The organism is Synechococcus sp. RS9907 (genome assembly GCF_014279615.1).
Classification (GTDB): Bacteria; Cyanobacteriota; Cyanobacteriia; order PCC-6307; family Cyanobiaceae; genus Parasynechococcus.
The window spans coordinates 168396-277783 of record NZ_CP047944.1 but is presented as its reverse complement, the minus strand read 5'-3'; the positions used below and the strand labels follow the sequence as shown (position 1 = coordinate 277783).

Here is a 109388-nt window from a genome sequence, read left to right as displayed (position 1 = left end):
GCATCCAGGGAGGAATCAGCAATGGTGAGCCGATTGTGATCCGAGTGGCCTTCAAGCCAACGGCCACGATCCGCAAAGAGCAGCAGACCATCGATTCCGATGGCAAGGCCACCACACTCGCTGGGAAAGGACGGCACGACCCCTGCGTTTTGCCGCGGGCCGTACCGATGGTGGAAGCGATGGTGGCACTCGTTCTGGCTGATCACCTGCTGAGGCAGCAGGGGCAATGCAGCCTTTGGTGAGCACCACCCTTCAATCAGTTCAGACGGAACTCACCGCTGAGCTGGAGCTCACCGCCGCTGCGGCCGTTTTCGTCTTTGCCGCGCTGCGGGTCCGGGTGCGGCGGGCGGGCTTTTTGCTGGCCTGAGCCTTGGCTGAGGCTGGTTTCTTGGCAGCCAACGTTTTCTTCACCGTCCGGCGTGCACGACCGGTGGTCCCACGGCTGCGATGACTCAACACCAGGGCCCACTCCTCATCACTGAGGGTGGATGGCTTGCTGCCATGGGCGTAGGAGAGCTTGGCCGCCTTTTCAATGTCCTTGATCAGGTTCGTCCAGGACGTGGCAAAACGCTTGTCAGACTGCGATTTTGCTCCGCTCTCCACCAGGGTCTCCACGACTCCAGCAGCCGACACCTTCTTGCGCCGACGATTGAAGATCTCCTTCTGAAGCTGAGCGATCAGGGCATCGGCCTTGTCGCTGAGCTTTATCGTGAGCTGCGACATGACGCAGTTGGATAGCTATCTCATCTGTAGCATTTTGGACGCATGTCGACCAGCCGTTGGCGTCAACGCTGGCTTGTCGATTGACGCAACCAGTCGAGAAGTGCCTGGAAGGCAGGCGGCGATCCCACCACCCTGCGGCCCAGAGCCACGGCACCATGACCAGCCTCCAGCCATACGGGGAGGTCGCTCACCTCTAGACCACCAGCGGCAATTACGAAGGGCAGGGAGCCAAGGGGCGCCTGCAAGCGGCTCCAGTAACCAGGCCCCAGATTGGCAGCGGGAAACAGCTTGACGACACGACAACCGAACCGCATGGCCTGCTGAACCTCCGTGGGGCTGAAGACCCCAGGCACCAGCAAGACACCAAGCTCTCTGGCCTGCTCCACGAGCTCAGGGCACCAGCACGGTGCCATGGCGTAGCTGAGATCAAGCCGCAATAGATCGTTGAGCGCCTTGGAGACCGTCACCGAAGCAGCCCCCAGATTCAGACCAGGGCAATGATCTTGCACCCGTTGCATGAACCCCATCCAGCCTGGCTGGTCAACCCAGGCCACTTCGAGATGTCGAAGTCCTGCGGCGTGAAGCTGCTTCACCTGGTCCAACAAACCAGAGTCTGAAGCCGCGAGGTCGTCGGGCTCTGGCCGAATCACCAACAAAAGAGGCTGATGCTGCAGGGATGCCACCAAGAGCTCCTGCCGCACCAGCCAAGGGTTGGAAAACGAATCGAAATCAGACGTATTCGGCGACCCGGACGTCACGTTTAATCAGCAGCTCCTGAAGCTCTTCGGCATCAACAGTCTCCTGCTCAACGAGCATCTCAGCCAATTCATCAAGAACGGCTCGGTTGTCCACCAGAACCTTGGTGGCGCGCTTGTAGGCCACATCGACCAGCTCAGAGACCTCTTTATCGATCATGGCGGCGGTTTCCTCAGAGAAATCACGCTCCGCAGCGATGTCGCGGCCAAGGAACATGCCACCTTGCGCGCGCCCCAAGGCAACGGGACCCAGCTCATCGCTCATGCCGAAGCGGGTGATCATCTGACGCGCGGTGGACGCAACCTGCTGGAGGTCGTTGGATGCACCTGTGGTGACCTCATCTTCGCCGTAGACAATCTCTTCTGCCACCCGACCGCCAAGGGCAACAGCCATCTGGTTCTGGAGGTAGGCCCGGGAGTAGAGACCTGATTCCATCCGCTCTTCACTGGGGGTGAAGAAGGTCAGACCGCCGGCATTACCGCGGGGAATGATCGAGATCTTCTGAACCGGGTCATAGTCCGGCATCAGAGCGCCCACAAGTGCATGACCAGCCTCGTGATAGGCCACCAGGCGAGCGCGGCGCTCGCTCATCACACGGTCCTTCTTCTCCGGGCCCGCCATCACCCGTTCAATGGCATCGCTTATCTCGTCGTTGCTCACTTCGGTGAGCTCGCGACGGGCCGCAAGGATGGCGGCTTCGTTGAGAAGGTTGGCGAGATCGGCACCGGTGTAACCAGGTGTCCGGCGTGCAACCTTATCGAGATCGACGTCCTTGGCGAGGGTCTTGCCGCGGGCGTGAACGCCAAGAATTTGTAGACGTCCGGAATAGTCAGGCCGATCAACGGTGACCTGACGATCGAAACGTCCGGGGCGCATCAGAGCGGCATCGAGCACGTCCGGGCGGTTGGTGGCCGCCACGATGATGATCCCGGTGTTGCCCTCGAAACCATCCATCTCCGTCAGGAGCTGGTTCAGCGTTTGCTCACGCTCGTCGTTACCACCGCCGAGGCCTGCGCCGCGCTGACGGCCAACGGCATCGATCTCGTCAATGAAGACGATGCAGGGGGCGTTTTTCTTGGCTTGCTCGAAGAGGTCGCGAACGCGGCTGGCACCAACGCCAACAAACATCTCAACGAACTCAGAACCAGAGATCGAGAAGAAGGGAACACCTGCTTCACCAGCCACAGCCTTGGCGAGCAGGGTCTTACCGGTACCAGGAGGCCCCACAAGCAGAACACCCTTGGGGATCTTGGCGCCGACGGCCGTGAAGCGATCGGGATTCTTGAGGAAGTCGACCACCTCAGTCAGCTCAAGCTTCGCCCCTTCAATGCCGGCCACATCGGTGAAGGTCACCTGGGTGGAGGGCTCCATCTGAACCCGCGCTTTGCTCTTGCCGAACTGCATGGCTGGGTTGCCGCCACCACCACCCTGAGCGCGCCGGAAGAGGAAGAACAGACCACCAAGCAGCAGCAGAGGGAAGATCAGACTTCCAGCAGCCTGCTGCCAGCCAGGGGTCTGACGGGAGGGCTGCACGGCGATATCAACGCTGTGTTCGGCCAGCAAACCGAGCAGCTCACGATCGGGGGCCAGGTTGACCTGGGCACGACGGCCGTCGTTTTCAACCACCTGGGCGGTGCCTTGATCAGGAGAAATCAGCACACGGCTGATTTGGTCATCCTTCACCGCCTCAACGAACTCGCTGTAGCGGATGGTGTTCACCTGGGGCTGGCTGCCACCGCCGCCACCAAAGAACGCTGGTGCAATCACAACGATCGCCAGAACCAAGAGGGCCCCGAGACCGATATTTCGCCAACGCTTGTTCACAGGTCGCCTCGTAGATGAAGGAATGTTAAACGGGTTCTCAGTCTTCAGGCGGCGCGGAGCACCTCAACCACACTCTTGAAGGCGAACCACTCGGGAATCTCCTCACCACCGCGCAGCATCTTGCGGAACTGGGTGCCGCTCAGCTTCTTCACGTGCAGGCCACGCGCTTCAGCATGCTCGGCCGTCACATAGCCCTCTTCCTGGGTGTAAACGAGGTTCAGGGAGGGAACGGTTTCCATCGTGAGCTCGGGGGCACACTCCTTCGCGAAGTTCTGAGCGTCGTAAGGGCCATAGAAATCGTCACCGGTGAGAGACGATTTGCAGCCGGCCATATCCCGGCCAATGATGAAGTGGGTGCATCCGTAGTTGCGGCGGATGATCATGTGCTGCAGCGCTTCACGCGGACCGGCCATGTGCATGGCGTAGGGCAGATAGGCCCAGCGAATGCTGTCGTTGTTCACTTCGGCCGCCAGACGCTCATAGGTCTGGAAACGAACGGCACCAGGGATGTCGTCCTGCTGGGTGGGGCCACAGGTGGGATGAACGAGCACCACAGCGTTGTCACTCACGTTCTGTGCATGCAGAGCACGGGTGAACAGTTCGTAGTGCGCGCGGTGAATGGGGTTACGGCACTGGAACGCCACCACGTCTTCGCCCTCGGGCAGGCCTGCACGCACCTCAGCCGGGGTCTTGCAAGGGAAGACCCGCTCGGGCAGAGCGAGGCCCTGGAGGCTTCCACCCAGATAGAAGCGCTTGCGCTCCATCGTGATCATCCGAACCGCAGGGTGCTCGATGGAGGTGGTGCCATAGCAGCCCTTGGCTTCAGCCACTTTGTTGGGTTCCCACTTGTCCTCCACCTCGAGGACGGCCAGCTCCTGGCCTTTGTAGGTGAGCAGCAGCTTGTCGCCCACCACCACGTCATCGCGGTCGGTGTCCATCACGATCGGCAGACCGAACAGCTGGCCCGCAGCCAGACGATGCCCACTGACCACAGCGTCGTAGTCCTCCTGGTGCATGAACCCAAGCAGAGGAGAGAAGCCACCCACACACAGCAGCTCCACATCACAGGCATTGCGATCGGAGCACTCGATCGTTTTGGTCGCCGTGGCTTTCACAGCGGCACGATCCGCCTCGGCCACCATCAGATCAACCAGCGTTCCGCCGTAGGGAGCAATCACACCGGTTCGCTGGGCAGGAGCTGAAGCACTGGTGGTCATGGCGGCATAGAAAGATCGGGCGATTCTCCCAGATCGCCGGAAGAATGCAATGGGCCACAAAAAAGGGGGCCTGAGCCCCCTTGCAACCTGCTGTGATGACCTCGATCAGGCCTCTTCAAGACGGCCGTAGAGATCACCAGTGATCTTGATGTCAACCACTTCTCGACCACCCATATCGGAGTCAGAGGGCTGGATGGCGCTGAACACACCGGCAAATTCTCCGGTTTCAGGATCAACCTTGGTGATGGAGAGGCTCATGGTTCCCACACCATCGATGTAGCGCTTGTTGTTGTCCTTCTCGAGCTGCTCGTCATCACCACCAAGTGCCACAAGACCCTGGGCGTACTGAACACCGGTGGTCAGAGCCCGACCCTTGGGATCGATGAAGTTGCTGGTGCGGTAGCTGGGGGTGCGATAGGTGCCCTCAAAGTCGGTGCTGGTGGTCAGAGCCGAGCCATCAGCAGTGGCATTGAGGGACTTGCTGGAGAACGTGAAGGGGAACTCTTCGCCACCGGGCACCAAAACGGTGATCGGCTGGAAGTCGATGCCACCTTTCTCCTGGAATTGCAGGCCAGATTCCGTCACCTTCAGATCGCCAAAAACTGAATCGAGGCTGGAGGTGTAACGGGTGAGGATCTTGCCCTCAACAAACTCGGCTTGCTGACGAATGTTCTTGGGCTCCTCCTTGGCATAGACCTGCACGGGGTGCATGCAGATCTCACGCAGCTCGTAGCTGCCACCGGCCGTCAGAGGAATCGAGCCCCGGGCTGAATCCCCGATCGTGGGGCAATCGTTGGCTTTGCCGGTGTTGTGGATGTCGTCGTAGGTGACGTTGGATCCACCACGCTGGATTGCATCACTGTCGCCACTGCAGGCCGTAGTGAAAAACGCGAGGCAGAGCGCCAGCACGACGGCCAGCAGAGGACGAATGCGCATGGAAGGAGCCGATCGGCTGAACGCTAATGGGGACGGAATACCGTCAGATCTGGATCTTACAGGGCGAAAAATGACGTCAGGGCTAGCCTTTTGCAGCTCTCAACAACTTGTCGAAAGCGCGTGACATCCAACGATCCCGATTCAACCCAGGCACGGATGGCTCCGGCACTGGCCGCCCTGGGCGAGCTGGCAGAGGAGTTGAGGGGAAATCCCGAAGCATTGCTCACCCTGCTGCGTGAGCTTGAGGCCCTGCATCGCGACGTTCAGGACGGTCCGTTTCGTCAGAGCCTTCCAGAAAACCGCCAGAAATTGTTCACACTTCTGCAGGGAATGGAGAAAAACGGAGGCTGGCCCTACATCCCTCGTCTTCAGCTGCGCACCTTCATCGACCTGCTCGGTCAGGACTCCATCGACGCCGCGGCCTGATCCCGAGCCTCAACCAGAGCATCTAGCAAATGATGGGCCAGAGAGAGCTTTGCCGTCACAGGCAGCTCTCGTCTCCAGCCATCTCCAAGCAACCAGCCTCCATTGGGTTGGTCCCCGAAACCCTGACCATCGCGGTCCACGGGATTCACCATCATCAGATCGCAGCCCTTCGCCAGCCGCTTGCTTTCAGCCCGCTCCAGCAAATGGGCATCGCTGCCTGTGAGCGCTGAGAAACCGAGAACCAACTGTCCGGGACGGCGTTGGCAGGTCAGATTCGACAGCAAATCAGGCACTTCGGCCCAACCGGAAACAAGTGCCTGCTGAAGATCCTGCTTGGCCAGTTTGCTTGAGGGAGTGGCATCGCGCCGCAGGTCAGCGACGGCAGCAGCCATGACGAGCACATCGGATCCGGGCTGAGCCAACTGCAGAGCTGAACCGAGTTCGGCGGCACTCTCCACCGCAGTGCACTCCAGGCCTTCAAGCCAGGCGTCGGGGAGATCCAATGGACCATGCACCAGATGAACGGTGGCACCCCGGAAGCGTGCCGCCTGCGCCAGCAACACACCCATGCGGCCGCTGCTGCGGTTGCTCAGGAAACGGGCCGGATCAATCGACTCTTGCGTCGGTCCAGCCGAAACAAGAACAGTCATCCCCGAGCAATCAAGGGTCACGTCAGGAATTCCCGAACCGCGGCTGAACACAGACGCAGCCGCCAACTCAATCAACAGCGGATCGGCCATGCGCCCATCGCCGACGCGATCACAGGCCAAGAGACCGGACGCCGGCACGAGGGGGATCACCCCAGGGAAGGATTGAACCTGCTGCCAGTTGCGTTGCACCGCAGGGTGACGCCACATGGCCGTGTTCATCGCCGGAGCCGCGATGACAGGAGCTTCCATGGCCAGCAGAACACTGGCGAGCAGACCGTCGGCTGAACCCTGGCTCCAGCGGGACAGGCTGCTGGCACTCAGGGGCGCAACGATGGCCAACTCCGCCCACTCCGCCAACTCGATGTGCAACGGCCTGGATGAGGCGGAGTCCCACTGATCGGCCTCGAGATAGCAGCGATGGCGACTGAGGCTGGCGAGTGCCACGGGACTCACCAAGGCAGCACCACTGGTGGTCACAAGACAGCGCACCTCAGCGCCGGCCTTAATCAGCGCGCTGACAAGCAAGGGCGTCTTAACAGCAGCAATGCTGCCGCTGACGGCCACCAGCACACGCCGCCCGCACAGTGGCGACGACAGTCGCGACGCCTGCTCAGTCTTCATCAAAAGGCTCTTGGTCCACCAAATGGTGGTACGGAAGGATCAGTTCGGGCCGGTGAATGGCCAGCGCCCGAAGCAGGTGCCAATCCGAAAGGCTGTCGAAAGGAGAGGGATAATCGTCCTCTTCAAGCCGGCGGGCGAGTTCGGCCGTCGAGGCCTCGTCAAAAGCTTCAAGCCGTTCCTGCGTAAGCATCGAGCCGTCCTCAGCCCCCATTCATGGCAGTTTGACGCAGGCCGTGCCGGCTAGCGTTGGCTGACCGGGGAATTAGCTCAGTTGGTAGAGCGCTGCGATCGCACCGCAGAGGTCAGGGGTTCGAATCCCCTATTCTCCACTGCGCTTTTGCAGCGTCGACTGCCTCTTATTGGCCTGTTTGTCCTGGTGGTGTTCAGCACCGTGGCACGACCTTCAGCCCTGCTCACCTTCACACTCCTGGCTGCAGCCGGTGCGATAAGTCGCGCCCCATCGCGCCGCACCTGACCCCCCATGAGGTAAAAGGGGTGTTGAACTCCCCCGTAGCCGATGTCGCAATCGAAGCGCGAGCAGGTCGTGAGCCACCTGCGCTACATCCGCCAAGAGCTGCGCGAGATGCACCAAGGAGTCATGGAAGACGGCCTTCTTCCCGAAGCGGGCGAAGTTCGGGGTGTGATGGCACAAATGGAAGCTCTGCTGGAGCTTCTCGAAGGCAAAGCGTCCAGAAAAGCGAAGGCTGAGTCCAAATAACTTTCAGCGCAAGCCGTTGTCAAAGCCCTCAGCTCTGGCTTTGCTGCGCCAATCCCCATCACCTGGCCCGGACTTGCCCCGGGTTTTTTATTGAAATCTCCTATCCGTAGTGTCTGATGCCTGCAGGTTGCCTACGGGTGGTGTAAACAGGGGCTGGCAGGGGTATGGCCGGGTGATGGGGATCACTGGTTTCGACCCTGCCTCTTCCCCTGAAACCAGTGCCGTGCAACGGCTTCAATCCACCCGGCTGCAAACCAACGTTGGAGCAGCATTTCAAAGGCTGGATCAATGGGCGCGCAATCCTTGGCGGCGGTTTTCCTTGCTGGCCCTTGCCGGACTCATTGGCTTTTTGATCGGTAGCGCCATCACATCAGTGGCAGGCGTTCTCGGGCAGATGGACCCCGTGGCTGCGCTTGTGGTGGTTCTTGGCACTGAACTCACGATACGGCGCCGACGCAGCTCCGAACCGTCACTGAAGCTGCCCCAACAGCTCCTGGACCTTGGTCGTATTGGCTTTCTCTACGGCCTCTTTCTCGAAGGGTTCAAGCTGATCTGAAGCAGAACCGTTCAAAACAGCCAACCAAGATTGCGATTCATACCCTTCGGAAAGAATCCGATGGGATGCAAATGGCGAGCAACCATTACTTCCTGGAGCTTGAACCGCCAGCGGAGCGGTTACGTCATGCACCGCATGTGGTCATCGTCGGCGGTGGATTTGCAGGGGTGCATGCCTGCAAGGCCCTGGCCAAGGCCAATGTGCGCATCACCCTGATTGACAAGCGCAACTTCAATCTTTTCCAGCCCCTGCTTTATCAGGTGGCCACAGGTTTGGTCTCAAGAAGTGATGTGGCCACACCTCTGCGCGAATTGGTGGGCAAGCAAGACAACGTGCAGGTGCTGCTGGGGGAGGTCACCACCGTGAACCCCGAAGGCAAACAGATCGTTTTCAACGGCAAGGCCTACAGCTATGACCATCTGATCCTGGCCACAGGATCAGGCACCACTTATTTCGGCCACGAAGACTGGCGTACCTTTGCGCCCCCGATGAAAATCCTCGAGCACGCCGAGGAAATACGCCGCCGTCTGCTGATGGCGATGGAGCAGGCGGAGCAGACACCGAACCCCGAAGCACGCCAGTTTCTGCAGACGGTGGTGATCGTTGGTGCCGGCCCCAGCGGCTGCGAGATGGCTGGTGCCGTTTCAGAGCTGATGCGTTGGGCCCTGAACAATGCCTTCAAACAGCTGGATCCCCAGAAAACACGGATCGTGTTGGTCGACCCCGGCGACAGAGTGCTGAGAGCGATGCCAGAGGAGCTCTCCGAAGCGGCCCTTGCGGCTCTAAAACGCGACGGGATCGAGTTTTTGCCCCAGGGCCGCGTCCAAACCATGCGACCCGGAGAGGTGATGATCAGCAGCCCCGATGGTGATGTCCGGGTCCAGGCGGCAACGGTGATCTGGACCGCTGGTGTGAAGCCATCCCATCTGGGACAGAAACTCATGGAAGCCACCGGTTGCGACGTCGATCGCGGTGGAAGGGTCATCGTCAACCCCGATTTCTCGATTCCCAGCCATCCCGAGATCCGCATCGCTGGTGATCTCTGCAGCTACAGCCACACCGTGAATGGCAGGCCGCTGCCGGGCATGGCGGCTCCCGCCAAACAGGCCGGCACATTCATCGGAAAAGACATCGCTGCAATCGTCTCCGGAGGTTCCCGCCCCACCTTCCGCTACGTCGATTTCGGCAGCATGGCTGTGGTGCACGCCAGTGCAGTGGCCGACCTGCATGGCTTCAAATTTTCCGGACGCCTGGGCCTGCTGCTGTGGGCCATCGTTCACCTGGCCTTGATCCCCAACCGAGAGAACCGGATCACCTTGAGCATCAAATGGCTGTACGCCCTGGCGACCCGGCAACGGGCCTCGATTCTGCTAACCGGAATGCCCAGCCAGCATCTGGCGCTTGATGCTGAGGATGCCCACTTCCCGATGGCCAGCGGAAAAGGTCCCTCCATCGCAGAACCCGATGCTGCCCTCAAGGCAGCGATGGATTACTACGCCCATCAGCTCAGTGGCCTCCCCCAAACTCAGGAGCTGCTCGACACCAAGGAGGCCTCAGTTGCGGATTCGGAAGCTGCCATCAAATAGAGCAAGGCCATCCGGGTGGGCACACCATTCCTGACCTGCTCTTCCACAAGGCTGACGCGCGGGTCATCCAGAAGCGACCCACTCAATTCGACGCCGCGATTGACCGGGCCGGGGTGCAGTACGGGAACGTTCTCTCCGCAGAGCTGCATGCGCTCATGGCTCAGCCCGAAGTCCCGGTGATAGCGCTCCAAGCTGGTGAGCAACTGCTGGCCCATCCGTTCCTTCTGAAGCCGCAGGGTCATCACGGCATCGGCGCCCGGCAGCGCATGCTCCAGGCGCCGCACCACGCTGACCTTGCCCCGTTGCGGCACCGGATCCTTCAGCAGACCCGGGGGCGGAGCATCCACGAAGGCCGAAAAATCCTCGGGGACAAGGCTGGGAGGACCGCACAACACCACATCCGCGCCACAGGCCGTCAAAGCCCAGAGATTGGATCGGGCCACCCGCGAGTGAAGGATGTCTCCGACAATCACAATCCGGCGACCTTGCAGCGCTTCCGGCATGGGGTACTGGGGCGAGAAATGCCGGGCAAGAGTGAGCAGATCCAGCAGTCCCTGACTGGGATGACTGTGAAGTCCATCGCCCCCATTGAGCACCACGGTGCGCTCACCCATCTGGTGCAGATCCAGCGCCAGTTGCTGCGGCACACCGGTGGAACGGTGGCGCACCACCAGAACGTCCGCACCCATGGCCACGTAGGTGCGCGCTGTGTCGAGAACGCTTTCCCCTTTGCTGAGTGAGCTGCTGGAGGGTGAAAAGCTCATCACATCTGCCGACAGACGCTTGGCCGCCAACTCAAAACTGCTGCGAGTTCGGGTGCTGGGCTCGAAGAACAGCGTTGCCACCAGACGGCCCTGCAAGGCGGGCAGTTTGCGGGCACCAGTGACGGGCAGCGAACGAAACCGCTGGGCCAGCTCAAGCACCGCAGCAAAGTCTTCCCGCGAAAACGAGGCGAGATCCAGCACGTGTCGATGCGGCCAGCCACTCATGACGACGACTCCAGCGATGGCGCCCAGCACTGGGCCTTGGCTGGCATGCGATCACCCCGAGCTCGTCTACTGACACTGCGACTGCTCCGCAGATACCAGCGCCATGGGGTTGCAGCGCCCTGGGAAATGCCGATCCGGGTGGTTGTCACAAGATCCTGGCTGGCAAATGTGTCTGACCTTGGGGCCATCCACACGTCATGTTCGCCCGTCACCGGACGGCTGTCATCACAGCGATCAAGCCCGAAACGTCGTGCCAACAGGCCGGGCCCTGCAGCAATCCGCTCCGGTTCATCGGGAAGTGCCACGGCACGCAGCAACACGCCATTGGCCCAATCGGCCCGATCGGTGACCACGTTCACGCAGTGGTGGATGCCATAGCTGACATACACATAGAACCGCCCTGGCTCGCCGAACAGGGTTTCGTTTTGCGGTGAACGGCGGCGGTAGCCATGACAAGCGGGATCGTCCTGGGAATAGGCCTCCGTTTCCACAATCACGCCCCAGAGCAGGCTTCCATCAGCCTGGCGTTTCACAAGCCGGCAGCCCACCAAATCGGGGCCCACGATCTGAGCCGGACGGGCAAAAAAATTGAGCGGAAGCGAAACGAAATCGATGACAGGCTGCCGGCTGGCGGCCACGCTTGTTTCAGCTTGAACGTTGCAGGCTGTGGACAGCAACCTCCAGGCACGGCGTGATGGGGTGTTTCTGGTGCTGGCGGGTTTGTTCCTCGGGACCCTCGGCATGCTCAACATCCTGGGCCTGACGCGCTTCCTGCAACTGGGCAGCATCGGCGGCTGGCCGATCGTGGTGGCCGTTGGAGCACTGCCTTACCCGATCACGTTCCTCTGCACTGATCTGATCAGCGAACTCTGGGGAGAACAGAAAGCCAATCAAGTGGTGTGGGTCGGGCTGCTGCTCAACGGCTGGGTGCTGCTGATCCTCTGGCTGGGGGGCGTTCTGCCGGGCATGAGCGGCAGCGATGACACCACCTTTCGCACCATTCAGCAGCTCAGTTTCGGTTCGGTTGGCGCCTCGATGGTGGCTTACCTCACGGCGCAGTTCGTGGACGTGCGGCTGTTCCATTTCTGGAAACAGCTCACCAAAGGCAAGGCGCTCTGGCTGCGCAACAACGGCTCCACCCTGGTGAGCCAGTTGGTGGACACCAGTGCAGTGGTGCTGATCAGCCATTACGGCGCCCATGTGCTGCCTGTGCAGCCGGAACGGTCCGTGCTGCCCCAGCTGATCAGCTTCATTGGCAGCGGGTACCTGTTCAAAGTGCTGGCGGCGTTGACCGACACGCTTCCCTTCATCTGGCTCACGGGATGGCTGAGGGAGTGGCTGGACATGCCTGAGGAAGGAGGCGAAGTCACAACAGAAGCCCCGTCATCGATGCATTAGCGGCGCATCCACACCAAACTGAGGCCAGTTCAAGCCCGGTGATGGACGCAGCCACCTCCAGCTTCAACCTCGGAACTGTGCTTCTCGCCAGCATCGTGCTGTTTCCCTTGGCCTGCCTGTTCTTCGGAACCCGCGGCGGCTACTACAACACCGATCAGTACGACGGCAACGGCACCGCCCACTGATCGACTGGAGTTGAGCGATCATCAGGGCATTGGTTCTGCCTGAATGACCGCTGCAACTCCCGGTCCTGTCGACAGCACAGACGACATTCGCCTCGCCCTGCACAGTTGGCCTGAGGTGGAGAGCTACCTCCAGGGCTGCAAGGGGGTGATCATTCCCCTGGGATCCACCGAGCAGCACGGTCCCACGGGCGCCATCGGCACCGACGCCCTCACAGCAGAGGCTGTTGCCCTGGAGGTGGGGCGTCGCACCGGCGTCTTGGTCACCCCAGCCCAGGCCTTCGGCATGGCGGAACACCACCTTGGTTTCGCGGGAACGATGAGCCTGCAGCCGGCAACGCTTCTGGCCGTACTGCACGACCTGGTGTTGTCCCTGGGCCGCCATGGCTTCGAACGGGTGTTCGTGATCAATGGCCACGGCGGCAACATTGCAACGGCCAAAGCCGCCTTTGCCCAGGCCCACGGCACCGCCGCCACCCGCAATCTCCCCGTTGCCCCTCAGCTGCGTTGTCGGCTGGCCAACTGGTTCATGGCCGGCCCCGTGATGCGCCAGGCGCGCGATCTGTATGGCGACAAGGAGGGCCATCACGCCACGCCCAGCGAAATCGCTGTCACCCTTGCTGTAGAGCCCAGCCTGCAGAGCAAGCAGCGACCGCTGCCCGACCCCGCGCCAGCAGGCCCCATCCATGGGCCGGACGACTTCCGGCGCCGTCACCCCGATGGACGCATGGGGTCCCATCCCTCCTTGGCCACCGCCCAGCACGGTGAGGCCTTGCTCGAGACAGCCGCCACCGCGTTGAGCGAGGATCTGTGCACGTTCCTCGGCGAGTCATGAGCCAGATTTCCAGCGACGACGTCCGCAAGGTGGCCCAGCTCGCCCGCCTTGATCTGCCCGAGGACAAGATTGCGACCTACACCGGTCAGCTCGAGTCGATCCTCGAATACGTGGGGCAGCTCCAGCAGGTGGACACTGAAGGCGTTCCGGAAACCACTCGGGCCGTGGAGGTGACCAACGTCACCCGGGCCGATGGCGTGCAGCCGACCCCTGTTCGGGAGGACATTCTCAACCAGGCACCCCAGAGAGAGGGTGACTTCTTCCGGGTTCCGAAAATCCTGGCCGACTGAACCCGAATCAGCGGGACACCCAACGCTTGGGCTCGGTTTTGATCGCGATGCGATCAACAAAACCGAGCCAGTGGCGACGCAGCCCCCGACCGGGCATGAAACGGGCTGCGCGCCTCATCTTTCCGCTGCGGCGCTTGTGGCTGCGCACGCCCACAAGGATGTCGTAGAGGAAGTTGTAACCATCCCGGCGGGTCTCAAAAATGCCCAACCGTTGGGGAGATCCCTTGGCGTCGAGCAGAGGCTTGGTGGCCTCATAGGCCGGTTTGTATTCAAACCAGGGAATGGATGGCCAGAGGTGATGAACCAGGTGATAGTTCTGCCCCATGATCAGCCAGTTCATCAGCCTGCCTGGGTAGATCCGGGCGTTCGTCCAGCGGTTGCGGGAGGTGAACGGCCGATGCGGGAGGTAGTCGAAGAACAAACCCAGCGTCACGCCCACCATCAGGGCAGGGGCAAACCAGCAGTTGAAGATGAACGGCAGGAAGTCAAAGCGTGCCGCCGCCAGCACAATCACCACAAAAATGCTGCGCTCCAGCCCCCACTGCATCAACTCCCAGCGGCGCCAGAGGCGACGCTGAAAGAAAAACCACTCGTGATAGAAAAATCTCGGGGCGATCAGCCAGAGCGGCCCGAACGTGCTGACGATGTGGTCCGGGTCGTTCTTCGGGTCATTCACATGGGCGTGATGCTCAAGATGCACCCGCGTGAACACGGGAAAGCTGAACCCGAGCAACAGCGCCGAGCCATGGCCCATGGCCTGGTTAATCCATCGATTGGGATGGGCTGCGTTGTGGCAGGCGTCATGGATCACCGTCCCTTCCAGATGCAGCGCAAGAAAGCCCGTGCAAAGCAGCACCGGCAGGGGCAAGGCCGCCACAAACCAGCCCCAGATGGTCAGAGCCGCCAGGGCATAACCGCCTAGGAAGAGCCCCACGGTGGGGTTCCAGAAGGCCGGCGGGTCAACGAATTCGCGTGGAACCGAGCGGTAGCCCACTCCGACCGGACGAGGCTGCTGTTGTTGAGCAGTGCTCTGGTGCATCCGGAGGTCAGGCAACAAGTCTGTAACGATCCCGAACCACGGTAGGGAAAGGAATGCCCACCGGGGGACTTGAACCCCCACGACCAAAGCCACTGGTACCTAAAACCAGCGCGTCTACCAATTCCGCCAGGTGGGCAACGCCCCGACTTTAGAGATCGCACCAGAATGGGAGCAGACCGCCACACCTCGGATGCTTGCGACCCTCAGCGGCGATCTCTGCCTCCTGCTCGGCCTGGCACTCCTGTTGCTTCCCCTTCTGGCCGTTGAACTCAGTCGTCCCCGCGATGGTGTTTGGGGCGCGGTGGTCTTGCTGCTGGGTCTCGTTCTGGTCACCAGCACGGACCGTCTGCGGGGAGCGCCGATGCTGGCGGTTCTCTGCGCCGGCCTGTTGATCGCACGCTTGGGATCCGAGGTCGGACAGGCCCGCTGGAACAGCCTCAGCGAAACCGAGCAGCAGCGGTTCACCTCGCTCGATCATTGGCGCACCAGCCTTCAACAACTGTTGATCACCACGGGCCGAGTGGGCGAAGGCATCAGCGGCATCGCCAAACAACTCAAACCGGCCGGCAAATCAGGTGTTATGGGCAAAAAATGGGTGCGTCCCGAGTCCCCCGAAACCACTGACGCAAGCGACACCGAATCAGCCGAAGCCGCCAAGGTCACATCTCCAGAGGGCGAAGACTGATAATCCCGAGGCCAGAGCAGGGACCCCGTGAGCAAGGAGACGCGCGACGCCGCCGCTGAGGAACGCCCCTCCTACAAACACACCCTCAATCTGCTGCAGACGGGATTCGGCATGCGCGCCAATGCCGTCCAACGCGAACCTGAACTGCAGGGCTTCTGGAAAGACCACGGCATCGACGGCGAGCTGGGCCTGAACAACAGCGGCCCAACTTTCACCCTCCATGACGGCCCGCCCTACGCCAACGGTGCTCTGCACATGGGGCATGCCCTCAACAAGGTGTTGAAGGACGTCATCAACAAATATCAGGTGTTGAACGGGCGGCGAGTGCGCTACGTACCGGGCTGGGACTGCCACGGTCTGCCGATCGAGCTCAAGGTGCTGCAGTCGATGGATCAGGAGCAGCGCAAGGCGCTGACACCGATCAAGCTGCGCAAAAAGGCTGCCGCCTACGCCCGCAAACAGGTGGATGGCCAGATGAAGGGCTTCCAGCGCTGGGGCATCTGGGCGGACTGGGAGCAGCCGTACCTGACATTGCAAAAGGAGTACGAATCGGCTCAGATTCGGGTGTTTGGCGAGATGGTGCTCAAGGGGCACATCTACCGGGGTCTGAAACCGGTGCACTGGAGCCCGAGTTCACGCACCGCTTTGGCCGAAGCGGAACTGGAGTACCCCGACGGCCACACCAGTCCCAGCGTCTACGCCGCCTTCCCAGCCGTGGAGCTTCCAGCGGCGCTGCGGGATGCACTCAAAGCCGAGGGCCTTGACCTGCCCACGGAGACGGACGCCCTTGGGAAGGCCCTGCAGGTGGCGATCTGGACCACCACCCCCTGGACGCTGCCGGCCAATCTGGCGGTGTCGGTGAATGAAAGACTCGATTACGCCCTGGCCGACGACGGCGAAGGCCGACTGCTGCTGGTGGCTGCCGATCTGATCGAGACGCTGAGCGGCACGCTTGCGCGCCCACTGAACCGGCGCGCCACCGTCAAAGGCGCTCTGCTCGCTGGGCTGACCTACCGCCACCCGCTGCTGGATCGCACCAGTCCGGTGGTGATCGGGGGCGATTACATCAACACCGAATCAGGCACAGGCCTCGTGCACACCGCACCTGGTCACGGCGTCGACGACTTCCACACCGGCCAGAAGAACGGCCTGCCGGTGCTCTGCCCTGTGGACGAAGCCGGCAACCTCACCGACGAGGCCGGGCCGTTCGCGGGCCTGAATGTGCTCAAGGATGCCAACCCCAAGATCATTGAGGCGCTGGAGTCCGCCGGGGCCCTGCTCAAGCAGGAGGCCTATGGCCACCGCTACCCCTACGACTGGCGCACCAAGAAACCCACCATCTTCCGGGCCACGGAACAGTGGTTTGCCTCCGTGGAAGGGTTCCGTCAACAGGCCCTGGATGCGATCGCCGCCGTGGAGTGGACCCCTGCTTCCGGTCGCAACCGGATCGAATCGATGGTCAAGGAGCGGGGCGACTGGTGCATCTCCCGTCAGCGCACCTGGGGGGTGCCAATCCCCGTCTTTTATCACCGCAGCAACGGCGAGGTGCTGCTGAACGCCGACACCCTGGAGCACATCCAGGCGTTGATCGCCGAGCACGGTGCCGACGTCTGGTGGGAGAAAGACGAAGCGGATCTGCTGCCGCCCGCCTACGCCGACCAGGCCGATCAGTGGCGCAAGGGCACCGACACCATGGACGTGTGGTTCGACTCCGGCTCAAGCTGGGCTGCCGTCGCCAGCCAGCGGGACTACCTGAGCTATCCCGCCGACCTGTACCTGGAAGGGTCCGACCAGCACCGCGGCTGGTTCCAGAGTTCACTGCTCACCTCGGTCGCTGTGAATGGCCACGCTCCCTACAAGCGGGTGCTCACCCATGGCTTCGCCTTGGATGAGAAGGGCCGCAAGATGAGCAAATCCCTCGGCAATGTGGTCGACCCGATGGTGATCATCGAGGGGGGCAAGAACCAGAAACAGGAACCGCCCTACGGCGCCGATGTGCTGCGGCTCTGGGTGAGCTCGGTGGATTACTCCGCCGATGTGCCGATCGGAGCCGGGATTCTGCGCCAGCTGGCCGATGTGTATCGCAAGGTGCGCAACACCAGCCGCTATCTGCTGGGCAACCTGCACGACTTCAATCCGGCAACCGACGCGATCCCGATTGCGGAACTGCCGTTGCTGGACCGCTGGATGCTGCAACGCACGGCCGAGGTGATGGACGACATCACAGAAGCCTTCGAAAGCTTCGAGTTCTTCCGCTTCTTCCAGCTGCTGCAGAACTTCTGCGTCACCGATCTGTCGAACTTCTACCTCGACATCGCCAAGGACAGGCTCTACGTGAGTGCCCCCGCCGACCAGCGCCGGCGCAGCTGCCAGACCGTGATGGCCCTGATCATCGAACGCCTGGCCGGACTGATCGCTCCTGTCTTGTGCCACATGGCCGAAGACATCTGGCAGAACCTGCCTTACCCCGTGGAGGAGACATCGGTCTTCCACCGCGGCTGGCCGACGGTTCCAGTCGAGTGGCGTGATGCTGCTCTCAGCGCTCCGGTTCAAGAGCTGCGGGAGCTCCGCGCCGCTGTCAACAAAGTGCTTGAAGATTGCCGCGGCCGTCAGGAACTTGGCGCATCGCTTGAGGCAGCCGTGCGGATTGACGCCCGCCGTCCGGAACTTCGGGCCGCTCTCTCCTGGCTGAGTGAGACGGGGGATCCCGAGGTGGACGGTCTGCGGGACTGGCTGCTGGTCTCACAACTGCAGATTGGCGGCGAGCCCTGGGCCGAAGTTCTGGCCAGCCAGGACGACGAGCTCGCATCGATCGAGGTGAGCCAAGCGCGGGGAACCAAATGCGAGCGCTGCTGGCACTACGAGGGGGATGTGGGTCAGCACCCGGAACATCCCCACATCTGTGGGCGCTGTGTTGGGGTTCTGGAACGCCGGACTCACCAGTTGGCCTGAGCCAGGAGATCGTTCGGCGGCATCGGTCCAGCCAGGACAACCTCTTGACCTGGCGACAAGGGCCCCTGCAGCAGCTCAGCCTGATCGAAGCTGGTTCCCTCAGGGATAACGGAGGCGTCGGGGTCAAAGGCGGTTGGATGGGTGGTGCTGCTGCTGAACCCACGGAAGATCAGCAACTCAAACGGCTCATCCACGACCTGACCCCGTAGGCGGACAACCCGCTGGGGCTGAACACGCGTTCGCTCTTCCAGGGCCTGAACCAGCGCCTGGTCAGTCATCAGAAATCCCCCGCCACGCGGCCGTAACGGGGCAAACGCACCAACAGCCACTGCAGCAAACCAGCCAGATAAGCCACCAGGGCGACGTACCCCACAAAGGCAGCAACGGCCTCGGTCCACAAACCACCGAACAGAAAATTGAACACCGTGGCCGCAAGACCATGGATGCCCTGAGGAGCTTCCAGCCAGGTGAGGCATGCCGAGGACTCCAGCTGTTGCATGCAGCCCAAACCCGTCACGCTCATGCCCAGGCTGATTAGAGCAAACCCACTGAATGCCCAACGCCACACCTTCACGGCAAGGGGCAGCGGACGCCAGGACGGCTGGTCGGCCAGCTCCTCATTGATGTCGACCCAGAACCACAGGCTGATCACCATCAACACCGGGGCGACAACCGCCATGGCGTAGCCCAAGGGGCGCTGATCCGTCAGCAGCAACAGGCTGATCGCCATCAGGCTGGCCACTTTCCAATAGATCCCGAGCAGTCGCAGCACCAACTGCTCGCGACGCCAGGCCGACCAGATCAACAGGACCAGAGGCACACCAACGGCGAAGGTGGCGGCCAGGCGATAGGTCAGCCACACCAGAGCGCGGTACGTGAGCTCGTTCACTGGGGACTGTCACAGTGCCGCCATTATCAACGTCCCGAGCTGTGCTCCAGGGTTGATAGGGTCCGCTTCATGGCACCGTTCGCACCGTTCAGCTGGTTTCGCTCCGGGGGCGCTGAAGCCAGTTGCCGGACAGGATTGTCTCGCAAAGCGTCCCTGGATGAAGCCGTAAGGGATGTGGTCGAGCAACTGGGCCGATCCAAGGGCGAAGCCGATCTCGCCCTCGTCTTCACCTCCACGGGTTACGCCACCGACCTGCCGCGGCTGATGCCGATGCTGCGCGCCCAGATCAGCGCGAAGCATTGGATCGGATGCACCGGTGGCGGCGTGGTGGGCACCCGCGGCGACGGCAGCGCCGCGGAACTGGAGCAGACACCTGCTTTGAGCGTGACGCTGCTCTCCCTGCCGGGGGCATCGATCGCCACTCAACACCTGAGCACCGAGGAGCTGCCTGATCTGGATGGAGCCGCCCAGCAATGGCAAGACTGGGTTGGCATCACCCCCGAGGCTGCCCGCAGCCAGATCCTGCTGATCGACCCCACCAGCAGTGGAATCAATGACCTGATCAGCGGGCTGGACTACGCGTATCCGAGTGCCGAAAAGATTGGCGGCATCGCCGCACCCCACAACAGCCCGCACGGATCGTTGCTGCTGGATGACCAGGTCGTCACCGGCGCAGTGGTTTGTTCCATCGGGGGAAGCTGGCGGCTCGAAACCGTTGTGGCTCAGGGATGCCGCCCCATCGGCCCGGTCTTCTCAATCGAGCAGGTGCAGCGCAACGTGTTGCTGGAACTGAGTGATGGCAGCACCAAGGCCAGCCCCATCAATTGCCTGCAACGGGTTCTGGCCGACCTCAGCGAACGGGAGCGCGAACTGGTGCGTCACTCGTTGTTCCTCGGTGTGGAACGCAGCAGCCTGCGGCTGAACGCCAACGGAGGAGCCTCGGAAGCGAGTGCCTTCCTGATCCGCAACCTGATCGGAGTCGATCCCAACAATGGCGCCGTGGCCGTTGCAGAGCGGGTGCGCGCCGGCCAAAACGTGCAATTTCACCTGCGCGAAGCCACGGCCTCCCAGGACGAAGCCGTTGCCCTGCTCAAGGCAGCGACAGCTGATTCAAGCGACACGGTCCATTTCGGACTGCTCATGGCCTGCCTGGGACGGGGCCAGGGGCTATTCGGTCGTGCTGATGGCGATATCAGCTTGGCGCGTCAACTGATGCCAGACCTGCCTGTGGCGGGAGCGTTCTGCAACGGTGAGATCGGACCCGTCGGCGGGACAACACATCTGCATGGCTACACCGCCTGTTGGGGCTTGCTGCGCCAGGACCCCGACAGCTCCTCCGGCAGTGGCTCTGACAATCTCGATTGAACCGAATCGCATCGCTTCAGAACCTTGCGTCAGCACGTCAATCCCCTCAGCAGCTTCTTCCAGTTGCCGCTGGAATTACCACCACCCGAGCAGCTGTTTCGCGTTCCTGATCAGCCGATCCACCTTGATATCGGCTGCGCCCGTGGACGGTGCCTGCTGGGCTTGGCCGAGCGTGATCCCCACTGGAACCATCTCGGCGTTGAAATCCGCCGACCGCTGGTGACGTCTGCCGATCAAGACGCGCTCGCTTCGGAGCACGGCAATGTTCGGATCCTGTTCTGCAACGCCAACATCAGCCTGGAAGGCTGGATGAAGGCCCTGAAGCAGGACCGACTGCAACGGGTCTCGATCCAATTCCCCGATCCCTGGTTCAAACGCAGGCACCACAAGCGCCGTGTCCTGCAGCCCGCGCTTCTGCTCGCCATCGCAACAGCCCTGCAGCCCGGCCGTGAGCTGTTTCTGCAGAGCGATGTTCTGGACGTGATTGAGCCGATGGTGGCTCTCACCGAACTCAGCGACTGTTTCGACCGCCCCGCCGAGGACCAACGTCCCTGGCGCGCCAGCAACCCGCTTTCGGTTCCCACGGAACGGGAGCGCTACGTGCTTGAGCAAAACCTCCCCGTCTACCGGGTGCTCTATCGCCGGAACCAGAATCAACTTCCTTCCGTGTCAGATCTGGAACAGCGCTGGCAGGAGATCGATAATCCGGCGGAAGCACTCACCACCTGAAGCCCCACGATGGCCTCTGCGGATGCAACCCAGACGGCAAGCGGTGGGGCCCTGTTGGTGCGCTGGCAGGGGGTGATCACTCCGGATCAGGCGGTGCTGAAACGCCTTGAAGGACTGGCGGGACTCCTGCTGCTGGCCTTGTTCACGGGTCTTCCTTTCGTCACACGCACAGGCCTGGCCCTGGTGATTGCAGCCTGCGGCGTTCTTTGGCTGCTCTGGTGCCTCTGCAGTCCGCCACCTCAGCGCATCGGAACCATCTCACGCTGGCTGATGCTTTTTCTGGCCATCGCGATTGTGGCCACCGGATGTTCTCCAGTTCCAATCGCCGCCAGCAAAGGCCTGATCAAACTGCTCAGCTACCTGGGCGTTTATGCCTTGCTCTGCAAGCTGCTGCTGAGCAACAGCCGATGGTGGAACCGGCTGATCGCCGGACTGCTGAGTGGCGGCCTCTTCAGCAGTGTTCTGGCTTTGCGACAGCTGTATGCCTCCAGCGAGGCACTGGCGGGCTGGGCCGATCCGAATTCCATTAGTGCCGGCACCATTCGGATCTATGGCCCCCTGGGAAACCCCAACCTCCTGGCGGGTTACCTGCTGCCGCTGATTCCCTTCGCAGCGATCGCACTGGTGCGCTGGCGTGGTGTGGGATCCCAGCTGTTTGCCGGGACCACATTGGTGTTGGCAGCAACAGGAACGCTGTTCACCTACAGCCGCGGCGGCTGGCTGGGGATGGTTGCTGCCGGTGCCGTGCTGCTGTTGTTGCTGCTGCTGCGCTGGACACGCCACTGGCCCCTGCTCTGGAGACGTCTGGTGCCTCTGGCCGTGCTGCTGGTTGGAGCCGCTTGCCTTGTGGTGGCGGCCACCCAGATCGATCCGATCCGCACGCGCATCACCAGCCTGCTGGCGGGACGGGGGGATAGTTCCAACAACTTCCGCATCAACGTCTGGATGGCGGCCATCCAGATGGTGCAAGACCGTCCCTGGTTGGGCATCGGCCCTGGCAATACGGCGTTCAACAGCATCTATCCCCTGTATCAGCAACCGAAGTTCAACGCCCTCAGTGCCTACTCCGTTCCCTTGGAAATCCTGGTGGAAACCGGCATTCCCGGGCTGCTGGCCTGCCTTGGATTGCTGGCCAGCAGCCTGAGGCAGGGCCTCAAGCAGCTCAATGCCGATGCTCCAAGCGCCTTGGCATCCATCGCCAGCCTCGCTGCCATCGCTGGCCTGCTGATGCAGGGCAGCACCGACACAATCTTCTTCCGCCCCGAAGTGCAGCTGATCGGCTGGTTTGCTCTGGCCAGCCTGGTGAGTCGAACCAGGGAATCATGAGACTGCTCGCTGGATTCGATGCCGGACAGACGCACACCCGCTGCCGCCTCAGCGTGGTTCAAAACGGCGTGCACCAGCCTGTTGGAGAAGGCGAGGGCCCCGGAGTCAGCCACCTTGATGCCCCCCAGGGTGAACGTCGTTTCCTCGAGGCGATCAGCACCAGTGCGCAGCAGGCCCTGAAACATCACCCCGATGGCGTGATCCAGGCGGCCGTTGTGGGAGCCAGCGGTATCGAACACGGAACAGCGTTGCAACAGCGTGCTGAACGTTTGGTGGGGCAAGCCCTGGCCATCGGTGATGACACAGGCTTGACCAAGGTGCTGGTCACTGGAGACGAACGCACCGCCTTGCGAGGTGCGATCCCTGAAGGCGCAGGAATCCTGGCGATCAGCGGCACCGGAATGATCGTGCTGGGCCGAGACGAGAACGGCCATGAACACCGCTGTGGCGGCTGGGGATGGCTGCTCGATGGAGCCGGCTCGGCCTTTGATCTGGGCCACCAGGGATTGCAGCTGACCCTGCGTATGGCCGATGGACGCCTGCCCGACCATCCGCTGCGCCTGCAGATCTGGAATCAGATGGGCTGCGACAGCCACGCCGCAGTGAAAGCCCGGGTGGTGCAGCAGGACTTCGGCACGGCTGATTTTGCAGCCTTGGCTCCACTGGTGGTGGAAGCCGCAGCCAAGGACTGCCCTGGCGCGGAGGAGATCGTTCAGGGATCGGCAGCAGCCCTCTCCCGCTGCATCAGAACCGTGGCCCAGCAGCTTTCCCTGCGCTCCCCCCTGGTGGTCTGCCATGGAGGAGCCGTCACCCATCTCCAGGGGTTCCGCACAGCCGTGCAACAGGCCATCCATCAGTCGATTCCCGAAGCCCGATGGGGCAAGGCCAAGGGCGATGCCTGTGATGGCGCCCTCCTGATGGCCGAGGCCTTAAGCCTCAGGCCGCGTTGAGATGATCCTCGGCAATGGCGGCCAGATGCCCCGTCCAATGCTCCACAGCGTCCGACTGCTCGGCTTCCACCATCACCCGCAAGACGGGCTCCGTACCACTGGCCCGCACCAAAATGCGACCGGTCTCGCCCATCGACTGCTCCGCTGAAGCAATGGCGTCGGTGAGAGCAGTACACGCGCTCCAGTTCTTACGGCGCAAACGGTCGATCACCCGCACATTGACCAATTTCTGCGGGTAGGCCTGGAAACTGCGGTCCAACCAATCGCTGAGGCTGATGCCCTGGGCATGGCACAAGGTGGCCAACTGAACGGCGGTCAGAACACCATCGCCACACAGCCCATGGGAGGCGGAAAGGATGTGGCCGGATTGTTCTCCACCGAGGCCCGCGCCACTGGCCACCATCGCGGCATGGACGTGCTGATCTCCCACCGGCGTGCGATCAAGGGTGCCGCCCCGCTGCTGCCAGGCACGCTCGAAGCCAAGGTTCGACATCACAGTGGCCACCAACCGCTGATCGGGGAGCGCCTGCTGCTCCTGCAGCACGGATCCCCAGAGAAACAGCACGTGGTCGCCGTCGATGATGCGGCCGCGGCCGTCCACCGCCAGCATCCGATCGGCATCACCGTCAAAGGCAAAACCCATCGCCGCGCCGCGCTCGATCACAGCCCGTTGCAGCGGTTCCAGATGGGTTGACCCGCAAGCCACGTTGATGCGGGAGCCATCGGGTTCCCCATGGAGCACGGTGAGATCAGCCCCCAGGGCACGGAAGGCATCGGCACCGCACGCCGTCGCGGATCCCCAGCAGAGGTCCAAAACGATGGGAACGCCATCCAGTCGCCGTTCAGCCACCGATTGCTGCAACACCTCTGTGTAGCCATCCAGGAGATCGGCGCTGGATCGCGCCACACCGCAGCGGAATGTTGCTTGCTCAGCCATGGGCGTCTGCCCCTGCAGACCGGCCTCCACCTGGGCTTGACGGGAGGCGCTGAGTTTGGCGCCATCGGCCCCGAACACTTTGATGCCGTTGTCTGCAGGGGGGTTATGGCTGGCGGAGACCATCAGTCCGCCGGCGGCCCCCAGCTGGCGGATCAACAACGGAACCGCCGGCGTCGGACAGAGGCCAAGGGTCCACACATCGCGACCAGCGGCCGTCAAGCCAGCCGTCAGGGCAGCAACCACCATGCTGCCGCTGGTCCGGGAGTCCATCCCGATCAGAACAGGACCTTCCGCCTGCAGAACCCGACCGACCCAATAGCCCACCTGAAGACATAGAGCGGGGGTGAGAACCGTGCCGGCGAGCCCACGGATTCCATCGGTTCCAAACCCTGGCGCAGCGTCACCGAGAGCGGGGCCGATCGGGGAGCACGCCTCTTGAACCATGGGTCTCAATCGTGGACAGCACCATAGGAAGCACCTCTGAGGCTGATTCCCAGGGACGTGACAGGTGCAGCTCTGCCCTCCACGGCCCACAGGCGATCAAAGGCTCGCCAACTCTGTTTGAAGCATCAGAATGAAACAAGTTCAAGGTTGGGTGTGCAGGCAGGGCCGCGAATCGGAACGCTGCTGCTGCTTTCGGTTGCTGGTTTCAGTGGATTGGCTTCATGGGGTGGGCAGCTGCTTCTGAACAAGCAGCATCAGCGCCTCACGCCTGAGGTCTCGCAGGCAAGGCTCTGGCAGCACTACCGCTGGGCCATCGATCCGCAGACCCGTCGAGAGGCCGCCCTATTGATGGTGGCGAGGGATGGGTCACCGCAACTGCTCCATGGCCAAGGCTGGGGGCGCGATCCGATGGCGGCCGTGGTGCTCGAACGGGCAGCCCTCACCGCTGCCGCCCAGGGCAAGCCATCGGACGCTGCTGAGACCTGGCAGCGCCTGTTGGATCGCTTTCCCGAAGCACCCGGCTCCGCTTGGGCTCGATTGGCGCTTGGCAACAACAATCCCGTTCTTCATCAGCAGCTGCTCCAACAGCAACCCGCACACCCCGCAGCACTGACACTGGCGGCTCGGGATGGCTCCGAAGCGCTAGCAAGCCATCAAGGCGCCTTGCACCTGGCCCGTTGGAATGCGCGCCGAGCCGGCGCCCTTGGGCTGATGCGTGACGCCTGCGAGGCCACGGGGGCGCAGGCACCTCAACCCGACCAACGCCAAACCTTGGCGCAAGCACTGGCAAAACAAGGCCATGCCGACACCGCAGTGACCTGTCTTCAGGAGCTTGAGGCCTCCCCTGAGACCCAGCTGGCCATCGGTCGTTCCCTGCTGCTGCATGGCGACCCTGATGCAGGTACAACCCGGCTGCTGACCCTGGCGCAGAACCACCCAAACCACCCCGCCAGCCTTGAAGCAGCACGGATCTTGAGTGAACCGCTCGATGCCCAGCCTGGGGTTCTGGATGCGCTGCCGGCTGCCCTTGAGGAGCGCTCAGCCGCTGTTGCAGCAGCTCGCGTGCGACTCGCCGGCGGCGATGGGGCGGATGCCGCCCTGAGCCGCTGGCCCAACGACCCCGACATCTGGCAACTGCAATGGGACCTCGCCCGCGAGGCATTTCTGGCTGGAGATTGGGATCGTGCCCGTGCCCTGCTGGAACGCCCCGATGAGGATGGTCCCCTGCCTCCACCGTTGGAGACGCGGCGGCTGTTCTGGTTGGGGCTGAGCCACAAGCAACTCGGCGAAACGACAAAGGCAGAACGCAGCTGGCGCCGCCTGATCGGGGCCTTCCCGGGGGGCTACTACCGCTGGCGCGCCATGGAGCACCTGGGTGTGGCCGAACCCCTTGCGTTGCGATCCCCAGACCCGCAGCAGGAGCCGCCAGCCTGGCAACCGCTCAACAGCCATCACCGCCTGGTGAACGAGCTTTGGCGCCTGGGCCAGGTGCACGCCGCCTGGGAGGCCTGGCAGGCCCAGGCAGACCCTGCAGTCCCGCCGCCACCTGAAGAACGTCTCGCCGAAGGCAGGCTGCGCCTCGCCATCGGGGACACCTGGATGGGACTGGATCAGCTCTGGTGGCTCAGCCTCCGCTGGCGTAATCCGAGCTGCCATCAACGGACTCTCCTGCATCGCAGCCAATTCCCTCGCCTCTTCGAAGCTGAGATCCAGACAGCGGCAGAGCAAGCAGGCGTTCAGGCCAATCTGCTGCGAGCGATCGCCAAACAGGAATCACGCTTTGCTCCTGGTGTCGTCTCCCCTGCTGGGGCTGTAGGCGTGATGCAATTGATGCCCTCCACAGCCACAGAGATGGCTGACGCACCAACCAGCACGCTGATGCTGAAGGATCCCGCCGACAACTTCGAACTGGGCGCGCGCTACCTCAACCACTTGCTGGAGCAATGGGAAAGCGACCCCTTTCGCAGCATTGCCAGCTACAACGCCGGGCCTGGTGCTGTGGCCTCTTGGGTGCAACCCACGGATCAAGACGACGATGCACTCTGGGTGGAACGCATTCCCTACCCGGAAACACGCTTCTACACCAAGAAAGTGCTGGACAATCTGCTCGGCTACCTAGGCGGCAATCAACCCTTCTGCAACGAGACTGGCGCTGGGGTCGGGCAGAAGCGTGCCGGCGACGATGCCAGCGATCACGACCAAACTCATCAGAAGCAGGCAGATCCCGGCGGCGGGCAGAACACCGATGCGGATGAGATCGAGCCTGGCCAAGAGCACGGCTGAGGCCAGGATCAACACGTCGGTGAGCACATTGAGCTTCAGCAGATAGATGCCACCGGTGATCACCACCAGCAGCGTGACCACCAACGTCATCACCCGGCTCGACGCCATCAGCAACGACACCTGGCGCAACAGCAGATCGGGCATGGTGCAGAAGATGACAACCACCTGGGTCTGCAGCAGCACGAGACACCAGAACCAGGCCGCACTCACGCCATAGAGAGACGTGAAGGAGGGCTGAACAATCTGCCAATGGTTGCCGAGCACAACCGCAACGAGAAACAGCACCGTCAGCAACGGCGCCCGAACCGGAAGGCTCAGCAGTCGCAGAATTGGCATGGCGTCAAGGTAGCGGCGGCCTTTCGAAAGAGCTGCCAGAGTGATCGCTGCGGTTGACGTGCGATGACAGGCACCCCGGAGTCTTCGCCCCTGGGCACAGCGCAGCGATGGGTGCTGGTGCTAATTGCGGTGGCTCTGGCCATTGGCCTGGTTGTCCTACGCGGTGGCATTCAGAGCGAAAGCCCGATGGAGCAGCTGGCGAGACGATCCCTCGACCCACAAACAGCCTTAACCAACGGACGCCCGACGCTGATCGAGTTCTACGCCGATTGGTGCCAGGTCTGCAGAGAGATGGCCCCTTCGATGCTTGCTTTGGAGAAGCAAGCGCGAGATCGACTCGATGTTGTTCTGGTCAACGTCGACAACCCCCGTTGGCAAGATCTGGTTGATCGCTACGACGTCAACGGCATTCCCCAGTTGAACCTCTTCAACGCTGAGGGGGAAGCCAAGGGGCGATCCCTCGGCTTGCGCAGCGCTGAGGAACTCCAGCTGCTCACCACAGCACTGCTTGAAAATCAGCCGTTGCCGGCCTTGCCTGGCGTCGGCAACATCAGCCAGCTGCCGACGCCCCCCTCTGCGAACAACGCGATGGCAGGGGCCTCGAGCCCAGCCAACGCGGGGCCCCGCAGCCATGGTTGACACGCCTCGCCATGATCACCACAACTCGTCACTCTGACGCTCCCATGGACCGCTTTCGGGTCGATCTGATCGCAGCTACGCCGAACCCGCAGCAATGCGTGTACGCCGCCATGCATCAGGACTACAGCGAAGGATTCGTGGCCGGAGATCGTGCCAACTGGCCCGATGAGCAGCGGGCTGGAGAGATCTGTGTGAAACGCCTGCTGTCTGGAGAGCGCGGCCACTACGGTCCGATGGAGCATGCGCAGATCGTGCTGAATGTGGGCTGGTTCCCGCACTCGGTGATGCAGCAGGCCCGCACCCACCGGGTTGGGGTGAGCTTCGATGTGCAGTCGATGCGTTACACCGGTGAACGCATCTGCCGTGCAGCGGATGGAGCCCTGGACCTGGAAGAGGTGTTTTATCTGCGGCCCATCGGCGAGTACAGCGATCGGCAGGGCAAGAAATACGCCTACACCGAAGCACTACGCCAACAGGATCTTGATCTCTGCCGGAGCGCCGCCGAGCGCTACAGGGATCTGCTCAGGGCCGGCTTCGCCGAGGAGCACGCCCGCGGCATCCTCCCCTTCGACTACCGCCAGCATTTTGTGGTGAGCTTCAGCCTGCGGGCGTTCCTGCACTTCATGGATCTGCGGGCCAAACTCGATGCCCAGCTGGAGATCCGCCAGCTCTGTGATCTGATGTGGCCCCACATGTTGGAGTGGGCCCCTGAATTTGCAGCCTGGTACGAAAAAACCAGGCTGCACCGGGCGCGTTTGGCCCCCTAATCAGAGAGAACTACACCTTGGCCAGCGTCACCCGTTCCGGTTGGTGCTGGTATTTGCCTTGTCGATCGCTGTAGGTGGTCGAGCAGGGATCACCCTCAAAAAACAGCAGCTGACAGATGCCCTCATCGGCATAGATGCGGCAGTCAGCACCGGAACTGTTGCTGAATTCAAGGGTGAGGTGACCCTCCCAGCTCGCTTCTGCCGGGGTGGTATTCACGATGATTCCAAGGCGGGCATAGGTGCTCTTGCCCAAGCAGATCACGGTGATGTTGGGGGGAACCCGCAACTTCTCCAGGGCCACACCGAGGCCATAGGAATGGGCCGGGAGAATGAAATATCGCCCGTCTTCATCCTCATGCAGGGGAGTGGGTTCGAGGTTGGCCGGGTTGAACCGCTTGGGGTTCATCACCGTGCCTGGAACATGCCGGAAGATCAGAAATTCCTGGGGAGAAAGGCGTAGGTCGTAGCCGTAGGAGGAGCAACCAAAACTCAGCACCGGCCGCAGCTTCTGCTCCGGCTCCAGGTGACGGACCAAACCGCTCTGGAATGGCTCGATCATTCCCTGCCCGGCCTGTTCAGTGATCCAGCGATCGCATTTGAGCATCAGAAACCTCGCCGCAACTCCGTGACTTGATCTGCCATCTCCACCACACCGGCGGGGATTGCAGGTCCAGTGATGATCACATCCATCGAAGCGGGCCGCTGCTCAAGGGCTGCAATCACGTCCGCTTCATCCAGGTATCCGAAGGCCACGGCAAGGCCGAGTTCATCCAACACCAGCTGGTCGAGATCTCCCTGGATCAGATGCTGACGGCAGATGGACCAAACCTCAGCCACCGCCTCCGCACCACCGGGATGCCCCGGCGAAGAGAGGCAGAGGGGCACTTCCGGCCGCAGCCAGACGAGGCCTCCGCAGAGCTGCACCCGGCCGGCCGGTCCCTGCTGCACGCCCCCTTTGAGGAACTGACTGATCAGAACACGACTGCCCAAGCCGGCAGCTCGCATGGCCTGGCTGAGAACACTGGCGAAACTGCCTCGATAAGGCGCCGTATGCACTTGCAGCTGCCCTTCGGGAGCCACCAGATGTAGGGGTGGCGGATCAGAGACGGCAGGCAAGGGCCTCAGGCCCGCCCGTTGCAAGGCCTGCTGATCCCGATCCAGGGAATTTTGGAAGGAATGGGGGTCGGCGAGGCTTGTGGTCATCACGGAAGCATCTGTCCGGGAGACTCCGGCAAGACCTTGAATGTAGCGGCGAGATCACATTCCACAAGGGGATTGACACCACCCATGGTGTTTGGACAGGGCGAGAACCAACCGCCTGCGAGGCTTGACGAACTGCACACCACCGATGAGCCAATCCCCTGAACAACGCACTGATGGCCGTCGCCCGCAGCAGTTGCGACCGTTCTCGGTGACCTGGAATCCCATGGGCTTTGCCTTGAGCTCCCTTGTGGTTCATAACGGCCGAACCGCTGTTCTCTGTAGCGTTTGCTTGGAGGACAAGGTTCCCCGCTGGCGCAAGGGAGAAGGGTTGGGATGGCTCAGCGCCGAATACCGGTTGCTGCCCGGATCCACCCCACAGCGGCAATCACGGGAGCTGATGAAACTCTCGGGTCGCACCCAGGAAATTCAGCGACTGATCGGCCGAAGCCTGCGCGCCGTGATTGACATGGAGCGCCTAGGGGAGCGCACCTTGCTGATCGACTGCGACGTGATCCAAGCGGACGCTGGCACCCGGACGGCCTCAATCACCGGGGCTTGGCTCGCCCTGGACCAAGCCTGCCGATCACTGGTGGACCAGGGAGTGCTGGAGCAATCGCCCCTGATCGATCAGGTGGCGGCTGTATCCGTGGGCTTGGTGGATGGCCAGGCCTTGCTGGATCTGGACTACAGCGAAGACAGCCGAGCCGAGGTGGACCTAAACGTTGTGCAGTCCGGCGATGGCCGTCTGCTGGAAATCCAGGGAACTGCGGAGGGTGCGCCCTTCAGTCGCAGCCAACTCAATGAGCTGCTGGACTTAGCAGAGCCGGGATTGACATCCCTGATGCAGGCGCAACGCCAGGCCTTCAACGAGCACAGCAGCGTTACGTAATAACCGCTACATGGCAGCCACCGCCGGCTCCGTAGCTTCGCCACACCAGGGGGTTGTCATGACCAGTAGCCGAGGTTTCAGCCGATATGCCCCGCAGATGGTGGCTCCAGCTCCCAGCGCAGAGCCCGCCAACCGTTCTCTGCTTGAGATCATCCGAGATCTCGATGGCGCCAGCAGTGAACTGGTGGACCGCAACAAGACCATCTTTTTCCCCGGAGATCCCGCCGAACGGGTGTACCTGATCCGCCGGGGGGCCGTTCGTCTGTCACGCGTCTACGAATCGGGAGAAGAAATCACCGTGGCCCTGCTCCGCGAGAACAGCCTCTTCGGGGTGCTGTCGCTGCTGACAGGTCAACGGTCCGACCGCTTCTATCACGCTGTGGCCTTCACCCGGGTCGAAATGGTGACGGCACCAGCGACCTCCGTGAAGGCCGCCATCGAAGCCGACACCAGCGTTGGCCTGCGCTTGCTTCAGGGTCTCTCCAGCCGGATTCTGCAAACCGAGACGATGATTGAAACCCTCACCCATCGGGACATGTCATCCCGGCTGGTGAGCTTCCTGCTGGTGCTTTGCAGGGACTTCGGCGTGGCCGATGAGCTGGGCATCACCATCGACCTGCGCCTGTCCCATCAGGCCATCGCTGAAGCAATTGGCTCAACACGCGTCACAATCACGCGACTGCTGGGAGACTTGCGTCAATCCGGTCTGGTTCAGATTGACCGCAAGAAAATCACGGTTCTGGATCCGATCGCGCTGGCCAAACGCTTCAGCTAGGCCTGCCTTCGCCCGACTTGTGCAGCGATGAGCGGCTGGGCACTGATCCTGGTTCTGTTGGTGCTCGGGGGCGTGCTGTCGACCCTGGGCGACCGCTTGGGCAGCCGCGTCGGCAAAGCACGACTGAGTTTGTTCAGCATGCGCCCACGGCGCACCGCCGTTTTGATCACGGTGTTGACCGGCAGCCTGATCAGCGCACTCTCACTTGGCCTGATGCTTCTGGTGAGCCGGCAGTTGCGGGTGGGTTTGTTTGAACTGGATGCCCTGCAGCAGAAACTCCAGGACAGCCGTCAGCAGCTGAAGGCAGCCGAGCGGGAACGGGACAAGACCCGAACGGAAACCAAACGGATCGCCATTGAGCTCGAGCAATCACAGCAACGGGCCAACACCCTGCGCCTCGAACTGGCTCCTCTTCAGAAGGAGCTGGCCCAACTCGAAGCAGAACGTGAACGCCTCAGCCAGGACATCGCCTCCCGCGATGCGGACATCCAGCGCACGGAAGCCGAACTCAACAGCGTTCGCAGCCGCATCCGTGCCGGTGAGCAGGAACTCAAAGAACTCGAACGCAATCTGGTCGCCTTGCGGCGTGGATCGGTGGTGATCAGCAGCGGACAGACCTTGGCAAGAGCAACGGTTCGACTCGATGAGCCGGACCAGGCCAAACAGGCTGTCGACAGGCTGTTGCAGGAGGCCAATCTCAACGCCTACGGGAAAGTGCGACCTGGCGAAGCACCCGAACGCCAGTTGATCCGCGTTCCGCGCAGCGATGTGGAACGCCTGCAAAGCATCATCCGCAAACCGGAGACCTGGGTGATCTCGCTGCGCTCAGCCACCAATGTGCTGCGAGGCGAAACAGCGGTGTATGCCTTCCCCGAGGTGCGTCCGAACCGGCCGGTGACCCAACGCGGAGACGTGCTGGCCACCACCACACTGCAACCGGATGAACGCACACCAGAGGGCATTCGCACACGGTTGAACCTTCTCCTGGCCTCGGCCTATGCCGAGGTGCAGCGGCGAGGATCCCTGACCGAAGGCCTTCAGTTCGATGGATCAGCCCTCTCCCAACTGGCCCAGACCCTGATGGAAGGACCCAGCCAAAGCGTGGTCTTGAACGTGATTTCCGCACGGGTCAGCGACAGTGCCGACCCTGTCGTCGTCATCATTCAGGCCTCCCCATGAAACGGGTGGCCGTCCTCGATCCAGGCCGCTGCAAATGTGGTCTTGTGCTTGCCGATCTTCAGCTCGGCCTCGTGCAAGAAGGGCATGTGCTGGCCCCGGAGGCCGTTGAACCCTGGCTGGAGCAGTGGAATCAAGACCAAGCTCTCGATCGCATCCTGATCGGGGATGGCACGGGAAGCCGAGCCTGGATCCAGCGACTGGAGCGGCTGGGCCAGCTCACCGTGGTTCCGGAGCAGGGAACAACCCTGCGGGCGAGACAGCGTTACTGGGCGCTGTGGCCGGCTCGAGGTTGGCGACGGATGCTGCCGGCAGGACTGCGCATTCCACCGGTGGATCTGGATGCTGTTGCAGCTTTGGTGATGCTTGAGGAGCACCTGCAATACCGCCTGAAATGGCCTGAGCCTGCTCCCACGTTCTCGCTCAGAACCTGGCCCGGACCATGAAGGTGTAATCACCCCCCGGCTCCAGCCTGTAATCAGAACGCACCAGAAACCGCCGCAGGGCATCCTCGATCAGGGCACGTCCCAGGGATGGCTCCACCACCAGTTCACCGCGATCAAAGGCCCAGGAGAACTGCCACTCAAACCCTCCAGCAGAAACTTCACCCTCCACGCACTTGGCTTGAAAACACTGGCGGAGCACCCGCAAATGGGCCGTTGTCGCCGGAAGTGCCGGCATCAGTCGACCGACTCCAGGTCATAGCGGAACCCGTTGATCCAGGTTCCAGCGCGCTCAAAGCTCTGGCGCTGAAGACGTTGAATCCCATCCAGAACAGCATCGAGCACAGCGCCGACACAGGGTTGCTCCGCCTTGCTGAACGGACCAAGAACATGGGACACCGTTCGGGCGCGGCGTTCGGCAGGGTTCTCAGCCGGCGCACCAATGCCGATCCGCAGCCTGGGGAACGCCTGGGTCCCGAGATGCTGAATGGTGCTGCGCAAACCGTTGTGCCCGCCGGCACTGCCCTGGGCCCGCAACCGCAAACGACCCAGCGGAAGATCCATGTCGTCCACCAGCACCAGCAATTGGTGAGGCTCCAGGCCGAACCAATCGAGAGCCGCACGAATGGCACGACCGCTGTCATTCATGTAGGTCTGAGGCATCAGCAAGCGCAGCCGCTGCTCACCAACCCCTGTATCGGCTGCAAGACCGTGCAACTTGGCCTGCTGACGAAAACTGAACCCAGAGCGCTCACCCAAAAGCTCTAGGGCCATGAAGCCGATGTTGTGACGGGTGCCGGCGTATTTCGCACCCGGATTTCCCAGACCCACCACCAGCTTGAGATCAGTGGTCATACCGCTGGAACGACTCAGTCGCTGGGGGGAAGTTCTTCAACAGGCTTCGCAGCCTCACCGGAAACTTCCGGTTCAGCCATGGCTTTGTTGATCTCGCGTTCGAATTCCTTGGAGGCAGATTGGAAGCCCTTCAGGGTTTTACCAAGAGTCCGACCAAGCTCGGGCAGGCGTTTCGGCCCGAAAACCAACAAGGCAACGGCGCCGATAACCGCCATTTCGGGGAGACCGACGCCGAAGATGTTCATGGGTGCAGATCAGCCGAGGCCGTTCCAGTTCACGTTGATGCCCTCCAGGATGAGGGACTTGTTGTACAGCTGAAGAATCACCAGCAGAAATACCAGGAACAGCACCATGAAGATGCCCATCACGGGAGTGGTGCCCCATCCGGGAACCACTTTGCCGTACTCGGAGTTCAGTGGACGGAGAAGGTCTCCCAGACGGGTGCGTTGTGCCATGGCGACGCCGGGTCTCGGGTGGTTTGAAGTCTCGATACTGTAGGGGCCGACTCCGGTTCGGGGTTGATCCTGTCGAGAGATGTGATGGAAACGTCGTCCCCAGCCCTGTCCGTCGCCATTGGCGTGCTCGCCGTTTTGTTCGGACTCACCGGATTTGGCGTGTATCAGGCCTTTGGCCCTCCATCAAAAGCACTCGACGACCCGTTCGACGATCACGAGGACTGATCCACCACCAGGGAGACGAGTTCTCCTGGGGTGATCACCACGGCAGAAGCGGCCATTGAGTCGGCTTCCCTGCGGACCCTCCACCCCGCTCCAGGGGTCCAGCGGCAACGCGTTGATCCTGAATTGAGCAGCTTCAGCACGCAACCATCGGCATGGCGCTCCAACCCCACCGGCGTGAGTGGAAGCGGCAGCGATGGAAACCATTGACGCTGCTCTGCAGGCAAGTCCGCACACCACCCGGGCTCACGAAAGGCAATGGCCGCCTGCGACACACCGGCATCGCTCCATGAGCCGGCGAACGGCATTAGGGCCAAGCGCTGGCGATGCCACCCCTGATCGGCGCTGGGATCTGGCCAGGTCGGGCCCCGCAGCAGCGAAATGCCAAGTCGGCCTGAAGACCAATCCACACCCTGGGGGCCGTCCAGCAACACAGCCATCCCGCCTCCGGGAGCCGCCGACTGCGAGGCGAACCAGGAGATCACAGGCACTTCCCAACGGGCTTGTTCCCGAGCCGTCATCGGTGCAGCGGGGCGTTCGATCACCCCTCCACTGGTGTCGGCAGCGATGCGGACGGCGGGGGTCGCCAGCGGCAGCTCAAGACGCAGCAACTCATGGGTCTGGCGCCAGTCGATACCGCAAATCAGCTCCAGCCAGGGCGTGTCGGCCTTCAGCCGCAGGTCCAGACGCATGCAACTGGCACCGAGCTGGCGGCGCAGCACCAGATGTGCAACTAGGGGGCCCTTGTCGAGCCACTCCAGGCAATCCGCACATAGAACACCCAGGGGCTGAGATCGGTAGTCCGTCGCAAGATCCCAGGCATCCCAGAATTCGCCCCGGTCCCGATAGCGCTCCAACTGCAGGGAAGACGACAACTGATCCCGTCCATCGCCATCCCGCAAAGCCAGCAGTCCGGCCGAGGAGACATCGAGCTCGATCAGACCATTGCCCACCCGCCAAGCTCCCGCCTCCAACGGCGTGATGACCACAGCCTGACGGGGCTCAGCCGCACAGGGCGTCAAGCCTGGCTCACGCCGGAGCGGCACCGAACAAATCCCGTGCTGAGGCGGTAGCTGCACCCAGGTACCACCAGCAGCGGCGTTTTGCTGCGGCAGTGAAACGGCGTCGGCCGACCACGATCCCGCCGGGAGGCGAACCAAAGGCGACCAGGACGCCAAGGGCTGCAGCCCCCACCAACTCCACACCGCTGCTGTGTCCTCCGGGCGCGGCAGCCTTGCCAGCCGCCGATCGCGTTCCTGGCGGGCCTGGCGCCGGGCCGAGCGCCAGACCGGTTCCGCCTGGTCAAACACCTCCGGGATCGAGGTTCCCGGAAGGATGTCGTGAAACTGCTGGAACAACAGCGGGCGCCAATCGCTGCTGCCGCTGTCGCGACCTGCAATCGCCAACAGGGCTGAGACTGCATCAGCCTCCCGCAAGAGTCGTTCAAGCGTTCGGTTGTGGCGCTTCTGATCAGGACGGCTGGTGGCGCAACCGCGGTGCAACTCCAGGAAAAGCTCATCTCGCCACACAGGCCAGGCCTGATCACCCTGCTCCAGCTCGGCCAAGAACTCCCGCACCGTGCCGGCTCGGGTGGGCAAGGCGGCCGCTTGCCCTTCCCAGAGCTCGATCTGCTCCAGCAACTCCTCGGTGGGACCACCACCGTGATCACCAACGCCTGGAATCCAGAGCGCCGCCTCCAGCCCCGTGGTCTGATGCCAGGCCCGCTGCTCGTCCAGCAGCTCCAAGGGATCGGCGCGGCGCCCGATCGGCGGCAGCATCAGGCTGTGCAGTTCCGAACGTCCCCGTGCGCGCCAGCGGAACAAACGGTGGGGGAAAGGGTTGTCAGCATTCCAGGCCAGCTTGTGGGTGCAGAACCAGCGAACACCGGTGGCTGACGCCATGGCAGGCAGGCCAGCAGCGAAGCCAAAGCTGTCCGGCAACCAGGCCAGTTCATGGGTCCATTCCGGGAAGCGGCGGCGGCTGTCGTCCTGACCGAGCGCGAACTGATTCCACAACGACGCCGTGCTGACCAGCACACAGTCGGTCTCCACCCAGGGGCCATTGATCGGTTCCCAGCGGCCGGCTCGGCTGGCCGCCTGGATCTCAGCAAATAGAGCAGGTCGATGTTGCTCCATCCAGGCATAAAGCGCCGGCGTGGAATGGGCAAAGCGCAGCTCGGGCCAGCGACGCATCAACGCCAACGTTGATCGGAAGGTGCGTTCAGCGGCCTGCCAGGTGTCAGCGACCGGCCAAAGCCAAGCCAGATCGAGATGGGCATGACCCAGCCAATGCAACAACCCCCGTGGCGGCTCTGCCTGGTGCAGGTGAGCTGCAACAGCAGCCTGCGCCTCTGTACCGCTGGGATCCAGCTCCGCCCAATGCGGCGGCAGGTCTCCGTCCGCCGCCAGATGCAGCTCCAGGGCCGCAGGCAACAGCGTGCCCTCGGGATCGGAGCCTGCGGTCTGCGGCTCCAGGTCGAGATGGCTGCTGATCAGAGCTCCATCGTCATGCAGGGGGCTGCAGAGCTCCAGCACAAGATCCAGTTCAGCCCCCTGACGACAACTCCCAGGCAGCGGCCAGCGACAGGCGGTATCGAACAGATCCCCCTCATGGACCAGCACGCCATCCACCCAGAGACGCATCTGCTCGGCCCACCAGCTCAGCACCAGCCGGGCACGGCAGGAATCACTGTCATTCCAGCCATCAGGCCAGCTCAACCGCTGCTCAAGACGCAACCATTGGCGTCCCCTGGGCCAGATCAGCAGGCCGCGCTTGGCCCAGTCCGGCCGGTGCGTTGCTCCCCAGCTTTCGTCGAGAAAAAACCCTGCCTGGGCGGCGCCTGAGCGGCGCCAACCGGCACGCAGATCACGCCGCGAGCGACTGCGAAACGTTTCAATCCACTCCGATCGACCGACTTGATCAGGGTTCATTCCCCTGCTGACGCTGTCATGCCCCATAGGATGATGCCCTTGTCACAGACGCCGGTCGGTCTCCATGCTCGCCCTCAAGATCTCCGTTTACTCGGTCGTCTTCTTCTTCCTCGGCATCTTTGTGTTCGGGTTCCTTGCGAGCGATCCAAGCCGCACCCCTAGCCGCAAAGACCTGGAAGATTGATTCAACGCTCCGTTCAGACCGCGCCACACACTGGTCTGAACGGAGCGTTATTTCTGAATTGAGCTGCCAAGCTCATGGGCCGCAGCAGCATTGCCTTGGCGGCGCACCGCCTTCTCTTTATATTGGCCGGAACCCTGATCACAGGGTCGATGTCCGTGTTGCCAGCAGTGGCAGGTTCGGATGAATCAAGGCCAGAGAAAGTTGCTTCAGCACCAGCGAGCCTGAACGTTCGAGCTGACCGCCAATACACCGATACAAAGTCGAAGGCCACGATTGCCGAAGGCAACGTTTCTGTTTGGCTCGGGAACGCCGAACTGCACGCCGATCGGATCGAATTTGATGCGGCCTACCGCACGCTCTACGCCCGAGGCGCCGTTCGTTTCAGGCGCGGCAATCAGTTTTTTCAAGCGTCGAGCTTTCGCTACAACCTCGTCCAAAACGAAGGGCAGCTCAACGATGTCTATGGGGTCATCGACCTTGAAGAGCCCCTCACCAATCCGTTAACGAGCTCTCGAGCAACATCAGCCCCACCGGAGTCAGCCACGCCAGCCAGCCGTGACGACATGCCGACCGTGGCCTGTCCGCCACTGCTTCCTCCGGTTCCCGACTGGCATCCACAACCTTGGGCAGTAACGGCCTGGGGCGGGCAGATGATTGATGCCAACTTCGGTGACACCTTCCTGCTCAACGGTCGAATGAGACCTGAAGCGGTGCTGGGCGTCGGCGTGCAGAAACGGATTATGCGCGCTGGTCCATTGGCCATTGAAGTTGAGGCTGACCTGTTCAGCCACATCGCTCAACGACAATCAGGGGGAAAATTCAACCAAGACAAGCCATATGCCGATCTCGCCAAACAGAGCTTTGGGGAAGGGATCGTTGGGATTGGGGCGCGCATTTGGCTACAACCCTGGCTGAGCTTTAGCGTCTTGGAAGGCATCAGCTACAACACCAATCTCAGCCTTTACGAGAAAACATTTCGTAAAAATTACACCCAACTGCTTAATTATCTCGGTGTAGAGCTTGAAGCGGCAATCTCCTCCGACTTATCAGTCGTTGGACGGATTCACCATCGCTCCGGTGCATTCGGCACCTACAGCGGCGTCTCTGAGGGCAGCAATGCCTACCTGCTTGGCGTGCGCTACCGCTGGGGACGGGAAACACCCAAGCCGGAGAGCGCCATGATGCCGCCCCTGCCGGAGTGTGATGACCCGGATAGCGGTCAACGCGTCAAGTCCTCCTCCCTCTCCGAGCGTCTTGACTCGGTTGCCCTCGGCGATGGAGGACGCCCCCAACGCCATGTCAGCAGCGGAGGCACAACAGAGCAACCCACGATTCCGCCAGCCCAGCAACAGGCCATGCGGACCGAAGCGATCGCCAGGATCGACCAACGCATCTCAGACGTCGACCTCAAGGGCAGCTTCAGCATCGAGCGGCGCAGCGGCATCCCCGTTCAACGCCTGAATTCCTCGGTCAGGGATGAAAACCGCTTTGGCGTGGTCAAAGTTCCCCAACTGAAGAGCCTTGGAAGCACGAATTTCCTCAACGGCACGATCAGCCGCTGGAGGGTGCAAGCCTCGAAGATCCTGATCACGGCGGATGGCTGGGAAGCTGACCGCATGGGCTTCAGCAACGATCCCTTCACGCCGGCACAAACCAGAATCGATGCAGAGGATGTGATCGCCCGCGAGCAAGCCAATGGCGATGTGCTGATCTCGGCACGGCGCAACCGGCTGATCGTTGAAGAGCGGCTGCCCATCCCGGTCACCCGTCGACAGCTCATCCAGGAGGAAGAGGAAGTGGAGAACCGCTTCGTTGTTGGCATCGACAACCGGGACCGTGATGGCCTTTTTGTGGGACGCAACCTCAAGCCACTCACCATCGGTACGAGTACGGAACTGTCCGTTCAACCCCAGTTCATGGTGCAGCGCGCCATTGACGGCGACTTCAACAGCGCCGCTGATTTGTTTGGCTTGGACGCCAAACTGCGCGGCCGCTACGGGAACTACAAACTGAATGTCGATGCCGACATCAGCAGCTTCGACCCCGCGGACATCCTCAGCAGCAACCGCTATTGGGGAAGCTTCGGGCGCGATATCGACTTGGGCAGCTTGGGCGTGCTGAGCACCAATCTGTTCGGGGCCTACCGCTACCGCACCTGGAATGGCTCCCTCGGTGAAACCGATATCAATGCGGCCTACGGCGTCTATGCCCAGACCAAGGGCAGATGGTCGACAGGCGAAGTGGATCACGGCTACCTCATTCGCGGTGCCGTCGGGGACTACGACGCCGACCGCTTCAACAGCAACCGCCGTTTGCGCAGTGGGCGAGGCAGCTTGTTCGCCTCCCTTACCAGCAAGATTCCTTTGCTCAAGGGGAAGACAGCGGAGCTCATCCCAACCGCGGCTTACCGCTATTCCCCCGTTCCCATCGTTCCGGGGCTGAGCCTGAACACCAACGTCAACACCTCGATTGCTGTGTACGGCGATGGCCGTCACCAGGAGACCCTGAGTCTCAGCGGAGGCCCCACCATCACCCTGGGCACCTTCAGCAAGCCCTTCCTCGATTTCACGCAGATCTCCATCGTCGGCAGCGGCTCCCTGAAAAACGGCGACAGCCCTTTCACCTTCGATCGCAACGTCGATCTCGCCACCCTTGGGGTTGGCCTCACCCAACAGATTGTTGGGCCGGTCGTGCTGAGCACCGGCGTCAGCTACAACGTCGATCCCGGTTCGAAGTTCTACGGCAGCACCGTCAACTCCAACATCGAATTGCGCTGGCAACGGCGCAGCTACGACGTGGGGGTCTACTTCAATCCTTACAAGGGCATTGGTGGCATTCGCTTCCGGCTCAACGACTTTGACTTCAAGGGCACAGGTGTGCCGTTTGTGCCCTACACCCCAACGAACTGGATGGAAACGACCAACGCGGATCGACCCTTCTGATCAATCACCACCCCCAATGATCAGATCGCTGCCGAACAGTGAAGCTCCGGCATAACGCATGCCGGAGGTCCGCACGTTCGGTGCATAGGCATTGATCACCTGAGCCTCCCGCAGATCGGCATTGCGCAAGTCCACTCCGGACAGCTCAGCATTGGTGAGGTTGGCTCCCCGCAGGTCAGCACCTTCCAGCAACGCTCCCGTCAGGTCAGCACCTTCCAGATTCGCCTCCCGCAGATCGGCGCCGCGCAGATCACTGCCTCGGAAATCTGCGCCGATCAGATGGGCCTGACGGAAATCCGCCTCGCGGAGGTCACAGCCTGGACAGCTGCGGTCCAACGGATCATGGGGCTCAATCTGAAGCGGAACGGCACCAACGGGAGCCACTCCGGCAACAACCAACAGGGGCGCCAACGGCAACAACAACCGCGAAAGCAAATGGGCCATTGAGATCCAACCTCCAAATGCAACCTCCTATCTCTTTCATAGACACAGGAGTCGCGCTTGGCTGTTACTCGGCGGCGAACTGGTTGATGTAGGGCAGTGTTTGCATCAATTCCGCAACCTGGGGGCCATGGTCCAGGAGCTGGGACGTTGCATCCCAACGACCGCTGCGCAGCATGTCCAGAGGGCCGGGATCGATCGACACAGGCCAACTGGAGTCGGCTGAGGTCAGTTGCAAACCGGCAAGATCGAGGCTCCAGGAGCGCCCCGGATCGCCATCCACCTGGGCCTGAATCGCCTTGATCTGCTCTGGAGCGGCCGTTGCACAGGGAATGCCAAGGGCGAGGCAGTTGCCGTAGAAAATCTCGGCAAAACTCACCCCAACCACCGCGCGAATTCCCCAGCGCATCAACGCCTGAGGGGCATGCTCACGGCTGGAACCGCAGCCGAAATTGCCGTTCACCACCAGGATCGAGGCACCCTGATAACGGGCCTGATCAAAGGGATGCTCACCGGAGAGTTCAAGGCGATCGTCGGCAAACACCTGGTCACCCAGCGCCTCGAAACTCACGCATTTGAGGAACCGTGCCGGAATGATCCGATCCGTGTCGATGTCTTCACCGGGAACGGCGATGGCCGTTCCACTCACCTGTTGAATCGGACCAGTCGGGAAGAGAGCCATCACGATGCGGACGGAGAAATCAAAGTACGGACATCGGTCACACGACCGTTCACGGCAGCTGCAGCCACCATGGCAGGACTCATCAACAAGGTCCGGCCACTGGCCGATCCCTGCCGACCCTTGAAATTGCGGTTGCTGGAGCTGGCGCTGATCTGACGCCCCTCCAGCCGATCCGGATTCATCGCCAGACACATCGAGCAGCCGGGCTCCCGCCACTCAAAACCTGCGGCACGGAACACCGCATCCAGCCCTTCTGCTTCAGCAGCCTTCGCCACCTGCTCCGAACCGGGAACCACAAACGCCTTGATGCCTTCAGCCACCTGGCGCCCACGGGCCACATCGGCAGCAGCACGCAGATCGCTGAGACGACCATTGGTGCAGCTGCCGATGAAACAGACATCCACAGGCACCCCTGCAATCGCCGTTCCCGGCTGGAGATCCATGTAGCGGTAAGCCTCCTCAGCAATCGGACGCTCGCCTGGATCCAGCTGATCAAGGCTTGGCACAGTGTCATCGATCCCCAGTCCCTGGCCCGGGGTAATGCCCCAGGTCACCGTGGGTGGAATCGCAGCGGCGTCAAACACCACCTCATCGTCGACCGTTGCGTTGGCATCCGTGGCCAGGGAGCTCCACCAGGCGACAGCACGATTCCAGGCCTCACCCTCGGGGGCATGGGGACGACCTTTCAGATAGTCAAAGGTGACCTGATCGGGATTGACGTAACCGCAACGGGCTCCCCCCTCGATCGCCATGTTGCAGAGTGTCATCCGCTCTTCCATCGACAACGCCTCAATGGCAGAGCCGGCGAACTCATAGGCGTAGCCAACGCCGCCCTTCACCCCCAGGTGGCGAATCACATGCAGGACCAAGTCCTTCGCCGACACGCCCTCGGCGAGCCGGCCATTCACCTGAATCCGGCGCACCTTGAGCTTGTTCATGGCCAGGCTCTGGCTGGCCAACACATCGCGCACCTGACTGGTGCCGATCCCGAAGGCGATCGCACCGAAGGCGCCGTGCGTGGAGGTGTGGGAATCACCGCAGGCCACAGTCATGCCCGGCTGGGTCAGGCCCAGCTCCGGGGCAATCACATGAACGATGCCCTGCCGGCCGCTGCCGATGTTGTTGAGAGGGATGCCGTGCTCCTGGCAGTTCCGCTCCAAGGTGCTGAGCATCTCCTCCGCCAAAGGATCGGCGAACGGCCGTTGCTGAGACGTGGTCGGAACGATGTGGTCCACCGTGGCCACCGTGCGCTCAGGACAGCGCACCGTCAGCCCCTTGTCCTTCAACGCCGAGAAGGCCTGAGGACTGGTGACCTCATGGATTAGATGCAGACCGACAAACAATTGGGTGGATCCGCCGGGGAGCTCCGCCACCCGATGCAGGTCCCACACCTTGTCGTAGAGGGTGCCGGAACTCAACAGTTCAGCCGCAAGAACCGTTGACCCTAAACCTGAGCGAGCAAGCGAAGACGCAGACGGTCCAAGCCGCGGATCACGCTCATCCTCTGAATGGCCTCACGACCCCGCCGCTCACCGAAATGCTGAACCCAGGCCTCACAGCCATCGGGACCAGCCAAGGCCAGGTGCACCAAGCCCACCGGCTTCTCAGCACTGCCACCGCCAGGGCCGGCGATGCCGCTGACGGCAATCGCCCAATCGCAATTGAGTTTCTCCCGGGCTGCCCGCGCCATCGCCTCGACCACAGGCTGTGAAACAGCGCCATGGGCAGTGAGCAGATCCGGAGAAACCCCAAGCACAGCCTGTTTCACCGCATTGCTATAAGCGACGACACCACCCTGGAAAACCGACGACGAGCCTGGAACAGCCGTCAGGGCTGCCGCCAATCCACCACCGGTGCAGGACTCCGCCACCGCCAGCGTCTGGTGCCGTTGCTTGAGCAGGTCGATCACCACCGACGCCAGGCTGTCGGCATCGACGCCATAGCAGTGATTGCCCGTTCGACGACGCAGCTCAGCCTCCAGCGGCACCAACAGCTGAGCGGCGGTATCGGCACTGGACGCACAGGCCGTGAGCCGCAATTTCACATCGCCGAGGGAGGCATAGGGAGCCACCGTTGGGTTGGTCGACTCCAATAAATCGGCAACGCGCTCAGCCAGATCGGATTCGCCAATGCCGCTGAAGCGGAGCTGACGGCTCACAAATACACCGGACGCCCCACCATTGGCTTGAAGCCACGGGGCGGCCGTTTCCATCCACATCGCCCGCATTTCCGCAGGCACCCCCGGGAAGGTGAGAATCGTGAAATCAGGCCGGGGAGACCAGATCATTCCCGGTGCCGACCCCTTTGGATTGGGAAGAACCTCCGCGCCACGGGGCAGATAAGCCTGGCTGCGGTTGTTGGAAGCAACAGGCCGGCCACCTGCCGATAACTTCTGCTGGATCTCCAGCCAGAGTTCGGGCCGCTCTTCCAAAGGAGTGTCGAAAGCAGCGGCCAGGGCCTCGGTGGTGAGGTCATCGGGGGTTGGGCCCAAACCTCCAGTCGTCACCAGAACCCTGCAGCGCTGCGATGCCTCGCGTACGGCAGAGATCAAACGCTCTTTGTTGTCGCCAACAACGGTTTGGCGGTAATGCGGCAGCCCCAGACCCGCCAACTGTTCGGCAATCCATCGGGCATTGCCGTTGAGGATGTCCCCCAGCAACAGCTCTGTGCCCACGCACAGGATTTCAACACCCGATTCAGCCACGCGGTTCGCCAAGGGCCGCAGGGTCAACAGGGGGGGAGCAAGGGTTGGTGTTCAACAGAGCTCGCTCATGTTGCAGCTGGCGACGGCTGATCACCACCGTTGCCACGAGGATAGCCGTGGCCAAAGCCAGCCAGAGGAAGCGCATCTCGGCATTGGCCACCACCAGGGCCAGGGCAGCAAGCCACTGGGTGAAGACGTAGATCAACAGCACCGTGCGCCGATGACTGAACCCAGCGCGCAACAGGCGGTGATGGAGGTGACGCCGATCGGGATAGAAGGGGGAACGGCCTTCCCTCAGACGGCCCATGATCACGGCCGACATGTCGGCCAGGGGCAACGAAAGAATCAGCAACGGCAGCAGCAGGCTCACCGTCGTGAGCCCCTTGGCGGGCCCCACGATGCTCACGGCGGCGAGGGTGAAGCCGAGGAAGTAAGAGCCCCCATCCCCCATGAAGATGCGGGCGGGGTTGAAGTTGTGGCGCAGGAAGCCCAGGCAGCAGCCCGCCAGCGCTGCGGCAAGGAATCCGGCAGCCACCTGATGCAGCGAAAAGCTGACAGACACCAGGCCGACGGCGGCAATGCCAGCCACTCCCGCAGCAAGGCCATCGAGGCCATCCAGCCAGTTAATGGCGTTGGTGATTCCCACCAGCCAAACAACGGTGGCCAGCAGGCTGAGGCTGTCGGGCAGAGCAATCGGACCGGCTGAAGCAGTGAACCAGGGAAGATCGATCGCTCCAATCCGAACGCCCTGGCTCCAGACGGCACAAGCCACGGCAACCTGTCCAGCCAGCCGCGGCCAGGGAGAGAGGGCGAAGAGGTCGTCCGCCAGGCCAATCAGAAAAAAGCAGAGCGAACCGGCCAGGGTGCTCCAGATCAGCTGATCCTTGGCCGGCGCCAGCAGGCCGAAGCCCCCCATGGACCAGACCGCCGCCAAAGCCGTTCCAAAGCCCAGCACCATGGCAATGCCCCCCAGCCTGACCATGGGGGTGACATGCTGCTTGCGCTCATCGGGCTGATCGGTCCACCCGAAGCGAAGCCCCATCCGGCGCACTTGGGGGACCAGCACCATGGTGGTCACCGCAGCCAGAAGAAAACTGACCGAGGCGACCGCGATAGGGCTGGCCAAGAGGTTCACGCAGGCTCCGGGAAAGAGACGATCCCCCGGTCAGAAGGAGTCATCCCAATCCTAGGGAGCCTGCAACCGTTCAACCAGGCACCGCCCCGGCCCATTCGAGAGCCAGGGCCAAGCCTCACGCCAGAACAGGCTGCTTGCTGTCGGCGTAGAGGGGGAAGCGCTCACAGAGAGCAGCCACCCGGTCGAGGCAACGCTGACGAATCGCATCATCCTCAGGATTGAGAAGACGATCAGCAATCACATCAGCGACCTCCCGGAAGGCCTGCGCATCAAAACCACGGGTGGTAAGCGCAGCGGTTCCCAGCCGCAGGCCACTGGTGACGAAGGGCGATTCGGGGTCGAAGGGAACGGTGTTCTTGTTCGCAGTGATGTGCACATCACTGACCAACAGATCAGCCACCTTTCCGGTCATACCAATGCCACGCAGATCCAGCAGCACCACATGGTTGTCGGTGCCGCCGCTGACGACATCGATGCCGCGGGCAATCAGCTGTTCAGCGAGGGCTGCCGCATTGGCAACCACCTGCTGGCTGTAGGCCTTGAACGAAGGCTGCAACGCTTCACCGAAGGCCACAGCCTTGGCAGCGATCACGTGCTCCAGAGGGCCGCCCTGGCTGCCAGGGAACACGGCTTTATCGAACTTCTTGGCGAACTCAGCGTCACGGCAGAGGATCAGGCCGCCGCGGGGGCCGCGCAGGGTCTTGTGGGTGGTGGTGGTCACCACATCGCAATGGGGCACCGGGCTGGGATGCACACCAGCGGCCACGAGGCCGGCGATGTGGGCCATATCGGCCAGCAGATAGGCACCCACTTCATCAGCGATGGCGCGGAAGGCTGCGAAGTCGATGGTGCGTGGATACGCGGAATAGCCGCAAACAATCAGCTTCGGCTTGTGCTCCAACGCCAGCTGGCGGATCGCCTCCATGTCCAGGCGTTGGGTCTCCTTGTCGACGCCGTACTGAACAACGTTGAACCACTTGCCGCTGACGTTGACCGGGGAGCCATGGGTGAGGTGACCGCCATGGGACAGGTCCAGCCCCATGATCGTGTCGCCGGGCTGCAGCAGGGCCAGGAAGACGGCGAAGTTGGCCTGGGCCCCACTGTGGGGCTGGACATTGGCCCAGGCGGCACCAAACAACTGCTTGGCGCGCTCGATGGCCAGTTCCTCGATGGCATCAACGTGCTCACAACCGCCGTAATACCGCTTGCTCGGCAGCCCCTCGGCGTACTTGTTGGTGAGCACAGACCCCTGGGCCTGCATGACCGCACGGGAGGCAAAGTTCTCCGATGCGATCAGTTCCAGATGGGTTTCCTGACGCTGCCGTTCTTGATTGATGAACGCGGCGATATCCGGATCCGACTGAGCCAGATCAGCGTCGATGGCGCGTCCAGAAATCTGGCCCATGAAATGTCAGTAAAGCTTTGACCAATCGTAAGAAACCGCAGCGATCAGCCCGAGCGATCAACCAAAAAAAAACTGCCCACCTGGGGCAGTTAGAACGCGCCTGGAGAGATTCGAACTCCCGACCCTCTGATCCGTAGTCAGATGCTCTAATCCGCTGAGCTACAAGCGCTTGCGCCAAACCATCAGACCCCATCGAGGGTCCGCTCGTCAACTGGGTGCGGGCCGCGTCAGGATTCAGGTGTTTCTGAGCCTGAGCAATGCCGATCCGCTGGTATGGCCCCGCTAACCCTGAGGATCCGACTTACCGGCATTTCGAACGCATCGTGAACCTTTGCCTGCATGGCGGCGTGTTCGCCGCGGTGAACAGCGGCGGATGGTTTCTGCAGGAGATGCGCCACCCCTTTCCCGACGGGAGCCTGACCTGGGTCACCAGCCTCTGGGCAAGCCTGTGGCTGGGCCAATTGATCTGGGTGATTGTTCAGCGCCCCAAGCCGGAGGAATAAAGCCAGCATGGATGCAATCCCCACCTCGATCCTTCCGGGCTGATGTCCCTCTCCGCCAGCGACCTGCAGGACCTTCAGAGTGCTTTGGCTGACCGCCTCTACGTGCAGATCAGCGGCTGGCATCTTTACCTCGGCGATGCTGACCTGGCCTCAGCCCTGGCGATCGAATGCAGTGCCCGCGTTAATCAAGGCGCTGAAGTCGCGGCCCGGCAGGCCCTCGACGCGGTCAAGGTGCCTCTGGCAGGAGGCGCCAGTCAGCTGCCGCTCTCCAAGCTGATTCCCCCCGCCCAGCTGAGGGATCTTGAAGAGATCCTCGAGCCGTACTGCGGATAAGGTTGCAGACCATCCGCAGCGGTTGGTGTGCTGATCATTGAAGTCACCAACTCCAGAGATCTGGTGCGCCAACGCATCGGCCGCCTCGGTGAACGGCTGATCGGTCGGGTCGTGGATGCGGAGGCTCAGGTTGAAAAAGCCCTGATCCAGGAACTGGAAACCGCCTTTAAAGAATTTGGGATCGAGGCACGGATCGTGTCTGTTCAGGGCCCGCAACTCGTGGGTCGCGAGCAACTGGAACTTCCGATTCAGGTGCGTGAAGAGCTCGATGTCCGTCTCAGCGAGCCCTGAAACGGCCCACCACCAACTGCGTGACCTCACGCACCTCCGGCACCTGAAGGTGTGCACCGATTAAGGCAAACAAGGCCAAACCCAGCAGGCCAGGGGCAGACACCTGCAGCACTAGGCCCAGAAACCCTGCCGGCCAGGGCACGACGGTCATCAGGATCCCCGCACCCCCCGCTGCTAGAACTCCGGCGATGGCCAGCCGCAGCAGGTCCTTCCCCCAGCGCCGCAGCGGCAGGCCGCCAATCTGTTGCTGCAGACCCACCAATAGGGCGAGGCAGGTGAGCAGATTGATGGCAACCGTGGCGAGCACCAACCCGGGCGCACCGAAATTGAACGGCGACTGATTTCCCCAAGGGGTCGGACCACCCACCAGCAGCCAGTCAAAAACCACGTTCAGACCGATCCCCGCCAGCGAGAGCCGAAAAGGCGTCGTTCCATCGCCAAGGGCATAGAAGACGCGCACCAGCACATCCCGGCCGAGGTAGGCCGGCATGCCCAGGCCATAGGCCATCAAAAGGCCCGTCACCAGCTGTGCGGCTGATGCATCGAAAGCACCACGCTCATACACCAGGGCGACGATGGGGCCACCCAGAGCGATGAACAGTCCCCCCAGGGGGATCATCGATGCCGCAGACAGCATCAACCCCTGGCGGATCCGATCGATCAGCTGCGGACGCTCCTCCGGAGCCGTGAGCCTGGAAAAAGTGGGCAGCAAAGGCACCAGCAGTGCATTCGAGATCAGGCCCAGAGGGGTTTGCACTAGCAAATTGGCGTACCCCAGACCCGCCGCCGCACCGACGATGCCCGAGGCGAAAAACAGATCAGTGAACACGTTGATCTGAAGCATTCCGGACGACAACGTCGCCGGCCCCATCACACGCCACACCTCCCGCACTCCCGGGTGCCGCCAGTCCCAGACAAGTTGGAAACGGGCCAACCCCTGCCGGATCAACGCCGGCAGCTGGATCAACCACTGCAGCAAGGCCCCCACCAACGTGGCCAAGGCCAGCACCACACCACCTGTCATGGCGGCGGACGGCAAAGCGATATCAACGCCGAGCTGCCACCAAAGGAGTCCCACCCCCAGGATCAAGGCCCCGCTGGACATCAGCGGTGAAATCGCAGGAATCCAGAATTCGTCGGCGGCGTTGAGGGACCCGAAGCCGAGCCCGATCAGCCCGGCCAGCAGCGCCATCGGCGCCATCACCTGCAGCTGGACCCGTGCGATGGCGTGAAGCTCGGGGGCAAGGCCAGGGCCCACAAGGGTGATCAGAGGATCCGCCGCCAGCACCAGAACGATGGTGACCAGCAGCAACAGAGCACTGACGCTGGTGTTGAGCGCCGCAAGGATGTGCGCCCCTTCAGCCCGAGGGCGCCGGCTCAGCACGCTCACCATGGCGCTGTGGAAGGGACCATTAATCCCCCCGAGCAGGATCAGCAGAAATCCAGGCAGCACATAGGCGTAGTTGTAGGCGTCATAGGCAGCGCCCACCCCGAAGGCCGCTGCGATCACCAGCTGCCGAATCAGGCCACCCACCTTGCTCAGCAAGGTGCCGAGGGTCACCACCAGTGCGATCCCCTTCAGTGAACGCGCCATTCGGCCCCCAGCATTGGGCGCATTGTGGAGGCACCACACGAGACCATGGGCCAATCTCGGCTGCTGCCATGACCGGCCTTCCCTCTCCGGGCGATGCCCTGCTGCGCTTTGAACCCCTAACGGAGGGCGTGCTGCTGAAGCGCTACAAACGCTTCCTGGCCGATGTAGAGCTGAGCAGCGGTGAGACCGTCACCGCCCACTGCGCCAATACCGGCCCGATGACTGGAGTCTTGATCCCTGGCCAACGGGTGCGTCTGCGCTACGCCCCCTCCCCCAAACGCAAGCTGTCCTGGACCTGGGAGCAAGCCGAGGTGCCAGGCGCCGATGGCCAACCTTGCTGGGTGGGCATCAACACGGCCCTGCCCAACCGACTGATTCGTGCCACGGTCGAAGCAGGGTGCCTGGAGGCCCAGCTCGGGAGCATTGAGGGAATCCGCGCTGAAGTGGCCTACGGCACGAACAAACGCAGCCGGATCGACCTCCTGCTGACGCCATCCGCGCAGAACCCTGATCAACGACCGATCTATCTGGAGGTGAAGAACACCACCTGGACCGACGGGAGCACGGCCCTGTTCCCCGACACGGTGACCGAACGGGGGCAGAAGCATCTGATTGAGCTGATGGGGGTGCTTCCGGACGCGCGGGCGGTGCTGGTGCCCTGCCTCAGCCGGCCGGACGTAACTGCCTTTGCTCCCGGTGACAGCGCTGATCCGCGCTATGGAGAGCTGTTCCGCCAGGCCACCAACAGCGGTGTGGAAGTTCTGCCGTGCTGCTTCAGCTTCAGCGCCGATGCGGTGCACTGGCAGGGGACACGTCTAGTCCACCTAGATTGATTTTGGTAGCAGATCGAACACGAAAGTGCGCCACCCCAAGGCACGGTAGGTGTGTTCATCTGGGAACATTTCCAGATGCCTCACGCAGCTCTGCACCCTCGTTCATGACAACTGCATTCCACGCGCCACCACAAAGGCGGCGCAAAACACTGCAGGAGGCAAGCCTCCTGGAAGGCCCGATGCTGCTCCTGAAGGGCATCCGTGGCTTCAGCTCCAACCGCGCCATGACCTGGCTCGCCTGCGCGCCCCTGGCGCTCATGGGCCTTGGCATCTTCACGTTGTCGGCCAAGGCCGAAGAGCTGCCTGAGCTCTCCGCTGCTTTCCTGGCCAACAACCTCTGGCTTCTGGTCGCCACCATCCTGGTGATCTTCATGAATGCCGGCTTCGCCATGGTCGAAGCAGGCATGTGCCGGCAAAAGAATGCCGTCAATATCCTCGCCAAGAACCTGTTTGTGTTCGCCCTCGCGGTGACCGCCTACTGGTTCGTGGGCTACTCCCTCATGTACGGCGACTCCGTCATCGACGGCTGGCTTTATTTCGGGGGCCTCTTCTTCGACCCGACCGTCACCGCTGAGACCATCAGCGATGCAGGCCTGGTTCCCACCGTTGACTTCCTGTTCCAGGCGGCCTTCGCCGGAACGGCGGCCACGATCGTTTCCGGTCTTGTGGCTGAGCGGATCAAGTTCGGCGAATTCGTGATCTTCGCCCTGGTGCTCACCGCAGTCATCTACCCGATTGCCGGTAGCTGGCAGTGGAACGGTGGTTGGCTCAGCGAAATGGGCTTCATCGATTTCGCTGGTTCCTCGATCGTTCACTCCGTTGGCGCCTGGGCTGGCCTCGTCGGCGCCATGCTGCTCGGACCCCGCATCGGCAAGTACGTCGACGGCAAGGTTCAGGCCATCCCTGGCCACAACATGTCCATCGCCACCCTTGGCGCCCTGATCCTGTGGATCGGCTGGTACGGCTTCAACCCCGGTTCCCAGCTGGCCATGGACCAGTGGGTCCCCTACGTGGCCGTCACCACCACCCTCGGCGCTGCCGGTGGTGCCATCGGTGCCACGGTGATCTCCACGATCACCTCCAAGAAGCCTGACCTCACCATGATCATCAACGGCATCCTGGCCGGCCTGGTGAGCGTCACTGCCGGTTGCGGCAACCTCACCCTGACGGGTTCCTGGGTGGCTGGCCTGGTGGGCGGCATCATCGTCGTCTTCTCCGTTGCCGCTCTCGATGCCGCAGGCATTGACGACCCCGTCGGCGCCTTCTCCGTGCACGGTGTGTGCGGCGTGTGGGGCACGATCGTGATCGGTCTTTGGGGCTACGACGTCCAGGGCGACGGCTCCGGCCTCGGCCTGCTGGTCGGCGGCGGCATCGACCAGCTCGGCATCCAGGCTCTGGGTGCTGCTGCCTATGCCATCTGGACCGTGGTCACCTGCTTCATCGCCTGGCAGATCATCGGCTCCCTCTTCGGCGGCATCCGCGTCACCGAACAGGAAGAGTCCGAAGGCCTGGACATCGGCGAACACGGCATGGAGGCCTACGCCGGTTTCTCCACCACCAACAACTGATTCCTCGTCGGATCTGTTGCTGTCCTCAAGCCCGGCCAAATGGCCGGGCTTTTTTACGGCCTTAAGCAGCGCTTCAGGCCACATAGAGTTGCCCCACTCCAGCGCCCTCCATGGACACCCACGCCTTCAAGCGCTCCCTCCACCATTCCGAGCGTTACAACCGGCGAGGCTTCGGGCGCGCCGAGGAAGTGGCGGAGAGCCTTGAGCAGGCCTACCAAAGCGGCCTGATCGGCACGATCCGGGACAACGGCTACCGACTGGAACACGGCCGGCTCAACGTCCGGTTGGCGGAAGCCTTCGGCTTCTGCTGGGGTGTTGAACGGGCTGTGGCAATGGCCTACGAGACCCGCAAGCACTACCCCAGCGAGCGTCTCTGGATCACGAACGAGATCATTCACAACCCTTCCGTGAATGATCACCTCAGGGAAATGGATGTGCAGTTCATCCCTGTCGAACAGGGAGTGAAGGACTTCTCAGGCGTCACCTCCGGTGATGTTGTGATCCTGCCGGCCTTTGGTGCCACCGTTCAGGAAATGCAGCTACTGAATGAACGGGGCTGCCACATCGTTGACACGACCTGTCCCTGGGTGTCCAAGGTTTGGAACACCGTGGAGAAACACAAGAAGCACACCTTCACCTCGATCATTCACGGCAAGGTGAAGCACGAGGAGACACTGGCCACCAGCTCATTTGCCGGCACCTATCTGGTGGTGCTCGATCTGGAGGAAGCCCAGTACGTCGCGGATTACATCCTCGGCAACGGGGACCGAGATGACTTCATTCAACGGTTTGCCAAAGCCTGCTCTCCAGGGTTCGATCCCGATAGGGATCTCGAACGTCTGGGCGTGGCCAACCAGACCACGATGCTGAAGAGCGAAACGGAAGAGATCGGCCGCCTATTCGAACGCACGATGTTGAGCAAATATGGTCCAACTCAACTCAACGACCACTTCCTAGCCTTCAACACCATCTGCGATGCCACCCAGGAGCGTCAGGACGCCATGTTCTCCCTGGTGGATGAACCTCTGGACCTGATGGTGGTGATCGGTGGTTTCAACTCCTCCAACACCACCCACCTGCAGGAGATTGCCGTCAGCCGTGGGATTCGCTCGTTCCACATCGACACGCCCGAGCGCATCGATGTCGGCACCAATTCGATCGAGCACAAACCGTTGGCAGCAGAACTCTGTCGTGAGGGCGATTTCCTTCCTAGTGGCCCTGTGCGGGTGGGAATCACCTCCGGTGCCTCAACCCCGGATCGGGCGGTGGAAGAGGTGATCGAAAAACTGATGCGATTGAGCGAATACTGAAGCGCAGAGAGCTTTACATTGGTTCATCTTTAATCGCCCTCCGCCGGCAGCTCCCCATCCGTGACGGTCTTGTCGCCCACTGAAACCGACAATCAGCTGCACGGTGCCGACCCGCAAGTGCGCTGCTACAGCAGCCACTTCGAGGATTCGATGCAGATGCTGGCGCCTCAAGCGGTGGTGGCTCGCTACCTGGATGACCATCAGAGCTGGTTTGAACGTTGTGCCAGCCCGATGCAGGTTGAGGCGATCGATCGGCAGTCCTACAGCCTGACCCTGGGGCGGTTCGGCAACTTCGGCTTCGAGGTGGAACCCACGATCGCTCTGCGACTGCTGCCACAGCAGGAAGGGATCTACCGGATCGAAACTGTTCGAACCGTGCCGCAGTCGCTCGCCTTGCGCCATCACTACGACGTCGACTTCCGCGCGGGGATGCGCCTGATCCCCGAACAGGAGCACACCTCCGTCCAATGGGACCTGGATCTCAAGGTCTGGATCCGTCTACCCAAGGTGATCACCATGCTCCCGGATCAGTTGGTCCAGAGCAGTGGTGATCATCTGCTCAAGCAGATTGTCCGTCAGATTTCACGACGGCTCACCTGGAAGGTCCAGGAAGATTTCCACGCCGCCCATGGCCTGAGCTGCCCGCCCCGTCAGCGGGCAGCCTTCTGAACGATCTTCAGCGGTTGGTCCAGATCTTGTTGACGATCTCCATGCCGCTGACGGCCTGCCAGAGGAACAGCGTGAGCATGCCCATGTTCAGGCCCACATGAGCCTTGCGAGCAATCACATTGCCACGCTGCATCAGGGGTGAGAGCGAGGCGGCAACGGCGATCATCCCGGTCATGGCCAGACCCACCAGCAGGTGCGGACCAACAAACAACTTGCCGTTGTTCAGATAGGTAACCGCCATGCCGCCCAGGGTCCCGAGGGTCATCACGGCCAGCAGGATGCTGCCCCAGAGGTAATGGCGCTGGGCGAACTTTTTCGGCACCAGTTCTTTGCGCTGTTCTGGGGTACCGGTGCGCGTTTTCTTGGCCTTGATTCCCAGGTAAAGCGCCCAACCACCAACGGCGAGCAGGCCCCACTCCGCTAGGGGGTGAGCGAAATTGAGGCTGAAGGGGAGTGTGGCGAGCATTGAAGGGGACTCTTCAGTGCCGCGAGGCTAGGGGGCCGGCGGCCCCCACCAGCGTCAGTGCAGGAAATGGCGGCGCCCCGTGAGCTGCATCGCCAGGCCGAGCTCATCGCAGGCTTTGATCGAATCGGCATCGCGCATGCTTCCGCCGGGATGGATCACGGCGGTGATGCCGTGGCTGGCAGCCAGACGCACCGTGTCGTCAAACGGGAAGAAACCATCACTGGCCAGAACAGCCCCCTGGGCTTTCTCACCCGCAGCCTCCAGGGCAATCCGCGCTGAGCCCACGCGATTCATCTGACCAGCACCCACGCCGAGGCTCTGCCCATCCTTGGCCACAACGATGGCGTTGGAGCGAACATGACGCACCAAGCGCCAGGCAAATTCCAGGTCCTGCTTTTCCTGCGGTGTGGGCGGCCGCTGGCTGGCCACGGTCCAGTCGGCCGGCGTGATCGCCTGGTCATCGAGGTCCTGAACCAGGAGACCACCCAGGATGCTGCGCACGTGATCGGGGCCGGCGAGGTCAATGGCCTGCGGAGCCAGTTCCAACAGGCGCAGATTGGCTTTGGCCGCCAGCACCTCCCGTGCCTCGGGCGTGAAGCCCGGTGCCACGACGCATTCCAGAAACAGGCTGGTGAGCTCACGGGCCGCCGTGGCTTCCACCACACCATTGATGGCGATGATGCCGCCGAAGGCACTCACCCGATCGGCATCCAGGGCACGCGTCAGTGCAGCAGGAATGGAAGTTCCGATCGCCACACCGCAGGGGTTGGTGTGCTTGACGACCACGGCGGCAGGCTGCAAGGCCGGTGCGGAACCATCGGCTCCGTAGCCGAACTCCCGCACCGTGGCGAGGGCCGCCTCGAGATCTAACAGGTTGTTGGTGCTCAGCTCCTTGCCCTGCAGCTGAATGGCCCCACCCCAACCCTGTTTGGGATGGCTGAACCAACGCGCTTTCTGGTGGGGATTTTCGCCGTACCGAAGGGTCTGCCGCAGCGGCACCGCCTCCAGCCAGGGGCTGTCTTCTGCGGCGGTTTGCTCGGCCATCCAGCGGCTGATCGCCGTGTCGTACGACGCCGTGTGCTGAAACGCTTCCAGGGCCAGTTGGCGCCGCAGCTCCGAAGGCACGCTCCCGCCCGACTCCGCCATGGCGGTCAACAGACGGTCGTATTGGTCAGGACTGGTGAGAACAGCCACATCAGCATGGTTTTTGGCGGCCGCCCGAACCATGGCGGGGCCACCGATGTCGATGTTCTCGATCGCCTGATCCCAAGTGACGTCAGGTCGAGCAATCGTTTCGCGGAAGGGATAGAGGTTGACCACCACCACATCGATGGGGGCGATGTTCTGCTGCTCAAGATCAGCCTGGTGGGAGGCGTCACCCCGCTTGGCCAGAATCCCGCCATGCACCCTTGGATGGAGCGTTTTCACACGACCGCCAAGAATTTCTGGAGCCCCGGTGTGCTCCGACACACGGGTCACCGGAAGGCCGGCCTGCTCGAGCACCTTGGCCGTGCCCCCACTGGAGAGCAGCTGATAGCCATGGGTCCGATGCAGGGCCTCCGCCAGGGGCACCAGCCCGGACTTATCGGAAACACTCAGCAGAGCGACAGGAGCCATCGAAGGGTCGTGACTGGGTCGTGAGCCAACCTACGCAGCAGTGATGCTCATGCCCCATGGATGGCCGGCTGGTGCTGCTCCACGGCTGGGGAGCCAACGGAGAGGATCTCAAACCCCTGGGCGATCGCCTGGCGCGAGAGTGTTCCAAGACCCTTGATGTGGTGTGCCTGGAGGCTCCTGAGCTCCATCCCGACCAACCGGGAGGGCGTCAGTGGTACGGCCTGTTCCCAGCCCAGTGGGATGCCGTGCCCGCGGCCGTTGAGCGCCTCAAGACTCAACTTCAGAGCCTGAGCAGCTCAGGCCTTGGACTCGAACGAACGGTGGTGTTCGGCTTTTCCCAGGGGGGAGCCATGGCCCTGGAAGGCGGCTGCGCCCTGCCGATCGCAGGGCTGATCAGCTGCAGCGGCTATCCACACCCCAATTGGGCTCCGCCCCAGCAACATCCCCCCGTATTGCTGATGCATGGTTCAGACGATCCCGTGGTGCCGTTCCAGGCCATGCAGTCGATCGCTGCACAGTTGCAGCCCGATCAATGTCAGACAGTTCCATTCAAAAACGGCCACACCATCCCGGATGAGACGGTGCAGCCGATCCTGATGTTTATCGAGCGTGTTCTGGAGAACGCCTGATCAAACGAAGGCGTATTCGTACTCCTCCATTTCCTCCCAATCATCAGCGCCAAGCTCGAGCCCCTCGAAGAGCTTGTCTTCACCGATGGAATCAACAATCGTGCGCAATGAGGGGAAGAGGAAATGGTTCTCTTCGGCGTATTGAGCGCTGAACAGACCTTTCTCACCCCAGAAGAAGCGGTCGGTGGTGTGCTCATTGCGGCGCACATTCAGCAACGCCGGAGGCACCAGTCCGCCCTCAGCGATGTAACGACGAGCAGCGGTCACGGGCTTGTACTCACCGGTTTCGAGGTGATGGGTTGGCACATGGGCCAGGACCCGCTGACCTGCCAGGCGACGACGGCTAATGCGCTTGCGCTTCTTGGACATGGGAGGGCTCCGGTACGAAAGGAAGGACGGGGTGGATCGTCAGAACAAACAGGTGCCGTCGGCGCGAAAACGCCAGACGCAAGGGAAGCGTCGGGGCAATTGCAGACACACCACAATCACCGGCAGGACACCAACACCCAAGCGGGAACCAGCGGAGGACACTGCAACCTCTACTGTAGCTTTGGTTGCGAAGCAATTGCAACCGTTGCGAGAGCTGGCGGGCGTCTGTTCATGGTGAACAGCGCCTCGGTCGATAAGAGGATCTTAAGACTTTTCCCAGATTTTTCAAGTCCCCCTGGCGCAGGCTTGACCAAGCGCCTGAATTGATCGTCCCGAACTGATGCAGCTCACCGATCGATTCTTCGATTTCACCGATCAACAGCTGGCTGATCTAACCGCCAAAGAAGGCATCCAGCATCTGGGGCTGTACGTCAGTGCGCCACCCAATCAGCAAGGCCCGCCACTGCTGCTGATCCGGCAATGGTCGGCCAATGAACGATCGCTTCCCCCTGCTGACGCAGACCCGAACCTGCGCCTGCCGCATGAGAGTCGGCGCTGGTACCCCCTCCAGGATGCCGGTCTGATTCTGGGAGCCCTGCGCGCGGACCTGGATCCGCAACGGAGCTGGACGCTGACCCTGGACCAACGGATGCGGCGCAGTGCCGCCGCCATCAGCCACGCCCTGGGGCGTGACCTGGAATGCCTGCAACTTCGCCAGGAACTCAGCCAACAAAACGAGCAGCTGCGCACCCTCGTGCATCAGCTGCGAAATCCACTCGCTGCCCTGCGCACCTACGCCCAACTGCTGCTGCGGCGGCTCGAAGCCGACAGCTCCCACCGTCCACTCGTGGAGGGAATGCTCTCGGAACAACGCCAACTCGGCCAATACATCGACGTGCTCGATGGCCTCGGGCAACAACGTCTCCCCGAACAGGACCCCCTTGGTCCCACCCTGTTGCCCCCCGGGCCTGCCGAAGGTGAGGCCACCATGCAAACCCTGCTGATGCCTCTGCTGGAGCGGGCGGAAGCGACGGCAAGCCTGCAGGGCCGCCCCTGGCGGGGACCAGACCTGTGGCCCCAGTGGATTGATCAACCGTCCCAGGACGGAACGATCGCGGAGATCGTCGCCAACCTTCTTGAGAATGCCTTCCGTTACAGCCCAGCGGGCTGCAGCGTGGGGCTGTGCCTGTTGCCCGATGGGCTCTGCGTCTGGGACAACGGGCGGCCGATCCCCCTGGAGGAGCGCGACCTGATTTTCGAGCGGGGAGCACGGGGGTCCACCGGACAGGACCGGGCGGGCACCGGCCTTGGGCTCGCCCTTGCACGCTCCCTGGCGGAGCAGCAGGGCCGCAAGCTCACGCTCTGCGTGGAGCCTTCCACAATCGCTCCGGATCTGCCCACTCAGGGCAATGCATTCGTCCTCAGCTGGCCGGCAGGAGCAAGGCCAGACCCAACAACGTGATCATCTCGGTGAGCACAAGAGCTGCTCCATAGCTGTCACCGGTGTGCCCCCCCAGGCGTCGCCCAAGGCTCTGGGCGACAAGGATCGCCACCACGCCCCCCAGGAGAAGGGGCATGGCCCCCACCCAACCGGCCAAGAGAACCACCACCAGAAGTGAGGGCAGGGCATCCCAGAGCGGCCTGCTGTGCTCGCGGTGAAACGCTGCGGTTCCATCAGCGCGGAGGTAGTCGAAACGTGCCATGGCCCAGAGCGGTGCCACCCGGGCCCAGAACGCAGCCAGGCAGAGCCCGAGCGGGGCATGCCCCCCCAGCTGGATCAATGCCGCAACCTGTAGTAGCAGCACCATCACGAGAGCCAGCACACCACTGGCGCCCACCCGGCTGTCCTCCATCGCCTCGAGCCGCCGCTCCGCTGGCGCCCCGAGGCCATCCGCCGTGTCGATCAGGCCGTCGTGGTGCAAGCCACCACTAAGCTGGATGCCGAGAGCCACCACGCAAAAGGAACAGGCCGTCGGAGGCCAGGAGAGCCTGGACAGACCGATCCAGAGCAGCCCCTGCAACGCACCGATCAGCAGCCCCATCCAGGGGGCGAAGCGGGCAATGCGCTGAAACGAGGGCTGCGGCCAGGGCCATGCTGGCAGCACTGTGTAAAAGATCCAGGCTCCCGCCAGATCGGAAAGCCAGGGCGGAATGATCCTGGGAATGGCGCGAGGGATGGAATCGGCCCTCACCGTAGGGTCAATGCAGGGGCGGTTCAGTCGTGTTCGGCTTCGAGATCAACGCGCATTGCGCCAACACATCAGCACGGTGCGGCACCTTTGAGACCCCGCATGGGCCGGTGCACACACCACGCTTCATGCCGGTGGGAACCCTGGCCACCGTCAAGGGCATCAGCACGGAGCAGCTGGGGCGCACGGGAGCCCAGATGGTGCTCTCGAACACATACCACCTGCACTTGCAACCGGGTGAGGAGATCGTGGCGGCGGCCGGTGGCCTGCACCGGTTCATGGGCTGGAACGGCCCGATGCTCACCGACTCCGGCGGCTTTCAGGTGTTCAGCCTGGGGGACCTGAACAAGATCGATGACCGTGGGGTGGTGTTCCGCAACCCCCGCGATGGACGCACCATCGACATGACCCCGGAACATGCCACCCAGATCCAGATGGCCCTCGGGGCGGATGTGGCCATGGCCTTCGACCAGTGCCCGCCCTATCCGGCGACGGAGAACGACGTCATCGATGCCTGTCGCCGCACCCATGCCTGGCTCGAGCGCTGCGTCACAGCCCACACCCGCGAGGATCAGGCGCTATTCGGCATCGTTCAGGGCGGCTGTTTCCCCCATCTGCGGCGGGAGAGTGCCATGGCCGTCGCCTCCTTTGATCTGCCGGGCATTGCCGTCGGTGGCGTCAGCGTTGGTGAGCCCGCTGAGGAGATGCATCGCATCGTGCGGGATGTCACGCCCCTGCTTCCTTCACACAAACCGCGCTACCTGATGGGCATCGGCACCCTGCGCGAGATGGCCATTGCCGTGGCCAACGGGATCGACCTGTTCGACTGCGTCTTGCCCACTCGACTCGGCCGTCATGGCACCGCCCTGGTGGGCGGTGAACGGTGGAACCTGCGCAATGCACGCTTCCGCCACGACCACACCCCCCTGGATCCGAGCTGCTCCTGCGTGGCCTGCACCGGGCACACCCGGGCCTACCTGCATCACCTGATTCGCAGCGAAGAGCTTCTGGGCCTCACCTTGTTGAGCATTCACAACATCACCCATCTGGTGCGTTTCACCTCGGCCATGGCACAAGCCATTCGCGACGGCTGTTTTTCAGAGGATTTCGCTCCCTGGGAGCCAGACTCGCCAGCCCATCACACGTGGTAGCGTCCAGCCCAACGCCTTTTTGATGCAAGGGATGGCCGCCTTCACCCTCGACCTGCTGGCACAGCTGCCCGAGGCCTATCAGGCCTTCTCTCCGCTGATCGACATCCTTCCGTTGATCCCGGTCTTCTTCCTGCTGCTGGCCTTCGTTTGGCAGGCCTCTGTGGGCTTCCGCTGAAGCCTCAGCCCATCCGCATCACCTTCAAAGCAAACGCTGGCAGCGAAAGCATGCGTCGCCAGCGTGAAGGCTCCTGGATGAGCCGATAAAGCCACTCAAGTTGCATCCGGCACATCCAGCCGGGGGCACGTTTTTTGATGCCGGCCCAGACGTCAAAACTGCCGCCGACACCCATCCATAACCCTGGCTGTCCGGCCGCCACGCGTTCCGCCCAGGTTTCCTGGCGCGGCACCCCCAGGGCCACCAGAACGAGATCAGGCTTCAACGCCTTGAGCTGAGCTTCAACGCCCGGCCAGGCCTCGGGAGCTTGATAACCGTCAACAGCGAGCGCCAGATTGAGGCCACGGATCCGTTGTGGCAACTCCGCACGCAGGGTTTCCATCACCTCAGGTGTCGCCCCCACCAGCGCCACGCGCCATCGATGGGCTGCGGCGTACTCCAGCAAGGTCCAGGCCAGTTCGATGCCCGCCGTTTTAACGACCCGGATCTGCTGACGGCCCAGGGCCCAGACCACTCCCGCCCCATCCGGGATCACCAGATCAGCCGTTCCAATCGCCTGACCCAAGGCTGCATCGGCCCGGGCTGCCATCGTCATCTCAGCGTTGAGGGTGACGATGCGTCCGCCGCCGCGGGCATGCAGACCGAGGGCTGCAGCACAGACATCACGGCAGGCATCCACCGGCACGCCGAGCACCTGGCAGCGGCGACGGTCATCGGGGGCGGTGCTGACAGAGTCCATGGCCGTGGGGCTGCGTTGGAGAATTTAGGGGTGGTGATGCATGAGGGCATGGTTGTGACGACGACGGAAACCCTTCCGCAGAACCACGCCACCACCCTTCAGCGCCTGGATCAATCCATCCAACGGGTGGTTCTCGATCGGCAGGACCCGATCAGCGGCCTGCTCCCTGCCAGCACCGCCCACACCATCCATGGCAACTACGGCGATGCCTGGGTGCGGGACTGCGTCTATTCGGTGCAGTGCGTTTGGGGACTGGCCCTGGCCCACCGCCGTCAGCAGGGGCAGAACAGCCGGCGCGCCTGGGAGCTGGAGCAGCGGGTGGTGGCCCTCATGCGCGGTCTGATGCGCTCGATGATGCGGCAGGCCCAGAAGGTGGAGCGCTTCAAGCAGAGCCTCAACCCCCTCGACGCCCTTCACGCCAAATACGACAGCTGCACCGGCGAGCCGGTGGTGGCCGACGACGCCTGGGGACATCTCCAACTCGATGCCACCTCCCTGTTTCTGCTGCAACTGGCGCAGTTGACCAAGGGCGGCTGCGCGGTGGTGCACAGCCGTGATGAGGTTGATTTCCTCCAGAACCTGGTGCACTACATCGCCCGGGCCTACCGCACCCCCGACTACGGAATCTGGGAACGGGGCGACAAAGGCAACCATGGTTTGCCGGAGCGCAATGCCAGCTCAATCGGCATGGCCAAAGCCGCCCTGGAGGCCCTGGATAGGCTTGACCTCTACGGCCCCCATGGCGACGGCAGCTGCATCCTGCTGATTCCCCAAGGGGCCATCGTGCGCCTCCGTCGCGCCCTGCAAGGGCTCCTGCCGCGGGAATCCGCCAGCAAGGAAGCCGACAGTGCCTGTCTCTCGGTGATTGGTTATCCCGCCTGGGCCGTGGAGGATGCCGCCCTGGTGGAGCGCACCGGCCGTCGAATTCGACGGGAACTCGGCGGAGCCTATGGCTACAAACGCTTCCTCCGGGATGGTCACCAGACGGCGGTGGAAGACGTCAACCGCCTGCACTACGAACCGGCGGAGCTCGCCGCCTTTGAAGGGATCGAGTCGGAGTGGCCGTTGTTTCTGGCCTTTGAACTGGTCACCGCCTGCTGCGAAAAACGCTGGGAGGAGGCCCAGCGCCTGCACAGCCAGCTCAAGACCCTGGCCGTTGAACAGGACGGCGAACGTCTCTACCCCGAGCTCTATCAGGTCCCGGCCAGTGCCGTCGATCAGGAACGGCTCAATCCAGGCAGCCAGGAGCGGGTGGCCAACACCAACCTGCCGCTGATCTGGACCCAGAGCCTGGTGTGGCTCGGGGAAATGCTGCTCGACGATCTGATCCGCCCGGAGGACATCGACCCCTGTGGCCGAAGGGAGCCGCAGCCGCTTGGCGCCGAGTCTGTTCTTGTGGCGATGGCTGCTGAGACGGATGGCGTGCGCCAGGCGCTGCTGGCTGCAGAGGTGCCGATCGATCCAACCTCCGTGATTTCGGTGCAGTCATCCGACGAGCTGAAGCAACGGTTGAAGGCCGCAGGCACCAACCCACGGCTTGAGCTCACCGGGCGCCCCGGGCACCGGGTGGAAACCGAAGACACGGCTCGGGTCTACCGCCAGGACGGCGCCATCAGTGTGTTCACCCCATCGGTGCTGGAAGACGTCAGCAGCTATCTGGCCGATGACCCGGAGGAGCTGGTGGAAACCGTTGTGGACGAGCTGCATCTGCTGCAACGGCACTGGCGCGGCATGGGACGTCCCCTTCTGGTGATCCCCATTCGCGACGCTGCCCTCCAGCAGCATCGCGACGTCATCCTCAAACTGGCGCGGCAACTCAGCAGCGGCGTCATTGAAAGCATCCCGGTGCGCTTGGGCTGCCTCAGTGAACTGGTGGATCAGGCGCAGGAAGTGCAGCTGCCGCCGCTCCAACAAAAACCGGTGCCTCGCTCCGAGCCAGCCCAGCCGCTTCTGCGCGATGCCACCGATCTACGGGATCTGACCGCCGCAGAGGAGCAAGAACTGGATGACACACCGATCGAACAATTGAGCCAGCGCCTCTGGAATAGTGCGCTGCTGCATGAACAGGCCGAAGTGCTCGAGTTGCTGCAACGGCGTCTTGGCCCCCAGGGGATTCAACGCAGCCCCGAGGGCCATCCGGTGGCCTTACGCACCCTGCTTGAGGAGGTCTATCAACGGGGCTTGCGTTGTGAAGACTGGAACGTGGTGCGGCGCTGCGCTGGCGCCATGGGGATGGTGCATCCCCAACTTGAAGATGCCCTCACCGATCTTCTCGTGCGCCAGAAACAGGTGGTGGTGGGGCGCAACTACACCGGCGACTCCCGACTTCGTCAACCGATGGACAGTGCCGCCATCGCCGAGCGGATTGAAACCACCAGCGGAATCGACGGCCGTGAGCGCATGCTCGAACAGGAACTCCTGCTCGCCCTCGACAGCGTGGCCCGGCGGGAGCCAGCGCTGCTGAAGGGGAGCCTCACCCTGCAGCTCGGGCAGCTGATGCTGCTGCTCACATCAGAGCTGGCCGTGGAGAAAATGCTCAGTCAGGACGAAGCCTTTGAAGCCCTCTGCAGCGAAGCACCCCACGCGATTCGCAGGCGCTTGCGCGCCGTGCTCGCCGATGTGGACCATGCCAGAGCAGCCCTGCAACGGGGCGAACAGCTGCACGTGAGCGGCCGGGTGCAGTGGTCAGTGCCTGACCCGTTGGAGGAAACACCGGGGGGCGGGGACTGGCTTCAACACCGCATCCGCCTGGGATCCTTCCAGAAAGTTCCCCGCGATTTCTATGCCGGGATCTGGTCGCTGCTGCAGCACTGCCGCGGCCTGGTGATTGGCGACAAGCTGGAGCGGCGCAATCGCCTCAACAGCAGCCTCATTCTCGAGAAAACACCAGGGGAGCGCAATTTCGCCGCCCAGGTTGACCATTTGCTCAGTCGGATCAAAGCGCCGGAATACCGCCAACTCTGCAGCGAATGCCTGCTTTCGCTGATGGCCTTCGTCGAAGCCAATCCAGAGGTGCGCTTCGAGGATGACCTGGCCCTCGACGTGGTGATCGGTCATGCCGTCAGGGTCGGCTGGCAGCAGAGCCATCCCTCTCTTCGTCCAGAGAACTACCCGCAATACAAGGCCCAGGCCTGGGGGCAGTTTTATCGGTCCTCACCCGGTGACTGCCGCCGCTGGCAGGTCACGGCGTTGCGGGAACTGGCCGAACAGCAGGGGCTGGTGTAATCCCTCTGAAAGCCCTCAGATCGGTGCGCACAGGGGCGCTCCCGTATCCGGGTGTTCAACGGCCTGCTCGATCAGGTCTGCCAATTTGAGAGCCCGCGAAGCCTGAAGACCATCCACCGCAGGGGTCTCCCGGCCGCGCACACACTGCAGAAAGTGCTCGAGCTCGGCGTAGAGCGGTTCGATCGAGGTGGTGCTCACCTCCTCGATGAAGCCGTCATTCCGATACAGCAGCTCGCCGTGATCAGCGGAGTACCACTCGTGAGCCCGGCGATGAATATGCAGGGTGTGGTTGAGGAAGTCCGTCTCCACCAGGCTCGAACGGCAATGGGCACTGAGGCTGCGGATTTTGCGGTGGCTCATCTTGCTCGCCGTCAGGCTGGCCACAACACCGTTCTCGAAACCCAACGTGGCGTTGACGTAATCGATCGGACCTTCGGCACTGCGACCACCGGCAGCGGCAAGCCGCACCACCGGTGCCTTCGCCAACTCCAGCACGAGGTCGATGTCATGAATCATCAGATCCAGCACCACAGAAACATCATTGGCCCGATCGGAGTGGGGACTGTGGCGACGCGCCTCAAGAACCACCACCTCCTCGTTGGCCACCACCTTGGTGAGCTCACGGAAGGCAGGATTGAACCGCTCGATGTGGCCCACCTGCAGCAGACACCCCGCCGCTGAAGCGGCCTCGATCAGTGCAGTGGCCTCGTCCTGACTGGCCGCAATTGGCTTTTCAATCAGAACGTGCACACCCGCACGCAGGCAGGCCAGACCGACGGGATGGTGCAGCAGCGTCGGAACCGCGATGCAGACGGCCTCCACCTCCGAGAGCATGGCGTTGTAGTCGGCGAACCAGCGGCAGCCGAATTGCTCAGTGGCGAGCTTGCCGCGCTCAGCATCCGGATCCGCGACGCCCACCAGATCAGCATCCCGCAGAAGGCTGAGCACCCGCGCGTGGTGCCAGCCCATGTTGCCGATGCCGATCACCCCGACCTTGACTGGGACCATGGGGTCGGGAGACATCAGCGCAGGCGGTCGATTGGGGGAAGACTATCGGCCTTCAGTCGGAATCTTCCTCTGAGCTGGGGAGAACAAGCCGGACCCGCTCGATCCGCGGCCCTGCCATGGCTGTGATCTCGAACTGCAGGCCGTTGAAATGAAGTCCTTCCCCCGCGGACGGAATGTGCTGGAGCCGCTCCAGCAGGAAGCCCGCCAGGGTGTGATGGTCGTCGGCCTCGGGCAGATCGAGATCGAGCTGTCGATTGAGCTCGAAAATCTCCAGGTCTCCGGCCACCAGCCAGGCACCGGGGCAGTCCTTCTCTTCGAGCAGATCCGGTTCATCGGTCTCGGCAGGATCCTCATCACCAACGATTTCTCCGGTGAGATCAGCTGCGGTCACCAGACCCTCGGTGCCGCCGTGCTCATCCACCACCAGCAGGAGCGGCTGACCGCTGCGGATCATCGGCAGCAGTTCCGCCAGCGTGCAGGTCTCCAGCACGGGCACCGCAGGCTGGAGATACGGCTCAAGCAACGAATCGGCCTGGAGCTCACCCCGTGCGATCGGTTCGGCCATCTGACGCAGATCCAGCACGCCACGCACGTCATCCAACGACTGGCCGATCACCGGAAAGCGGGCATGACGGGTGTGGTGCACGGCCTCCATCATTTCCGCAAAACGGACCGTGGCCGGCAGAGTGACCATCCCAGAGCGCGGCACCATCACCTCCCGCACCTGGGTGTCCCGCAGGGCGAAGACACCTTCAAGGATGTTCTTCTCATCCGGGAACAAGCCCGTGACCCGCCCAGACTCCACAAGGGTTTCCAGCTCACCAGCGGAAAGGGCTGGCACCAGCACATCCCATTGGGGAGCCAGGCCAAGCAGGCGCATCAACAGGCCCGCCAGCGCCTCAAGCAGATTGAGGAGTGGGGCCAGGCAGCGCATCACCACCTCCAGCAGCGGCACCAGGCGAAGAGCCGAGGATTCCGGACGGTTCAACACCCAGGCCTTGGGCAGCAAACCAGCCACCAACGTGGCCAGCAACACGATGCTGAGGAACAAGGCTGTGTCGCGCCAAGCGACACCCACAGACCCATCCGACCAGAGCCGCCCCCCCAGACCACGGCCAGCCCAGCCAAGGGCCACCAGAGCAAGGGTTGCACCCAGTTGAGACACCAGCAGAGCGCGCCGCAGGCGTCGCTGAAGACGCTGGATGGAACGGGCCCCGGCCTGCTCTTCCTCAACGAGCACTTCAACGCGACTGGGTCGTAGCCGCAACAGGGCCACCTCTGCAGCCGCGAAGAAGGCCGGCAGAACCAGCAGAACAGCTAGCAGAAGAAGCCGCATCAACAGGGGGGAATGGGGGTCGCGAGGATCGAACTCGCCTTAGGCGAATTATGAGTTCGCTGCATTCACCAGATTGCTAGACCCCCATGGGGAGATTGTTACCACAGGGGAGTCACGCCGGGGAAGTGATCGTCTGAGGGCACATCCGGCACGGCTTCGATGGTCTCGGTGGCCGCCAGGCTGCCGTTGAAACCGCTTGAGATATCCATGGTTCGCATCGGCAGCGACGGACTCTGCTCCTCCAGCAGAGCACCCGTCGTGTTCTGAAGTGCAGACCCATCCCAGATCAGCGTCTGGTCAGGGAAGCCGAATCCCATGACCTGATTCCCCTCGATGCCGCCAACTGCAATCCCCAGAAAATCGGTTAATTGATGCAGGGGGTCCACGCCCTGGGCCATAGGCGAGGTCCAGGTGTAAAAGCGACGGTTGACCAGCTCACTGGTGGACTCCGTGGGGTGGCACACCGTGACTTCGACGGGAGCACCACCACTGCCGGGCATAGGCGCCTCAACACTGGTGGTGCAGACCAACGGACCCGCCAACACCGATGGGCCGGCAAGCAGAAGCAGGCTCGAACCAAAGAACGACCGCAGCAGCACCGGACGAATCAGCTCTAAGCGCAAACTAAGGACATCTGCGAAGCGCGGCCAGCCCCATGTCTGAATCGTCGAGTGTCCCGACTGAGCGGGAGCAACTGCTGAACCGTCTGGCCACCCTGGCCTACCGACGCGGAGACTTCACCCTGGCTTCAGGCCGCAAGAGCGAGCACTACGTGAACTGCAAACCCGTGAGCCTGAGCGGTTCCGGTCTGGCGCTGATCAGCAGGGCGATGCTCACCCACGTGGAGGCCGATGCGCTGGCCGTGGCTGGTCTCACCCTCGGAGCAGACCCACTGGTGAGCGGTGTTGCCATGGCCGCCGCCGATCGAGGTCGGGAGCTTGATGCGCTGATCGTGCGCAAGGAAGCCAAAGGCCACGGCACCGGTGCCTGGCTGGAGGGTCCGCTCCCTGCCCCCGGGGCACGCATCACCGTGCTGGAAGACGTTGTCACCACAGGAGGCTCATCCCTCAAGGCGGTTCGGCAGCTGCGCGACGCCGGCTACAAGGTGGAGCGGGTCGTCACCATCGTCGACCGGGAAGAAGGGGGTGACGCTGCGATGACGGCTGAAAATCTTGAACTGATCAGCCTTTTCAAGCTGTCTGAAATCGCCGCCTTCACGCCGGCATGAGCAAGTTGTTTTGGGACGCCCAGGTTCCCTGGCTGCGCTTGAACGGCAGCGGAGCACGCCAGTTTCTTCAGGGGCAGACCAGTGCTGACCTCAACGCACTCCAATCCGGGGATCTGCTTCAGACCTGCTGGCTGACCGCAACGGGACGCTTGCGGGCCGTGCTGGAACTTCGTTTCGATGCAGAGGGGGCCGATGTGATCGTTCTGGCGGGAGAGGCCTCTGCCGTTCACGCTGGATTTGATCAGGTGATCTTTCCAGCCGATCGGGTTCGCCTCCAACCCCTGGGCCAGTTGCGCCGACTGCAGTGGCTCGAGCCCATGGCTGCAGCCGTGTGGTGCGATCCGGATGCGGCCCTGCCGGAGCCCTGGGCATCAGGGGAAGCAGCCACCGCCACGGCTCTGGAGCAATGGCGGCTTCAGAGCGGATTCCCCCCGGGCCCCGGTGAACTCAATGGCGAGACCAACCCCCTGGAGCTTGGGCTTGTCGCTCAGGTCAGCACAGAGAAAGGCTGCTACCTCGGCCAGGAGACCATGGCCAAACTCATCGGCCAGGCAGGGGTGAAGCAACAGCTGCGCTGTTGGAGCTGCCCCAGTCCGCTGGCGGCCACCGCCAAGCTCACGCTGGATGGCGAGCGAGCCGGGGTGATCACCAGTGCGCTCGAACGCGATGGCATTTGGCTTGGGCTGGCCCTGGTGCGCCGCCAGTGCCTGGCCAGTCCAACGCTGGAAGGTCCCAACGGAGAACAGCTCCAGATCCGTCAACCTGAGGCGTTTCAGGATCCAGACGCCTGATCCTGTTCAAGCAACCAGTCGGCTACGGCCCAGGTGGCCAGGCAGTCGTCGCGGTTGTAATCGAAGATCCAGCGGAGCCCGTGCCTAGTGCCGCGTCGGTCGGGCCCCTCTCCCTGCCACTGCCGCCACCAGAGCAGGGCTCTGGCCCCATCCACACCGGCCTGACTCCATTGGAACCCCTGCCAAACAGCCACGGCCTTGAGGCCATAACTGGCCAGGGGTAGGCGCCAGTGATGCCTGACCCGGGCATGCACATCCACCAACCGCTGACGAAGCTGCAGCACCTCGGTCTCGGCAGCACCCTGCCGCTCAGCCATACGCCTTAAGGCCAGGCTTTCTGTCTCCCCGTAGTGGAGGATCGGCCAACCCCGATAGCGATTCAGCAACCGTTGCAAACGGAGCCAGCAACGGGCTTCACCATGCTCCGCCAGGGCCAGGATCGGGTGATAGGCCACGGATGCCAGATCCCAGTTTCCGCTTTTGGTTCTGGGCAACACCAGAAAACCGTGAAGGAAGTCGTGACGGGCGTCGGGATCGGATTCGATGTCGTAGAGCAGCACACCAGGACAGTCCGGCAGTTCCGGCAGTGCCGCTGAGGCATCCAAACGCTCCACCCGTCCATCCCGCTGCGCCCGGGCCTGGGCCACCAGGGATGCGGCCACCTCACCATGCTGATCCCCAAAACGCTGCAGCTGCTCAGCGAGCTGCAACGGATCAGCCGCGGCGAGATCGGACAAGCCGCGAATCCCAAGCTCCAGCAACATCTCGCGCCGCTTGGCCCCGATGCCGCTGACCTCGCTCAGATGCCCTTCCTCCGCCGCAACGGCATTGCAGGCGACACGCCAGCTGCAAAGTGAGCACTTGCGCCGGTCAGCGGCCAGCGGGGGAGGAACCGGGCGCTCGAGGTCAGAGCGCAGTTTGCGGAGCCCCTCCGACAGCTGTCGGCGCAGACCACTGGAGAGATGCAGCCGCTCCTGTTCCAGGCGCCGGCCACCACCGCCAAGCACCAGCATCGAGGGAACGTCCCCCTGTTGTTCCTGCTCAAGCAACAGGGCCATCAGCGCCAGCGGCAGCTGATGTTCCCGGGTGGTGCGGCGGCCCTGACGGGCCAGCACCGGTTGATAGGCGAAGTCACCCCAGCGGCTCTGCCCCTTGACCCGCCGCAGCAGTGGAGGGTGTGCCTCCAACGGCTCACCGGATGGGCCAAGCCCCTTCAGGCGCAGACCCACCACGGCCTCGGCTCCGGCAGCACAGGCAGCGATGCCATGGCCAGGCTTACGGGGGAGCAAGGCCACAAAACAGCGCTGCTGGTCGTCCAGCAGGAGATTGCGATGGGCCGTCCAACGCCGCTCGGCAGGATTCCCGTGGCGATCGAGCCAGGCCTTGCGACGGCAACGCAGCCAACTGCGCAGCAACCGGTCGGTGAGAGCGTTGTCGGCAGCCGGGGTGTCACCCATCCGCCGACCCTACGGCTGCCAGCTGCTAGATCCACTGAAGTGCAGGCTGTGCCATGGCATCGGCTCCCCTCCCTCTGAGTCCAGCTCCGATCAAGTTCGGCACCGATGGCTGGCGCGGGATCACCGGCGTCGACATCACGGTTGAGCGGTTGTTGCCCGTTGCCGCTGCCGCAGCTCAGGAGCTCGCCCATCGCGCCCCCGAAGGTCTCAACAGCCGAACGGTGGTGATCGGTTACGACCGGCGCTTTCTGGCTCCAGAACTGGCGGAAGCCATCGCGGCCGCTGTGCGGGGTTGTGAACTGGAACCCCTGCTCACCGACACCGCTGTGCCCACGCCGGCCTGCAGCTGGGCCGTGGTGGAGCGCAAAGCCCTGGGAGCGTTGGTGATCACCGCCAGCCACAACCCACCGGAATGGCTGGGGCTGAAGATCAAAGGACCCTTTGGTGGATCGGTCGAGGGAGACTTCACGGCCGCAGTCGAACGACGTCTTGCGGCCGGCGGCATCACGGCACCGATCAAGGCGGAAGTCCCCCGGTTTGATGGGCGCGGCGAGCATCTCGAAGGGCTGCGCCGCAAGTTGGACCTCAGTGCCCTGGTTGATGGCCTCAAGGCCATCAACCTCAAGGTGATCGTCGATCCGATGCATGGATCAGCCGCCGGCTGTGTGACGGAGCTGCTCGGCCCTGAAGCTGCTGGCGTTGTGGACGAGATCCGCAGCGAACGTGATCCCTTGTTTGGTGGTCATCCACCGGAACCCCTGGCGCCCTACCTCGGGGCGTTGATCGCGGCCGTGAAAGCCTCAACGGCCGCCGGAACTCCTGCGGTGGGATTGGTGTTCGACGGCGATGGTGACCGCATCGCTGCCGTGGATGAAACCGGCCGGTTCTGCAGCACCCAGCTGCTGATGCCCCTGTTGATCGATCACCTGGCACGAGCCCGCCAGCTGCCGGGCGCCGTGGTCAAAACCGTGAGCGGCTCGGATCTGATGCGGCTGGTGGCGGAGGCCCAGGGACGCAAGGTTCTGGAGCTCGCGGTGGGCTTCAAGTACATCGCCGCAGAGATGCTGGCCGGGGATGTACTGATCGGCGGAGAGGAATCCGGTGGCGTGGGCTTCGGCATGCACCTGCCCGAGCGGGACGCCCTGTTCGCGGCGATGCTGGTGCTGGAAGCCCTGGTGGAAGGAAAGCAACCCCTGGGTGCGCGTCTGGATGCACTTCAGCAAGAGCATGGGGGAAGCAGTCACTACGACCGGCTCGACCTGCGCCTGGCCGACATGGAGGCACGCCGACGGCTCGAGACGCTGCTGGACCAGAGCACGCCCTCGAGCGTCGCCGGCGCAGACGTGCTGGAGGTGATCAGCACCGACGGGATCAAACTGAGGATGGGGCCGAACCACTGGCTGATGCTGCGCTTCTCCGGCACGGAACCGCTGCTGCGGCTCTACTGCGAAGGGCCGGATGCCGAGCGGGTGAACGAGGTGCTCGCCTGGGCCCGACAGTTTGCGGAGGCCGCATGAAGACCCTTGTGATCGCCAGCGGCAACGCCGGGAAGATTCGTGAATTCCAGGGTCTGCTGCAGGCCCTGCCCGTCAGCGTGCAACCCCAGCCAGAAGGCCTAGAGGTGGAGGAGACGGGCACCACCTTTGCCGCCAATGCCCGGCTCAAGGCTCAGGCGGTTGCCGCCGCCACAGGGGAATGGGCCCTGGCCGACGATTCAGGCCTCAGCGTTGATGCGCTTGATGGCGCTCCGGGGGTTCATTCCGCCCGCTACGCCCCCACCGACCCGGAACGCATTGCCCGGCTGCTGAAGGCCCTGAAGGGCTCAGACCAACGCCAGGCCTATTTCTGCGCCGCGCTCTGTGTCGCCGCCCCAGACGGCACGATCCTGCTGGAGGTGGAAGGCCGCTGCGACGGCTTGATCACGGCCGCACCCCGGGGAGATCAGGGTTTCGGCTACGACCCGATCTTCGAAGTTGCTGGAACCGGCCGCACCTTCGCGGAGATGCCGTTGGCGGAGAAAAAGCAGCACGGCCACCGCGGCAAGGCCTTCAGTCTCTTGGAACCCAAGTTGCGCCAGTTGCTCGAAGCAAGCTGAAGAAGAACCTGGGATACAAAGGCTCTCGGGGCATGGTCTGTACGGTGAGACCTGCCGCTGACGAGGTCCATGGCCATCGCCATGACCACGGGTTACAGCGCGCAGACCGAGGGTGCTCTTCTGTGCATCGAAGCCGCCTCGGACTGGGCCCTGACTTGTGTGAATCAACTGGCTGTCGCTGACAGCCATGTCCTGATCGATTACGGAGCTGCCGATGGCGGCACCGCCGTTGGACTCTGGAACCAGGTGCTGGATCGCCTGCATGCCAACCAGCCGACGGCGCACCTGACGCTGATCGGCAACGACCTACCGAGCAACGACAACATCGCTCTGGCCAACAACCTGGCCCTTCAGATCCCCCGGGATCCGAAGCCAACGGTGCTGGTGAGTGCCCGCAGCTTCTACGAGCCCTCCGTGGCGCCGAACTCGGTGAGCTTCGGTTTTTCCGCCACGGCCATGCACTGGCTGAGCGCCTCCCCCGGCCCCCTGAACAGCCACACCCATGTGCTGGCGTCCGGTGATGCCGACGCACTTCAGCGCTTCACCGCCCAGGCGATGAAGGACTGGAACTACATCCTCGAGCTGCGCAGCCGCGAACTGAAAGTGGGCGGGCGCCTGCTGACGGTGAACCTCTCCCGTGATGAAGCAGGGCTCTATCTCGGCCACAACGGCGGCGAAACCCGCAACGTGCACGACCAGCTGCACCAGATCTGGCGGGGCATGGCCGAGGAAGGCCTGATCAGCCAGGAGCAGTACCAACAAGGCACGGTTCTGAACTTCTACAAGTCCCCCGAGGAGTTCATGGCTCCGCTGAAGGACGAGAGCAGCGCCGCCTACCGCAACGGCCTGCGGCTGGTGGACGAGCGCACCGTTTACGTGAAGTGCCCTTACCGACGCCGCTGGAACGAGAACGGCGACACGGCGACGTTCGCCGCCGGATTGATGGCGACGATCCGCAGCTGGAGCCGCCACAGCTTCGCCAGTGCTGCCGGCGACACCGCAGCAGACACGGTGTTCGAGCGGCTGCAGCAGCGCATCGCCGAAGCCCCCAGCGAATGGAGCCTCGACTACGTCGAACACCACCAGATGATGGAGAAGGTGGCCTGATGAGCAGCGGCAAGAAAACAGCGCCGACCGTTTCGGTGCTGGCGGAACACGTCTCCGACCACCTCTCGGTGTTCGTCGTGGCAGAAGACACCGATGCCAAGCGCCCCGCCAACGGAGGCCTGCGGGTGCTCAATTACCCGAGCGATGAGGCCTGCATCGCAGACGGCCAGAGGCTGGCGGGGTTGATGACCCACAAGCACGATCTTTACGGCACCGGTTTCGCCGGCGGCAAGATCGTGGCCCGTGCAGCTGAACCCGATGCCGTCAAGGATGAGCTGATCAGCGTCACCGCCGAGCTGCTGGAGTCGCTTGACGGCGCCATGATCACCGGCTGCGATCTCAACACCAGCCTGGAGGACATGGAACGTCTGACGGCGCTCACCCCCCATGTGCTGGCGGCGGTCGGCAGCCCCGTGGACGCCAGTGCCGCCACCGCCCACGGCACTCTTGGGGCCGTGGAAGCTGTTCTGGACAAGGCCCTCAACGACACCCAACCCGGACGGGCCCTGGTGCACGGCTGCGGCGCCGTTGGTGGCACCGTTGCCCGCCATCTCGTCGCGCACGGTTGGACCGTGTTCACCGTGGATCTGGATCGCGAGAAAGCCAGTTTTCCCGGAGCGACGCCGCTGCCGGACAGCTGCGCCTGGTGGGAGCTGAACCTCGACCTGCTGCTGCCCTGCTCGATCTCGGGGTTGATCAACGTCGAAATGGCCACGGCGCTGAGAACCCCCGCCGTGGTGCCTGCCGCCAATGCCCCCTTCCAGCAACCCCAATTGGCAGATGACCTGCGTCGCCGTGGTGTGAAGGTGCTCCCGGACCCGCTGGTGAATGCCGGCGCCGTGATCGCCGATTCAATCGAGCGGTTCTCCCCCGACGCCTGGAAAGACGCTGGTGCCAAGGATGTCTATGCCTTCGTTCGCGATGAGGTGCGCCGACGGGCCAGCGAGTATCTGAATCAGCGCGACCAGGGCCTGTCGGTGGGTGCAGCCCTTGAGGAGGTGGCTGCAACACCCTCCACCGAGCCCATCGGCCTCAGCTTTGGAGAAAGCGAATGAGCGCACCAGCGTCCCTGCCCAGCCGGGCAGCCGTCGTGATCGTTGGCGGCGGCATGGCTGGCCTCAGCTGCGCTGCATCCCTGGCCCGCCGCGGCGTGCACGATGTGGTGCTGCTGGAAGCCCAGACCCTGGCCCACGCCAAAGCCAGCAGCTATGGCGAAACCCGGATGTTCCGGGAGATGTATTCCGACCCGGTGCTCTGCCGTCTCGCCCAGGAGGCCAACCGCCTCTGGCGCGAGGAAGAAAACCACGCAGGCCAACAGCTGCGGGAGACCCACGGCCTGCTCTTCTACGGCGAAAGCTGGGATGAAGAGACGATCGAGGGGTCGATCCCCGGGGCCCGACGGGTCATGGACGATCAGGGCATCCCCTATGAAGCCCTCGATGCCGGCCAGATCACAGCCCGCTTCCCGTTGAAGCCGAAGCCGGGCTTCACCGGACTGTTCGAGCCCACCGCAGGCGCCGTGCGCAGCGACAGAGTCGTGGCCCACTGGATCAACACCGCCCGCAATGCCGGCCATCAGCTGATCGAGCACTGCCCCGTAGCGGGCCTCGATACCGATGGCGGTGGCGTCACCCTGGAGAGCGGTGAACACATCGCCGCCGGACAGCTGGTGGTGGCCTGCGGGATCTGGAGCCAGCTGTTGCTGGCTCCCCTGGGCCTCGCACCAAAACTGGAGGTGTGGCCCATGCTCTGGGCCCATTACACGGTCGACCCGGCGCTGGCCGATCGCTACCCCCAGTGGTTCTGCTTCCAGCAGGAACGCGGCGATGACGGTGGCCTCTACTACGGCTTCCCCGTCCTCAGTCACACAAGCGACGGACGCCCCCGGATCAAGGCCGGCATCGACTGGGCCCCGCCGGAGCTGCGGGTGGCCGCCCCCAACGCCATGGTCAGCGAGCCACCCGCTCGCCTGGTGGAGCTGCTCGACACCTTCCTGTTCAACGAACTGGAGGGTGTGCAGGAGCGGGTGGAGACCGTGATCAGCCCTTACTCCATGGCCAGCGACGTGAACTTCGTGCTGGACCGGCTCACCCCGAAGCTGAGCCTGTTCGCAGGAGGCTCAGGCCAGGCCTTCAAGTTCGCTCCCCTGATCGGTGATTCCCTGGCACGCCTCGCCAGTGGCGAAGAACCAGCGGTGGATCTCTCCTGCTGGAGCCACCAACGCGCCGCCGTCCGCGCCTGATCCCTCACCCCTCATCCAATGTCTGACACCCCCGCGAAACAGCACTCCTGGTGGCGCCAGCCCCCCCTCTGGGTGGGCGCTGCTCCCCTGCTGATCTTTCTGCTGGTGTCGGCCATCGACCTGGCGCTGGCCAAGCAATTCACCGACAACGGCAAAGCCGTGATCAGTGATGCCCTCGGCGGGGTCTGGCAGTGGATGGTGGTGCTGCTGTTTCTGATCGCGCTGATCCTGGCCATCAGCCCAGTCGGCAAACTCCGGCTTGGAGGCGCTGAGAGCAAGCCCAGTCTCAAATTCTTCGACTGGTGCGCAGTGCTGATCTGCACCCTGCTGGCGGGGGGTGGCGTGTTCTGGTCGGCAGCCGAACCGCTGTATCACTTCCAGACCCCATCACCGGTGTTTGCGGGGGTCGAGGGCAGCACAGCCGCAGCGGTGGATCCCGCCCTGGCGGTGAGTTTTCTGCACTGGGGCTTCCTCGCCTGGGCCCTGGTGGCCACCACCACCACGATCACCTTCTCGATCCTGGAGCGACGTGGTGAACCCCTGCGTCCCCGCACACTGCTGGTGAACATCGTGCCGCGCAGCTGGGTGGATGGCCCGCTCGGTCACCTGGCGGATGGGTTGTCTGTGGTGGCCGCGATCGCCGGCACGGTTGGCCCCCTGGGTTTCCTTTCGCTGCAGCTCAGCAATGCCGCAGGGCAACTGCCCTGGCTCAGCGACAGTGCCGGCTTGCAATCCCTGGTGGTGGTGCTGCTGACCGCCGTCTTCGCGACCTCCACCGTCAGCGGCATTCAGAAGGGCATCAAGTGGCTGTCGGAACTCAATGTGTGGCTCACCCTGGTCATGGCGGCAGGCCTGCTGCTGTTGGGCCCAGGCCTCTGGCTGATGCAGCACTTCTTCAGCGGCTTCATCACCTACCTGATCCACCTGCCGCAGATGGCCCTAACTCCCAATGCCGTGCCGGCGAACTGGGTGAACGGCTGGACGGTCTTCTACTGGGGCTGGTTCCTCGGCTATGCGCCCTTGATGGGGCTGTTCACCGCCGGCGTCAGCCGCGGCCGCAGCATCCGTGAACTGGTGCTGGCGGTGGCCATCCTCTGCCCGATCGTGACCAACCTTTGGTTCACCCTGCTGGGGGGCACCGGATTGCATCTCGAATTGGCGGGGGGCGGCATAAGCGAAGCCCTGGCCCAGAACGGAGCCGCCGCTGCCCTGCTCACGATCCTCAGCCAACTCCCCCTGGCCGGTCTGCTGATTCCGATCGGCCTGGTGCTTGTGGTGCTGTTCATGTGCACCAGCGCCGACTCAATGAGTTACGCCGCGGCCATGGTGGTGAGCGGCCGCAACGAGCCCCCTGCTCTGCTGCGCCTGTTCTGGGCCTTGATGATCGGCAGCCTCACCTTGGTGCTGCTGCGCATCGGCTCGGGCCTGGGGGACAGCACCTCCATCGATGCCCTGCAGGCCTTCATCGTGATCACCGCGGTGCCCGTCACCCCCTTGGTGCTGGCCACCCTCTGGAGCGCGCCACGGCTGACCTGGAAAGAAGCCAAGCGCGAAGGCCTCAGCTGAATTGAGCCTCCCTCAAATTGCGGCGTCGTACAGAGCAAAGAAACGACGCCGCAACCGCCAGGGGAAACGCAACTCCCGCAGCACACGGACCATGAGAGATCGCATCTCCTGGCGCTCCGCCTCGGTTTGAGGTCCCGCGTACACCCGTTGCGCGGCAGGCCGCAGCGGGAAAAGACTGGTCCAACTGACGCCCCAGTGCTCTTGGGCAAACGCTTCGTTGGAGCTGGCGTAAAAGGCCGACACGCGGTCGTGAAGCGGTTGATCGAAGCCATCAAATTTCTCCCGGTCCCAACCGCGCTCGATGGCGAGATCACGGATGACCTTGCCCTTCCGCTTGAGCACTTCCGGGTCGAAACCCGTTTCCACCATCAAGCGACGGCAGAGGGCTGACATCCAAATCCCTCGGGCTCCCGGCTGGATGTTCTGCTTTGAGGAACGGCCCGCAAGCCAACCCTGTTCACCCGCAGGCGTGTCCAGATCAAGGGCTTCAACAAGCGCCAGGAAAGGATCCGTAATTGCAACTTGCCTTGACAACGGCAGAAACAAGGTCGCAATCGCAGGGAAGCGACTCAACACACGGAATTTGGATGGATAAGCAATATTCCACGATTCAGAATCGTGCATAATGTAATCACAATAGTCCTCAAAGTCAGGAGTTTCACGAAACCTACGCACCCGGTGAGCGTAAACAGAGTTCAACCAGGACTGCTGATCTCGAACAAAATAGCTAACGCCTAATTTGAATCCCTGCCTCTCAACCAAAGCCTGTAATTTGCCCAACACAGTTCGGCTGAGGATCCGATCATCCAAAGAAGAACTGCTGAGCAAAACCCTGTTCAAACAGGAAGGCAGCGTGGCAAGAGCCTCTTCAACAGGGCCATAGTTCTTTTCAGCAATCGCATTGGCAAGACGGTTGTTATCACCATCCATCAACACACCCTGAGCGGCTAGATGCTCCCGGTTTTGACGCAGCCGCTCGGTGACATAACTACTTGCTGCCTTGTGGGGACCGGCATGGATCCACAGCATCCGCTCGTCACGATTGATCTGCGGACGCGTGAATGACGTGGGCACCCGTAAGGCCTGCGAAGGGCCTCAACGTATCAGCGTTGGGGTGCCCAGCTCCCGTGCAGGCCATGGGGAACGGCCAACGGCAGCTCAAGCACCGCCACCTCCGACAGATCATGGGCGTTGAGGATCACCAGATCGGATGCGGCCCGGGCCCCGTTCCACACCAGATCGAGCACCCAGCCGTCGTCCTCTGCCTCAGCACCGGGACGACGCACCATCAACGGCTCACTCACAAAGCCCCTGGGCGCCGCACTCCAGGTGTGGGTCTCCCCGGAATCCAGATCAAGTTTCTGGATGGCCTGCAACGGATCGTTGCCCCTCTCCCGCTCCGCAACCGCCATCCAGGCGAAGTGGGCGCTGAGGCCCTGACGCTCGGGGTTGACCATGGCGAACTCACAGGTGCGCTCGCTGATCCGCTCGGTCTGCACCGATTCCCGACTGAGATCGAGGCGGCAACGGTGCAGGATTCCCTCCGGCACCGTGTCGAAATTCACCTCAGCGAAATCCTCATCAGGTCCGATGGACGGGAAATCGTCGTAGACGATGCTCTCCACCACAACGTGATCGCCATCCTCAAAGGCATTGAGGTGATGGAAGACGAAACCGTCGGGAGCTTCGAGAATGCGGGGCTTCTGACCAGCGAAGCGGCCGGAATCGCGGGGGATCAGCCAGAAGCGCCCCTTGCCGCCGGGTTGAGATGCCAGGCACTGGGCCGCACCCTTTTCGCCGGTCACAAACGGCAAGGGATTAAAGGCGATGGCGTTCTGGAGGAACACCGCCCAGTTGGGGGTGATGGCGAAATCGTGAAGGAAGGCGAAGCCGGGGAAGCTGTCGGAACGGTCGTGCAGCAAGGCGCCCGCCTCCGGGCCATCGGTCGCGAACTCCATCAGACGGATGGTGCTGCGGGGCCCGGTCTTAACCCCGAAGGTGACCATGCGGGGCCGTCCGTTGTGGCCGGGATCGAAGCGGGGGTGAGCACTGAAGGCCTCGCCCTTTTTCAAGACACCATCGAGGCGCGACAGGCCGCGGGTCTCCAGGCTGCGGGGATCGAGTGCATGGGGTTCCGCCGCCTCCCAGAGGGCCAACAGCTGATCACCCAGACGCACCACATTGGTGTTGGCGATGTTCTTCAAGCGCAGGTCAAAGGCATTGGCCAGCCGACCACCCGGCTTCTGGCTGCCGAACACGCCGCGGTAGAGCACCTTGCCGGCCTTCTCCTCCGCCAGCCAACCCTCAGTACGCACAAAACGGTTGCTGAGGAAGACGCTGCCGTTCTCAAACCGCATCGCCGCAATCATGCCGTCGCCGTCGAAGGGGTGATGCACCCGATGCCCATCCCGCTCAAGCCGCCCGGGGCCATTGCGATAGAAGGTGCCCTGAAGCTCCGTCGGAACCGTTCCACGCACCGGCGTCAGCGCCACGTCGGTGAGTTCCTGCTCAACGTTCACAAAGGCGCTGGCCCAGTCGCTGCGGTCGTAGCTGCGGGCAGGGGCGACGGTCACGGGCGAACGATCAACGTTCGCCCATCTTCTCGTAACGGACTGTGAAGCGCGGAGCCGCCCTCAGCTGGCGCCGGCCTGCTCCAGCACCCCTTTGCTGCTGGGGATGGCGCCGGCCCGGCGTGGATCCACCTCCGTGGCCATGCGCAGGGCCCGGGCAAAGGCCTTGAAGCAGGCTTCAACGATGTGGTGGGAGTTGGCCCCATCCAGCTGACGGATGTGGAGGGTCAGCCCGCTGTTGTTGACCACCGCCACGAAGAACTCCTTCACCAGCTCGGTGTCGTATGTGCCGATCTTCTGGCTGGGAATCGCCAGGCTGTAGCTGAGGTGGGGGCGCCCGGAACAATCCAGGGCCACCTGCACCAGAGCCTCATCCAGCGGTGCCACGAAGTGACCGAAGCGATGAATTCCGCGCCGGTCCCCCAGGGCCTGGGCCAGGGCCTGCCCCACGGCAATGCCCACGTCCTCATTGGTGTGGTGATCGTCGATGTGGGTGTCTCCCACCGCATTGATTTCCAGGTCGATCAGGCCGTGGCTGCTGATCTGATGAAGCATGTGGTCGAGAAACGGCACACCGGTGCTGGCCTGGCACTGACCGGAGCCGTCCAGATCCAGCCGCACCTTCACATCGGTTTCACCGGTGACCCGATGGATCGTTCCCTGACGTGCCATCACCCGAGCTTCAGTGCCCTCATCGTGCCTCACATTCCGGTGACGCAGTAGCCCGCATCCACGTAGATGGTCTGACCGGAGATGCCGCTGGCCAGATCGCTGAGCAGGAAAGCAGCGGTACCACCCACTTCCATCTGGGTGACGGTGCGGCGCAGTGGAGCCTTCTCCTCCACGTTGTGGATCATGTCGAGAATGCCGCCGATGGCGGAGCTGGCCAGGGTGCGGATTGGGCCGGCGCTGATGGCATTGACGCGCACCTGCTTTTCGGGGCCCAGCTCTGCCGCGAGATAGCGAACAGAAGCCTCCAGAGCAGCCTTGGCGACGCCCATCACGTTGTAGTTGGGGATCGCCCGCTCAGCACCGAGGTACGAGAGCGTGATCACACCGGCCTTCTCGCTGAACAGCGGCTTGGCATGGGCGCAGAGGGGCGCCAGGGAATAAGCGCTGATGTCGAGGGAACGGGCAAAACCTTCAGCGGTGGTGGCGCTGTAGTCACCGATCAGCTCTTCCTTGCCGGCAAAGGCCAGGCAGTGCACCAGACCGTCGAGAACGCCCCACTTCTCCTTGATCTCGCCGAAGACCTCAGCCATCTGGTCGGCATCTTGCACATTCAGAGGCAGGAACAGGCTGGGCTCCAGGGGAGCGGTGAGTTCGCGCACCTTGGCCTCAAAGCGGCCCTTGTCGTCTGGCAGATACGTGATGCCGAGTTCAGCACCGGCCGCCTTCAGCTGCTGAGCGATGCCCCAGGCGATCGAACGGTTGTTGGCGATGCCGGTAACGAGAATCTTCTTGCCGGTGAGATCAAGCAGCATCGGGACAGACCGGAACGGGTTGAATTCGCGCGATTCTCCCCCATCCCCCGCCAAGATCACCGCTCCTTTGCTGACAAAGGCCGGTGCCCAGCGTTGCGTCACCCCCGATCAACGGCGACCTGCCGCGGCAATTCGCGTCCCGCGATGCCCTCAACACCCTGTTGGCGCAAGAGTTCCCAGGGGCAGAAGGGGAGCTCAGCCCGATCCGCGGTGGGCGTGAAGCAGCCGAAGACAAACTGCGGCGCATTGACGCGAGGCGCTACGCCAAAAGTCGCAATCACCTCAAGGGTGCGGTCACCGGGCTGTCGCCCTACATCCGTCACGGCGTGCTGACCCTCGCGGAGGTGCGCGATTCAGTTTTTGCACGGATCCGCAACCGCGATGAGGGCGGAAAACTGATCAACGAACTCGGCTGGCGGGACTTCTGGCAACGGATGTGGCTCGATCTGGGGGATGGCATCCATGACGATCAAGAACCGTTCAAAACGGGCCATGACGCCGGGGCCTATGCCCGGGAGCTGCCGGCCGATGTGCGGGCAGGGAGCACGGGCCTGGCCTGCATGGATGGCTTCCGCGATCAACTGGTAACGACCGGCTGGCTGCACAACCACGCCCGCATGTGGATGGCCGCCTGGCTCGTGCACTGGCGACGGGTGCACTGGAAAGCCGGAGCCGACTGGTTCCTGGAGCACCTCCTGGATGGCGATCCGGCCAGCAACCATCTGAGCTGGCAGTGGGTGGCCAGCACCTTCAGTCACAAGCCCTACTTCTTCAACCGCGGCAACCTGGAGCGCTACAGCGACGGGCACTACTGCGACAGCTGCCCCAGCGCGAACAGCTGCCCCTTTGAAGGCAGCTACGACCAACTGGAGAGCCAGCTGTTCTCCCCGATGCCGGCCATACGGGAGACCGGCAACAACCGCAACCAGCAGCGCAACCGCCAGCGCCGGAGCAGCGGAGGCGCCAGTGCCGCCCTGGCCCGTCCCAAGCGATAAGCAGGAGATTCCTCAATGACATTTCAACGCCCGATCCTCTGGATTCACGAGGAGGCCCTTGGTGCCAACAACCCAGCGCTGCAGGCCTGGCCCGAGGCACCTGCGGTGTTCGTGTTCGACACCCGCTGGATCCAGGCCGCACGAATCAGCCGCAAACGGCTCGGCTTCCTCTACGAAAACGCCCTCGACCTTCCCCTCACCCTGCGCAAAGGGGATGTAGCCGATGAGGTCCTGGCCTTTGCCCGTCGCCATCAGGCCGATGGTGTGGTGAGCAGCAGCGCAGTGGATCCACGCCTGGAGCGCATCGGTGAGGCCATCGACGCAGAACTGCCGCTGGAACTGCTGGATCCCGAACCCTTCGTGGAACTGCCACGGCCTCCCCGGCTGGGACGGTTCAGCCGCTACTGGCGCGACGCCGAAGCGGTGGTGTGGGAGGGCTACTCACCAGCCCGTTGATCCCTCAGCAGCTGCCGGGCCCGCTTCAATTCCTCCACGGGATTGGTGAGCAGGTCTTCCTCCTCGAGGGAAGGCAGCTGCACGGGAACAACCTGCTTGTCGTTCCGGGGCGGCTCGATCCACTGCCAGCGGTCCTCCGGAGCGCGCGCCTGGCACAGAGCTTTCAGCTCGCTCTTCAACAGGCCACGCACATCGCGCCGGGCCACGGCATCAAAAAACTCCTCACGGGTCGCCAACCCGGAACTGAACGGTGTGGATCCATTGCCGTTGAACAGACGGGCCGGATCCGGCAGCCAGCGGGGACGACACACCCCCGGGAAGCTGGTGTCTGTCTCCAGATAAATGTGGAGCCCGTAGCCATCGGGCTGATTGACCACAGCCACACCGTCATGGGGGGAATGGCGCTCTAGGGGAAACAAGCGCCAGCTGGGCGGCTCCTTCGGCGCAGCGCAAGCCCCGAGCAGCAAAGCAACTCCCCAAAGCAGACGCAGGCGCGGCATCCATCACCACCGGAGGTGGCCATCCTGAAGCAGATTCGTCGCATCTGCCCGCGCCTTATGGCCCTGACACCATCCACGATGCTGGCGCTGGGCACAGGCCTGCCCGATTTTGATCTTCCCCAGGTCACGGGGGAGCGGCTGAACAGCAGGTCTCTGGACCAACGGCCCGTGCTGCTGATGGTGATTTGTGCCCATTGCCCCTTTGTGAAACATGTGGAGCCCGAAATCACTCAGCTGGACCACGACTTCAGCAATGCGGTGCAACTGATCGGTGTGAGCAGCAACAGCCTGATCACCCACCCCCAGGATGGGCCAGAGCAACTGGCGGACCAGGCCAGGCACCATGGCTGGAGCTTCCCTTACCTGCTGGATGAGCAGCAAACCCTGGCCCGAGCGCTCAGGGCCGCCTGCACGCCGGAGTTCTACCTGTTTTCACCTGATGGCAAGGGCCTGCAGAGCCTGCGCTATCGCGGCCAATTGGACGGAAGCCGACCCGGCAACGATCAGCCCCTCGATGGTCGTGACCTGCGGGCCGCCCTCGAGGCCGTGCTGACGGGATCTTTGGTGAATCCAGACCAGACCGCCTCGGTGGGCTGCAATGTGAAGTGGAACCCCGGACAGGAGCCGGAGTGGTTCGGCTGAGCCACTTAAGCTTTGCTTTATGCAAGTACCTCCGTTCAGCCTCAGCCAGCAGATCGACGATCTTGGTGTGGACCTCGAAGAGGCGGTGCTCGAGGTGTTGCGCAGCGGTCAGTACATCGGTGGACAGCAAATCAAACGCTTCGAGGAAGCGTTTGCCACCAGTGTTGGCTGCGAGCACGCCGTGGGCTGCAACAGCGGTACCGACGCTCTGATCCTGGCCCTGCGCGGCCTGGGCATTGGCGCCGGCGATGAGGTGATCACCTGCTCGTTCAGTTTTTTCGCCACAGCTGAGGCCATCAGTGCCGTCGGCGCCACGCCGGTGTTCGTGGATGTCGACCCCAGCACCTACCTGATCGATTTCGATCAGATCGAAGCTGCGATCACCCCCGCCACCAGGGCCCTGATGCCGGTGCACCTGTTCGGGCGCGCGGTGAACATGACCCGGCTGATGGCCATTGCCGAACGCCATCAGCTGAAGGTGATCGAAGACTGCGCCCAGGCGACGGGAGCCCGCTGGCAGGGCCAGGCGGTGGGCAGCTTCGGCAATGCGGGCTGCTTCAGCTTCTTCCCCACCAAGAACCTCGGTGCGGCGGGAGACGGCGGTGCCGTCACCACCAGCGATGCCCAACTGGCCCAGGCCATGCGTGAGCTCGCCGTGCACGGCATGCCCGAGCGCTATTTGCACAGCAGCCTTGGCTACAACAGCCGGCTGGATGCGATCCAGGCGGCTGTCTTGAACGTGAAGCTGCCAAGGCTTAAGGAGTGGATCGGCAAACGAACAGCCATCGCCAAGCGTTACCGGGATGCCCTTGGCGATCTCCACGGCCTCACCCTGCCGACAGCCGAGGACGGCCACAGCTGGAACCAATTCGTGGTGCGCATCGGCAGTTGCCCCAGCGGCCAGCCGCTCTGCAACGCCAGCTGCGCCCCCTCCAACACCAGTGCACACCACGGCATCCCCGAGAGCTGCTGCCGCGACTGGGTCAAGCAGACCCTGCAGGAGCGTGGGGTGAGCACGATCATCTACTACCCCATTCCAATCCACAGACAGCCGGCCTACGCCCATCTGGGCTTGCAACAGGGCTCCTTACCGGTGACGGAACAGCTCTGCAGCCAGGTGCTGAGCCTGCCGATCTTCCCTGAGTTGAGTGAAGAGCAACAAGAGGCTGTGATCGACACGGTGCGCCAGCTGCTGGCGCCCAACGTGCCGGCCCAGTTCCGTCGTACCGACGACGGCGATCAGGATCGGATGGTGGCGTAAAGCGCCTTGAACTTCGCCTGCTGCTTCTTGTGGTCCACCAGAGGTTCTGGATAGTCGCGCCGTTCCAGGGCTCCGATCTCACCGCTGAGCAGATCCTTGGTGTTCACATGGCGCAGTTCCGGCACCCACTGGCGGATGTAGTCGCCGGCTGAATCAAACTTCGAGGCCTGGGTGGCAGGGTTGAAGATGCGCAGGGGCTTGGGGTCCATGCCACTGCTGGCGCTCCACTGCCAGCCGCCGTTGTTGGCGGCCAGGTCACCGTCCACCTCCAGTTCCATGAAGGCGCGCTCGCCCCAGCGCCAGTCGCAGATCAGGTCTTTGACCAGATAGGAGGCCACGATCATGCGGCAGCGGTTGTGCATCCAGCCGGTTTGGTTGAGCTGGCGCATGGCGGCATCGATGATCGGCATGCCGGTCTGCCCCTCCTTCCAGAAGTCGAACCAGTCCTCGTTGTTCTCCCAGGGGAAGCGGCGCCACTGCTCGCGGTAGGGGCCATCGGCCAGTTCCGGGAAATGAAACAGAGCCTGCTGGTAAAACTCGCGCCAGCCCAGCTCCTGCTCCCACACGGCGATGGCCTGCAAATGCTCCTCGCTGCGGGCTTGCTCACGGGAGTCCTGGGCCGCACACCAGGCCTGGCGAGGACTGAGGGTGCCGACGCTCAGGGCAGCACTGAGGGTGGAGGTGCCTGCGGTACTGGGGAAATTGCGGTCCGGCTCATAGCCGAGCAGCGGCCCATCACAGAAGCGCGTGAGCTGCTCGAAGGCCGCCACCTCGCCGGGGCGGCAGGGGCAGATCTCAGCACCCTTGAAACCATGGCTCTCCCGCAGAGCCTCCAGGGACTCACCGGCCGGCAGCTGTGCAGGATCGAGATCCACCAGCCCGGTGGGGGCGGCAACGGTGCTGGGTTGCTTGGCCAGCACCTGGCCGCGCCAGTTGCGCAGGAACGGCCCATACACGCGGTATGGGTCACCACCACCGGTCTTGAGCAGCTCCGGAGCGATCAGCAGCTGATCCCAATCCACCACCACTTTGCGGCCATCGGCCTGCAGTTTTTTGGCCACCTGGCGGTCCCGCTCACGGGCATAGGGCTCCACATCGCGGTTCCACACCACAGCCTCAGCACCGATCTGCTGCGCCAGCTGCGGCAACACCGCCACCGGGTCTCCCTTGACGACCAGCAATCGGCTGCCGGCCTCCCGCCAGCGCTGCTGCAGTTCCACCAGGCTCTCGATCAGAAACCACAGCCGGGCCGGCGCCATCGGCGGCAGATGATCCGGCGGGTTGATCAGCTGCGGGTCGAGCACGTACACCCCCGTCACCGCCGGACTGATGTCCGTAGCTGCCACCAAACCCAGGTTGTCCGCCAGGCGCAGGTCGCGGCGGTGCCAGAACAGAACACGAAAGCTGGTCATCAGAGGCCGAGAAGCTGCTTGGCACGGAACCAGGCGGTCACGCTTTTGCCATCGAGCCATTCATCGCCCGATGCCAACGCTGCATCCAGCTCCGCTGGACTCATCAGCACCACCTCCAGATCTTCGTCGTCATCGCCGGCTGGCGGGTTCTCCAAGGGCGTGAGCTCCCGGGCCAGGAAGCAGTGGATCACCTCATCGGAATAGCCCGGGCAGGGGAGCATCGGCCCCAGCACATCCCACTGCGCAGCGCTGTAGCCGGCTTCTTCCCCCAGCTCCCGCTGCATCGATTCCAGTGGATCTTCGCCCTCTTCAAGCGTGCCGGCAGGGAATTCGAGCAGGCGGGCCTGCACCGCAAAGCGGTACTGACGCAACAACACCACCTGGCCGTCATTCGTGATCGGCACCGCCAGAGAAGCGCCGGGGTGGCGGATCATCCCGAAGGTGGCCTCGACACCCATCGGCAGCTTGATCCGGTTGCGCTCGAAACGGAGCTTGCGAGCGTCCACCACCTCAACGGTGTCCAGCAGCTCGAACGGTTCCGGTGACGGCAGGGGCGCCATAGGTCACGGGCATTGCTGTGGCCCAGCATGACGGGTGAGCCCAGCCCCCCGTGCCGCCTGCCTTGAACCGATCAGGTCCACCAGCGCTGGCCCGCCTGCGGCAGATCCAGCTGCTCAAATCCCTGGCCCGGGAAGCGGGATGGCGACACCTGGCCTGGCTGAGCGGGCTGAGCATCCTCAGCAGCCTGCTCGACATCGCTGGCCTGGGTCTGGCGGTGACGCTGCTGCTGGGCAACGGCTCACGGGGGATGATTCAGGGCCTGCCCGTGGCAGGGAGTCTGGGAATCCTTGTGGGCCTGATCCTGCTGCGCGGTGTGATCCAGGCCCAGGTGGCCATTCAGCGGGAGCGGTTGCGCTCGGGCTTCACCGATCGGCTGCGGCAGCAACTGCTGCACCAGGTGTTCGAGGCCTCCTCGGCTCAGCTGGAGCGGCTTGGGCGCGGCGAACTGCTCGCCCTGCTGATGGCCGACATCAACCGCACAGCACTGAGCTTGGACCAGGCGGTGCGGATGGGGCAGTCGCTACTGGCCATGGGCCTTTACCTCACCAGCGTTGTGCTGGTCGGCCGGGCCACGGCCTGGCCGCTGTTGCTCGCCTTGCTGGCCACCACGGCAGCGGCCCTGCTGCAGCGATCCGGCAGCTGGGGCCTGGGGCGCATTCAGAGTCGCCTGAATGCAGCCCTGCAGCGCACCGTCGGGGACGGGCTGCATGGCCTCAAGGCCCTGCGCGCCGCAACGGCAGAGGGCTGGCTGCTGCAGCGTTTCGCCAGGGAAACGGCGGAGGGGCGTTGGTTGCTGCGGGAACGGGTGCGCCGCCGGGCCAGCTACAACGCCTGGCGTGACACCTTGGTGGTGGCCGTCGCCGGTCTCTGGATGCTGTTTCAAGGGGAGGCCCTGACCGCCGATGCGCTCACCACCACCCTGGTACTGGCTTACCGCGCCAGCGCCTCCCTGAGCACGGTGGTGCAAGCACGCAGACTCTGCCTGGGCAACTTGCCGGGCTATGAGGCCCTGAGCCAACGGCGCGAGCAGCTGATTCCGCGACAGGGCGACGCCAGCAACCAGACGATTGCTGAGGCCAGCCTGATCGGGCTCTCCACGGCGCGCTTGAGCCAGCTGCACTGGAGTAGCAGCGCTCACGCCTCCACCGGCCTGAGGTCGCTTGAGCTGAGCGCCAACGGGTTGGTGGCGCTCACCGGCCCCTCCGGCAGCGGCAAAACCACCCTGATCGATCGCTTCTGTGGGTTGCTCAACGAGGAAGACAGTTACTGGCAGCTGAACTGGGCCGACGACACCTGGCGACTGAGCGGGCTGGCCGGGGCGCGGCAGATGCATCAGCTGATTGCCTATGCCCCTCAGAACGCGGTGCTGTTTGAAGCGAGCCTGCGCGACAACCTGCTGCTGGGAGCGAATCGGCACCAAGACGACATCGAAACCTGGCTGCAACGGCTGGGGCTAGCCCACCTGCTTCAGCGCCAGGGCGGGCTGGATGCACCGCTCGCCCTGGCGCAAGATCCCTTCTCCGGCGGAGAGATTCATCGGCTGGGGCTGCTGCGGGCCTGGCTCCGCGACAAGCCAATCGAGGTTCTCGATGAACCGACGGCTTTCCTTGATGCCAAGGCCGCTGAGGAGGTGCGTTCGGTGATTCGCGAACGCGCCGAGCAACGGCTGATGCTGATTAGCAGTCACGACCCGGAGCTCCTGGCCCAGGCCGATCAGGTGATCACGGTGCAGCCGAGCCCTGCATCGCTTCCAGCAACGGCGCCAGCACGAAACGCCTGAGATGCAGGCGTGGATGCGGGAGCTGTAGGCGCGGGTGCTCCAGCCGCAGTTCTCCCCAGAACAGCAAATCCAGATCGAGGCTGCGCGGGCCCCAGCGCTGTTCCTGCGATCGGTTTCGGCCGAACTGCTGTTCCAAACCCTGTAAGGCATTCAACAGTTCCAGGGCGGCGGCCACGCTCGGCGGGGCCTGCAGCCCCTCCACCAGCATCACGGCATTGCAGTAACGGGGCTGGTCCAGAGGACCACCAACGGGGGCGGTGTCGTGCAGCGATGACCAGCGGTAAACCAGCTCTTGACCAGCCCAAGCCCTCAGCAGCTTCTCCAGCAAAGGCCGCACCGCCACCAAAGTCTCGCGCGGCGATCCCACCGCACTGGGCTGGTTCGCCCCCAGCGCAACCGCAACAGAAGCGTCATCGATGGAGGGCATCAGCGAGACTGGCGCGCACGAACGGGCTGAACGCGTCCATGGTGGCAACCGGAGTAGCGGTGAAGGACGATCAGGCCAACCGTGCCTTTCCGCTGGCAGCGATCACGGGCCATGGGACGTTGAAGTTGGCCCTTCTGCTGGCGGCCGTCGACCCTGGGTTGGGCGGTGTGGTGATCGCGGGGGGACGCGGCACCGGCAAATCGGTTTTGGCCCGGGGCCTGCATGCCCTGCTGCCCCCGATCGACATCCTCGATGCCGATGGGGGTGTGGGGCGCAACCTCGATCCCCAGAACCCGGATGAATGGGACGACGCCACCCGTGAGCGGATCACAGGCGAAGCACCCTCCAGGGTGATCCCCGCCCCCTTCGTGCAGATTCCCCTTGGCATCACCGAAGACCGCCTGGTGGGCGCTGTGGATGTTGCAGCCTCCCTATCCAGTGGCAGTGCGGTGTTCCAGCCCGGGCTGCTCGCCGATGCCCACCGCGGCGTGCTCTACGTCGACGAGCTCAATCTGCTCGACGACGGCATCGTCAACCTGATGCTGGCGGCCGTCGGCAGCGGCGAAAATCGGGTGGAGCGGGAAGGCCTCAGCCTCAGCCACCCCTGCCGGCCGCTGCTGATCGCCACCTACAACCCGGAGGAGGGCAACGTTCGCGATCACCTGCTGGATCGCTTCGCGATTGCGCTCTCCGCCAACCAGTTGGTGAGCACCGAGCAGCGGGTGGAGATCACCAACGCAGTGATCAGCCATGGCCAATGCAGCCGCAGCTTTGCTGAGAAATGGAGCGAGGAAACCGATGCGCTGGCTACCCAGCTGCTGCTGGCCCGCCAGTGGCTCCCGGATGTTCAGATCAGCGGCGAGCAAATCGAATACCTCGTCACCGAAGCCATCCGCGGCGGCGTTGAAGGGCACCGCTCCGAGCTCTACGCGGTGCGGGTGGCCAAGGCCCATGCCGCCCTCAGCGGACGGGATCAGGTGGACGCCGAAGACCTCCAGGTGGCCGTGGCCCTGGTGATCGCTCCGCGGGCGTCCCAGATGCCACCACCGGACCAGCAAATGGAACCACCGCCGCCGGAGGACCAGGAACCGCCACCGCCGCCCCCCGAACAGCCGCAGGACCAGGGGGATCAGCAACAGGAGAATCCGCCGCCGCCGCCGGAGGGATCCGACGAGGAGGAGAACGACCCTCCGGAGGACAACAACGACGACGACACCAGCGACGATGACGAGGGTGACGGCGAAGAGGATCAGGCTCCACCGGCGGTACCCGAGGAGTTCATGCTCGATCCCGAAGCGATCGAGGTGGACCCTGATCTGCTGCTGTTCAATGCCGCGAAGGCGAAAAGCGGCAACAGCGGCAGCCGTTCTGTGGTTCTCAGCGACAGCCGCGGCCGCTATGTGAAACCGATGCTGCCCCGCGGACCGGTGCGCCGGATCGCCGTGGACGCCACCCTGAGAGCAGCGGCGCCTTACCAAAAGATTCGCCGCGAACGGGAACCAGGCCGCTCGGTGATTGTGGAGGAGGGCGATCTGCGGGCCAAGCTGCTGCAGCGCAAGGCCGGTGCCCTGGTGGTATTCCTGGTGGACGCCAGCGGCTCAATGGCACTGAACCGGATGCAAAGCGCCAAGGGTGCCGTGATCCGCCTGCTCACCGAGGCCTACGAAAACCGCGACGAAGTGGCCCTGATCCCCTTCCGTGGCGATCAAGCCGAAGTGCTGCTGCCTCCAACCCGCTCGATCACGGCGGCCCGCCGCCGGCTGGAATCAATGCCCTGTGGCGGCGGTTCGCCCCTGGCCCATGGCCTAACCCAGGCGGCCCGTGTTGGTGCCAATGCCTTGGCCACGGGGGATCTCGGCCAGGTGGTGGTGGTGGCCATCACCGACGGTCGCGGCAACGTGCCCCTAAGCACTTCTCTCGGTCAGCCCGAACTTGAAGGCGAAGAGAAACCCGATCTCAAGCAGGAGGTGCTGGACGTCGCCGCCCGCTACCGCATGCTCGGGATCAAGCTGCTGGTGATCGACACCGAGCGCAAGTTCATCGGCAGCGGCATGGGCAAAGACCTGGCTGAAGCCGCAGGCGGCAAATACGTGCAGTTGCCGAAAGCGAGCGATCAGGCGATTGCAGCGGTTGCAATGGACGCCATCAGCAACATCTAAAAGGCACGATATCGAGCTGGATTCACGCCAATATCGAATCGATATCGTGCCTACTGAGCGGTTTGCGCCGGATAAATCTCTCCGAACAGTTCACCCAAGCCGATGGTGAGATTGCGCACGCCCTCCATGAACTCGGGATCACCGGTGAGTTGAGCCACGTCACCACCCACGGCATCGATCGTGGCGGTGAGCTGGGCGGCATTGGCAGCCGTCTGTTGGAGCTCACTCAGCGTCTGGGGATTATCGAGGGAAGCCACGATGTTCTTCAAGTGAGCCGTTGCCAACTCCAGATTGCGAATCACAGGCGCGGCCTTGGCCAGTTCATCCTGCAGCTGCAGCGTCAACGCCTCGAATTCCTTCGTGGAGGCCTCAATCTGCTCAAGCGACGCCGCCACATTGGGAATCACCCGCTCGTCCTGAACCTGTGCCAGCAGCGCCTGCATGGTTGCTGTCACGGTGGAGAGGCTGGGAGCTTCTCGTCCCACCACAGTTCCACCGTTGCAGAGCTGGAGCGTTGGCTGGCAAGCGGCCCCGCGGGGCAAGGGGGCGTTCTGAGGAAGTGAAGGACCAGCGCTGACCAAGGCCACCTGGGCGTCACCCCCCAGCAGCGAGCCCGCCCCCACCGTGGCCGTGACGGGCAGCGGTAAACGCAGATCAGCTTGGTTGATCTCAAGCTCAGCCACCACCGCCTCAGGGGTGACCTCAATCGAACGCACCGAGCCCACCAAGATGCCCCTGTAAGTGACAGGAGAACGCTCCGCCAAACCTGCTGCGTCGTTGAAACGGGCCGTCAGAGACCAGTGGCCAGCCCCCAAACGAAGCCCTCGGAGCCAAAGAGCGGTTGAAGCAAATCCAACGATGCCGCCAATCAGCGTGAATCCGACGATGGCATCACGAACACTGCGTCGCATGGTGGTCAGTGCTCCGCCGGTTGCATCGGTCCGCGCAGGCTACCCGTCCTGAACTGGACGACATAGGGGTTGTCGGTGCTGCGAAACGCATCCACCGAGCCTTCCCACTGAAACCGGCCGTCGTAGAGCATCAGCACCCGTTCCGCAGAGCGTTCAATCGTGCTGCGCACATGGCTCACCACCACGGAACAGCCCTGCGCCACGGTGGTGGTTTTCACAATCAAGTCTTCGATCCGCGTGCACGCCACGGGGTCAAGTCCTGCCGTGGGCTCGTCGTACAACAACAGGGGCATCGACTGATCCCCCCGCTGGGGGTCATCAATCAGGGCACGGGCGAAGCTGACCCGCTTCTGCATGCCACCACTCAATTCCCCGGCATAGAGGTGGGCCACGTCATAGAGCCCCACCGCCTCCAGGCAGGCATGCACACGGCCACGAATCTCCTGCCGCGACAGCTGCGTGCGTTCGCGCAAGAGGAAGCCGACGTTCTCCTCAACGGTGAGCGATGCCAACAGAGCGGGGTTCTGAAACACCAGCCGCACATCCGGTGGATCGGTCTGGTCCAGCCGCAGGTAGGTCTGCGGTTGGTTGAACAGGCGCAGCTCACCACCGGTGGGCAGCTGCAAACCAGCAAGAAGACGCAGCACCGTGGACTTTCCAGCACCGGATGGGCCCACCACGGCCAACCGCTCCCCCGCATGCAGGGTCAGGTTGACCCGATCCAGAACAGGCCGAGGTCCCCACTGCATCGTGAGGTCCCGCATCTCCACGACGGGTTGAGACTGCGGCACGGTCTGGGCCGAAAAACACAGACATCCTGCCGCCTTTCCACAAGCTCCGTACAGTTCGGTGAACTTGCTCATCAAGCCATTCCTTGGCGCTGAAGCCCCCGACAAGCAGACGCCAAGCCCGGATGATGCGCGATCAGCGGCGACGGGATCTGATGACCCGCTCCCAACGGGCCGTGCGCTGGCTGCAACCTGGCCTGGTGGTGAAGCGCTGGCTGCTCACCTCCGGCCTGGGCCTGTTGACGGCGCTGCTGGGGGCCGCCGTCTGGGCCGATCTGAAGCCGATCTACTGGATCCTGGAAACCCTCAGCTGGCTGCTGAGCACCATCACCACCGTGCTGCCCCGCGAGATCACCGGACCCCTGGTGCTGCTGATCGGCAGTGGCCTTTTGTTGTGGGGACAGAGCCGCAGTTTCGGCTCGATTCAACAGGCTCTCGCCCCTGACAAGGACACCGTTCTGGTAGATGCCCTGCGGGCCAAAAGCCGCTTGAACCGGGGGCCCAACATCGTGGCCATCGGCGGAGGGACAGGCTTATCGACCCTGCTGAGCGGTCTGAAGCGCTACAGCAGCAACATCACCGCGATTGTCACCGTCGCTGACGACGGCGGCAGCAGTGGAGTGCTCCGTCGGGAACTGGGGGTGCTGCCCCCAGGTGACATCCGTAATTGTCTGGCAGCCCTTTCCACCGAAGAGCCACTGCTCACACGCCTGTTCCAATACCGCTTTGCGGCCGGGAGCGGTCTGGAGGGGCACAGCTTCGGCAATCTGTTTCTCTCTGCCCTCTCAGCGATCACGGGCAATCTGGAAACCGCCATCACCGCATCAAGTCGTGTGCTGGCCGTGCAAGGTCAGGTGGTGCCCGCCACCAACGTGGATGTGCAGCTCTGGGCCGAACTGGAAAACGGCCAACGGATCGAAGGCGAGAGCAACATCGGCCACGCCCCCAGCCCCATTGTTCGCCTGGGCTGCAGTCCTGAACGACCACCGGCCCTGCCCCGCGCCCTCGAAGCGATCGCCAATGCCGACCTGATCGTGCTCGGACCGGGCAGCCTTTACACATCCCTGCTCCCCAATCTGCTGGTGCCAGAACTGGTGGGCGCCATCAAACGCAGCAAGGCCCCCAGGCTTTACATCTGCAACCTGATGACGCAACCCGGCGAGACCGATGGCCTGGATGTGCGCGGTCACATCCGCGCGATCGAGGCACAGCTCGCCACTCTCGGCATTGAGCCGAGACTGTTCACTGCCGTCCTAGCCCAGGACGATCTGCCCGAGTCTGATCTGGTGCGGTACTACCAAAGCCGCGGCGCTGATCCCGTGCGTTGCGATGCGGAAGAGCTCCGCTCAGACGGCTACGACGTCACTCAGGCTCCACTGCAGGGGGTACGACCAACAGCAACGTTGCGCCACGATTCGCGCAGCCTTGCCCTTGCGGTGATGCGCTTTTACCGGACGCATCGACGCGAACGCGATCAATAAGCGTCCTGCATTTCGTAGAAATCAGGCTGGACGTAGTCCTTGCGCAAGGGCCATCCTTTCCAGTCTTCAGGCATCAGCAACCGTTTGGGATGCGGGTGCCCCTCGAACTGGATGCCGTACATATCGAAGGTTTCACGCTCCTGCCAATCGGCCCCGCGGAACAGGCCGTAAATCGACGGCAGCGAGGGAGTGCCTTCTCGGTTGAGGAAGACTTTGATCCTCACTTCCCGCAGCTTGGCCGAAGGATCAGCCGCCATGGCCTCCACCTGTTCCGACATCGCCAGCAGGTGATAGAAGCAAACCAGCTGCTCACCGGGGCCTTCGTCGTAGCCCCCTTGGCACTGGAGGTAGTCGAAACCGTTGCTCTTGAGCGCCGCAGCGATCATCGGGAGAACGTCAGCATCAACGCCGATCTGCTCAACACCGAGATGATCAGGCTCGAGACTGTTGTGATCAAAGCCTTGCTTGTTCAACCACTGGCTTACAGGACCAGGCTCGGGAGCGACAACTGCACCCGCTTCATCCGAGGCGGCTGTCTTCTTGGAAGGGGTTTCGCTCATGACTCAACAGGTTCAGCAGCAGGGGTAAGCACGGCGGCATCGGTGGCCAGGGTCTGCCCTGCCGGCGCTGCAGCCAGGGCAGCCTTCTGAGATTCGGCCCGAAGGTAAGAACCGGTCACCACAGGTTCAACACGCTTCATCTGGTGGGAGACCGTCATGTAGCGGTGGGTTTGCTGATGCTTGCGCCGCTCGGCCAGGGACTCATCGCCAACTTTCTTGCGCAACTTGATCACGGCATCAAAGATTGCTTCGGGGCGGGGCGGACAGCCGGGCAGATACAGATCCACCGGAATCAGCTTGTCCACACCGCGCACTGCAGTGGTGGAATCAGCGCTGAACATGCCGCCGGTGATGGTGCAGGCACCCATGGCGATAACGTATTTCGGCTCGGGCATTTGCTCATACAGCCGCACCAGGGCGGGCGCCATCTTCATGGTCACGGTGCCGGCAACGATTAAAAGGTCGGCCTGACGCGGGGAACTGCGGGGAACTAGACCGAAGCGGTCGAAATCGAAGCGAGACCCGAGCAGCGCTGCAAATTCAATGAAGCAGCAGGCCGTTCCATAAAGAAGAGGCCAGAGGCTGCTCAAGCGAGCCCAGTTGTGCAGATCATCCAGGCTGGTGAGGATGACGTTCTCGCTGAGATCGTTGGTGACCGCTGGGGCACCAATCGGACCGCAGCTGGCTTCGCGCAGATCGCGAACAGCAGCAATGGAGGGGGATGTGTTCTCAGACATAACTAGCTCCACTCAAGGGCGCCTTTGCGCCAGGCGTAGGCCAAAGCCACAAGCAGGATGGCGATGAAGATCAGGGCCTCAATGAAGGCCAGCAAGCCGAGGCGGTTGAACGCCACAGCCCAGGGATAAAGGAACACGGTCTCGACGTCGAAGATGACGAAGACCAGCGCAAACATGTAGTAGCGGATATTGAATTGAATCCAGGCCCCACCAATGGGCTCCATGCCGGATTCATAGGTGAGTTGGCGCTCACCAGCACGGCTTTTCGGCGCCACCAACTTGTTGGTGATCAGCGCCAGGGCCGGCACTGCAGCCGCAATCAGCAGAAACCCCAGAAAGGCGTCGTAGCCGGGCAGGGCAAACATGGAGGTCCCCGTAGACCGGGCCAGTCTGGCATTCACCGCCTGGAGTTGTCGTCGATAGAGTCGATTGGCCCAGCAACACAGCGGTGAGCGACGAACAACAGTCCGTCCAGCCGGTCGATACCACCGAAGCGGTGGAACCAGCGGTTGAAACCGCTCCGGAGAGTGACCCACGGACCCACCGTTTCGAATGTCGCAGCTGCGGCTACGTCTATGACCCCGACGAAGGGGTCAAGAAAGTTGGGATTGAACCCGGTACGGCTTTCGAGGATCTCGACGCGCTGGCTTTCCGCTGCCCGGTCTGCCGCAGCAAAGTGGCCGCCTTCCGTGACATCGGCCCGCGCGCCAAGGCCAGTGGTTTCGACGAGAACCTCGATTTCGGCCTCGGGGTGAACCGGATGACGCCCGGGCAGAAGAATGTTCTGATCTTCGGCAGCCTTGCTCTCGGCTTCGCCTTTTTCCTGTCCCTTTATTCCCTGCGCTGAGGCCAACTGATGAAACGCCTGTTGAACTCTGTCAGCCAGCTTCTGCTGGTGCTTGTGCTGGGGGTCAGCCTCAGCGGCTGCGTCACCACCCACGTGCCTACAGCCAGCACGAGTCCTTGGCAGGCCATGGATCTCGACACCCAGGCCAACCCGCTGGATGTGGCCTTCACCGACAGCCGCCACGGCTACCTGGTGGGCAGCAACCGGATGATCCGGGAAACCAACGACGGGGGTGCCCATTGGAATGAGCGCAGCCTTGATCTGCCCGATGAAGAGAACTTCCGTCTGATCAGCATCGACTTCGATGGCGATGAAGGCTGGATCGCCGGTCAGCCCGGGCTTCTGATGCACAGCGACGACGGCGGCCAGAACTGGACCCGCCTGTTCCTCGACACCAAATTGCCCGGCGAGCCCTACTTGATCACAGCGTTGGGCAGCCATTCCGCAGAGCTCGCCACCAACGTGGGCGCGGTCTACGAGACCCATAACGACGGCAGCAGCTGGGAAGCCAAGGTGACCGATGCCGCCGGTGCGGTCAGGGATCTGCGTCGCAGCAAGGACGGCAGCTACGTGAGCGTGAGTGGCCTTGGCAACTTCTACGCCACATGGGAACCGGGTGATTCCGTCTGGCAGGTGCACCAGCGCGTGAGCAGCCAGCGGCTGCAAAGCATCGGCTTCCAACCCGACGGGAACCTGTGGATGGTGGCCCGCGGCGCACAAATCCGACTCAACGATGAGCCCGGCAACTTCGACAGCTGGAGCAAAGCCATCATCCCGATCACCAACGGCTACGGCTACATGGATCTGGCCTGGGATGACGACGGCGCCATCTGGGCTGGCGGTGGCAACGGCACCCTGCTGGTGAGCCGCGACGGCGGCGACAGCTGGGAGAACGACCCCGTCGGGGACCGTCAACCCAGCAACTTCACCCGCATGGTGTTCGACGGAGAGCACGCCTTTGTGCTGGGTGAGCGGGGCAACCTGCTGCGTTGGGTGGGCAACGCTGTGTAACTGCGGCAACGCCTCAGCCTCAGCTCACCTGAGCCACCTCCTAAGATCATCGTCCTGACACGCCCAACGCCATGGCCGCCGGCTCAACAGGAGAACGCCCGTTCTTCGAAATCATCACGAGCATCCGTTACTGGGTGATCCACGCCGTGACACTGCCTTCCATCTTTTTGGCAGGTTTCCTGTTCGTGTCCACCGGCCTGGCCTACGACGCCTTCGGAACACCTCGTCCCGATGCCTATTTCCAGGCTTCGGAAAGCAAAGCTCCTGTGGTGAGCCAGCGCTACGAGGGCAAATCTGAACTCGACATTCGTCTGAAATAAGTCATGACCCAAGCTCCTCCCGTCGCCACAACGCCACGCAACTATCCGATCTTCACGGTGCGTTGGCTGGCGTTGCACACCCTCGGGATCCCGACGGTGTTTTTCCTTGGCGCCCTTGCCGCGATGCAGTTCATCCGCCGCTGATCCAACCCATGGAACGCAATCCCAATCCCAACAACCTGCCGGTTGAACTCAACCGCACCAGCCTGTACCTGGGTCTGCTGTTTGTCTTCGTGACCGGCGTGCTCATGTCCAGCTACTTCTTCAACTGAGGATTATTCGATGAGCGGAAAAAAATCCCCATATCCCGACGGTCGTATTCCCGATCGCAATCCTGATGGCACACCAGCAGTGCCCTGGAGAAGCCGCTGGACCGAAGGCGTCCTTCCCCTCTGGCTGGTGGCCACTGCAGGTGGAATGGCCGTTCTGTTCGTTGTGGGTCTGTTCTTCTATGGCTCCTACACCGGTGTTGGTTCCGCTTGATCGGAAGCCATTCATTCAGCCAAAGCCCTCTGGTCTTTGACGAGGGGGCTTTTTTGATGCAACAACGCTGCGACGACGTTGCTGCCTGACGACAGGCGATCAGACGCCGTAGAAGGAGCGATACCAATCAGCAAAACGCTGCACACCGGTTTCGATCGGCGTTGAGGGCTTAAAGCCCACCCACGCCTCCAGAGCTGCGGTATTGGCTGCAGTTGCCACCACATCGCCCGGCTGCATGGGCTGGAAATCCTTCATGGCTTCGCAACCCAGGGCTTCCTCCATCACCTCGATGAAGCGCAGCAAAGGCGTGGGCTGGCTGTTGCCGATGTTGAACACCCGGTGCGGTGCCGCGGCCGTGGCGGGATCAGGGGCCAGGGGGTCGAAGTCGGGGTTTGCGGTGGCGGGTTTGTCGCAGCAGCGCAGCACCCCCTCCACGATGTCGTCGATGTAGGTGAAGTCGCGCTGCATCTGGCCGTGGTTGAACACCCGTATCGGGTTTCCCGCCAGGATCGCACTAGCGAACAACATCGGTGCCATGTCGGGCCGGCCCCAGGGGCCATACACGGTGAAAAAACGCAGGCCCGTGGCCGGCAGCCCATAGAGATGGCTATAGGTGTGGGCCATCAATTCGTTGGCCTTCTTGCTGGCGGCATAGAGGCTCACCGGGTGATTCACCGGTTGGCGCTCGTCGAAGGGCAGGTTGCGGTTGCCGCCATACACCGAGCTACTGGAGGCATACACCAGGTGTTCCACGCCGTTGTGGCGGCACCCCTCAAGGATGTGACCGAAGCCCACCAGGTTGCTCTGGATATAGGCCGCAGGGTTCTCAAGCGAGTAGCGGACGCCTGCCTGGGCGGCGAGATTCACCACCACCCGTGGCCGTTCGGTCGCGAACAGCCCAAGCAACGCCTCACCCTCTTCCAGGGCAATCTGCTCAAAACGCCAGGCACCGGCAGGGGCCATGGCCGCGATCGCCGCGAGGCGCGCCTGCTTGAGGGCGGGATCGTAATAGCTGTTGAGGTTGTCGATGCCCATCACGCGATCACCGCGCTGCAACAACCGCTGGCAGAGCGCTGCCCCAATGAAACCAGCAGCACCGGTGACCAGAAACGTCCGCGGCATTAACCCTCTCCATCCCCCACACGCCACAGGGTGAGGCCCGCGGCTCTCACCTGTTCGGGGTCCGCAACGGCCCGCGCATCAAAAACCCACGCCGGCTTGCGCATCCGAGCGGACAGAGCCTGCCAATTGAGATCCCTGTAGTGCTTCCACTCGGTAAGCACCAGAACGGCATCGGCCCCCGTCACGGCGTCCTCAACGCTGGCGGCCTGCGCCCAAGTGCCGGTTCCACTGAGGGCATCCGCCTGGGGTGCTGCGTCCTGCTGCAAGTCCCGAGCCATCTGACGGGCCTCCACCTTGGGATCGTGAATGGCCAATTGAGCACCCTCTTCCAGCAGATCGCGGCAGATGCGAATCGCCGGGGCCTCACGAGTGTCATTGGTGTCGGCCTTGAAGGCAAAACCAAGAATCGCCAGGCGCTTTCCGGTCACCGTGCCGAACAGTTTCTCGACCACCAACCGGGCAATGCGGTGCTGTTGCCAGGTGTTCAACGCCACCACACTCTCCCAGTAATCCGCCACCTCAGGCAGGCCGAAATGGCGGCAGAGATACACCAGGTTGAGGATGTCCTTCTGGAAACAGCTGCCACCGAAACCGGGGCCAGCATTGAGAAATTTCGGGCCGATCCGACTGTCGGTGCCAATGGCCCGGGCCACTTCGCGCACGTCCGCACCGCTGGCCTCACAAAACGCCGCGATCGAATTGATCGAACTGATCCGCTGCGCCAGGAAGGCATTGGCGGTGAGCTTCGAGAGCTCGCTGCTCCAGAGGTTGGTGCGCAGAATCTGCTGCTGAGGCACCCAGTGGGTGTAGATCGCGGCGAGGGCATCGATGGATGCCGGATCATCGCCACCGATCAACACCCGGTCCGGAGCCTCCAGATCACGAATAGCCGTTCCTTCCGCCAGAAATTCAGGATTGGAGAGCACGGAAAAGGTGCGCTGATTTTTCCCATCACTGGCTGCTTCAAGAATGGTTTTGATGGCGGCAGCCGTGCGCACGGGCAGGGTGCTCTTCTCCACCACGATCGTGTGTCCGGTGGCCGCCTGAGCCACCTCCCGGGCACAGGCTTCGACCCAGCGGAGATCACTGGCCTGTCCAGCCCCCAGCCCCTTGGTCTTGGTGGGCGTGTTCACCGAGATGAACACCATGTCTGCAGCGGCGATCGAGGCCGCCACATCGGTGGAGAAACTGAGATTGCGTCCCCGCGCCCTTTCCACCACACGGTCGAGCCCCGGTTCGTACACCGGCAATTGGCTGAGATCGGCATCGTTCCAAGCATCGATGCGCGCTTGGTTGATATCCACCACTTGCACCTCCAACTCAGGGCAGCGATCAGCGGTCACCGCCATGGTCGGACCGCCCACATACCCCGCACCGATGCAGCAGATCCGTTGAATGGTCACGTTCCGCAGCCGTCGGCAAGTTCGAGCAGATTACGGAAGGAGTCGATGGAGGGGGGGAGCCCCTGCTCCAGTGACACAGTCGACTGCCAATCGAGCTGCTGACGGGCGAGGTCAATCGCCGGCTGACGCTGTTGCGGATCATCCTCCGGCAAGGGTTTCTCCTCCAACTGCAGCTCCGGGTTGATCTGCATCCGCACGAGTTGGGCCAGCTGCCGGATCGTGAACTCTTCCGGATTGCCAAGGTTGATCGGGCCGCTGTGCTCACCATTCATCAGGCGGATCAACCCCTCAATCAGGTCACTGACGTAGCAGAACGAGCGAGTCTGGCTGCCATCGCCGTACAGCGTCAGCGGTTCGCCCCGCAAGGCCTGAACGATGAAATTGCTCACCACCCGGCCATCATCCAGGAGCATGCGCGGGCCATAGGTGTTGAAGATGCGCGCCACCCGCACCTCCACCCCATTCATGCGCTGGTAATCGAAACAGAGCGTTTCAGCGATGCGCTTGCCCTCGTCGTAACAACTGCGCACACCGATCGGATTCACAGACCCCCAATAACGCTCCGGCTGCGGATGCACCTCAGGATCGCCGTAGACCTCGCTGGTGCTGGCGAGCAGCAGCCGTGCCCCCACCCGCCTGGCCAAGCCCAGCATGTTGTAGGTCCCAAGAAAACTGGTCTTGGCCGTCTTAACCGGATTGAACTGGTAGTGAATCGGGGAAGCGGGACAAGCCAGATGCCAGATCCGGTCCACCTCCAGCTTGATCGGCTCGGTGACGTCGTGGCGGATGAGCTCGAACCGGGGATGCCCGATCCAGCGCGCAATATTGGCCTTGCGCCCGTGAAATAGTTGTCGAGACAGATCACCTCGTCGCCGGCCTCCATCAGGCGATCGATCAGGTGCGAACCAAGGAAGCCGGCACCGCCAGTGACGAGGTGGATCTGCATCCTCAGGGATTGAGTACTCGCTCCACGATCGCGGCCACTGGCGCGAGCGCAACGGTGAATTCTTCCGCCTGCTGCTGCAACGCCTTCAAGCGCACCTCACCGCGCTCAGCCTCGTCATCGCCAAGCACCAAAGCCCAACGCGCCCCGCTGCGATCCGCCCGTTTGAACTGCTTGCCGAAGGCGGAGCCGGATGCATCCAACTCCACCCGCAACCCAGCCGCCCGCAGGGCCCGTGCCAAGGCCAGAGCAGCAGGCTCGGCCTCCCCACCACGGTTCACCACGTACACATCGGGGGATGCCGCTGCGGTCAGCCGGGCGGCGACGCCCTGAGGATCGGCCTGCGCGGCGGCCTCCAGCACCAGCAGCAACCGTTCCATGCCAAGGGCCCAACCGATGGCAGGGGTCGGAGCTCCTCCCAACTGGGAAATCAAGCCGTCATAACGACCACCACCGCACACGGTGGCCTGGGCCCCGAGTTGATCACTTGTGATCTCAAAGGCCGTGTGGCTGTAGTAATCCAAACCCCGCACCAGCCGTGGATTGAGCCGGAAGGGAATTCCGAGGACAGTCAGCCCGTGCTGGACTTCTGCAAAACGCTCACGGCTGGCCTCACAAAGGGCATCCGCCAGAGTGGGGGCCTGTTCCAGCAGCGCCTGGGTGTCCTTGTTTTTGGAATCAAGAATGCGCAGCGGATTGGTGCTCAGCCGCGCCTGGGAATCGGGATCGAGAGCTTCAGACCGCTGCTCGAGCCAAGCCACCAGGGCAGTGCGGTAGGCCTGACGATCTTCGACCGTGCCGAGACTGTTCAGTTCCAAGTCCAAGCCACCCACACCGAGGCTGGCCAGCAGATCCCAGGCCAGCGCAATCACCTCAACATCGCTGCGGGCCCGCTCCGCCCCAAGCCACTCCACCCCGATCTGATGGAACTGCCGCTGCCGGCCCGCCTGGGGACGCTCGTAGCGAAACATAGGCCCGGCATACCAGAGCTTCTGGGCGCCCTGACTGAGCAAGCCATGCTGGAGGGCAGCACGCACCACCGATGCGGTGCCTTCTGGCCGCAAGGTGCAGGAGCGATCACCCCGGTCCTCAAAGCTGTACATCTCCTTGCCCACCACATCGGTGCCCTCGCCGATGCCGCGGCAAAACAAATCGGTCGTCTCCAGCAGCGGCGTGCGGATCTCACCGAACCCGGATCGCTGGAAGTGCTCCCGTGCCATGGCCTCCACGGCCTGCCAGCGCTGAAGCGCCTCCGGCAGCAGATCCACCATGCCCCTGAGGCTCTGGAGCTGACTCACGTGCGGGATGCGGGTACAGCGGCTCAGTCTGCCGGGTGACGAAGTATCCAATCAGAGACGCTGCAACGATTGCGCCTTGTCCTGGAACTCTCCCAGCAACAGCTGTAAGTAGGAAACCTTTCGCAGCTTGATATTTGCAGTGAGGCTCATGCCCACCTGCAAAGGCAACGAAGAGCCATTTTTGAGCTTCAATTGCTGGCTGTCAAGTTGGATCGTGACTGGAAAACTAAGTACCTGCCGCTGCTCCTGAGGGTCGGGCTCCAGGGCATCAGAACCGATTCGAGATACTTTCCCATTAAGCACCCCGAAATCAGTAGAGGGAAAGGAGTCAATACTGATATCGGCATTCATGCAAACATCTCGTTCCTCAGGACAACCGAAAGGAACCTTCACGAAACCGATCTTGTTGCTCGGCACCTCCACCTTGGCTTCCAGCGACCCCGTCGGCACCACCTTCATCACTGTCTGCGTTGACTGAGCAGTAAAACCTCGTGAGGTGGGCTTTAGGTCAAAGACCACACCATCCACTGGAGACTTCAACTGCTGATAGCGCAGAGTGACCTTGGTCTCCACCAATTTCCCATTTAAATCAGCGAGTTCCGACTTCAACTGGGCAGTCTGTTGATCAAGAAGAGCCATTTGACGCAGCCGATCAGCCTTGCTCTGCATCAGTCGGCCCTGAATTTCGGCAACAACGTTCTGCTGGCTGAGGTACTGCACTTCTGAAAAAGCACCAGCTGATTTCAACTGCTCATATCGCTTCAGAATTTCAGACTGAAGCTCGAGATTGTTCTCGAGCATCAGCACCTCCTCCTGATTCACCTGCATGGTGTTGTGTTTTTCCTCCTGCTTCAGCGTCAACTGTTCCCGCTTAAGTTTGATCGTTTTTTCCAGACTGAGACGCTGTTCCTCAGTTGCTTCAGTGTCCAGCTTCATCAACACCTGGCCGGCCTTTACTGAATCCCCCTCCTCAACGAGGATTTGGTCAGCGACACCACCCACGGGCATCTGAATGTCCTGCACAGAACCAACCGGTTCCAGCTGACCAGCGGCCACAACAATCTCCTCGGTCCGCGCAAGGGCCAGCCAGCCCACACCAAAAACAGTGGTACCGATCAAGGTCCATGTGACAGTGCGCATCCAGAAGCGCCCCTGCTGAAGAATCGACTCGTCGTAAGTGTCAAGTGCGGTTGCATCTTGCGGCGCGCTGGAATCAAAGCGGCGAAGAAAGTCGCGCGACGTTGCAATCAACCCGCCGGCCCCCTGCTTGACGAGATCCTGCACTTTCTGCGGGTTGATCTTCATCAGGAGCTCTCCTGTTGGCGATAAAGGGCGTAGTAGCGACCGCGATGCGTCATCAAGTCATCGTGTGTTCCCACTTCAACGACGGCTCCCTGATGAAGCATCACAATCATGTCGGCCTGACGGATGGTCGACAAACGGTGAGTGATAAAAAACACCGTCTGTTCATCCAGATTTTCCAGAAGGTTGTCGCAGACTTTCCGTTCTGTTTCGTAGTCGAGGGCACTGGTGGCCTCATCCATCACCAGAAGCTTTGGGTTACTCAGCAGGGTCCTTGCAATGGCAACTCTCTGTCGTTGACCTCCACTCAAAGCAGCACCCCGTTCACCCACAGGAGTGCTGTAACCACTGGGAAGATCCATGATGAAATCATGGGCATTGGCGAGGCGAGCGGCCTTCACGATCTCTTCACTTGACGCTTCAGGGTTGGTGAGCGCAATGTTTTCGCTCACGGTTCCGCTGAACAGCAGAGGATCTTGGGGAACGATACCGATCTGACGACGCAGGGAATAAAGCTCAACCTTTCCGATGTCGTAACCGTCGATCAGGATCCGACCTTCTTCAGGGTCATAGAGCCGGGGCAACAGCTTCATCAACGTGCTCTTGCCGCTGCCGCTCTGACCGACGATCCCTACAAACGTGCCGGAGGGAATCTCCAGATTCACATCCTTCAGTACTTGTGGCTGCCCGGGGCGAAAGCGGAACGACAAGCTCTCAAACCGCACCTCTCCCTGAAGCGGTGGGAGCATCACCTTGGACTTGTCGACCTCATCGGATTCTTCCGGTGTATCGATCACATCTGCAAGACGTTCAAAGCTGACGCGCAGTTCCTGGATGCTCTGCCAGATGGTGGAAAGACGTAGCAGCGGCTGGGTCACGTAACCGGAGATGATACGGAACGCGATTAGCTGACCAAGGGTCAGATCACCACTCAGCACCATCGAGGCACCGATCCAGAGCACCATCAGCTGAGAGATCTTCTGCAGCACCTGACTGGTCTGATTCAGGGCTGTGCCGGTGATCGTTTTCTCAAACGTGCGGGCGATGTACTGAGAGTAGAACTCCTGCCATCGCCAGCGGCTGACCATCTCCACGTTCTGAGCCTTCACGGTCTGGATGCCGGTGAGCACCTCCACGAGATGGCTCTGGGTCTTGGCGTTTTCTTCAGCAGCAGCACGGAACTGAAGGCGGAAGAGGGGTGCCCCCAAGATCGTTAGACCGATCTGAATCGGCAGAACGGAGAGGGCGATCAAGGTGAGCAGCCAGCTGTAGACCACCATCACCGCGATGTAGATCACCGAAAAAGCAGCATCCAGGATCGTGGTGAGGGCCTGACCAGTGAGGAAATTACGGATCTTCTCCAGTTCGGCCACACGAGTTCCCAGTTCACCCACAGGGCGACGGTCGAAGTAACCGAGGGGAAGACGCAACAGATGGTCGATCACCTCAGCACCGAGGCGCTGATCGATCCGGTTGGTGGTTTCAGCAAACAAGAAAGTCTTGAGGCTGCCGAGCACCCCCTCAAGAATGGTGACCACCACAAGGGCAATCCCCAACACCTGCAAAGTGTCCAAGCTGCGTTGACTGATCACCTTGTCGATGATCACCTGAATGAGCAACGGGTTGGCGAGAGTGAAGAGCTGAACCACGAAACTGGCCACCAACACTTGGATTAACACCCCGCGATAGCGCTTAAGAGCCGGCCAGAACCAACCTGGACCAAACTTCTGATCAGGAGTGGCGTTGGACCGCTCCATCAGCAGCAGCTCGATCCCTTCTGGAAACTGCTCGGCCAAATCGTCCGGGCCGATCATCACCAGGCCTTGCTTGGGCGAAGCCAACTTCAGCCCCTGCTCATTGCTGGCGATCACCAAAGCAAACCCACCCTGCCAAGGCAGCATGGAAGGCACCTGAAGTCGAGTTCCCGCTTCTGCCGGGACCCTGGCAGCCATCACATGCAATCCCAGGCTCGCAGCCAACTGGCCGCAGAGCTGAAGGTTGGGAGCAAGACCACGACGGAGGTTGTCCTGCAGGACTTTCTCAATTGAGTCCCGGCGGAACGGCAGCTTCATCAGCTGCGCCAACATCTGGAAGCAGGCGAGAGTTTCCTGAAGCGGACCATCAGCCCGGATCAAACGCAGGCTATCGACAACATTCCGCTCAGGACTAAAGCTACTTATGGGCGGCAGATCTTCTGCGTCCTGAATGGATGCAATTGGAAGGATCGATCCACTGCTTTGATCTTGATTATCTGCAGCTTTGTCTGATCCAGACGAGGCTGGCATGGAGACCAAACGCAACGAAAACTTTTCGCAAGGAGGCAGATCTGCCGAAGAGTGAACAGACTGACCAAATGTCAAGTCACCCCATGCACTGGTGACATAAAGCTTCTTTCCAGCAGCGAGGGCGACATCAACTTCAGCCGGATCAGGAGAGCAGCGCTGCGAATATTGAAGAGCATCTTCAAGCTTTTCAAGAGGGGAGCTGTCTGTCTCCGGGGTGTTCTGCTCAAGAGATTCCAACAACTTGAGCAGCTCCTGAGGCCAGAGCTGCTGATCACACCAGTGACGGAAAGAGGATTCGCCGGAGTAAAGCTCACACCAGAGTTGATCAGGAATAGCGGCGGCAATCACCTCCTCTGCCGCGATCACATTTTCGCAAGGGGCACCGCAAAGCATGCTGGCAGCACCGATAACACTGCCAGGGCCAAACTTGCCCACCGTGGTGAGGCGTCCGTTGTGGCGTCCAACCAATCTGGCCTGGCCTTGAAGGATGACGAGAATCCGAGCCGGGATGTCATTGGGGTCACACAGCTGCCCCCCAAGCTCGAAGCGAAATACCTTGCAGCTTCTCTCCAAAGAGGAAGCCCAGACATCAGACAAGCCGCAGAACGCGGGATGGTCCAGGAGTGGGAAAGACGATCTCTGGGTCATCAGGAGATGCTGAAATCGCTGAAATCGTTTGTCGGGACAGATTCCAATGGCTCAGACTCGAGGCGGCTCAAGCTTTTGGCAGTTTCTTCGCCGATCCAGATATCAAACATTTCTTGGCACATCTGGTCGGAAACCTCATCGGTGAACGTGGCTGGCGTGTAACGCTCCAAGCGAACCACTAGCCACCAGTCCGAGATACGAAAGGGTTCCAGCAACACGCCAGGCTGAGCGACTCGTAATTTCTCGACCAAGGTCGGATGCGCCTGAGTAAGGGAGACGGGACCCACAATTCCATTGGTGTTACGTTCCGGTCCCTCGGCATAGCGCTTCGCCAGATCAGCAAAGTTTGATTCGCCGGATTCGATCTGCAGGTACAGCTCGCGCGCCAGAAAGCTGTTCTCAAGACGCAGCAGGCTGTACACCACTTGATCCAACTCACTTTTCCGTTCCAGGAAACGCGCCTCCGCCTTGGCCGCAAAACGCTCGCGCACAAAACTCAAGCGAGCGATACCAAAGCAAAGACGGTCTAAAACCTGCTCCTCGCTTCGTCCAAGCTCCTCTAACAGCTCCGCCCACTGCTCGACTCCGTCGTAACCACGCTGTTGAAGCAAGCCAAGCCGTGCCTCTTCAATCTGTTGATCAGAGACCGCAACAGCAGCAACCGCCTCACGCGTCACCATCTGCTCCACAAGAGGATTGAGCAAATTGAACTTGTTGAGCAGGGCTCGACCTTCGGCACCAATCGCACGCTGCAACTCAGGAACTACCGTTCCGCTCTTCACTGATCCAAAGCAACGGGTAAACCTTAGGTTCAGACGCCCATGGATTCAGAATTTTTACAAATCAGCTGATCCATGGTCAGAACTCGAAGAGTGTTTAAGACATGACCAGACGCGTTCTAATCACGGGTGGAGCCGGTTTCATCGGTAGCCACACCTGTCTTGTGCTGCTAGAGCAGGGCCACGAACTCGTAGTTCTCGACAACTTCGACAACAGCTCCCCCGAAGCACTGAACCGGGTTC

The 109388-nt window shown here is 62.6% G+C and carries 115 protein-coding genes, 4 tRNA genes and 2 pseudogenes (2 of these 121 cut by a window edge); 61 read left to right on the top strand and 60 right to left on the bottom strand.

Annotated features, from left to right (window positions below; translation table 11 throughout):
* Nucleotides 1–242 carry the 3' portion of a chorismate synthase gene (aroC, locus tag SynRS9907_RS01445; protein ID WP_188021595.1) on the top strand. It extends 853 nt beyond the left edge of the window, so only the last 242 of its 1095 coding nucleotides appear in the window; the start codon falls outside the window, past its left edge; it ends in the stop codon at nucleotides 240–242.
* Between the two features lie 19 nt (nucleotides 243–261).
* On the opposite strand, the gene SynRS9907_RS01440 is transcribed toward aroC, so the two are convergent.
* The 5 genes from SynRS9907_RS01440 to SynRS9907_RS01420 all read right to left on the bottom strand — a co-directional run bounded on the left by SynRS9907_RS01440 (nucleotide 262) and on the right by SynRS9907_RS01420 (nucleotide 5456).
* On the bottom strand, nucleotides 262–723 hold the full coding sequence (locus SynRS9907_RS01440; protein ID WP_115131633.1) for a hypothetical protein: 462 nt from the start codon (nucleotides 721–723) through the stop codon (nucleotides 262–264).
* 62 nt (nucleotides 724–785) lie between these two features.
* Complete coding sequence (locus SynRS9907_RS01435) at nucleotides 786–1424, bottom strand: bifunctional 4-hydroxy-2-oxoglutarate aldolase/2-dehydro-3-deoxy-phosphogluconate aldolase (RefSeq protein WP_255445950.1); 639 nt, start codon at nucleotides 1422–1424, stop codon at nucleotides 786–788.
* Between the two features lie 28 nt (nucleotides 1425–1452).
* Entirely contained in the window at nucleotides 1453–3303 is a 1851-nt protein-coding gene (ftsH, locus tag SynRS9907_RS01430) for an ATP-dependent zinc metalloprotease FtsH (protein WP_188021593.1), read from the bottom strand.
* A gap of 44 nt (nucleotides 3304–3347) precedes the next feature.
* A complete protein-coding gene (sat, locus tag SynRS9907_RS01425; protein ID WP_188021592.1) occupies nucleotides 3348–4520 on the bottom strand; it encodes a sulfate adenylyltransferase in 1173 nt (390 codons plus the stop codon).
* A gap of 105 nt (nucleotides 4521–4625) precedes the next feature.
* A complete protein-coding gene (locus tag SynRS9907_RS01420; RefSeq protein ID WP_188021591.1) occupies nucleotides 4626–5456 on the bottom strand; it encodes a photosystem II manganese-stabilizing polypeptide in 831 nt (276 codons plus the stop codon).
* Nucleotides 5457–5612: 156 nt separating this feature from the next.
* Here SynRS9907_RS01420 and SynRS9907_RS01415 point away from each other — a divergent pair, with 156 nt between their 5' ends.
* The gene (locus SynRS9907_RS01415) at nucleotides 5613–5882 is read left to right on the top strand and encodes a hypothetical protein (protein ID WP_244276136.1); all 270 of its coding nucleotides are present in this window, start codon (nucleotides 5613–5615) and stop codon (nucleotides 5880–5882) included.
* Here SynRS9907_RS01415 and coaBC read toward each other — a convergent pair.
* Nucleotides 5855–7153, bottom strand: coding sequence for a bifunctional phosphopantothenoylcysteine decarboxylase/phosphopantothenate--cysteine ligase CoaBC (coaBC, locus tag SynRS9907_RS01410; protein WP_188021590.1), 1299 nt, complete (start codon nucleotides 7151–7153; stop codon nucleotides 5855–5857). The two genes, SynRS9907_RS01415 and coaBC, sit on opposite strands and share 28 nt — an antisense overlap.
* Nucleotides 7143–7364, bottom strand: a complete 222-nt coding sequence (locus SynRS9907_RS01405) for a DUF2555 domain-containing protein (RefSeq protein ID WP_255445949.1) — start codon at nucleotides 7362–7364, stop codon at nucleotides 7143–7145. Before SynRS9907_RS01405 ends, coaBC begins: the two co-directional genes overlap by 11 nt.
* A 45-nt stretch (nucleotides 7365–7409) precedes the next feature.
* Here SynRS9907_RS01405 and SynRS9907_RS01400 point away from each other — a divergent pair.
* The 5 genes from SynRS9907_RS01400 to SynRS9907_RS01380 all read left to right on the top strand — a co-directional run bounded on the left by SynRS9907_RS01400 (nucleotide 7410) and on the right by SynRS9907_RS01380 (nucleotide 10013).
* A tRNA-Ala gene (locus SynRS9907_RS01400) sits at nucleotides 7410–7482 on the top strand.
* A gap of 8 nt (nucleotides 7483–7490) precedes the next feature.
* On the top strand, nucleotides 7491–7628 hold the full coding sequence (locus tag SynRS9907_RS01395) for a hypothetical protein (RefSeq protein WP_170950906.1): 138 nt from the start codon (nucleotides 7491–7493) through the stop codon (nucleotides 7626–7628).
* A gap of 42 nt (nucleotides 7629–7670) precedes the next feature.
* Nucleotides 7671–7871 carry a hypothetical protein gene (locus SynRS9907_RS01390; protein WP_011363323.1) on the top strand — a complete coding sequence of 67 codons (201 nt, stop codon included), beginning with the start codon at nucleotides 7671–7673 and terminating at the stop codon, nucleotides 7869–7871.
* Nucleotides 7872–8046: 175 nt separating this feature from the next.
* Entirely contained in the window at nucleotides 8047–8427 is a 381-nt protein-coding gene (locus SynRS9907_RS01385; protein ID WP_188022308.1) for a DUF565 domain-containing protein, read from the top strand.
* A 71-nt stretch (nucleotides 8428–8498) separates the two neighbouring features.
* The gene (locus tag SynRS9907_RS01380) at nucleotides 8499–10013 is read left to right on the top strand and encodes an NAD(P)/FAD-dependent oxidoreductase (protein ID WP_188021589.1); all 1515 of its coding nucleotides are present in this window, start codon (nucleotides 8499–8501) and stop codon (nucleotides 10011–10013) included.
* On the opposite strand, the gene SynRS9907_RS01375 is transcribed toward SynRS9907_RS01380, so the two are convergent.
* Both SynRS9907_RS01375 and SynRS9907_RS01370 read right to left on the bottom strand, forming a co-directional pair.
* Entirely contained in the window at nucleotides 9953–11002 is a 1050-nt protein-coding gene (locus SynRS9907_RS01375; RefSeq protein ID WP_188021588.1) for an aspartate carbamoyltransferase catalytic subunit, read from the bottom strand. The two genes, SynRS9907_RS01380 and SynRS9907_RS01375, sit on opposite strands and share 61 nt — an antisense overlap.
* Entirely contained in the window at nucleotides 10999–11640 is a 642-nt protein-coding gene (locus tag SynRS9907_RS01370) for a DNA-3-methyladenine glycosylase (RefSeq protein ID WP_188021587.1), read from the bottom strand. The genes SynRS9907_RS01375 and SynRS9907_RS01370 overlap by 4 nt, the downstream gene beginning before the upstream one ends.
* A 28-nt stretch (nucleotides 11641–11668) precedes the next feature.
* Between SynRS9907_RS01370 and SynRS9907_RS01365 the strand changes: the two genes are divergently transcribed.
* The 4 genes from SynRS9907_RS01365 to gatC are packed head-to-tail and all read left to right on the top strand — an operon-like array spanning nucleotide 11669 to nucleotide 13707.
* Nucleotides 11669–12400 (top strand): queuosine precursor transporter, encoded by a 732-nt coding sequence (locus tag SynRS9907_RS01365; RefSeq protein WP_188021586.1) that lies wholly within the window; start codon nucleotides 11669–11671, stop codon nucleotides 12398–12400.
* Nucleotides 12401–12441: 41 nt separating this feature from the next.
* Nucleotides 12442–12585, top strand: a complete 144-nt coding sequence (locus tag SynRS9907_RS01360) for a hypothetical protein (protein ID WP_170950905.1) — start codon at nucleotides 12442–12444, stop codon at nucleotides 12583–12585.
* A 43-nt stretch (nucleotides 12586–12628) separates the two neighbouring features.
* Nucleotides 12629–13417 carry a creatininase family protein gene (locus tag SynRS9907_RS01355; protein ID WP_188021585.1) on the top strand — a complete coding sequence of 263 codons (789 nt, stop codon included), beginning with the start codon at nucleotides 12629–12631 and terminating at the stop codon, nucleotides 13415–13417.
* Nucleotides 13414–13707: an Asp-tRNA(Asn)/Glu-tRNA(Gln) amidotransferase subunit GatC gene (gene gatC, locus SynRS9907_RS01350; RefSeq protein WP_115009536.1), complete on the top strand. Its 294-nt coding sequence runs from the start codon at nucleotides 13414–13416 to the stop codon at nucleotides 13705–13707. The genes SynRS9907_RS01355 and gatC overlap by 4 nt, the downstream gene beginning before the upstream one ends.
* Nucleotides 13708–13714: 7 nt before the next feature.
* Here the strand turns inward: gatC and crtR are convergent, their stop codons facing one another.
* A complete protein-coding gene (gene crtR / locus SynRS9907_RS01345; RefSeq protein WP_188022307.1) occupies nucleotides 13715–14746 on the bottom strand; it encodes a beta-carotene hydroxylase in 1032 nt (343 codons plus the stop codon).
* Between the two features lie 54 nt (nucleotides 14747–14800).
* Nucleotides 14801–14882 (bottom strand) — tRNA-Leu (locus SynRS9907_RS01340).
* Nucleotides 14883–14936: 54 nt separating this feature from the next.
* Here SynRS9907_RS01340 and SynRS9907_RS01335 point away from each other — a divergent pair.
* Nucleotides 14937–15431: a Ycf66 family protein gene (locus SynRS9907_RS01335; protein ID WP_188021584.1), complete on the top strand. Its 495-nt coding sequence runs from the start codon at nucleotides 14937–14939 to the stop codon at nucleotides 15429–15431.
* Between the two features lie 27 nt (nucleotides 15432–15458).
* On the top strand, nucleotides 15459–18383 hold the full coding sequence (gene ileS / locus SynRS9907_RS01330) for an isoleucine--tRNA ligase (RefSeq protein WP_188021583.1): 2925 nt from the start codon (nucleotides 15459–15461) through the stop codon (nucleotides 18381–18383).
* Here ileS and SynRS9907_RS01325 read toward each other — a convergent pair.
* A complete protein-coding gene (locus tag SynRS9907_RS01325; protein ID WP_188021582.1) occupies nucleotides 18368–18661 on the bottom strand; it encodes a hypothetical protein in 294 nt (97 codons plus the stop codon). The two genes, ileS and SynRS9907_RS01325, sit on opposite strands and share 16 nt — an antisense overlap.
* The gene (locus SynRS9907_RS01320) at nucleotides 18661–19272 is read right to left on the bottom strand and encodes a DUF3177 family protein (protein ID WP_188021581.1); all 612 of its coding nucleotides are present in this window, start codon (nucleotides 19270–19272) and stop codon (nucleotides 18661–18663) included. The genes SynRS9907_RS01325 and SynRS9907_RS01320 overlap by 1 nt, the downstream gene beginning before the upstream one ends.
* A 69-nt stretch (nucleotides 19273–19341) precedes the next feature.
* On the opposite strand from SynRS9907_RS01320, the gene SynRS9907_RS01315 reads away from it, so the two are divergent.
* Genes SynRS9907_RS01315 through SynRS9907_RS01300 form a run of 4 tightly spaced genes read left to right on the top strand, consistent with a single transcriptional unit; the run spans nucleotide 19342 to nucleotide 23642 of the window.
* Entirely contained in the window at nucleotides 19342–20637 is a 1296-nt protein-coding gene (locus SynRS9907_RS01315; RefSeq protein WP_188021580.1) for an FIST N-terminal domain-containing protein, read from the top strand.
* Between the two features lie 24 nt (nucleotides 20638–20661).
* Nucleotides 20662–21366, top strand: a complete 705-nt coding sequence (gene trmB / locus SynRS9907_RS01310) for a tRNA (guanosine(46)-N7)-methyltransferase TrmB (RefSeq protein ID WP_188021579.1) — start codon at nucleotides 20662–20664, stop codon at nucleotides 21364–21366.
* Between the two features lie 9 nt (nucleotides 21367–21375).
* Complete coding sequence (locus SynRS9907_RS01305) at nucleotides 21376–22692, top strand: IctB family putative bicarbonate transporter (RefSeq protein ID WP_188021578.1); 1317 nt, start codon at nucleotides 21376–21378, stop codon at nucleotides 22690–22692.
* On the top strand, nucleotides 22689–23642 hold the full coding sequence (locus tag SynRS9907_RS01300; protein ID WP_188021577.1) for a BadF/BadG/BcrA/BcrD ATPase family protein: 954 nt from the start codon (nucleotides 22689–22691) through the stop codon (nucleotides 23640–23642). The genes SynRS9907_RS01305 and SynRS9907_RS01300 overlap by 4 nt, the downstream gene beginning before the upstream one ends.
* Here the strand turns inward: SynRS9907_RS01300 and glmM are convergent.
* Nucleotides 23629–25023: a phosphoglucosamine mutase gene (gene glmM, locus SynRS9907_RS01295; protein WP_188021576.1), complete on the bottom strand. Its 1395-nt coding sequence runs from the start codon at nucleotides 25021–25023 to the stop codon at nucleotides 23629–23631. The genes SynRS9907_RS01300 and glmM overlap by 14 nt on opposite strands.
* A 348-nt stretch (nucleotides 25024–25371) precedes the next feature.
* Here glmM and SynRS9907_RS01290 point away from each other — a divergent pair.
* Nucleotides 25372–27051, top strand: a pseudogene (locus tag SynRS9907_RS01290) (transglycosylase SLT domain-containing protein); the annotation flags it as partial.
* 87 nt (nucleotides 27052–27138) lie between these two features.
* Here SynRS9907_RS01290 and SynRS9907_RS13965 read toward each other — a convergent pair.
* On the bottom strand, nucleotides 27139–27642 hold the full coding sequence (locus SynRS9907_RS13965; protein ID WP_255445948.1) for a hypothetical protein: 504 nt from the start codon (nucleotides 27640–27642) through the stop codon (nucleotides 27139–27141).
* Nucleotides 27643–27705: 63 nt separating this feature from the next.
* On the opposite strand from SynRS9907_RS13965, the gene SynRS9907_RS01285 reads away from it, so the two are divergent.
* Entirely contained in the window at nucleotides 27706–28281 is a 576-nt protein-coding gene (locus tag SynRS9907_RS01285; protein WP_188021574.1) for a thioredoxin domain-containing protein, read from the top strand.
* Nucleotides 28282–28325: 44 nt separating this feature from the next.
* Nucleotides 28326–29048, top strand: a complete 723-nt coding sequence (thyX, locus tag SynRS9907_RS01280; protein ID WP_188021573.1) for an FAD-dependent thymidylate synthase — start codon at nucleotides 28326–28328, stop codon at nucleotides 29046–29048.
* Between the two features lie 10 nt (nucleotides 29049–29058).
* Here the strand turns inward: thyX and dcd are convergent, their stop codons facing one another.
* Together dcd and SynRS9907_RS01270 are read right to left on the bottom strand one after the other, a co-directional pair.
* A complete protein-coding gene (gene dcd / locus SynRS9907_RS01275; protein ID WP_006849961.1) occupies nucleotides 29059–29652 on the bottom strand; it encodes a dCTP deaminase in 594 nt (197 codons plus the stop codon).
* Nucleotides 29652–30251 (bottom strand): cob(I)yrinic acid a,c-diamide adenosyltransferase, encoded by a 600-nt coding sequence (locus SynRS9907_RS01270; RefSeq protein WP_188021572.1) that lies wholly within the window; start codon nucleotides 30249–30251, stop codon nucleotides 29652–29654. The genes dcd and SynRS9907_RS01270 overlap by 1 nt, the downstream gene beginning before the upstream one ends.
* A gap of 145 nt (nucleotides 30252–30396) precedes the next feature.
* On the opposite strand from SynRS9907_RS01270, the gene rph reads away from it, so the two are divergent.
* The 4 genes from rph to SynRS9907_RS01250 are packed head-to-tail and all read left to right on the top strand — an operon-like array spanning nucleotide 30397 to nucleotide 33537.
* Nucleotides 30397–31140, top strand: coding sequence for a ribonuclease PH (gene rph, locus SynRS9907_RS01265; RefSeq protein WP_188021571.1), 744 nt, complete (start codon nucleotides 30397–30399; stop codon nucleotides 31138–31140).
* 58 nt (nucleotides 31141–31198) lie between these two features.
* Nucleotides 31199–31915 (top strand): global nitrogen regulator NtcA, encoded by a 717-nt coding sequence (gene ntcA / locus SynRS9907_RS01260; RefSeq protein ID WP_006850810.1) that lies wholly within the window; start codon nucleotides 31199–31201, stop codon nucleotides 31913–31915.
* 27 nt (nucleotides 31916–31942) lie between these two features.
* Nucleotides 31943–33094 carry a DUF3084 domain-containing protein gene (locus SynRS9907_RS01255; RefSeq protein WP_188021570.1) on the top strand — a complete coding sequence of 384 codons (1152 nt, stop codon included), beginning with the start codon at nucleotides 31943–31945 and terminating at the stop codon, nucleotides 33092–33094.
* Nucleotides 33091–33537, top strand: a complete 447-nt coding sequence (locus tag SynRS9907_RS01250) for a resolvase (RefSeq protein WP_188021569.1) — start codon at nucleotides 33091–33093, stop codon at nucleotides 33535–33537. The genes SynRS9907_RS01255 and SynRS9907_RS01250 overlap by 4 nt, the downstream gene beginning before the upstream one ends.
* On the opposite strand, the gene SynRS9907_RS01245 is transcribed toward SynRS9907_RS01250, so the two are convergent.
* Genes SynRS9907_RS01245 through psbH form a run of 4 tightly spaced genes read right to left on the bottom strand, consistent with a single transcriptional unit; the run spans nucleotide 33515 to nucleotide 34844 of the window.
* Entirely contained in the window at nucleotides 33515–33772 is a 258-nt protein-coding gene (locus SynRS9907_RS01245) for a DUF3146 family protein (protein WP_011363294.1), read from the bottom strand. The genes SynRS9907_RS01250 and SynRS9907_RS01245 overlap by 23 nt on opposite strands.
* Nucleotides 33772–34389: an aminoacyl-tRNA hydrolase gene (gene pth / locus SynRS9907_RS01240; RefSeq protein ID WP_115161223.1), complete on the bottom strand. Its 618-nt coding sequence runs from the start codon at nucleotides 34387–34389 to the stop codon at nucleotides 33772–33774. Before pth ends, SynRS9907_RS01245 begins: the two co-directional genes overlap by 1 nt.
* A 14-nt stretch (nucleotides 34390–34403) precedes the next feature.
* Nucleotides 34404–34634, bottom strand: coding sequence for a TatA/E family twin arginine-targeting protein translocase (locus SynRS9907_RS01235; protein ID WP_115131609.1), 231 nt, complete (start codon nucleotides 34632–34634; stop codon nucleotides 34404–34406).
* A 9-nt stretch (nucleotides 34635–34643) separates the two neighbouring features.
* The gene (psbH, locus tag SynRS9907_RS01230; protein ID WP_006849996.1) at nucleotides 34644–34844 is read right to left on the bottom strand and encodes a photosystem II reaction center phosphoprotein PsbH; all 201 of its coding nucleotides are present in this window, start codon (nucleotides 34842–34844) and stop codon (nucleotides 34644–34646) included.
* A gap of 84 nt (nucleotides 34845–34928) precedes the next feature.
* Between psbH and psbN the strand changes: the two genes are divergently transcribed.
* Nucleotides 34929–35069, top strand: a complete 141-nt coding sequence (gene psbN / locus SynRS9907_RS01225) for a photosystem II reaction center protein PsbN (protein ID WP_011363291.1) — start codon at nucleotides 34929–34931, stop codon at nucleotides 35067–35069.
* Here the strand turns inward: psbN and SynRS9907_RS01220 are convergent.
* Entirely contained in the window at nucleotides 35057–37996 is a 2940-nt protein-coding gene (locus SynRS9907_RS01220; RefSeq protein WP_255445947.1) for a glycoside hydrolase family 38 C-terminal domain-containing protein, read from the bottom strand. The two genes, psbN and SynRS9907_RS01220, sit on opposite strands and share 13 nt — an antisense overlap.
* A 64-nt stretch (nucleotides 37997–38060) precedes the next feature.
* On the opposite strand from SynRS9907_RS01220, the gene SynRS9907_RS01215 reads away from it, so the two are divergent.
* Together SynRS9907_RS01215 and SynRS9907_RS01210 are read left to right on the top strand one after the other, a co-directional pair.
* Nucleotides 38061–38180 (top strand): photosystem II reaction center protein I, encoded by a 120-nt coding sequence (locus SynRS9907_RS01215; protein WP_006042333.1) that lies wholly within the window; start codon nucleotides 38061–38063, stop codon nucleotides 38178–38180.
* A 74-nt stretch (nucleotides 38181–38254) separates the two neighbouring features.
* Nucleotides 38255–41122 (top strand): DUF3769 domain-containing protein, encoded by a 2868-nt coding sequence (locus SynRS9907_RS01210; protein WP_255445946.1) that lies wholly within the window; start codon nucleotides 38255–38257, stop codon nucleotides 41120–41122.
* Here the strand turns inward: SynRS9907_RS01210 and SynRS9907_RS01205 are convergent, their stop codons facing one another.
* The 7 genes from SynRS9907_RS01205 to SynRS9907_RS01175 all read right to left on the bottom strand — a co-directional run bounded on the left by SynRS9907_RS01205 (nucleotide 41123) and on the right by SynRS9907_RS01175 (nucleotide 47658).
* Nucleotides 41123–41566, bottom strand: a complete 444-nt coding sequence (locus SynRS9907_RS01205; RefSeq protein WP_188021567.1) for a pentapeptide repeat-containing protein — start codon at nucleotides 41564–41566, stop codon at nucleotides 41123–41125.
* 64 nt (nucleotides 41567–41630) lie between these two features.
* A complete protein-coding gene (locus SynRS9907_RS01200) occupies nucleotides 41631–42245 on the bottom strand; it encodes a 3-isopropylmalate dehydratase small subunit 2 (RefSeq protein ID WP_188021566.1) in 615 nt (204 codons plus the stop codon).
* Entirely contained in the window at nucleotides 42245–43663 is a 1419-nt protein-coding gene (gene leuC, locus SynRS9907_RS01195; RefSeq protein ID WP_188021565.1) for a 3-isopropylmalate dehydratase large subunit, read from the bottom strand. The genes SynRS9907_RS01200 and leuC overlap by 1 nt, the downstream gene beginning before the upstream one ends.
* A gap of 26 nt (nucleotides 43664–43689) precedes the next feature.
* Nucleotides 43690–44949 carry a competence/damage-inducible protein A gene (locus SynRS9907_RS01190; RefSeq protein WP_188022305.1) on the bottom strand — a complete coding sequence of 420 codons (1260 nt, stop codon included), beginning with the start codon at nucleotides 44947–44949 and terminating at the stop codon, nucleotides 43690–43692.
* Nucleotides 44942–46084, bottom strand: coding sequence for a glycosyltransferase family 4 protein (locus SynRS9907_RS01185; RefSeq protein ID WP_188021564.1), 1143 nt, complete (start codon nucleotides 46082–46084; stop codon nucleotides 44942–44944). Before SynRS9907_RS01185 ends, SynRS9907_RS01190 begins: the two co-directional genes overlap by 8 nt.
* 115 nt (nucleotides 46085–46199) lie before the next feature.
* Nucleotides 46200–47489 carry a serine hydroxymethyltransferase gene (gene glyA / locus SynRS9907_RS01180; RefSeq protein WP_250397896.1) on the bottom strand — a complete coding sequence of 430 codons (1290 nt, stop codon included), beginning with the start codon at nucleotides 47487–47489 and terminating at the stop codon, nucleotides 46200–46202.
* 95 nt (nucleotides 47490–47584) lie between these two features.
* Nucleotides 47585–47658 (bottom strand) — tRNA-Arg (locus SynRS9907_RS01175).
* A gap of 88 nt (nucleotides 47659–47746) precedes the next feature.
* On the opposite strand from SynRS9907_RS01175, the gene SynRS9907_RS01170 reads away from it, so the two are divergent.
* The 3 genes from SynRS9907_RS01170 to SynRS9907_RS01160 are packed head-to-tail and all read left to right on the top strand — an operon-like array spanning nucleotide 47747 to nucleotide 48616.
* On the top strand, nucleotides 47747–47992 hold the full coding sequence (locus tag SynRS9907_RS01170) for a hypothetical protein (RefSeq protein WP_188021563.1): 246 nt from the start codon (nucleotides 47747–47749) through the stop codon (nucleotides 47990–47992).
* A 42-nt stretch (nucleotides 47993–48034) separates the two neighbouring features.
* On the top strand, nucleotides 48035–48325 hold the full coding sequence (locus tag SynRS9907_RS01165) for a DUF3181 family protein (protein ID WP_011363281.1): 291 nt from the start codon (nucleotides 48035–48037) through the stop codon (nucleotides 48323–48325).
* Between the two features lie 27 nt (nucleotides 48326–48352).
* Entirely contained in the window at nucleotides 48353–48616 is a 264-nt protein-coding gene (locus tag SynRS9907_RS01160) for a cytochrome-c oxidase (protein WP_114988123.1), read from the top strand.
* On the opposite strand, the gene murJ is transcribed toward SynRS9907_RS01160, so the two are convergent.
* A complete protein-coding gene (gene murJ, locus SynRS9907_RS01155) occupies nucleotides 48603–50210 on the bottom strand; it encodes a murein biosynthesis integral membrane protein MurJ (protein ID WP_188021562.1) in 1608 nt (535 codons plus the stop codon). The two genes, SynRS9907_RS01160 and murJ, sit on opposite strands and share 14 nt — an antisense overlap.
* A gap of 68 nt (nucleotides 50211–50278) precedes the next feature.
* Here murJ and sfsA point away from each other — a divergent pair, with 68 nt between their 5' ends.
* From sfsA to SynRS9907_RS01135, 4 genes are all read left to right on the top strand, one after another.
* On the top strand, nucleotides 50279–51043 hold the full coding sequence (gene sfsA / locus SynRS9907_RS01150) for a DNA/RNA nuclease SfsA (RefSeq protein ID WP_188021561.1): 765 nt from the start codon (nucleotides 50279–50281) through the stop codon (nucleotides 51041–51043).
* Between the two features lie 104 nt (nucleotides 51044–51147).
* On the top strand, nucleotides 51148–52611 hold the full coding sequence (locus tag SynRS9907_RS01145) for an ammonium transporter (protein ID WP_188021560.1): 1464 nt from the start codon (nucleotides 51148–51150) through the stop codon (nucleotides 52609–52611).
* A gap of 110 nt (nucleotides 52612–52721) precedes the next feature.
* A complete protein-coding gene (locus SynRS9907_RS01140; protein ID WP_188021559.1) occupies nucleotides 52722–53921 on the top strand; it encodes a 4-hydroxy-3-methylbut-2-enyl diphosphate reductase in 1200 nt (399 codons plus the stop codon).
* 60 nt (nucleotides 53922–53981) lie between these two features.
* Nucleotides 53982–54590 (top strand): DUF1997 domain-containing protein, encoded by a 609-nt coding sequence (locus SynRS9907_RS01135; RefSeq protein ID WP_115009566.1) that lies wholly within the window; start codon nucleotides 53982–53984, stop codon nucleotides 54588–54590.
* Between the two features lie 7 nt (nucleotides 54591–54597).
* Here SynRS9907_RS01135 and SynRS9907_RS01130 read toward each other — a convergent pair whose 3' ends face one another.
* Nucleotides 54598–55056 (bottom strand): DUF4079 domain-containing protein, encoded by a 459-nt coding sequence (locus SynRS9907_RS01130; RefSeq protein WP_114988117.1) that lies wholly within the window; start codon nucleotides 55054–55056, stop codon nucleotides 54598–54600.
* 54 nt (nucleotides 55057–55110) lie between these two features.
* Nucleotides 55111–56673 (bottom strand): bifunctional phosphoribosylaminoimidazolecarboxamide formyltransferase/IMP cyclohydrolase, encoded by a 1563-nt coding sequence (gene purH / locus SynRS9907_RS01125; RefSeq protein ID WP_188021558.1) that lies wholly within the window; start codon nucleotides 56671–56673, stop codon nucleotides 55111–55113.
* A 56-nt stretch (nucleotides 56674–56729) separates the two neighbouring features.
* Between purH and SynRS9907_RS01120 the strand changes: the two genes are divergently transcribed.
* Entirely contained in the window at nucleotides 56730–57302 is a 573-nt protein-coding gene (locus SynRS9907_RS01120; RefSeq protein ID WP_188021557.1) for an alpha/beta hydrolase, read from the top strand.
* Here the strand turns inward: SynRS9907_RS01120 and SynRS9907_RS01115 are convergent, their stop codons facing one another.
* Entirely contained in the window at nucleotides 57303–57671 is a 369-nt protein-coding gene (locus SynRS9907_RS01115) for a DUF3155 domain-containing protein (protein WP_011363271.1), read from the bottom strand.
* 340 nt (nucleotides 57672–58011) lie between these two features.
* On the opposite strand from SynRS9907_RS01115, the gene SynRS9907_RS01110 reads away from it, so the two are divergent.
* Entirely contained in the window at nucleotides 58012–59133 is a 1122-nt protein-coding gene (locus SynRS9907_RS01110; protein WP_188021556.1) for a sensor histidine kinase KdpD, read from the top strand.
* On the opposite strand, the gene cobS is transcribed toward SynRS9907_RS01110, so the two are convergent.
* Nucleotides 59093–59863 (bottom strand): adenosylcobinamide-GDP ribazoletransferase, encoded by a 771-nt coding sequence (gene cobS, locus SynRS9907_RS01105; protein ID WP_188021555.1) that lies wholly within the window; start codon nucleotides 59861–59863, stop codon nucleotides 59093–59095. The two genes, SynRS9907_RS01110 and cobS, sit on opposite strands and share 41 nt — an antisense overlap.
* 29 nt (nucleotides 59864–59892) lie before the next feature.
* Between cobS and tgt the strand changes: the two genes are divergently transcribed.
* Complete coding sequence (gene tgt, locus SynRS9907_RS01100) at nucleotides 59893–61011, top strand: tRNA guanosine(34) transglycosylase Tgt (protein WP_115081545.1); 1119 nt, start codon at nucleotides 59893–59895, stop codon at nucleotides 61009–61011.
* 31 nt (nucleotides 61012–61042) lie between these two features.
* Complete coding sequence (locus SynRS9907_RS01095; protein ID WP_025362038.1) at nucleotides 61043–61186, top strand: photosystem II reaction center protein K; 144 nt, start codon at nucleotides 61043–61045, stop codon at nucleotides 61184–61186.
* Nucleotides 61187–61190: 4 nt separating this feature from the next.
* On the opposite strand, the gene SynRS9907_RS01090 is transcribed toward SynRS9907_RS01095, so the two are convergent.
* Nucleotides 61191–61925: a WecB/TagA/CpsF family glycosyltransferase gene (locus SynRS9907_RS01090; RefSeq protein WP_188021554.1), complete on the bottom strand. Its 735-nt coding sequence runs from the start codon at nucleotides 61923–61925 to the stop codon at nucleotides 61191–61193.
* Between the two features lie 48 nt (nucleotides 61926–61973).
* Between SynRS9907_RS01090 and SynRS9907_RS01085 the strand changes: the two genes are divergently transcribed.
* Nucleotides 61974–65150 carry a glycoside hydrolase family 15 protein gene (locus SynRS9907_RS01085; protein ID WP_188022303.1) on the top strand — a complete coding sequence of 1059 codons (3177 nt, stop codon included), beginning with the start codon at nucleotides 61974–61976 and terminating at the stop codon, nucleotides 65148–65150.
* Between the two features lie 15 nt (nucleotides 65151–65165).
* Here the strand turns inward: SynRS9907_RS01085 and SynRS9907_RS01080 are convergent, their stop codons facing one another.
* From SynRS9907_RS01080 to SynRS9907_RS01065, 4 genes are all read right to left on the bottom strand, one after another.
* Entirely contained in the window at nucleotides 65166–66173 is a 1008-nt protein-coding gene (locus tag SynRS9907_RS01080; protein WP_115081544.1) for a Gfo/Idh/MocA family protein, read from the bottom strand.
* 37 nt (nucleotides 66174–66210) lie between these two features.
* A complete protein-coding gene (locus SynRS9907_RS01075) occupies nucleotides 66211–67494 on the bottom strand; it encodes a hemolysin family protein (RefSeq protein ID WP_188021553.1) in 1284 nt (427 codons plus the stop codon).
* Between the two features lie 13 nt (nucleotides 67495–67507).
* Nucleotides 67508–67580 (bottom strand) — tRNA-Ile (locus tag SynRS9907_RS01070).
* A 12-nt stretch (nucleotides 67581–67592) separates the two neighbouring features.
* Nucleotides 67593–68093: a hypothetical protein gene (locus tag SynRS9907_RS01065; RefSeq protein ID WP_255445945.1), complete on the bottom strand. Its 501-nt coding sequence runs from the start codon at nucleotides 68091–68093 to the stop codon at nucleotides 67593–67595.
* A gap of 56 nt (nucleotides 68094–68149) precedes the next feature.
* On the opposite strand from SynRS9907_RS01065, the gene pyrE reads away from it, so the two are divergent.
* Nucleotides 68150–68722 carry an orotate phosphoribosyltransferase gene (pyrE, locus tag SynRS9907_RS01060; RefSeq protein WP_115081541.1) on the top strand — a complete coding sequence of 191 codons (573 nt, stop codon included), beginning with the start codon at nucleotides 68150–68152 and terminating at the stop codon, nucleotides 68720–68722.
* Entirely contained in the window at nucleotides 68719–69513 is a 795-nt protein-coding gene (locus SynRS9907_RS01055; protein ID WP_188021551.1) for a glycine cleavage T-protein, read from the top strand. Before pyrE ends, SynRS9907_RS01055 begins: the two co-directional genes overlap by 4 nt.
* Here SynRS9907_RS01055 and SynRS9907_RS01050 read toward each other — a convergent pair.
* The gene (locus tag SynRS9907_RS01050) at nucleotides 69495–70970 is read right to left on the bottom strand and encodes a TM0106 family RecB-like putative nuclease (RefSeq protein WP_188021550.1); all 1476 of its coding nucleotides are present in this window, start codon (nucleotides 70968–70970) and stop codon (nucleotides 69495–69497) included. The genes SynRS9907_RS01055 and SynRS9907_RS01050 overlap by 19 nt on opposite strands.
* Before the next feature lie 53 nt (nucleotides 70971–71023).
* On the opposite strand from SynRS9907_RS01050, the gene SynRS9907_RS01045 reads away from it, so the two are divergent.
* The 6 genes from SynRS9907_RS01045 (at nucleotide 71024) to SynRS9907_RS01020 (ending at nucleotide 77980) form a co-directional block, all read left to right on the top strand.
* Nucleotides 71024–72487 (top strand): phosphoglucomutase/phosphomannomutase family protein, encoded by a 1464-nt coding sequence (locus SynRS9907_RS01045; RefSeq protein ID WP_188021549.1) that lies wholly within the window; start codon nucleotides 71024–71026, stop codon nucleotides 72485–72487.
* A complete protein-coding gene (rdgB, locus tag SynRS9907_RS01040) occupies nucleotides 72484–73065 on the top strand; it encodes an RdgB/HAM1 family non-canonical purine NTP pyrophosphatase (RefSeq protein ID WP_188021548.1) in 582 nt (193 codons plus the stop codon). Before SynRS9907_RS01045 ends, rdgB begins: the two co-directional genes overlap by 4 nt.
* 69 nt (nucleotides 73066–73134) lie before the next feature.
* Nucleotides 73135–74172 (top strand): SAM-dependent methyltransferase, encoded by a 1038-nt coding sequence (locus tag SynRS9907_RS01035; RefSeq protein ID WP_188021547.1) that lies wholly within the window; start codon nucleotides 73135–73137, stop codon nucleotides 74170–74172.
* Nucleotides 74172–75227: a Glu/Leu/Phe/Val dehydrogenase dimerization domain-containing protein gene (locus SynRS9907_RS01030; RefSeq protein WP_188021546.1), complete on the top strand. Its 1056-nt coding sequence runs from the start codon at nucleotides 74172–74174 to the stop codon at nucleotides 75225–75227. The genes SynRS9907_RS01035 and SynRS9907_RS01030 overlap by 1 nt, the downstream gene beginning before the upstream one ends.
* Entirely contained in the window at nucleotides 75224–76414 is a 1191-nt protein-coding gene (locus SynRS9907_RS01025) for an FAD-dependent oxidoreductase (protein WP_188021545.1), read from the top strand. Before SynRS9907_RS01030 ends, SynRS9907_RS01025 begins: the two co-directional genes overlap by 4 nt.
* An 18-nt stretch (nucleotides 76415–76432) precedes the next feature.
* Nucleotides 76433–77980, top strand: coding sequence for a BCCT family transporter (locus SynRS9907_RS01020; protein ID WP_188021544.1), 1548 nt, complete (start codon nucleotides 76433–76435; stop codon nucleotides 77978–77980).
* Nucleotides 77981–77992: 12 nt separating this feature from the next.
* On the opposite strand, the gene SynRS9907_RS01015 is transcribed toward SynRS9907_RS01020, so the two are convergent.
* Genes SynRS9907_RS01015 through fabI form a run of 4 tightly spaced genes read right to left on the bottom strand, consistent with a single transcriptional unit; the run spans nucleotide 77993 to nucleotide 82034 of the window.
* Entirely contained in the window at nucleotides 77993–79054 is a 1062-nt protein-coding gene (locus SynRS9907_RS01015) for a hypothetical protein (RefSeq protein ID WP_188021543.1), read from the bottom strand.
* 29 nt (nucleotides 79055–79083) lie between these two features.
* Nucleotides 79084–80553: a carotenoid oxygenase family protein gene (locus SynRS9907_RS01010; RefSeq protein WP_188021542.1), complete on the bottom strand. Its 1470-nt coding sequence runs from the start codon at nucleotides 80551–80553 to the stop codon at nucleotides 79084–79086.
* A gap of 60 nt (nucleotides 80554–80613) precedes the next feature.
* Nucleotides 80614–81222 (bottom strand): imidazoleglycerol-phosphate dehydratase HisB, encoded by a 609-nt coding sequence (gene hisB / locus SynRS9907_RS01005; protein WP_115081626.1) that lies wholly within the window; start codon nucleotides 81220–81222, stop codon nucleotides 80614–80616.
* A gap of 29 nt (nucleotides 81223–81251) precedes the next feature.
* The gene (gene fabI, locus SynRS9907_RS01000; protein ID WP_025362030.1) at nucleotides 81252–82034 is read right to left on the bottom strand and encodes an enoyl-ACP reductase FabI; all 783 of its coding nucleotides are present in this window, start codon (nucleotides 82032–82034) and stop codon (nucleotides 81252–81254) included.
* A gap of 83 nt (nucleotides 82035–82117) precedes the next feature.
* On the opposite strand from fabI, the gene SynRS9907_RS00995 reads away from it, so the two are divergent.
* Nucleotides 82118–83029, top strand: a complete 912-nt coding sequence (locus SynRS9907_RS00995; protein WP_188021541.1) for an FAD-binding domain-containing protein — start codon at nucleotides 82118–82120, stop codon at nucleotides 83027–83029.
* A 15-nt stretch (nucleotides 83030–83044) separates the two neighbouring features.
* Complete coding sequence (locus SynRS9907_RS00990; RefSeq protein WP_188021540.1) at nucleotides 83045–83485, top strand: hypothetical protein; 441 nt, start codon at nucleotides 83045–83047, stop codon at nucleotides 83483–83485.
* Here SynRS9907_RS00990 and SynRS9907_RS00985 read toward each other — a convergent pair.
* A complete protein-coding gene (locus SynRS9907_RS00985) occupies nucleotides 83467–83985 on the bottom strand; it encodes a hypothetical protein (RefSeq protein ID WP_188021539.1) in 519 nt (172 codons plus the stop codon). The two genes, SynRS9907_RS00990 and SynRS9907_RS00985, sit on opposite strands and share 19 nt — an antisense overlap.
* A 57-nt stretch (nucleotides 83986–84042) precedes the next feature.
* On the opposite strand from SynRS9907_RS00985, the gene SynRS9907_RS00980 reads away from it, so the two are divergent.
* Nucleotides 84043–84627 (top strand): thioredoxin family protein, encoded by a 585-nt coding sequence (locus SynRS9907_RS00980; protein ID WP_188022302.1) that lies wholly within the window; start codon nucleotides 84043–84045, stop codon nucleotides 84625–84627.
* A gap of 19 nt (nucleotides 84628–84646) precedes the next feature.
* Nucleotides 84647–85888 carry a DegT/DnrJ/EryC1/StrS aminotransferase family protein gene (locus tag SynRS9907_RS00975; RefSeq protein WP_188021538.1) on the top strand — a complete coding sequence of 414 codons (1242 nt, stop codon included), beginning with the start codon at nucleotides 84647–84649 and terminating at the stop codon, nucleotides 85886–85888.
* Here the strand turns inward: SynRS9907_RS00975 and SynRS9907_RS00970 are convergent.
* Nucleotides 85867–87300, bottom strand: a complete 1434-nt coding sequence (locus SynRS9907_RS00970) for an FAD-binding domain-containing protein (RefSeq protein WP_188021537.1) — start codon at nucleotides 87298–87300, stop codon at nucleotides 85867–85869. The genes SynRS9907_RS00975 and SynRS9907_RS00970 overlap by 22 nt on opposite strands.
* Nucleotides 87300–87860, bottom strand: a complete 561-nt coding sequence (locus SynRS9907_RS00965) for an NUDIX hydrolase (protein WP_188021536.1) — start codon at nucleotides 87858–87860, stop codon at nucleotides 87300–87302. The genes SynRS9907_RS00970 and SynRS9907_RS00965 overlap by 1 nt, the downstream gene beginning before the upstream one ends.
* Nucleotides 87861–87910: 50 nt before the next feature.
* Between SynRS9907_RS00965 and SynRS9907_RS00960 the strand changes: the two genes are divergently transcribed.
* Entirely contained in the window at nucleotides 87911–89641 is a 1731-nt protein-coding gene (locus SynRS9907_RS00960; RefSeq protein ID WP_188021535.1) for an ATP-binding cassette domain-containing protein, read from the top strand.
* On the opposite strand, the gene folK is transcribed toward SynRS9907_RS00960, so the two are convergent.
* On the bottom strand, nucleotides 89583–90068 hold the full coding sequence (folK, locus tag SynRS9907_RS00955) for a 2-amino-4-hydroxy-6-hydroxymethyldihydropteridine diphosphokinase (protein WP_188021534.1): 486 nt from the start codon (nucleotides 90066–90068) through the stop codon (nucleotides 89583–89585). The genes SynRS9907_RS00960 and folK overlap by 59 nt on opposite strands.
* A 38-nt stretch (nucleotides 90069–90106) precedes the next feature.
* Here folK and SynRS9907_RS00950 point away from each other — a divergent pair, with 38 nt between their 5' ends.
* Nucleotides 90107–92227, top strand: coding sequence for a magnesium chelatase subunit D family protein (locus SynRS9907_RS00950; RefSeq protein ID WP_188021533.1), 2121 nt, complete (start codon nucleotides 90107–90109; stop codon nucleotides 92225–92227).
* A 50-nt stretch (nucleotides 92228–92277) separates the two neighbouring features.
* Here the strand turns inward: SynRS9907_RS00950 and SynRS9907_RS00945 are convergent, their stop codons facing one another.
* Together SynRS9907_RS00945 and SynRS9907_RS00940 are read right to left on the bottom strand one after the other, a co-directional pair.
* Nucleotides 92278–93138: an MlaD family protein gene (locus SynRS9907_RS00945; RefSeq protein ID WP_188021532.1), complete on the bottom strand. Its 861-nt coding sequence runs from the start codon at nucleotides 93136–93138 to the stop codon at nucleotides 92278–92280.
* Between the two features lie 5 nt (nucleotides 93139–93143).
* Nucleotides 93144–93902, bottom strand: a complete 759-nt coding sequence (locus SynRS9907_RS00940; RefSeq protein ID WP_188022301.1) for an ABC transporter ATP-binding protein — start codon at nucleotides 93900–93902, stop codon at nucleotides 93144–93146.
* A 149-nt stretch (nucleotides 93903–94051) separates the two neighbouring features.
* Between SynRS9907_RS00940 and yvcK the strand changes: the two genes are divergently transcribed.
* Nucleotides 94052–95407, top strand: coding sequence for a gluconeogenesis factor YvcK family protein (gene yvcK, locus SynRS9907_RS00935; RefSeq protein ID WP_188021531.1), 1356 nt, complete (start codon nucleotides 94052–94054; stop codon nucleotides 95405–95407).
* Here the strand turns inward: yvcK and SynRS9907_RS00930 are convergent.
* From SynRS9907_RS00930 to SynRS9907_RS00920, 3 genes are read right to left on the bottom strand one after another with little or no spacing between them, the layout of a single operon-like run.
* Nucleotides 95401–95967 (bottom strand): NAD(P)H-quinone oxidoreductase subunit J, encoded by a 567-nt coding sequence (locus SynRS9907_RS00930; RefSeq protein WP_188021530.1) that lies wholly within the window; start codon nucleotides 95965–95967, stop codon nucleotides 95401–95403. The two genes, yvcK and SynRS9907_RS00930, sit on opposite strands and share 7 nt — an antisense overlap.
* Nucleotides 95964–96704 (bottom strand): NADH dehydrogenase subunit K, encoded by a 741-nt coding sequence (locus tag SynRS9907_RS00925; protein WP_186496844.1) that lies wholly within the window; start codon nucleotides 96702–96704, stop codon nucleotides 95964–95966. The genes SynRS9907_RS00930 and SynRS9907_RS00925 overlap by 4 nt, the downstream gene beginning before the upstream one ends.
* Nucleotides 96705–96706: 2 nt before the next feature.
* Entirely contained in the window at nucleotides 96707–97069 is a 363-nt protein-coding gene (locus tag SynRS9907_RS00920; RefSeq protein WP_038551549.1) for an NAD(P)H-quinone oxidoreductase subunit 3, read from the bottom strand.
* An 83-nt stretch (nucleotides 97070–97152) separates the two neighbouring features.
* Here SynRS9907_RS00920 and SynRS9907_RS00915 point away from each other — a divergent pair, with 83 nt between their 5' ends.
* The 6 genes from SynRS9907_RS00915 (at nucleotide 97153) to SynRS9907_RS00890 (ending at nucleotide 99365) form a co-directional block, all read left to right on the top strand.
* Nucleotides 97153–97551 (top strand): rubredoxin, encoded by a 399-nt coding sequence (locus SynRS9907_RS00915; RefSeq protein ID WP_188021529.1) that lies wholly within the window; start codon nucleotides 97153–97155, stop codon nucleotides 97549–97551.
* 9 nt (nucleotides 97552–97560) lie between these two features.
* Nucleotides 97561–98562 carry a photosynthesis system II assembly factor Ycf48 gene (locus tag SynRS9907_RS00910; RefSeq protein ID WP_188021528.1) on the top strand — a complete coding sequence of 334 codons (1002 nt, stop codon included), beginning with the start codon at nucleotides 97561–97563 and terminating at the stop codon, nucleotides 98560–98562.
* Nucleotides 98563–98633: 71 nt separating this feature from the next.
* Nucleotides 98634–98882: a cytochrome b559 subunit alpha gene (gene psbE / locus SynRS9907_RS00905; protein WP_006850675.1), complete on the top strand. Its 249-nt coding sequence runs from the start codon at nucleotides 98634–98636 to the stop codon at nucleotides 98880–98882.
* Between the two features lie 3 nt (nucleotides 98883–98885).
* Nucleotides 98886–99026, top strand: coding sequence for a cytochrome b559 subunit beta (gene psbF / locus SynRS9907_RS00900; RefSeq protein ID WP_006851435.1), 141 nt, complete (start codon nucleotides 98886–98888; stop codon nucleotides 99024–99026).
* Between the two features lie 8 nt (nucleotides 99027–99034).
* Nucleotides 99035–99154: a photosystem II reaction center protein L gene (locus tag SynRS9907_RS00895; protein ID WP_006852026.1), complete on the top strand. Its 120-nt coding sequence runs from the start codon at nucleotides 99035–99037 to the stop codon at nucleotides 99152–99154.
* Between the two features lie 10 nt (nucleotides 99155–99164).
* Nucleotides 99165–99365, top strand: coding sequence for a photosystem II reaction center protein J (locus tag SynRS9907_RS00890; protein WP_011363231.1), 201 nt, complete (start codon nucleotides 99165–99167; stop codon nucleotides 99363–99365).
* Between the two features lie 99 nt (nucleotides 99366–99464).
* Here SynRS9907_RS00890 and SynRS9907_RS00885 read toward each other — a convergent pair whose 3' ends face one another.
* The 7 genes and pseudogenes from SynRS9907_RS00885 to SynRS9907_RS00855 form a co-directional block, all read right to left on the bottom strand.
* Nucleotides 99465–100487: an NAD-dependent epimerase/dehydratase family protein gene (locus SynRS9907_RS00885; RefSeq protein ID WP_188021527.1), complete on the bottom strand. Its 1023-nt coding sequence runs from the start codon at nucleotides 100485–100487 to the stop codon at nucleotides 99465–99467.
* Nucleotides 100487–101890 carry a nucleotide sugar dehydrogenase gene (locus tag SynRS9907_RS00880; RefSeq protein ID WP_188021526.1) on the bottom strand — a complete coding sequence of 468 codons (1404 nt, stop codon included), beginning with the start codon at nucleotides 101888–101890 and terminating at the stop codon, nucleotides 100487–100489. The genes SynRS9907_RS00885 and SynRS9907_RS00880 overlap by 1 nt, the downstream gene beginning before the upstream one ends.
* Nucleotides 101887–102836 (bottom strand): annotated as a pseudogene (locus SynRS9907_RS00875) (UDP-glucuronic acid decarboxylase family protein). The gene SynRS9907_RS00880 and the pseudogene SynRS9907_RS00875 overlap by 4 nt, the downstream one beginning before the upstream one ends.
* A gap of 2 nt (nucleotides 102837–102838) precedes the next feature.
* Nucleotides 102839–104131, bottom strand: coding sequence for a histidine--tRNA ligase (gene hisS, locus SynRS9907_RS00870; RefSeq protein ID WP_188021525.1), 1293 nt, complete (start codon nucleotides 104129–104131; stop codon nucleotides 102839–102841).
* 51 nt (nucleotides 104132–104182) lie between these two features.
* A complete protein-coding gene (locus tag SynRS9907_RS00865; protein WP_188021524.1) occupies nucleotides 104183–105436 on the bottom strand; it encodes an HlyD family secretion protein in 1254 nt (417 codons plus the stop codon).
* Complete coding sequence (locus tag SynRS9907_RS00860) at nucleotides 105436–108366, bottom strand: peptidase domain-containing ABC transporter (protein ID WP_188021523.1); 2931 nt, start codon at nucleotides 108364–108366, stop codon at nucleotides 105436–105438. The genes SynRS9907_RS00865 and SynRS9907_RS00860 overlap by 1 nt, the downstream gene beginning before the upstream one ends.
* On the bottom strand, nucleotides 108366–109148 hold the full coding sequence (locus SynRS9907_RS00855) for a peptidylprolyl isomerase (protein WP_188021522.1): 783 nt from the start codon (nucleotides 109146–109148) through the stop codon (nucleotides 108366–108368). The genes SynRS9907_RS00860 and SynRS9907_RS00855 overlap by 1 nt, the downstream gene beginning before the upstream one ends.
* A 101-nt stretch (nucleotides 109149–109249) precedes the next feature.
* On the opposite strand from SynRS9907_RS00855, the gene galE reads away from it, so the two are divergent.
* On the top strand, nucleotides 109250–109388 hold the start of the coding sequence (gene galE, locus SynRS9907_RS00850; RefSeq protein WP_188021521.1) for a UDP-glucose 4-epimerase GalE. 896 nt of this gene lie beyond the right edge of the window; the window shows 139 of its 1035 coding nt (coding positions 1–139); its start codon is at nucleotides 109250–109252; the stop codon falls past the right edge of the window.

Bases quoted from the DNA above. Each gene is read 5' to 3' on its own strand.
- SynRS9907_RS01235 (WP_115131609.1), bottom strand. From the start codon at position 34,634: ATGAACATCTTCGGCGTCGGTCTCCCCGAAATGGCGGTTATCGGCGCC.
- SynRS9907_RS00975 (WP_188021538.1), top strand. From the start codon at position 84,647: ATGCAAGTACCTCCGTTCAGCCTCAGCCAGCAGATCGACGATCTTGGT.
- dcd (WP_006849961.1), bottom strand. From the start codon at position 29,652: ATGCTCAAATGCGATCGCTGGATCACTGAACAGGCCGGGCAGGGAATG.
- SynRS9907_RS01375 (WP_188021588.1), bottom strand. From the start codon at position 11,002: ATGAGTGGCTGGCCGCATCGACACGTGCTGGATCTCGCCTCGTTTTCG.
- glyA (WP_250397896.1), bottom strand. From the start codon at position 47,489: ATGGGCCAGATTTCTGGACGCGCCATCGACGCTGATCTGGCTCAGTCG.
- SynRS9907_RS00990 (WP_188021540.1), top strand. From the start codon at position 83,045: ATGACATTTCAACGCCCGATCCTCTGGATTCACGAGGAGGCCCTTGGT.
- SynRS9907_RS01315 (WP_188021580.1), top strand. From the start codon at position 19,342: ATGGCACCGTTCGCACCGTTCAGCTGGTTTCGCTCCGGGGGCGCTGAA.
- folK (WP_188021534.1), bottom strand. From the start codon at position 90,068: ATGCCCTCCATCGATGACGCTTCTGTTGCGGTTGCGCTGGGGGCGAAC.
- SynRS9907_RS01045 (WP_188021549.1), top strand. From the start codon at position 71,024: ATGGCATCGGCTCCCCTCCCTCTGAGTCCAGCTCCGATCAAGTTCGGC.
- yvcK (WP_188021531.1), top strand. From the start codon at position 94,052: ATGATGCGCGATCAGCGGCGACGGGATCTGATGACCCGCTCCCAACGG.
- SynRS9907_RS01305 (WP_188021578.1), top strand. From the start codon at position 21,376: ATGGCCTCTGCGGATGCAACCCAGACGGCAAGCGGTGGGGCCCTGTTG.
- SynRS9907_RS01415 (WP_244276136.1), top strand. From the start codon at position 5,613: ATGGCTCCGGCACTGGCCGCCCTGGGCGAGCTGGCAGAGGAGTTGAGG.
- SynRS9907_RS00860 (WP_188021523.1), bottom strand. From the start codon at position 108,366: ATGACCCAGAGATCGTCTTTCCCACTCCTGGACCATCCCGCGTTCTGC.
- SynRS9907_RS00910 (WP_188021528.1), top strand. From the start codon at position 97,561: ATGAAACGCCTGTTGAACTCTGTCAGCCAGCTTCTGCTGGTGCTTGTG.
- SynRS9907_RS01170 (WP_188021563.1), top strand. From the start codon at position 47,747: ATGCCGATCCGCTGGTATGGCCCCGCTAACCCTGAGGATCCGACTTAC.
- SynRS9907_RS00965 (WP_188021536.1), bottom strand. From the start codon at position 87,860: ATGGCGCCCCTGCCGTCACCGGAACCGTTCGAGCTGCTGGACACCGTT.
- SynRS9907_RS01390 (WP_011363323.1), top strand. From the start codon at position 7,671: ATGTCGCAATCGAAGCGCGAGCAGGTCGTGAGCCACCTGCGCTACATC.
- SynRS9907_RS01085 (WP_188022303.1), top strand. From the start codon at position 61,974: ATGGTTGTGACGACGACGGAAACCCTTCCGCAGAACCACGCCACCACC.
- SynRS9907_RS01030 (WP_188021546.1), top strand. From the start codon at position 74,172: ATGAGCAGCGGCAAGAAAACAGCGCCGACCGTTTCGGTGCTGGCGGAA.
- SynRS9907_RS00970 (WP_188021537.1), bottom strand. From the start codon at position 87,300: ATGACCAGCTTTCGTGTTCTGTTCTGGCACCGCCGCGACCTGCGCCTG.
- SynRS9907_RS01200 (WP_188021566.1), bottom strand. From the start codon at position 42,245: ATGGCTCTCTTCCCGACTGGTCCGATTCAACAGGTGAGTGGAACGGCC.
- SynRS9907_RS00895 (WP_006852026.1), top strand. From the start codon at position 99,035: ATGGAACGCAATCCCAATCCCAACAACCTGCCGGTTGAACTCAACCGC.
- SynRS9907_RS01335 (WP_188021584.1), top strand. From the start codon at position 14,937: ATGCTTGCGACCCTCAGCGGCGATCTCTGCCTCCTGCTCGGCCTGGCA.
- murJ (WP_188021562.1), bottom strand. From the start codon at position 50,210: ATGGCGCGTTCACTGAAGGGGATCGCACTGGTGGTGACCCTCGGCACC.
- SynRS9907_RS01420 (WP_188021591.1), bottom strand. From the start codon at position 5,456: ATGCGCATTCGTCCTCTGCTGGCCGTCGTGCTGGCGCTCTGCCTCGCG.
- rph (WP_188021571.1), top strand. From the start codon at position 30,397: ATGAGCCAATCCCCTGAACAACGCACTGATGGCCGTCGCCCGCAGCAG.
- SynRS9907_RS01250 (WP_188021569.1), top strand. From the start codon at position 33,091: ATGAAACGGGTGGCCGTCCTCGATCCAGGCCGCTGCAAATGTGGTCTT.
- SynRS9907_RS01020 (WP_188021544.1), top strand. From the start codon at position 76,433: ATGTCTGACACCCCCGCGAAACAGCACTCCTGGTGGCGCCAGCCCCCC.
- SynRS9907_RS01080 (WP_115081544.1), bottom strand. From the start codon at position 66,173: ATGTCTCCCGACCCCATGGTCCCAGTCAAGGTCGGGGTGATCGGCATC.
- SynRS9907_RS01035 (WP_188021547.1), top strand. From the start codon at position 73,135: ATGGCCATCGCCATGACCACGGGTTACAGCGCGCAGACCGAGGGTGCT.
- pth (WP_115161223.1), bottom strand. From the start codon at position 34,389: ATGACCACTGATCTCAAGCTGGTGGTGGGTCTGGGAAATCCGGGTGCG.
- SynRS9907_RS01385 (WP_188022308.1), top strand. From the start codon at position 8,047: ATGGGGATCACTGGTTTCGACCCTGCCTCTTCCCCTGAAACCAGTGCC.
- SynRS9907_RS01270 (WP_188021572.1), bottom strand. From the start codon at position 30,251: ATGACCACAAGCCTCGCCGACCCCCATTCCTTCCAAAATTCCCTGGAT.
- sat (WP_188021592.1), bottom strand. From the start codon at position 4,520: ATGACCACCAGTGCTTCAGCTCCTGCCCAGCGAACCGGTGTGATTGCT.
- SynRS9907_RS00985 (WP_188021539.1), bottom strand. From the start codon at position 83,985: ATGCCGCGCCTGCGTCTGCTTTGGGGAGTTGCTTTGCTGCTCGGGGCT.
- purH (WP_188021558.1), bottom strand. From the start codon at position 56,673: ATGGCTCCTGTCGCTCTGCTGAGTGTTTCCGATAAGTCCGGGCTGGTG.
- coaBC (WP_188021590.1), bottom strand. From the start codon at position 7,153: ATGAAGACTGAGCAGGCGTCGCGACTGTCGTCGCCACTGTGCGGGCGG.
- SynRS9907_RS13965 (WP_255445948.1), bottom strand. From the start codon at position 27,642: ATGCCAATTCTGCGACTGCTGAGCCTTCCGGTTCGGGCGCCGTTGCTG.
- rdgB (WP_188021548.1), top strand. From the start codon at position 72,484: ATGAAGACCCTTGTGATCGCCAGCGGCAACGCCGGGAAGATTCGTGAA.
- SynRS9907_RS01205 (WP_188021567.1), bottom strand. From the start codon at position 41,566: ATGGCCCATTTGCTTTCGCGGTTGTTGTTGCCGTTGGCGCCCCTGTTG.
- psbE (WP_006850675.1), top strand. From the start codon at position 98,634: ATGGCCGCCGGCTCAACAGGAGAACGCCCGTTCTTCGAAATCATCACG.
- SynRS9907_RS01380 (WP_188021589.1), top strand. From the start codon at position 8,499: ATGGCGAGCAACCATTACTTCCTGGAGCTTGAACCGCCAGCGGAGCGG.
- SynRS9907_RS01130 (WP_114988117.1), bottom strand. From the start codon at position 55,056: ATGCTCGCCACACTCCCCTTCAGCCTCAATTTCGCTCACCCCCTAGCG.
- pyrE (WP_115081541.1), top strand. From the start codon at position 68,150: ATGTCTGAATCGTCGAGTGTCCCGACTGAGCGGGAGCAACTGCTGAAC.
- SynRS9907_RS01210 (WP_255445946.1), top strand. From the start codon at position 38,255: ATGGGCCGCAGCAGCATTGCCTTGGCGGCGCACCGCCTTCTCTTTATA.
- SynRS9907_RS00885 (WP_188021527.1), bottom strand. From the start codon at position 100,487: ATGCCGCGGACGTTTCTGGTCACCGGTGCTGCTGGTTTCATTGGGGCA.
- thyX (WP_188021573.1), top strand. From the start codon at position 28,326: ATGGACCGCTTTCGGGTCGATCTGATCGCAGCTACGCCGAACCCGCAG.
- SynRS9907_RS01050 (WP_188021550.1), bottom strand. From the start codon at position 70,970: ATGGGTGACACCCCGGCTGCCGACAACGCTCTCACCGACCGGTTGCTG.
- SynRS9907_RS01110 (WP_188021556.1), top strand. From the start codon at position 58,012: ATGCAGCTCACCGATCGATTCTTCGATTTCACCGATCAACAGCTGGCT.
- SynRS9907_RS01300 (WP_188021577.1), top strand. From the start codon at position 22,689: ATGAGACTGCTCGCTGGATTCGATGCCGGACAGACGCACACCCGCTGC.
- fabI (WP_025362030.1), bottom strand. From the start codon at position 82,034: ATGCTGCTTGATCTCACCGGCAAGAAGATTCTCGTTACCGGCATCGCC.
- psbH (WP_006849996.1), bottom strand. From the start codon at position 34,844: ATGGCACAACGCACCCGTCTGGGAGACCTTCTCCGTCCACTGAACTCC.
- SynRS9907_RS01090 (WP_188021554.1), bottom strand. From the start codon at position 61,925: ATGGACTCTGTCAGCACCGCCCCCGATGACCGTCGCCGCTGCCAGGTG.
- SynRS9907_RS01405 (WP_255445949.1), bottom strand. From the start codon at position 7,364: ATGGGGGCTGAGGACGGCTCGATGCTTACGCAGGAACGGCTTGAAGCT.
- SynRS9907_RS01025 (WP_188021545.1), top strand. From the start codon at position 75,224: ATGAGCGCACCAGCGTCCCTGCCCAGCCGGGCAGCCGTCGTGATCGTT.
- SynRS9907_RS01055 (WP_188021551.1), top strand. From the start codon at position 68,719: ATGAGCAAGTTGTTTTGGGACGCCCAGGTTCCCTGGCTGCGCTTGAAC.
- SynRS9907_RS00945 (WP_188021532.1), bottom strand. From the start codon at position 93,138: ATGCGACGCAGTGTTCGTGATGCCATCGTCGGATTCACGCTGATTGGC.
- SynRS9907_RS00920 (WP_038551549.1), bottom strand. From the start codon at position 97,069: ATGTTTGCCCTGCCCGGCTACGACGCCTTTCTGGGGTTTCTGCTGATT.
- SynRS9907_RS01120 (WP_188021557.1), top strand. From the start codon at position 56,730: ATGGATGGCCGGCTGGTGCTGCTCCACGGCTGGGGAGCCAACGGAGAG.
- SynRS9907_RS00940 (WP_188022301.1), bottom strand. From the start codon at position 93,902: ATGCGGGACCTCACGATGCAGTGGGGACCTCGGCCTGTTCTGGATCGG.
- SynRS9907_RS01245 (WP_011363294.1), bottom strand. From the start codon at position 33,772: ATGCCGGCACTTCCGGCGACAACGGCCCATTTGCGGGTGCTCCGCCAG.
- SynRS9907_RS01215 (WP_006042333.1), top strand. From the start codon at position 38,061: ATGCTCGCCCTCAAGATCTCCGTTTACTCGGTCGTCTTCTTCTTCCTC.
- crtR (WP_188022307.1), bottom strand. From the start codon at position 14,746: ATGCACCAGAGCACTGCTCAACAACAGCAGCCTCGTCCGGTCGGAGTG.
- psbN (WP_011363291.1), top strand. From the start codon at position 34,929: ATGGAAACGTCGTCCCCAGCCCTGTCCGTCGCCATTGGCGTGCTCGCC.
- SynRS9907_RS00865 (WP_188021524.1), bottom strand. From the start codon at position 105,436: ATGAAGATCAACCCGCAGAAAGTGCAGGATCTCGTCAAGCAGGGGGCC.
- SynRS9907_RS01360 (WP_170950905.1), top strand. From the start codon at position 12,442: ATGGACGCAGCCACCTCCAGCTTCAACCTCGGAACTGTGCTTCTCGCC.
- sfsA (WP_188021561.1), top strand. From the start codon at position 50,279: ATGACCGGCCTTCCCTCTCCGGGCGATGCCCTGCTGCGCTTTGAACCC.
- SynRS9907_RS01440 (WP_115131633.1), bottom strand. From the start codon at position 723: ATGTCGCAGCTCACGATAAAGCTCAGCGACAAGGCCGATGCCCTGATC.
- glmM (WP_188021576.1), bottom strand. From the start codon at position 25,023: ATGGTTCAAGAGGCGTGCTCCCCGATCGGCCCCGCTCTCGGTGACGCT.
- SynRS9907_RS00930 (WP_188021530.1), bottom strand. From the start codon at position 95,967: ATGAGCGAAACCCCTTCCAAGAAGACAGCCGCCTCGGATGAAGCGGGT.
- gatC (WP_115009536.1), top strand. From the start codon at position 13,414: ATGAGCCAGATTTCCAGCGACGACGTCCGCAAGGTGGCCCAGCTCGCC.
- hisB (WP_115081626.1), bottom strand. From the start codon at position 81,222: ATGGCACGTCAGGGAACGATCCATCGGGTCACCGGTGAAACCGATGTG.
- psbF (WP_006851435.1), top strand. From the start codon at position 98,886: ATGACCCAAGCTCCTCCCGTCGCCACAACGCCACGCAACTATCCGATC.
- SynRS9907_RS01355 (WP_188021585.1), top strand. From the start codon at position 12,629: ATGACCGCTGCAACTCCCGGTCCTGTCGACAGCACAGACGACATTCGC.
- SynRS9907_RS01255 (WP_188021570.1), top strand. From the start codon at position 31,943: ATGAGCGGCTGGGCACTGATCCTGGTTCTGTTGGTGCTCGGGGGCGTG.
- SynRS9907_RS00980 (WP_188022302.1), top strand. From the start codon at position 84,043: ATGGCCCTGACACCATCCACGATGCTGGCGCTGGGCACAGGCCTGCCC.
- SynRS9907_RS01325 (WP_188021582.1), bottom strand. From the start codon at position 18,661: ATGACTGACCAGGCGCTGGTTCAGGCCCTGGAAGAGCGAACGCGTGTT.
- SynRS9907_RS00890 (WP_011363231.1), top strand. From the start codon at position 99,165: ATGAGCGGAAAAAAATCCCCATATCCCGACGGTCGTATTCCCGATCGC.
- SynRS9907_RS01115 (WP_011363271.1), bottom strand. From the start codon at position 57,671: ATGTCCAAGAAGCGCAAGCGCATTAGCCGTCGTCGCCTGGCAGGTCAG.
- SynRS9907_RS01140 (WP_188021559.1), top strand. From the start codon at position 52,722: ATGGACACCCACGCCTTCAAGCGCTCCCTCCACCATTCCGAGCGTTAC.
- SynRS9907_RS01165 (WP_011363281.1), top strand. From the start codon at position 48,035: ATGTCCCTCTCCGCCAGCGACCTGCAGGACCTTCAGAGTGCTTTGGCT.
- SynRS9907_RS01285 (WP_188021574.1), top strand. From the start codon at position 27,706: ATGACAGGCACCCCGGAGTCTTCGCCCCTGGGCACAGCGCAGCGATGG.
- SynRS9907_RS00950 (WP_188021533.1), top strand. From the start codon at position 90,107: ATGGTGGCAACCGGAGTAGCGGTGAAGGACGATCAGGCCAACCGTGCC.
- SynRS9907_RS01075 (WP_188021553.1), bottom strand. From the start codon at position 67,494: ATGCGGCTTCTTCTGCTAGCTGTTCTGCTGGTTCTGCCGGCCTTCTTC.
- SynRS9907_RS01220 (WP_255445947.1), bottom strand. From the start codon at position 37,996: ATGAACCCTGATCAAGTCGGTCGATCGGAGTGGATTGAAACGTTTCGC.
- SynRS9907_RS00925 (WP_186496844.1), bottom strand. From the start codon at position 96,704: ATGTCTGAGAACACATCCCCCTCCATTGCTGCTGTTCGCGATCTGCGC.
- ntcA (WP_006850810.1), top strand. From the start codon at position 31,199: ATGACCAGTAGCCGAGGTTTCAGCCGATATGCCCCGCAGATGGTGGCT.
- SynRS9907_RS01095 (WP_025362038.1), top strand. From the start codon at position 61,043: ATGGCCGCCTTCACCCTCGACCTGCTGGCACAGCTGCCCGAGGCCTAT.
- SynRS9907_RS01145 (WP_188021560.1), top strand. From the start codon at position 51,148: ATGACAACTGCATTCCACGCGCCACCACAAAGGCGGCGCAAAACACTG.